This window comes from Oceanobacillus indicireducens (assembly GCF_014647195.1).
Classification (GTDB): domain Bacteria; phylum Bacillota; class Bacilli; order Bacillales; family Amphibacillaceae; genus Oceanobacillus; species Oceanobacillus indicireducens.
On the sequence record NZ_BMOS01000001.1, the window covers coordinates 14,350 to 118,457 of the forward strand.

The window sequence follows — 104,108 nt, forward strand, 5'->3', positions numbered from 1 at the left end:
CGTGCGGAAGATTATTCTTAATGGAAATTATTCCATCTTAGCGAATATTGCTCTATTGAAACGAAATTAGTGTTCCAAATTCGGTCTTCCCTGGGAGCAGTCCAGACACCTCGAGACTCCTGCGGGAGGATAGGCCTAGGTGAGACCCCGCAGCGGGCTTGCCCGCGAGGAGGCTCACCAGCCGCCCGCGGAAAGCGAGAGGTGTCTGGACTGCGGACCCCGGAAAGAGAGTTGAGGACTTACGCTGAATGAAAGTATTTGGTTGTTAAGGTGTGAAAGTTGAGTGTATTACATTAACTATAGCATTTTCCCTCCAAAATCCCAATTTATATGGTATGATTAAAGGGGAAGAAAGATAATGGAGGGGCATAGTATGTATTTTGTCGACCGGAAAAAGATAGAAGAAAACTTAACATATATGGATCATTTACTTAATTTATTAGAAAATGAATCATTTGATTCACCAATCGAAAAACTTGGCAAAGAGCGAATTGTTCATATCTTAATCGAATCCACACTTGATGTTGGGAATATGATGATTGACGGATTTATTATGCGAGATCCGGGAAGTTACGAAGATATTATCGATATCCTTGTAGATGAAAAAGTAATTCCAGCCGAACACGAAGTAGCTTATAAAAATTTTATCTCGTTGAGAAAGAATCTCGTCACGGACTATGTGAATGTGGATGAAGTGCAGCTGGATGAAACGATCGCTGAGTGTCTTCCGATGCTTAACGGTTTTAGCTCACATATTCAGGCATATTTGAAGAATGAACTTGGTGTCGCAAATGCTTTCTTAAAAGAATAAGCAAAGGTGATGAAGATGAAAGAAACGACGAAGGAAAGACTCATTGTGATCTTAAAAAAGAATAAGGCAATCACGATGGATGAATTAATGAAGTTTTTCACAATCTCGGAACCCGCAGTGCGTAAACATCTTCATGAACTTGAAAACCAAGAGCTTGTTAAAAAGAAAAAGCAAAAACAAGAGATTGGTCGTCCTTATTATACATATGAGCTCACTAAAAAAGGACATGGTCAGTTTCCAAACCAATATGAACAATTACCGGTTGAATTATTACAGGATTTGGAGGAACTGCAAGGTCCCGAATCGGTGAAGGCATTGTTATATAAACGGATGGAAAGAGAGCAGGGGCAATTGCTTGAGAAGCTAGATGGAAAGAACTTTGATGAGAAGGTGCATGCCCTTGTTGAGATGCAGAACGATGCTGGCTATATGATAGATATTGAGGAAACATCAGATGGGGATTATATATTAACGAATTATAATTGTCCTATTGTTAACATTGCTAAAGAGTACCGTCACGTCTGTTCCAATGAAAAAATAATGTATAATCATGTATTCGATGAAAGTGAAGTAAGGCCAGAAGGATATATTACAACTGGTGCCCATGTATGTAAGTGGGTTATAAAAGCACCAAAAAAAGATGATTGATCGCGCAATCATCTTTTTTATTGCAAAGAAACATCCGCTCCGCGCGCATACTTAGCCTGTAACGGCGCTTGCGTTTTTCTAGTCAATTAAACTTTCGGGGTCGACGGTGGAGTGGGCGAGTCTGCTGGATGCCGCTGCTGCGATTGCACCGACGATGTCATCAAGGAATGTGTTGACGCTGCCAGTTGAATGGTCATTCAGCTTTTTTAAAATCCCTGGTTTCTGTTTGTCGATATAGCCGTAGTTGGTAAGCCCGATTGATCCATAAACGTTTACAATCGAAAGGGCAATAATTTCATCAATGCCGTATAAGCTTTCGTCTGTAACGATCGTTTCAAGTAAAGGCTCGTCCAAAAGTTTTTTCTCCGCCAGAACGTCTAATTGAATACCGGTAATGACAGCATTTTGCACTTCTCGTTTGGAGAGGACACGGTTGACATTGAAGCGGCATTCATCCATCGTTAACTCGTTATGATAGCTTGACTGCAAATAATAAACGAGTTCCGCAATATCCTCGATTTTTACCCCCCGTTTCTCAAGAAGCTCTCTGGCTTTCTTTTCTAAATCGCTTATCTTTACATGTTTACTCATTTTATCACCTTTTTCAAATAGTGGTTAAGTTAAGTTCTTCTTATTCATATAGTTTAAGTATACCCATATCATTATGAGGAGGATCTTAACTTGTCTTTGCGTGAGTTGTTAACTAATTATTATCAAATACATCCGGAAGAAAAATTGGTGATTGATGGAAGAACTGGATATCTTGCGGACGGTTTCGTTTATTTTAACATGGAATCCCGGAATCTTGAAATGATTCAGATGGAACAAGCGGTACTTGCTTACTACTTAATGGAAAATGGTTTCCGACATATCGCGCTACCTGTTAAAAATATGAATGAAGAATGGTTTACAGAATATCAAACATCTACGTACTTAATTTATCAAGTGAGTGATCGGAATACGGTAAAAGAAAGCTTAGGCAGAAATTTAGCGTTATTTCATGAAACGGGTTCCGCGTATTATTATGAGCCCCAGTCCATTTCAAGTTATGGGGAATGGAAGCGCCTTTGGACGGATAAGCTGAATTTATTTGAAGAACGGATAGCTCAGCTCACAACAGAGGAAACGGTATCTCCAACAATTTTTGATGTTCTACCCTATATTATAGGTATGAGTGAAAATGCTATTCAATACCTGCGGGAAACAGAAGAAAATGAAGCACGTTATACGGAAGTCGATCAAGGGACAATAGCCTTTCTCCGGTTCAATAATCAAGTGGAACGTGAAGTAATCTGGCCTGATGAGCTGTGCTTCGATCATCCTGCCAGGGATATAGCTGAGTATATCCGCAATTGTCTTTTGAGTGGACAGTCGGACAATGTATTGCATGAATTCTTTAGAGATTATCAGGCCATAAGGCCGCTTTCCGTATTTAGCTGGCGACTAATTTATGCGCGCTTACTTTTTCCCATTCATTTTTTTGATGCGGTGGAACCATTGATCAATGGGGAAAACAGTCAAACAGGAGAGGCTGGACTTTATAAAATGATTAAATTGCAGGAAGTATATGAAGAGCGCTTACGTAATTTTTACGAGAAAATGGAAATCGATAAGGAAGCATTTGAGCTTGTTGAGGCGGATTGGCTTTCATGAGGGTAATTATGATTTGGCATAAAAAGAAAAAAGGCAGCTTTAGTTCGCTGCCTCATTAGAATACTTGTTCAATTTCCTTAACGCCTGGAACTTCTGCCATTAAAGCACGCTCAATTCCGGCTTTTAATGTAATCGTGGAACTTGGGCAGTTACCACAAGCACCCATCAAACGGAGTAGGACAATACCGTCCTCATCCACATCTATTAATTCAACATCTCCACCATCACGGAGCAAAAATGGACGTAATTTGTTTAAAACTTCTTGTACTTGCTCATGCATGAATCACATCCCCCTTTCGTCATACTAGTAAAAAAATGGATTTGCTAATGAATCTATTGGTAACACTTAAAACTTCTATCGATTAATTATATTGTACCTTTGCTTCTCTATTTTGTAAAATGAAAGAAACTCCCTTTTTATAAATCAAGGAGAGGTAGGAGGCGTGCCAATGAGTGCAAAAGTTAAAGTTACCATCTACGGGGCGGAACAGCTCTGTGCCAGTTGTGTAGGAGCACCAGGTTCAAAAGATACGTATGAATGGCTGCAAGCTGCAATCGGGCGGAAATATGGAACAGATGCCATTACTTATGAGTATGTCGATATAGATGAGCCACAAACAGAAGAGAAGCACCAGGACTTTGTCCGTCGAATCGTTGAGGAAGATTTATTTTGGCCAATTGTATTTGTCGATGAGGACTTGGTCGCGGAGGGGATTCCCCGCTTGAAAACAGTTTATCAATCATTGGAAGCAAAGGGACTCGTGCCGGTTGAGGAGATATAAACAGAACGATTGCTTAAATTATTTATCATTTGTATAATTAAAGGAAAATGAGACCGAAGGAGGTAATGCATATGTCAATTATAATAACGGATAAGGCGAGCGTTCAAATCAAAGAGATGATGCAGGATGAAGAGGAAGGGGTACGCCTTCGTTTTGGTGTGCAAGGTGGAGGCTGCAGCGGCCTTTCATACTCCTTAGGATTTGATGAAGAAATCAACGAAGAGTTAGATGTCGTGGAAGAAATAAATGGTATTCCAGTCGTCCTGTTCAGCCAGGACCTTCCTATTATCGAAGGGACGAAGATTGACTTTAAAGAAAACTTGATGGGTGGGGGATTCAGTATCGATAATCCAAATGCTGTACTGTCCTGTGGTTGCGGCTCATCTTTCCGTCCGAAAGAATATGATGGACCAGTTGAAAAGTGTTAAAGGACACGAGTAGACTTTGTGTAGCGAAAGTTCCATTCTTCAACCATTTAACGCATGAAGAAATGGTTAAAATTGCTGAAAGAAGTACCCATAAGAACTATCGAAAAGGGGAAATTATTATCCATGATGGCGACCCATTGGATTACTTATACATCGTCCACCAGGGAAGAGTGAAGATTTACCAAGTTTTTGAATCTGGTAAAGAACAATTATTACGTATCTTGGAACCTGGTGAGTTCATGGGGGAAATGGCGATTTTCACAAAGAAAGAAATGGACAGCTATGCAGAAGCGATCGAAAAGTCGGAGATCTGTGCAATCCATCGGGACGAGATGCAGTTATTAATGAAGGAACACCCATCGATTGCACTGAAAATCTTAGAGCAATTTAGTAAGCGTTTGGACCAAACTGAGAAGCTCGTTGGAGAATTGAGTTCGAAAGATGTGGAAATGCGGATTGCTACGTATTTAGTTGAACTCGTGGGAAAAAATAAGCAGCTGGACATTGTGCTTCCAATGAGTAAAAAAGATCTTGCATCCTATTTAGGAACAACGCAAGAAACAGTAAGCAGACGGCTGTCTACATTTCAGACAAACAACTGGATTGTGCAAGATGGTCATCGGAAAATAAAAATAATGGACCTAGAAGCACTGAAACAAGTTGCAGTACTAGAATAGAAAAAGGAGCCTCCTTCATATAGGATTAGGCTCCGATTTTTATTGTATAGAAAACTATAGATAAAAAAGCTATGATAACTTAGGTATCTAGGGCTAGCCACGTCCGGCTCCAGCGCCCAGCAACTATCAAACTTCACACTCCTCCAATCGATAAGTCAACATCAACTCACTATCGTTCGTTGTGTTTCCTTTATCTCATTCCGAAGTGCTCCAGTTTGTACGTTGCTAAACGGGCGCTTACGCCTTTGTTATTTAGAAAATAGCCATGTCGGTGGAGTGTCTTGGTTGGACGCGTGCTTTTGGATCCATATAGCGCATGGCGTTGTTGACTGCCGTTGGTCCCTCACCAAAGCCGGTCACAATCAATTTAACTTTACCATCGTAGGTTGTCACATCTCCAGCAGCATAAATGCCTGGAATATTTGTTTCCATTTTTGTGTTGACGACAATACTATTCTTCTCGATTTCCAGTCCCCAGTCTTTAATTGGACCGAGGGAAGAAATGAACCCGTAATTACAAATGAGCTCATCCACATCCAGGGTGATTTTACTTTCTCCACGCACTTCCTGGAGTGTTAGTGAATTGATCCGGTCAGTCGCTGTTATTTCTTGTGCTGCATATGGAGTAATGACTTCAACCGCTGAATTTTTTAGCTGTTCTACACTCGCTTCGTGGGCGCGGAATTGGTCTCTGCGGTGGACGAGCGTTACGCTTTTTGCGGATTTCTCGAGCATCAGGCTCCAATCGAGAGCGGAGTCTCCACCACCAAGGATGACGACATTTTTATCCTTGAAATGGTTCATATCGGTAACATGATAATGCAAGTTAATTCCTTCGAAGTCCTCGCTATTATCAATATTTAAACGTCTCGGAGTAAATGCGCCGTTTCCAGCTGTAATAATAATTGTTTTCGTATAGTGAACGTCTCCACCCTTACTGACAAGCTTGAAGCTATCATCTGCCAATCGTTCGACTGTTTCAATTTGCTGGTCAAGAATGATTGTTGGATCAAAGAACTTCGCTTGCTCTTCTAAATTATCGATGAGATCAACTGCCTTAATCTTTGGGAAACCAGCGACATCATATATATATTTCTCCGGATAAAGGGCTGCAAGCTGTCCACCGATTTGTGGTAAACTCTCAATAATCTTTACTTTCGCTTGACGCATTCCACCATAAAAAGCAGTAAACAAACCTGCTGGTCCGGCACCTATTATTGTTATATCATAAAGTTCTTCAGACAACAGAATTCCCTCTCTCTGTACTATAATTATCAACAATCTAATCCTACCATAAAACGAAACCGAATCGTTACTATCTAGCTCATGAACAAAAGGAAAAATGGTTTATTTCGCAGGTGAATAATTCTATTGTAACAAACGTGTAACATTTACATTTTATTTTCATTACAATTGTGTTATAATCTTATGATGTAATTCGTATATACGAAAAATAGCCAATCTGTTATCGAGTTCTATACAGAAATTTTAAGTAATTTTAAGTAAATCTAAGGCTGATGGAGTGTTTTAAAAAGATGTATAAACCACATATCGTAATTTTAGGAGCGGGATATAGTGGTCTTATGACCGCTACTAAATTACAGAAGTTATTGCGCCGGAATGAAGCAGATATTACGCTCGTGAATAAACATGATTACCATTATCAAACGACTTGGCTTCATGAAACGGCGGTAGGATCATTAAAGCCGGAGCGAACAATGATTCCAATTCGTGATATCATCAATCAAGATAAGATAAACTTTGTAATCGATGAAGTAACAATGATTGATGAGAAAAATAAGAAGGTAAAGCTTCTAAACCAGGAGCTTTCTTATGATATCCTTGTCGTTGGGCTAGGATTTGAAGCTGAAGCTATCACAAATCCGAATTTAAATGAAAATATTTTTCCGATTGGAAATTTAAATAATGCAAGAGTCTTGAGAGAACATTTGGAATATAACTTTGCCAAGTATGCGAACGAAGAAGAGAAGAATGCTGCACGGATTAATATTGTTATTGCAGGTGGAGGATTTACCGGAATTGAATATGCCGGTGAACTCGCTGACCGGATTCCAGAGCTCGGCAGTGAGTATGATGTGGAACGAACGCAGGTCCGTATCATTATAGTAGAATGTGAATCTACTATTCTACCAGGATGCAAGCAAGAATTTGTAAATTATGCAATGAACTCTCTTGAATCTCGTGGTGTCGAATTTATAATGGACGCTAAAATTGTTGAATCGAAACAAGATCGTGTTGTCTATGAGAAGGAAGGAAAGCGTGTCGAAATCCCAGCAAAGACAATCGTCTGGACTGCTGGTGTCCGTGGTAATTCATTGCTTGAAAAATCAAGTATCCCGACTGTTAATGGAAAAGTAGAGGTTAAAAGCGATTTACGCGTTCCGGGTTATGACGATGTCTATGTCTTAGGAGACTGTGCACTGATTACGAATCCGGAAACAGGAAGGCCATACCCAGCGAATGCGGAAACGGCAATTGCTTCTGCTGGAATTGCAGCTCGGAATATAAAAGCGCAAATTAATAAAAAAGCATTATTACACTTTCGATCAAGAAAGAAGGCGATCATTGCTTCACTCGGCTCATCCGACGGTGTTGCCATATCATTAAACGGTCGGCAGCATTTCGGGTGGAGAGCGACAATTATGAAGAAACTTTATTTAAATAGATACTTACTCCAATTAGGAGGAATCCATCTATTAATGAAGAAAGGCAGATTTAATTTCTTCCATATGTAAAGCAAAGGCTATATGTCTTTGCTTTTCTTTCTATTTATTATAAAATAAGCGTGGGTGTTATCTAACGAAGCGAAGGGAGTCACATCATTGATACAGCTAGTAGTTTCCATTATGTTATATTTTGTCATTTTCTTTGGTATCGCTTTTATTTTAAATATGCTTTTAAGAAGAACTTGGCTTATGTCTATTCTATATCCAATTGTTGCCATAATGATTATCGATGGCATTTCCACATTTGATTATTTTACGAACACAGCGGAATCTTTTAAACTATTAGGAGATACACTTGCTGCTTTAAAAATTGCTGACTATGTTATTATGGGAGCCGGTTTCCTCGGTACAATAGTTTCGGGATTTACAATTCGTATTTTAAGAAGAAGTGGATACCAAATGTTTTAATGATTATAACTGGATAAAAACCACAGTCCATGTGCACTGTGGTTTTTAGGATATTGTATAGATGGTAAACAAAGAGTTACAGCATTTCTCTGAAGAAGAAATTTACCATTTTAATTTTTCTTTTATTAGCCTTAGTTTGTAAAAATTTTGTTATAATAAGATTTAGCTTTTAAAAAATATACCCTTTAATGAAAGTGCTTTCACTCATTAAAAGGTAAATACTTCATATGGAATGACAGACAAAGGAGAATGAACAATGGTTAACTTAACTCGAGACTTTTTCATTGCTTTATCGAACAATCAATTTCTGAATGACAATGCCAAAAGGTGGGGATTCCGACTAGGTGCAGAGAAATTTGTAGCTGGTACAGATTTGCCCCAGGCCGCTGAAAAGGTCAAGGAATTGAATGAGCGCGGTATTTCCGTGACGCTCGACAATCTAGGGGAGTTTGTTAATGATAGGGCTGAAGCCGAAGCGGCAAAAAATCAAATCCTTCAAGTAATTGAATATATTCATAAGGAGAGACTGAACGGTCATGTATCCGTAAAATTAACGCAGGTCGGTCTTGATATTGATAAAGAATTTTGTATGGAGAACATGCGGGAAATTCTTACTAAAGCAAGTGAATATGATATTTTTGTAAATATTGATATGGAGAAATATATTCATTACCAGCCGACATTAGATATTGTAAAGGAACTTCATAAAGACTATGAAAATGTCGGAACGGTCATGCAGACTTATTTATACCGCACATTGGATGATTTAAAGGATCTTGAAGATGTGCGGCTAAGGATTGTAAAGGGAGCTTATAAAGAGTCTGAAGAAGTAGCCTTCCAAGAAAAAGAAGATATTGATTCGAATTTCATGGAAGCGGTAAAAATAAGATTGCAAGGGAATGCGTTTACATCGATTGCGACGCATGATCACAATTTGATAGAAAAGGTAAAAAAATATGTGGAAGAGCATCAGATTGATAAGAGAAAATTTGAATTCCAAATGCTTTACGGCTTCCGTGTAGAGATGCAATATGCATTGGCCGAAGAAGGTTATAATTTCTGTACGTATATTCCGTTTGGTGATGATTGGTATGGGTATTTTATGCGCCGGCTAGCGGAGCGCCCGCAAAATATCAATCTCGTACTTAAAGATACCTTTTATACAGAAGATAACAGACTAAAAACAGGGGCGGTTGTTGCTGGGGCAGCTGGGATCGCAACACTTGGATTTATTGCCGGTAGGAGAAGTCGCAAAAACAAATAGAAATAACAATTTTCGTCTTTTTTTAGATAACTGGCTATAAAATGGGAGGAATACATTATAGTTTCATAAAAGGGGAGAGATGAAATGTCTGATTATACGTATCAGCTATTAGCCATCATCATATATTTTATCGGGATGATTTTGATTGGACTAATGGGTTTCCGAAAGACAAAAAACTTAGATGATTACATGCTTGGCGGCCGGCAGCTCGGCCCGTTAGCGTCAGCGCTTAGTGCTGGTGCTTCTGATATGTCCCAATGGCTCTTGATGGGACTTCCTGGAGCACTTTATGTTGCCGGACTTGTGGAAATTTGGATGCCAATTGGTTTAGCTACAGGTACCTGGTTAAACTGGAAGATTGTCGCACCAAGACTACGGACTTACACACAAGTGGCGAATAATTCTATAACCATTCCGAGTTTTCTAGACAACCGTTTCAAACGAAATGCGAAAGTTTTACGGGTTGTTTCTGGAATCGTGATTCTGCTCTATTTTACTTTTTATGTTTCTTCCGGGATGGTTGCAGGGGGAGTGTTTTTCCAGAGTGCATTCGGCTATGACTATACGACCGGATTATTGATTGTTGGAGGGGTCACCATTCTCTACACATTCATCGGCGGATTTTTAGCGGTAAGTTACACAGATGTTGTACAAGGAACGATGATGTTCTTAGCACTGCTCCTTGTTCCAATCTTTGGTATCTTTGCAACGGGTGGCTTAAAAGAAACAGCATCGAGTGCGATGGCGTTCAACCCGGATGTCTTTAATTTGTTTTCTACAGCTACCTTTGCCGGTGTCGTGTCCCTGTTAGCTTGGGGTCTCGGTTATTTCGGACAGCCACATATTATTATCAGGTTCATGGCAATTAAATCTGCGCAAGAAACAAGAACAGCGCGTCGAATAGGTTTTGGCTGGGTTGTTCTATCACTTGGCGGGGCAATAGCTACAGGTATCGTCGGTGCTGCATACTTCCAGCAGAATGTAGATGTTACATTATCAAATTCGGAAGCCGTTTTTCTTATTTTAGGTCAAATCCTCTTCCATCCGTTTATTGCTGGAATGATGCTTGCCGCGGTGCTTGCAGCGATTATGAGTACCGTATCCTCGCAGTTGCTAGTATCTTCATCCGCACTTGTAGAGGATATTTATAAAGTTGTATTCAAGAAGGAAGCAAGCCAGAAGTTCTATGTTAATTTAGGGAGAATTGCAGTGCTATTCATAGCGCTGATCGCAATCTACTTTGCCTGGGAACAAAACGATACGATTCTAAGCCTGGTTGCCTTCGCATGGGCAGGGTTTGGATCATCCTTTGGACCGGTCATTCTATTATCCTTGTATTGGAAGAAGTTCACGAGTGCTGGAGCGCTTTGGGCAATGGTCGTTGGGGCAATCACGGTCTTTGTCTGGGGAAATTCAAAAGTTTTATCCGGCTTTCTATATGAAATCGTTCCAGGATTCACCCTTGCTATGATAGTTGCGATAGTAGTAAGTCGAATAACATATAAGCATAATCCTGAAATTGAGGCGGAATTTGACGAAGCAGTTGCACTAGCTAAGCAATCAAATGATTAACAATCTAATTTTTAACAGTAATGTAGGTTTGTGAAATTTGATAAAACCGCGGATTACCTTTATTCAGCGTAAGTGTCTGGTTCATTCACTAATTATGGCGTTCTGATCGCCGTTCAGCTGCCCGGTGTACGGATGCTTTCCGCGGGCTCCGCGCTGAGCCTTGACGCACAGGACGTGCTAATGCAGACGTTGCCACATACGAGAGCGTTCTTAGTCTGCCTCGGGCTACCGCCCTGCGGGGTCTCCGGACTCGTGCTATTCCCGCAGGAGTCACCGTCCACCGGGCAACTGAACTGGCAGAGAGGGTTATTATTAATGGAAAATATCCCACCACGATAGGTGCCCTCTTACTAAAATGAAAAGTAGTGCTCCAAATTTGGCCTTTCCTTGGAGCAGTCTAGACACCTCGAGACTCCTGCGGGAGGCCGGCTAAGAACGGTCACGTCCTGTGACCAACGCCGGCATTAGAACCTCCTGTTCGTCGATAGGCTTGGTGAGACCCCGCAGGGCGGTAGCCCGAGGAGGCTCACCAGCCGCCCGCGGAAAGCGAGAGGTGTCTGGACTGCGGACCTTCAGAAGGAGGTTGCACACACTTAAGCTGAATGAAAGGAATTAGAGTCCTTATAAAAATATGATTAGGTTTAAATATTCATGATCTGGGATAAGATTAGACTGCTTTGACTTTTTTGATACGTTAGTTAAGTTAATAATTAGTAAAGAGTGATTGTATGAGGAAGACGAATGTTCATCGTTTGCTTGATAAGGAAAAAATTGCTTATCAGATCCATGAGTATGCTTGGAAGGAAGATAGCCTTGATGCGGAAACTGCAGCGAGTCAAACGAATATTCCGCTTGATAGGGTATTTAAAACACTCGTAACGGTCGGAGATAAAACAGGGCCAGTCGTTGTTGTTATTAGTGCGCAAGATGAACTGAACTTGAAAAAACTCGCCAAAGTAAGTGGTAATAAAAAGATTGACATGCTTCCAATGAAAGATTTGGAGAAGACGACAGGGTATATACGGGGCGGTTGTTCACCGATTGGCATGAAGAAAAGCTATCCGACATACATTGATTCCTATGCAGAAGGCTTAGAATATCTCGTCATTTCAGCGGGGAAACGCGGTTCCCAAGTCGAACTCTCTCCAGCAGATCTAAAAGAAATGACCAAAGCGGCGTATGCTGACCTACGAGCAGAATAATTTAGAAAAAACGGTCCCAAGATGAGGACCGTTTAATTATTTTTCCGTTCTTTTTGTAATGCAACTTTTACTGTAGTTAAGAATTCTTCGGCTTTTTCTTCTGGTGCTTTCGTAACGAAGCTGACACCGATGAAAATAATCGTGGATAAAATAATTCCCCAGACCCCTGAAGCGAGCCCGAGCGGCTTCCATTGAAATGCTTCTAAAAAGATGACAATAACCCCCGTAACCCCAACACTTGCTAATACTCCAGCGGCCGTACCTCGTTTCCAGAAAAACGTTCCAAATATAGCTGGAACCGCAATGATAAGACCAGCTGAAGAGGCAACGGAGAGGAGTACGATGATACTTAACTCCATTTCAGCAAATAGATAAGCAATGATAGCAATGACAGGAATGACGAATTTTCCAATCTGTAGCTGCATACGGTCAGTTGGCCGTTTCCTCAGATTTCCATACACATCTTTCGCAAATACGGATGCAAGGGTCAGTAAAATTGAATCAATCGTTGAAATTGCTGCTGCCATAATTCCTACCATCACAATGACTCCAAGAATTGGTGGAACGAGATCACTAGAAAGAATCAATGGTGTTGCCATATCAACATTGTCAAGGTTCGGGAACATAATTGTCGCTGAAAAGCCCCAAAAAATCGCAACAAGCGTATAAATGAGTCCAAAGATCATAAATCCGAGAATCATAATTTTTAAGTTCTTTAAAGATGACGGCATGAATAACCGTTGACTCACCTGTGGATTGGAAAGGCTGAAAAACATCCATGGCAAGGTCATTCCAATAAATGTAAAAATATTAAAAAATCCGTTGCCAGGAACAGCTAATGAAGCTGGGTGTTCTGTTTCCAGCGTCTGGAAGAAACTACTGAACCCTCCTAGCCCGTTGATAAGAACAAGAACGACAACGGTCGATGTGATAATCATGAATATCGCTTGCAAGGAATCTGTCCAGGCAACGGAGCGAATTCCCGCAATATAAGAAAATAAAATTGCCATGATCGTTGCAATCAATACACCGGTTGAAAAGGTTATTTCATTATTCGTAAGACCAGAAAGTAAGTAACCGACACCAGTTAGCTGTACTGCGCTATAGGGGATGAGGAAAAGACAGCTTGTTAATGCGACGATGACTGCCACCCTTTTATCTTGATAGCGGTCACCAAGCATCTCGGATGGTGTGACATAGCCATATTTTTTACCGACAACCCAGAAACGCGGTCCAAAAAAGGCAATCAGTGAAACACCCATCAGATAAATTAATTCAAATCCAAGCGCACCAACCCCGCCACTGTATGTAAGTCCGGCTAAACCAACAAGCATGAATGCACTATAAGTAGTTGCACTATAGCTGAGTGCAGATACGATTCCGCCGAGTTTCCTATCGCCAAGGAAATAACTGACCATATCATTTTGTTTGCCAGAACGCGATAGAAACGCAATGAACAAAGAAATGATAATATAGATGGCAACAGCCCACCAAACGTACGACGTATTCATTGTTTTTTACCCCAATCCCTAATTAATAAATAATTGACGCCAATTACAATTACAGTAAGTACCGTCCAAAATAAAAAGCTGCCATACCACTTTTCGACATTAGGAAGCAATGTGTACGGTACAACAAAAGCAATCAGAATCAAGCATGTAATAATAATGGCATAAACCCCTTCGTTCTCTTTCATTGTCGATATTCCTCCTTTTTAATAGTATAAGAAACTATAAAGTGAAACTTCATTCAGTGGGGAATTCCTTACCTCCCCACTGAATGTTAGTTAAACCGAATCAGGTATTTACGGACTGTATATCCCCCACCTTCACATATTGGTCTTCCCTCATGTTTAGGGATGGGGGTATTACAGACCGTTTCTAGGACTAGTCACGTCCGCTCTGTGCCTTTGTTCAGGTTAATACGAAGTGAATTAGCGCTAAATTATGTGAAGAAAATCACATAGTTTTCCGAATTTCTCATATTTTCGATGTAAAGTTACAAAACCTATCATACCAGATTGTGATAAAGAAGGCTACACGAAAAAATCTTTTAATTAAGAAACTTTTGTATGTGACGGACGTCCAATGTAGTAAGAAGGAAAGAAAGGGGCTAAGTTCAAGTGAAGAAATATATAAGTATATTGGTGTTCAGTCTATTGCTTGCAGCTTGTACTGGTGAAGAGGCGGATGGCACTGCCGAGGGGACGGCCGATATTGCTTATGATACGGAAAGCTACGGAGTGGAAGAGAGTGAACTGCAAGTTTCTGATGGGGAAGAGGGTCAAGATGCGGAAACGGAAAACTCAGTGGAAGATGTTGAAGTGGATAGTGCTGAATCAAATCGTAAAGTTATTTATACGGCAGATATAAATGTTGAAACGGATGATTTCACAGCATTTTCTAATCAAGTTCAAAAAGAAGCTGCAAGGATTGGTGGCTACGTGCTTGAGTCGACATTATATAATGAGCAAGCAGAAGATTTGAAAAGTGGTCAGATGACCATTCGTATTCCACAAGAAGATTTCCATCCATTCCTAGATTTTATCGAGGAGGGAAGTACAAAGGTGCTGGATCATTATGTTTCTGGCGAGGATGTTACAGAGGAATTTGTTGACCTGGAGTCCCGCCTGAAATCGAAAGAACAAGTGGAAGAAAGATTACTGGATTTTTTAGCGGGCGCGGAAGAAACAGAGGACTTATTAAAAATCTCAAATGATTTAGCACAGGTGCAAGAAGAGATTGAAATGATTGTCGGCCGGATGAATTATCTTCAGGATAAAACGGATTTTTCAACGATAACGATATCAATTCGTGAGCGTAATGTAACACTTACAAATGTCAATGATGACTTGAACACATGGCAAGAAACGAAACAACAGTTTATGAAAAGCATTAATTCCATCATTACCACCCTATCTAAACTAAGCATACTCATCATCGGTAACTTGCCAGTATTAGCAATTATTGGAGTGCTTGCCCTGAGCGGTTTTTTCATCTGGAGAAAACAAAAGAAAAACAAATAAGTAGTGGGACGGGGGTGTCTGACCCTCTGTCCCAGTTTGCTTATCCGAGTATGGGTGATAAACTAGTAGTAAATGAGAGCAAGAGGGGGAAAAGGATGGAAAAATTACAGGTTGGCAGGGCAGAATTGACTTGGTTACGTGGTGGTGTGAATCATTTGGATGGCGGTGCCATGTTCGGTGTAGTGCCGAAAGCTTTATGGGCAAGAAAGTACCCGACTGACGAGAAGAACTTGATAGAATTAAGGACCGATCCGATTTTGCTCCAATTGGATGGGAGGAATTATCTCATAGATTCTGGCCTCGGAATAGATAAACTGTCAGAGAAGCAGATTCGTAACTTTGGAGCAAGTGAACTTTCTTTTGTAGAAGAATCATTAAGTGAACTTGGAGTGGAGCCAACTGCCATTGACGGTATATTAATGACTCATTTACATTTCGATCATGCAAGTGGCTTGTCAAAAAAAGGAAAAGAAGGGTATGAAACAATTTTTCCCAATGCGATTATTTATACGACGGCAATTGAATGGGAGGAAATGCGTCACCCCAATATTCGTTCTGTTAATACATACTGGGAGAGGAATTGGCGACCGATTGAACATCAAGTAGAGACTTTCGCAGATGAACTGGAAGTTGCAAAAGGACTGCGGATGATCCATACAGGAGGACACAGTGAAGGACATGCCATTATTGTTTTTGAAGATGGAGAAGACTGTTTCATTCATATGGGAGATTTAATGCCAACGAATGCACATGAAAATAAGCTTTGGGCGCTGGCCTACGACGATTACCCGGTGACATCGGTCCACGAAAAACAGGAGTGGATGGAATACGGGTACAATAGACAGGCATGGTATACATTTTATCATGACGCTTATTACCGAGCGATCCGCTTTAATGAAAGAGCTGAACGGATTGACGCGGTTGAGAGGGCACGAGTATTGAAAGGAGAGCGCTTCAATTAAGAAGCGCTCATCTTTAAGCGGTTTCAGTCGTCGCAATGATACCGCCTGTTTCTACATCAACATAGAATTCGTACTGTTTACTTTCCCCATCGATATTTCGCGTAATTCCGCCGCGATAGGCTTGATACACCAGGCCATTTTTCTCCACTTCTTCAGGTTTCATATAAATCCATGATCCGCTGATTGGTCCGTTTTGTTTAAAAGCTTCCTTCGCATTACTTAAAGCTTTCTCTGGCGTCACTTTCTGCTTCGTATCCAATTGGCTCTTCAATAGATAACCTACCGCGAACCCGATACTTGCAGCAAGTAAAAGATTTCTTTTTTTCAACTTGTTCCACCTCTCATTAATGAAATAGACATTCATCTTCTTTTAATTATACCTTAGTTACTTGGAAATTTAAAATTCCATCTTAGTTTACTAAGGAGTAAAAAAACTAGTTAGGTCAGCCTGCTAAAGTTTAAATAAATACATAAAATGTACGATGCTTGTGAATAAAGACATGAGATAGAACCCCCCTTGCCATCTTTTTGAGTCATCCATGACAAGATTTCGAGCCGCTTTTGCTCCAGGCGTTGTGAAACGAATCGCGCAACATACTGTAAGGGCGCTTGTGCCTTTTCCCTTGCATTTCATTTAACAAACTCACATAAATTAATAATAGTGCAAAGGCGAACATGAAGGGGGAGGAGCTATGGCGATAAAACCACCGATTTTACAACAAGGGGATACCATCGGAATCGTTACCTTGGGCAGTCCGTTAGATGCAAGTATTATTAACGCCGGAATAGAAACGTTACAAAATATGGGATTTAATGTGATCCTAGGAAAATATGTCTATTCTCAAAATGGGGTTCTTGCAGGAACAGATCAACAACGTGCCTCGGACTTGATGAGCATGTTTGAAAATGACCAGGTAAAAATGATCCTTCCTACTAGAGGTGGCGTGGGAGTAGCGGGCATTCTTCCTTACCTTGACTATTCTGTGATCACAAGCAATCCGAAAATTGTATCGGGTTATAGCGACATAACGATATTATTAAATGTCCTATACCAATACGCCGATTTGATCACATTCCAAAGTTTAATGCTCATTGATTTCGTATCGGGAGGTCCAGCCTACAACGTCAATCAATTTTTTACTGCTACGTCTACATTAACTTCACCAAGACAAATACAAAATCCACCGGGCATTCCAACTGTGAGTACGGTCCAGGGTAATGTAACCGGTCCAATTGTCGGGGGCAACCTGGCCTCTTTTGTTGATAACCTCGGAACCCCTTACGAAATCGATACAAAAGAAAGTATACTCCTTATTGAAGAAACCCATGAATCAATTAATACGGTTTATAGATATCTGAATCATTTAAAGTTAGCCGGAAAATTTGACGATTGCATTGGCATCATCATGGGAGAATGTACAAATTGTCCCGCCGCATATAACACGACTTACAATGATTTGATTAATACCTTTATGACTTCCTTTGGCAAGCCACTTATGACCAACCTTACCACCGCACACGGAACGTATAAAGCCGCAATTCCAATTGGAGCTATAGCAAATTTAAATACAACGAATAATACATTAACGGTACTTGAACCGACCGTAAGTTGATTGGGACGTAGGAACGGTACTTGTACCGACTCCTGTCGTCCCGTTCTATCGTTCGGGTTTCGCGTTTAATAAGTAAAACGTACAAAGTGCTGATAGCTGTTCCAATATATGTTGCGGCGACATATATCCATTTTTTTCAATTCTTAGCCCGCTAATTAAATGTATAAGTGGAAAGTCGTTTCCTTTATCCGGTATACTGAAAAGACATAGGGAAAATAGAATATATATAAAAGGAGTTTAAACATGAATCAGGAAACCTTAGAACTTTTTAAAAATTTAACAGAATTACAGGGAGCTCCGGGGAATGAACATGCTGTCCGGGCTTTCATGAAGAAGGAATTAGAGAAATATGCAGATGAGGTTGTGCAAGATAATCTCGGAAGCATCTTCGGTGTAAAAAAAGGAGAAGGCCCCCGCATCATGATTGCCGGACATATGGATGAAGTTGGCTTTATGGTTACCCAAATAACGGATAACGGAATGATTCGCTTTCAGCCATTGGGCGGCTGGTGGAATCAAGTCATGTTAGCCCAGCGTGTTCAAGTAATGACAGAAAACGGTCCTGTGATTGGTGTTATTTCATCGATTCCGCCCCATCTGCTTACGGAAGCCCAGCGAAAGAAACCGATGGAAATTAAAAATATGCTTATTGATATTGGGGCAGATAACCGGGATGATGCGAAAAGAATTGGTGTGAAGCCAGGAGATTCAATCGTTCCTGTTACCCCATTCCAACCGATGGCAAATGAAAAGAAAATTCTTGCTAAAGCTTGGGACAACCGCTATGGCTGCGGATTATCCATCGAATTATTAAAAGAATTAAAGGATGAATCGTTACCGAACACTTTATATTCCGGAGCAACCGTTCAAGAGGAGGTTGGACTTCGCGGGGCTCAGACTGCATCTAATATGATTCAGCCGGATATCGCTTATGTTCTTGATGCCTCACCTGCGAATGATGCTTCAGGGGATAAAAAAGCGTTTGGTCAGCTTGGGAAAGGGGCCTTGGTGCGAATATTCGACCGGACGATGATCACACATCGGGGCATGCGTGAATTTGTACTTGATACAGCAGAAACGAATGATATCCCGTATCAATATTTTATATCTCAAGGTGGAACAGATGCAGGACGAATCCATCTATCGAATAACGGCGTACCAAGTGCGGTGATTGGTATCTGCTCACGATACATCCATACGTCAGCTTCCATTATTCATGTTGATGATTATGCAGCGGCGAAAGAATTGCTCGTGAAATTGGTAAAAGCTACTGATCAAACGACAGTTGATACAATTAAAAATAATAGCTGAGGAGTAAGGAATGAAATTAATAATCGGTTCTAAAAACCCAACGAAAATCCGTGCATGTGAAGCGGTTTTCACAGATTACACTGTCCGGGGAATGGAAGTCTCGTCTGGTGTTTCCCCGCAACCACGTACTGATGAAGAAACGAGACAAGGTGCAATCAATCGTGCACTTCAATCACTTAACATGAAAGAAGCGGATGTTGGTGTCGGTCTTGAGGGTGGAGTCATGCTCGTTGATGATTGTCTCTATGTAACGAATTGGGGCGCACTTGCTGTTTCAACAGATCTAATTTATACCGCAGCTGGAGCGCGAATCGCTTTGCCGAATGAATTTTTACCAGAGTTAGAAGAAGGAAAAGAGCTAGGAGACATCATGGAAGTGTATGCTGAAAGGGAAAATGTCCGCTCGAACGAAGGAGCAATTGGCATCTTCACCAACAATCTAATCGACCGCGGTATGATGTTCACCCACATTACCCAAGCACTAAGAGGGCAATTGGAATATTGGTCAAAAAGTTAGAGAATAACAAAGGCGCAAGAAGATGACTCATAAAAGCTTAGTCAGCTACCCACTCGAAATTTATTAAGAGCATTGTTATTTTATAGTTTCCTAGAGGAATGAAAAGAGGAGTGCCACTCTGGGCGCTCCTCTTTTCATTCATAGATATAGGCTAATACATCTAATGCTTGATCAATCGTTTCAACTGTAATATTCGCTTTGTTGGATAGCTCTTTCAATGGGTGAATAAACTCTTCCGGTCGAACAAGAATCGTCGGTTTATTCAATGTAATTGCCGCGGAGGCATCCATCGCCGTATTCCACTGTCTGTATTTCTCACCAAACAGCGCAATAACGACATCAGCTTTCTGCATAAGCACCTGTGTTCTTAAATTATTCACAGCAGAAGCTGCATCATCCCGGTAATAATTGCCAGGCTGCTTCCCTAGAATCTTTTCTCCAATATCATCTGAAAGGTCATGATTCGTCTGTGGTCCGACAAAGGTTAACGGTAAATTCTTTTCCTTTGCTTTTGCTTTTAATTGATCTCGCCAGTCTGAGTGAATTTCACCAGCTAGATAAACAGTTAGTTCCATTTCAGCACCTCCAAATAATATGACTCCACTTTCATACTAACGAATTGTATAATAATTGCAAATTATTTACATGAGCATTTCAAAATTCGTTAAATCAGGGCGTGTGAATTGAAACAGACGGGAAGGAAAGCTATGATAGAAAGAAGGAGATGATTGAAAATGAGGCCATTGCAATCTGTAAAAGAATTTAACGAACTCAAAAATAATGAAAAAGCAATTTTTCTTTTCACAGCTGGCTGGTGTCCAGACTGTCGCTTCATTGAACCAATCTTACCAGAAATAGAAGATAAATATCCTGAGTACACTTTAGTTGAAGTGAATCGAGACGAATTTATGGAACTGGCACAAGAAAATGAAATTTACGGTATCCCTAGCTTTGTTGCTTATGAAAAAGGGTTAGAAGTAGGCCGATTTGTCAGTAAAGACCGGAAGACAAAGGAAGAAATCATTTCGTTTATCGATGGCTTTGCGAAAGTGTAGATTAAGTTTGTAAGGAGGTACCATCGATGAAAATGACAAGTACCCGCATGCGGGACATATTGAAAGAGCGTCTGTCAAATGATAAATATCATTTTAGATTTAATCGTAAAGAGGACACACTCCGTATCGAGTGGAAGGAAACGAAGCAAGGCTTAACCTTGACGCTTCCAAATATCATTGTAAAATATAATACGCGCGGTGAAACAGTAATTGATGAAGTTGTTGAACATATTGAGGAAGCGCTAAGAATGATGAATGAACATGTTGAATTGACAGGAATGGAGAAGTATATCTATCCTGTGATTCGCTCGACATCATTCCCGACTAAAACAAAAGCTGAAAAAAAACTGATCCACAAAGATCATACCGCGGAAACGAGAATATTCTATGCACTTGATGAAGGGAAATCATACCGATTAATTGATGAAGATTTGCTTCAGGAAGCAGAGTGGACTGGGAAGCATCTAGAAGAAATCGCAATGTTTAATGCCCGCTCTCTTTCAACCGATTATAAAACGGATAAAGTAGCTGGGAATGATTTTTACTTTATTGCAACTCAAGATGGATATGATGCAACCAGAATATTGAATGAAGCATTTCTGGAAGAGATGAAAGCAAATATGAAAGGTGATATGACCGTTGCAACCCCGCATCAGGATGTATTGATTATTGCAGATATTCAGAATGAGACTGGTTATGATATTTTAGCTCAGCTTACAATGAAATATTTCTCGGAGGGGCGCATCCCTATTACTTCGTTACCGTTTATTTACGAAGATAAAAGATTAGAGCCAATCTTTATCCTCGCGAAAAACCGCCCAGAGAAATAGAGAAAGGACGAAATAGATGAACGTATTTTATAATCCAAATGGAATTGGGGATGTACTCCTCATCCCGCTAAAAGATGGCAATCGTTACGAATGGACATATGGAACAAACGGAGATATTGTCCGAGTACTTGGAAAAGATCAGGAAGTGCTCGGCTACAACATTTACCGCGCTTCGGAAAAATTTGCACTAACTGAAACAGGTGCAATTAAATTAACGGAAGCATTACTTGGAGAAATTAAAGACCTGTTTAAAGCCAATAATCTCGATGATGAGCTTGACTTTGATCTAAGCCCGAAATTTGTCGTCGGCTATGTCGAGGAAAAATTACCTCATGAGAATGCAGACAAGTTAAGTGTTTGTAAGGTTGATGTTGGTGGGGAGGTATTGCAAATCGTTTGTGGTGCACCAAATGTCGATGTTGGCCAAAAAGTTGTTGTTGCGAAAGTAGGAGCAACGATGCCAAGCGGTCTACGCATTAAACCATCTGAACTTCGTGGAGTTCCATCAAACGGAATGATATGTTCCCAGAAAGAATTGGCTATCCCCAATGCACCGGAAGAAAAAGGAATATACGTACTAGACGACAGCTATCAAATTGGTGAAGAATTTACCGTTTAAAAAAGAGGCACACGCTATTTTCTAATAGGGTGTGTTTTTAATTACCTCAAAATATAAACTGCTAATTACTTTCATTCAGCGTAACTGTGTGCAACTTACTTCTGGAGGTCCGCAGTCCAGACACCTCTCGCTTTCCGCGGGCGGCCGGCAAGCCTCCTCGCGCTATCGCGCTGCGGGGTCTCGCCAGGCCTTTCCTCCCGCAGGAGTCTCGAGGTGTCTGGACTGCTCCGAGGGAAAGCTAAATTTGGAACCCTACTTATTATTTTAGAAATAGAACTCTCATCATGATGGGATAGTTTCCAATAATAATAACGCTCTTTACCAGTTCATTTGCCCAGCGGACGGTGACTCCTACGGGAAAAGCACGAGTCCGAAGACCCCGCAGGAAGCGAACTTCTTCCGAGGAGGCTGAGGCCGTGCCCGTGGAAAGCATCCGTCCGCTGGGCAAATGAGCGGTGATGAGAACGCCAAAATTAGTGAATGTGCAAAACACTTACGCTGAATGAAAGCAATCCGCGCTTCTCATGACAGAGGTACACTTAGCTGCTTCAGACGCTGAAAAGTGGAGTTATTTATAATATAATTTCAATAAAACTACATCCAACTCTAAAAAACTGGTAAAATGGAAAAGTAACATGGATTGAAAAAGAAATGAGTGAATGAAATGTTAAAGCATTGGTTAGATAAAATGAAAAACTTTTTCCTGACTGAAGTAGAGGAAGAAATTGAAATAGAGGATTCGGAACTACCTCAACAGAATCATCAGGAAATAAAAGCGAGAATGACTTATAAGTATCCAGAGAATCGACCTTTCCGGTTTCCAGTAATTCCAGATCCAATGGAAAAACGGGAGAAAGATGAATATAAACCTGCATATGTAAGAAGAAATCAAGAATCTGTGCAACCGGCCCAGCCGAAAAAAGAAAAGAAAATATCCAGTCCAACTCCAGTTAGAAAAGTATATAAAGATGAAAATGCACCGCCATTTCAAGCATCAGATGTCCCTTCTCCAATATATGGTTTTCAAAAAAGGGATAATGAAGTCGAAAATGTGCCCGCTTATGCTCGGAAGAAAGCTAAAAAAGAAGAGCGATCGGAAGTCCAAATAGAAGAACAAATAGAAGAACAAATAGAACAAATAGAACAAATAGAACAAAAACAAGAAGAACTACTGATTAGTGAAACGATTAAGCCGGAACAGGAAACGGCAGCAATAATCGAGTTAGCGACAGGAGAGACGGAGCAACCAATAAAAACAGAAGAAAAACTAGAAACAGAAGAAAAATTAGCAACAGAAGAAAAACCGGAAATAGAAGAAATTAAAACAATCCAACAATTGGCGCAGGAAGAAACAACAGAAAACCAGGTACATAAAAAAGCGTCTCAACCTGAAAAGAACAGAAAGAGAAGCGAAAGAAAACAGGGGAATGAACGAGAAGTACCGTTTAACGTTGTCATGACACCACTCGATAAAGCGAAAATGGAGCGGAACGAGAGGGTGAGGATGCGGGGATTAGAGCGGCACAAAGAGCGCCCAGAAAGAAAACCGGAGAACGAGTCTGTAAAACCAGTGGCAATACAGTCGGAAGTGGATCAATCAGAAGTGGAACAACCAGCAAAAGATATTCATATTCCGCTACATCTTTTAAATGACCCACAAGAAGAAGATTATGCAAATGATCCGTGGATTGAAGAACAGCAGAACTTGCTTGAACAGACACTGAAACATTTTAACGTTGGTGCACGGGTTGTTCACGCAACACAAGGCCCATCTGTTACAAGATTTGAAGTGCAACCAGAATTAGGTGTAAAGGTAAGTAAAATTAGAAACTTAAGCGATGATTTAAAATTAAATATGTCTGCTAAAGATATCCGGATTGAAGCACCGATTCCGGGGAAAAATACAGTTGGAATCGAAGTACCGAACCCAACAGCGCAAATGGTTGGACTGCAAGAAATTGTGGAGACGGAAGAGTTTAAACAGAGCAAATCTCCACTTACAACTGCATTGGGTCTAACGATTGAAGGTAAACCTAAAATTACAAATATCCAAAAAATGCCGCATGGCCTAATAGCTGGTGCAACCGGATCAGGGAAGAGCGTGTGCATTAACACAATCCTTATCAGTGTTTTATATAAAGCGAGTCATGAAGATGTGAAATTGCTCTTGATCGACCCGAAAATGGTGGAGCTAGCGCCATATAACGGTGTGCCGCACCTTGTCTCACCAGTTATTACCGATGTAAAAGCAGCGACACAGAGCTTGAAGTGGGCAGTTAATGAAATGGAAGAACGTTATGAACGTTTCGTGGAAGAAGGCGTTAGAGACATTGAGCGGTTCAACCGGAAAGTAATGAGCGAACATAGAAAGAATGAAAAAATGCCATATATCCTCATCGTCATTGATGAATTGGCTGACTTAATGATGATGTCACCACAGGATGTGGAGAATGCCATCAGTAGAATTGCACAAAAAGCACGGGCTTGCGGAATTCATCTTTTACTTGCTACCCAGAGACCATCTGTTGATGTTATAACGGGACTCATTAAAGCAAATATTCCAACTCGGATTGCCTTTAGTGTATCTTCGCAAGTGGACTCCCGTACAATCCTTGACGCGAGTGGGGCAGAGAAGCTCCTAGGTAAAGGTGATATGTTGTTCATGGAGAACGGCACAGGAAAAAGTGTCCGATTACAGGGTCCATTTGTATCTGACGAAGAAATTGAAAGAGTTACAGCCTTTGCAAGAGATCTTGCCGAACCGGACTATTTGTTTGAGCAAGAGGAGCTACTGGAACAAATTCATATGGAAGAAGATGAGGACGAGCTGCTTGAAGATGCAATTCAGTTTGTCGTCCATCAACAATCAGCAAGCACCTCCATGTTTCAGCGCCATTTCAAAATCGGCTATAACCGGGCGGCAAGGTTAATTGATACGTTGGAAGCGCGTGGTATTATATCTGGGCAAAATGGAAGTAAGCCGAGAGAGGTCCTCGTGTCGGAAGCCGCTGCCCGAATAAGCGATTAAATTTGTTTCAATTGCAATATTTTTATATCATATTGTTAATAGGATAAATAATAAGGAGAAAAATGATGAAAGAAATCGATCGAAAGCTTGCAGGTGAGATTGACCGTTTAACAAATAAAACATTTAAATTTGATGAACGTATTGGGGAAGGCTGGTTTTCTGCAGTATATTTTTTAAAAACGAAAAAGATTGCCGAAGAGAAAATCCCTAATAATCATGTAACGATGCAATTTTTTCAAAAAGATGATGCAGTTCTTTGCGGTACGGATGAAGTGATTGCTTTACTTCATTCGTTCGCGGATAATCCAGAAACACTAGAAATCAAATCATTGAAAGACGGAGACCGGATCAGTCCGTATGAGACGGTTCTTACGATATCAGGCGCTTATCAGCAATTCGGCTATTTAGAAGGGATTATTGATGGAATTCTTGCGAGAAGAACATCTGTCGCAACGAATGTATACAATGTGGTAAAAGCAGCGAGCATAACTGAAAAGCCTAAGCCTGTCATTTTCATGGGGGACAGGGATGACCATTATACGACTCAAGCAGGAGACGGATATGCAGCATTTATTGGCGGTTCCACTGCACAGGCAACCCATGCAATGAACGAATGGTGGGGGAAAGAAGGTATGGGGACAATGCCGCACGCACTCATCCAGATGTTCCGCGGCGATGTCGTGGCAGCGGCTGAAGCATATCACGAAGTATTCCCTGGCGATGAATTATCCGCACTTGTCGATTATAATAATGATGTCATTACCGATTCATTAAAAGTAGCAAAGCGTTTCGGCGATAAATTGAGCTCTGTCCGTCTTGATACTTCCCGTACGTTAGTGGATAAATATTTCCTAAGAAATCATCATTTACTTGGAACATTCGACCCACGTGGGGTTAATCCAGAGCTATTATTTGCTTTACGGAAAGCGCTTGATGATGAAGGATTCCAGCATGTGAAAATTATGGTATCCGGCGGCTTTACGGAAGAACGTATTAAAGATTTTGAAGAAGCTGGCGTCCCGGTTGATATGTATGGCGTAGGAAGAAGCTTATTACGGCATAATATCGGGTTCACAGGGGATCTCGTCCTATTGAATGGTTCACCGGAAGCGAAGGAAGGACGTAGATTTCGTCCGAATCCACGGCTCGAGGTAGTGGAATATAAAAACGTATAGAAACAAGGTGGGCTGAAAGGATTATTTTCATGTCCTTGATTGTTTGCTATAATAAGCTATTGTGTGATAATCTATCACAAACAGTAAGACAAATCCTTTTTTGTACATGTGGAGGTTCTTTTTATGACAACTTACCATCTTATTGGTATAAAGGGAACTGGAATGAGTGCACTCGCACAAATTCTCTACGACTCCGGTGAGACCGTTCAAGGCTCGGATGTGGGAAAACATTTTTTCACGGAAGAAGCTTTACTTGAAAAAAACATTCCAATTCTCCCGTTTTCTAAAGATAATATTAAAGCGGAATATACAATTATTGCAGGGAACGCATTCCCCGATGACCATGAAGAAATTGAAGAAGCAAAACGTTTAGGCTGTAAATTTTATCGATATCACGATTTTCTCGGCGATTGGCTGAAGAAATTCCGGAGTATTGCAATTACAGGTTCCCATGGTAAAACTTCAACGACTGGTTTACTTGCCCACGTATTAAATGAGGCTTTTCCAATCTCTCATTTGATTGGAGATGGAACAGGAAAAGGCCATGTGGATAGTGAATATTTTGTCTTTGAAGCCTGTGAATATCGCCGGCATTTCCTGAGCTATGAACCAGATTATGCAATTATGACAAATATTGATTTCGATCACCCGGATTATTTTACAAGTGTCGATGATGTCTTTTCTGCCTTCCAAGAGATGGCAGACAGAGTGAAAAAAGGTATTATCGCTTGCGGTGATGATAAGTATTTGCAGCGAATTACCGCCAATGTTCCCGTTCTTTATTATGGACTTGAACCGGGCAATGATTTTCAAGCTAGAAATATTAAAACATCAGAGGAAGGTACTGTTTTTGATGTTTTTATCAGAAGTAACTATTATGATACATTCACGATCCCTATGTACGGAGATCATCATATTTTAAACGCGCTCTCGGTTATTACATTATGCCATTATGAAGGCATCCCAGCTAAAGAGGTAAAGAGCTTGAGTTCGTTCGGTGGAGTGAAACGGCGCTTTACAGAGAAGCGTGTGAATGATCAAATAATTATTGATGATTATGCTCATCACCCAAGAGAGATCAGAGCAACAATTGAATCAGCGCAGAAGAAATATCCGGATAAAGAGATTGTAGCTATCTTCCAACCGCATACATTTACACGGACAAAGACATTTCTGCAGGAATTTGCTGATAGTCTTGAAGGTGCTGACTTTATCTATTTATGCGAAATCTTTGGGTCCGCTCGGGAAGAAGCCGGTCAATTAACAATCGGCGATCTTCAGGCATTAATCGAAGACTGTGAACTTCTAGATATTAATCATACAGAGGTTCTAACAAAGCATAAGGACAGTGTGCTGATCTTTATGGGAGCAGGCGACATACAGAAGTTTATTGAAGCCTATAAGCCTGAAATTCACACACAAGTATTGAATAAATGAACAAAGCTCCGGCGCCCGCTTAGGGTGCTGGAAGTAGATAAAGTCTGCCTGGGGTAACCTTAGAAAGGAAGCCGTTTGGGCAGGCTTTTTTACATATTTCTTCATGAGGGTTCAAATTATTGAACTTTTGCAGGAAGGACTCTCTTTACCCCTGTGTCTCGCCGTATCATTCGAAATTTCATTCATTAAGTTATATACTATTTCTATAAGTTCATGTTTAGTTAGGGATAGTTGGGGTATAAAGTAATCAAGTACCGCTATTCTATCAAACAAAAGCAATTATTTGTTAAAGGAGCTGAAAAAATGGAAGTTATGCTTTATATTGCTATAATCATCGCAGTTATAGCTCTTGTGGTACTGACGTTTTACATTATCCATACCGTAAAGGTAACGAAAGAGTTTTTGAACGATACGAAGACAACACTGCAGGGACTCGAAACACAGTTAAAGGGGATAACGAATGAAACAACCGAACTTCTAAATAAAACGAACCGGCTTGCGGATGATGTTGAACTGAAATCCAGCAAAATAGACGGTTTAGTTGATGGGGCCCAGGGAATCGGTGAGACGATGAAGGAGTTTGATCATTCGTTAAAACAACTAACGAATAGTATCTCCCGTGCATCGCAGGAAGAACAAGCGAAGACAAATGAAGCGGTGAAATGGGGAGCATCTATTTTAGAATATGTCCTAAAGAGAAAAGAAAGTAAGTATTAATTAATTTTATTCAAATATATGGAGGGAATAACAATGGCAGAAAACAATAATACGAAAGACTTTGCAATTGGTGTCGTACTAGGAGCAGTAATCGGTGCATCTACAGCATTATTATTCGCACCTAAATCGGGGAAAGAAACCCGTTATGATCTAAATAGGGGTGTTCAGCAAGTAAAAAACCGTGCTGGAGAATTTAAAGATATCGCAGTCGAAAAAGGATCAGACTGGAAAGATAAAGCGTATACAACCGGTGCAGAATTCAAACAAAAAGCAATGGATACAAGTGCGGAATTAACAAAGAAGTCTAAAGAACTAACAAAAACAGCTGCAAATAAAGCGCAGGATATCACTAAAGAAGTCGCTGAGAAGACACAAGATGTCACAAAGCAAGCCGCAGATAAAACGGAAAAAGCAGTTTCTGAAGCGGATAATAAGTTAAATGAAGCGAAAGACAAAGTGGGACAAGCCGCAAAGAAAGCGGATAAGAAAGTTGAACAAGCTGCCAATAAAGCGGATAAAAAGGTAGAAAAAACTGCAAAAGAAGTAAGTAAGAAAATAGAAGAAGATGCTGATAAAGCAGCTGAATCAGTGAAAACGGGCGATAAAGAACTGAAAAGCAATAAAAACAGCAGTGGAACAACGAGATAAAGTGAAACTCATTCAGTGGGGTATCCTTACCTCCACTGAATGTTAGTTGAACAGAATCAGGTATTTACGGACTGTTTTTTATCCCGACCCTTCACATCTTGGGCTTCAGCCATTTTTAGAGAAGGGGATATTACAGTCCGTTAATACGTGATAAAGAAAGAAGAAAGGCTACAGTGCTTATTAGCGGCTGTAGCCTTTTTGCCGTTCAATCATCCCATACAATTGCTAAGGCATCCCGGTCGTGGATAGGGGTATCAAAGCCAGCTCTTTCATCATTGCAATATAATTTGAAATTCCCGGTCGCATGTGTTAAATCTAGTGCAACATGTCGAAAAACATCTTGAAAAACGAAGGAAGGAGTTTCTCTTTCTTTCATCGTTAGACGGATATACGGATGTAATTCACTATCATTATGTAAAATCTTTTCCATATTCGTAACCATATATGCAGGTTTATAAAGAGAGACAGGTTCTTTGTTAAAGGTCACTTGAATCGAATAGGAATCGGACTTTCCGAGATACTCGAAGATATCCTTTACAGTAGGTGTCTTAGCAGAAGTAAATTTTAATTCATCTCCATCATGTAAAACTGTTTCCGTAGTTGCTTCCTTATCGTTTACAAGTATTGTCGTCTTTCCAACAGGAAGATCAATTTTCTTTTGATTGACAATGATTGGAAACTCTAAGTTAACATCTTTACGAAGCTCGTAATAATCAAGAAAATCTTGTACGCTTTCTAGCCGCGACCAGTGAATGTCGTCTTTATCTTGTACATAATAGCTTGGAGATTTGGGCTTACCATTTACAGTATATTTTGTGCCGAGTGAATAAAATGTATCATTAAACTTAACCCTTATCGGCTCTGTTTCCCCTATCAATTCTTCTAATGTAATCGCAGCAGCATCCCCATCACGCCCTTTTTCCAGTTTAATAACGTCCATTTGCTTTATACGGGTTTCGGTTGTAGCCGGTTTATCGTTTAAATAAATGGTTGGTGATTCGCCGAACCCTCCTGGAATCGTAACTTCTTTCCCGTTAACCTTTATCATTGCAGCGATGCCAGGTTTTCCATAATAATTGTGAATTTTAAGGCCTGCCTGTATCAGTGCATCACCAATCGTCTGCTCATTTACCTCAAATAGGCGGATGGTTTCTTCGTTAATTATAATTTCTGTGTATTGGACTGGACGTTCCTTTGCAGTAATGGCAATTCCGATCGGCGTTACAAAGATAGGACCGCTAGGAAATGCAGCATTCGGCTGCAGTTGCTGGATAGCTTCCACACCACGGATTGCAACCCGGTTAGGTGGTAAATTCAGATTTACAGCAATTTCATTTGCGATGGTTGGGGTAAGACTACCGCCACCTACTAACATAACAGCGCGAGGGGCTTTTCCGTTTAATTTTTTAATTTCTTCTGCTATCACCGTTGCGAGTCGGTTAATTTCATCTTTTATATGATCAACGAACGCATCGTAGGTAATGGTAGAAGTGAAGCCGAGAATATCTTCAATCTCTGTTTCATTTTCCAAAACAACTTTTCTTTTTACCTTTTCCGCTTCTGGAAAGTCAAGTAAATATTGGTCGCTGAGTGCTTCGGTAATCTCATCTCCTGCAAGAGGCACCATACCATAGCTGACCACCGTTCCATGCTCGGTTATCGCTATATCGCTTGTACCGGCGCCAATGTCTACTAGAACGACATTTAAGCGGCGCATGGACTCGGGGATGAGAACGTGAAGGGCAGCAATTGGTTCCAACGTCATCGCTTCTACTTCAAGATTTGCCATTTTGACTGCTGTGAGTAAGGACTCAACAACTACTTTCGGCAGGAAAGTCGCAATTACTTCTGCACTTGCTTCGTTTCCCGTTTGCTTGATTAGTGAGCCAATCCGTTCCTTGTCTAATTTATAATATAGTAAGGAGTAGCCGACGCAATGATAATTCTGATAGCTATCTGCATATTTCTTTGCCCCGAGCTTTTCTTGGGCAGCTTGGAGAGCGGCAAGTTCCAAATGTTTTACGTCTTCTTCATTTTTTATCGGAAATTTAGTTAAATCAATTGTCGCACTTGCTTCAATCGTTTTTAATGACCGGCCAGCAGCTGCGACACATACTTTATGTAAAGGGGAACCATAGCTTATCTCAAGTGATTTTTTTACTTTTTTAATCGTGGCTGTAACTGCGGGGACATCATGAATCTGTCCGTCCCGCATGGAGCGTGCCTCATGTTCGATCATGCAATAATCAATCAACTGGATGGAATCCTCATCCTTTTTGACAATTACACCTGTAACTGATCTTGTCCCTATATCTAAAGCGAAAATTATATTTTCCATAATGCTCACCTCTAATCATTCTCTCCCTACTAATCTATCACACATTAACGGACTGTAGTACCTTGACCTCTAACAAGAGGAAGGTGTAACGTGATGGAAACCCGATAGTAGCCGGCGTTTTAATATTTTACTAAATTAATAGTGACAAATAACAGATTTTTAGCTATAATTGTGTCTAATTATTAAAAACTGTGCAGGGGGCTTACGAATGAGTAATCAAATGGAACAGCTGAGAGAGCAACTAGATGAAGTGAACTTAGAGATTTTGGATTTAATTAACCGTCGGGCTGAATTAGTTCAGGAAATCGGTAAGGTGAAATCGAAACAGAGTATGTATAAATTTGATCCGGTCCGTGAAAGAGAAATGCTTGATAATATTAAAAAGCATAATACCGGCCCGTTTGAAGATGCAACAATCGACCATATTTTTAAAGAGATCTTCAAAGCTGGTCTAGAGCTGCAAAAAGATGATCATCAAAAAGCTCTACTCGTTTCAAGGAAGAAACAACCGGAAAATACGGTCATTGAAATTAATGGAACGAAGATAGGAAACGGCTCCGCAAATTATGTATTTGGACCATGTGCAGTTGAAAGTTATGAACAAGTAGCTCAGGTTGCTGAAGCGGTTAAAGCAAAGGGCTTGAAATTACTCCGTGGGGGCGCATTTAAACCACGTACATCCCCATATGACTTCCAAGGACTTGGAGTTGAGGGATTACAAATATTAAAACGTGTCGCTGATGAATATGATTTAGCGGTGATTAGTGAAATTGTTAATCCGGCTCATATTGAGGAAGCGGTAGAATATATCGATGTTATTCAAATTGGTGCAAGAAACATGCAGAACTTTGAATTATTAAAAGCTGCAGGGGAAGTGGACAAGCCGGTTCTCTTAAAGCGTGGTCTATCTGCAACAATTCAAGAATTCATTAATGCTGCGGAATACATTATCTCCCGTGGAAATGCGAATATTATTCTTTGTGAACGTGGAATTAGAACGTATGAAACAGCTACACGGAACACGCTTGATATTTCAGCAGTACCGGTACTGAAAAAAGAAACACACCTGCCAATCCTAGTGGACGTTACACATTCAACAGGCAGAAGAGATCTATTATTACCGACAGCGAAAGCAGCACTGGCAATCGGAGCAGATGGAGTCATGGCTGAGGTTCACCCAGACCCAGCAGTAGCATTATCCGACTCTGCACAACAAATGGACATCCCAACTTTTGATAAGTTCTTTGAGGAAATCACAGATCTGGAAAACCGTTTGAAATAAAGGAACATAGTGGACGTGGTTAGAGTTAGAAACGATTCTATCCAGAATATCTTTATCATTTGATTTCTTATGTAATGAATAGATTAGGACATAACTATTTTTCCTTCTGGTAAAATAGTTATGTCCATATTTTTTTGGGTAGAATAGGTTATATACAAGTTTTCATGAAAATTTTCATGTTATTTTTGAAAAAATTTTCATGGTAGAGTATGATAGAAAAAAGAGAACGAATATACTGGAGGTATATGTGATGACTGTAACTATTTATGATGTCGCAAGAGAAGCGAACGTATCCATGGCGACTGTCTCCCGTGTTGTTAACGGGAACCCGAATGTTAAACCTACTACAAGGAAAAAAGTGCTTGCTACTATAGAACGCTTAGGCTATAGACCAAATGCTGTAGCCCGTGGGCTGGCAAGTAAGAAGACGACAACCGTAGGGGCAATAATTCCGGATATATCGAATATTTTCTTTTCAGAACTTGCAAGAGGAATTGAAGATATTGCTACGATGTACAAATATAATATTATTTTAAGTAACTCAGATTCCAAAAAAGAAAATGAGTTGCAGTTGATTAATACGATGCTTGAAAAACAAGTGGACGGAATTTTATTTATGGGCGGTAACATTACCGACGAACATATCCAGCAATTTAAAACGTCTTCCGTACCGGTTGTGCTTGCTGCGACTTATGACTCGTCCAACGAAATCCCATCTGTCAACATTGATTATGAGTTGGCAGCTTATGAAGCGACGAAGGAATTGGTCAATAACAATGAAAATAAACAGCCTGCTTTTGTAGGCAGCTTACGCGAGACCGTTGTTAATAGCCTAAAGTACGAAGGTTACGTCCGTGCAGTGAGAGAGTCGAATATCGAATTCAATGAGGATCTCGTATTTACAATCGATTCTTCTTATGATGAAGGACTCGCAGTAGCAGAGAAATTGATTGAACTGGACAGTAAGCCATCTTCTGTATTTGTAACATCCGATGAAGTGGCAATCGGTGTTATTCATGGATTCCAGGATCGTGGACACAATGTGCCGGAAGACATTCAAGTATTCGGTTTCGATAATACGAAGCTTGCTAAAATGGTCCGCCCGACGTTATCAACGGTCGTTCAGCCTATGTATGATATCGGTGCTGTTGCAATGCGATTATTGACGAAGTATATGAACAAAGAAGAAGTGACGGATAAAAATGTCGTTCTTCCACACCGTCTTGAAAAAAGAGATTCAACTTTATCTGATTAATGCCGATATAAATATAGAGGAACTACTCACGTATTTAATTGATGTTTGGAGAGATTTGGATGACAAAAAAAGACATACTTACTCCGATCGGCATTACAGTTGGGTTTATGATGATTATCTTCGCCATCAGCACGAGTGGAGGAGTAGGGGAAGTAGTAATTTTCCTTGACGTTCCTTCTATCTTTATCGTGCTTGGTGGTGTCATTGGTTCTTTATTAATTAACTTTAAGTTGGAACAGATTAAATTGACTGGCAGGGTACTTAAGGAGTCTTTCGTCAAGACAGAAGACCGTTTGCCGGAGATGATTGAACTGTTCATTCGTTTATCTGAACGTGCCAGAAGAGAAGGAATCCTGGCACTGGAGAATGAATTGGACGAAGTAGAGGATCCTTTTATTAAAAAGGGTATTATGCTTGCAGTCGATGGAATTGAACCAGAAGTGATCACCGACATAATGGATGCGGAAATCACGGCAATGGAGGAACGGCATTATAAAGGCCGTACAATCATTGAAAAGGCGGGTGAGTATGCTCCGGCTTGGGGGATGATTGGAACGCTAGTAGGGCTCGTATTGATGCTAAATCAGCTATCCGACCCGGCTACATTAGGTCCGGCAATGGCAATAGCTCTTATTACGACTTTATACGGTACCGTTCTTGCCAATTTGGTATTCATCCCGATGGCAAGTAAATTGGAAGCAAAGACGGAAGAAGAAGTTTTCTTGAAACAAATTATCATCGAAGGTATTATCGGTGTCCAGTCTGGACAAAATCCTCGAATATTGGAAGAGAAGCTAAGTGCATTCATTTCCCATACAGATAAACGGAAATATGAAGAAATGAAAGAAAAAGAAGAAGAAGCAGCGCGTTCCGGATTTGTGGAGGATCGGGTAAATGAAGCGTAAACGTAAACAAAGAAAACCGGAAAAAGGTGCAGCAAAATGGCTTGTCACTTATTCGGATATGGTAACGTTGATCCTTGTTTTTTTCATTTTGTTATTTTCGATGTCTCGAATCGATCAGATTAAATTTGAAGCTGTCGCAGAATCATTTCAGAATCGTGAAGTACTTGATTTTCTTCCTTCTATTGTACCGAACAGTTACCCGCAGGACGGGAATAATGTAGAAGAGAGCGGAAAAGATGAAGCAGATGATCCGATTGATGTTAATGTCAGTCGGGATGCCTACATAAGCAAGCAACAAGAAGAAGAATCTTTAAATCAGCTTGTGGAAAGTGTTGAAGCATATTTGGATGAGCATGAGTTAAATGATGAAATTACGGCTACAATTACGGAACGTGGTGTCCTGCTTGTGCTTCAAGATAGCATCTTTTTCGATATGGGGGAAGCGATTATTTTAGATGAAGGAAAGCCATTCCTTAAGGAAATCGGCAGTTTATTCTCACAAATGCCGAACGATATCAAGGTGGAGGGCCATACAGACTCAAGGCCAATCAACACCTATCGTTATCCGTCCAACTGGGAATTATCTGGCGCAAGAGCAAGTAGTGTAGTCAGATACTTGATTGACGAATTTGGCTTGGAGGAGTCGCGTTTCTCAATTGCGGGCTATGGTGACACAAGACAAGTTGTCCCGAATGATTCAGAAGAGAATATGAGTTTGAACCGACGTGTGGAAATTACAATATTAAATACGGATTATGAAGCTGACTAATACTTCTTTATAAGCAAAAAGCAGAAAGAAAAAATCTCTCTGCTTTTTTATGCATTATCAAAATGTTTTAGTCTGCATTGCTTCTTGGACAATTTCTTTTTCCGAGAAGTGAATTTCTCTGTCTCCAATAATTTGTGTTGTTTCATGACCTTTACCGGCAAGCAAGATGCAATCATCCGAATGACTCATTTCTATTGCACAGCGAATTGCTTCAGCTCGGTCTTCTATCGCGATGTAACTGCCTTTATTTCTTTCAAGAGCATCAGTTGTCTCTTTCATAATCGTTTTGATGTCATGCTTTTTTGGATTATCTAATGTGACAATGGAGAAATCGGCATATTCTGCAGCGACACGTCCCATGCCATAACGTTTATCTCTCCCGTTTTCACTCATGTCAGCATAAACTCCGAAGACAAGGATAAGTCTTCCACTTACAAATGGCCGAAGTACCGTGAGAGCTTTTTGCAACGCATCTTCTGTATGGGCAAAATCTACAACAACACGGAAATCCCCTTGCTTATAAACCGTCTCGAGTCTGCCTGAAATATTTTTTACCGTGTTAAGGCCGTTTTGAATTGCTTCCATATTTATTCCATTGCAATAAGCGGCTGCAATAGCGGCTAAGCTATTCGAAACATATATTTCACCTGGCAGATGAATCGTAATTTGCGCTGATTCATTTGGCGTATGGACTGTAAATGTTGTTTGATCGAAGGAATAATTGATATCTGTCGCATAAAAGTCAGCTTTTTCATGGATGCCATAGGAGAGTGTCTTCACTTCCGGATTGTTTAATTGTTGGACTAGTTTTTGTCCATAAAAATCATCGACATTGACGATATTAAATTTATTCGTCATTGTAAATAATTCGGCTTTCGCTTCAAAATAGTCATCCATTGTTTTATGTAATTCCAGATGATCCGGGCTTAAGTTTGTAAAAATCCCCGTACTAAATGACGTGTATGCAGAACGTTTCAACTGCAGGGAGTGGGAAGAAACTTCCATTAGGCAATAATCATGTTCCGAATCTTTCATATCGCTTAAGAAGCGCTGGAGATCGATAGCCTCCGGTGTCGTGTTATTCGTGGGAATAATTTTTTCATTCATCAGCGTGCCTAACGTTCCAATTATTCCGGTTTTCTTATCAGCTTGATCTAGGATCACTTTTAGAAAATGGGTGATAGAAGTTTTCCCGTTTGTTCCGGTAATTCCGATCACATTTAAAGAATCAGCTGGTTTATTATAAAAGTTAACTGCTGCTTTAGCCATGCCATTTCTTGTATCTGCAACCTTTATTACGGTGATATCGTCAGAAATAGGGATCTCTCTTTCTACTAGAATTGCTCGAGCTCCATTACCTACCGCTTCTTGTGCTTTGTCATGACCATCCAAAGTAAATCCTTTTATACATACAAAAAGGCTATCAACCTTTTTTTCTCGGGAATCATATGTAAGAGCTGAAATTTCTTGGTTTATATCTCCCTGGATTACTTCATAATCCATGTTTTTCAAAATGTCTTTTAGTAACAATCAGTTCATCTCCTTAATTAGAAAGACATGGTAAATCACTTGTTATATAGTGAAACTCATTCAACTTCCAGTTTTAAAGCTTTACTTTTTTATTATATCCCTTCTAAAAAAGAAAGTCTATTGTAGGATGGATGAATTCATGGATTGAAAAAAGCTCCTAACTATCCAGTAATTGCAAAGGATGAGTAGGAGCAGATCTTAAGTTTAGCTTTGTGAGTTTTGCTTATGAAGGGTGGCGTATTTCAGCATAGCTTCAAGCAGTTTTAAATTTTTCTCTTCGATTTCCCGCTTCCTCGGAATTTCCGGGAAAGCCTCTTTTCTGTCATGCCACGTAATTGGCAGTGGAACGGGGGACTCTTTTTGCCATTTATTTAACCAGCTAGAAGGCAGATCACCTTCCATTACCTTGTTTTGTTTCATCACACTCCAAATCTGGGCCCATGCTCGCGGAACAACCCGCCAAATATCATAGCCTCCTCCACCAGTAGCAATCCATTTACCATCACAATATTCATGGGCAAGCTCATGGGCGAGTAGTGGAATTCTTTCATAAATTGCCATTGATGCACATAAATGGGTGAGTGGGTCAAATGTGTGGGCATCTGCACCGTTTTGTGTAAGGATAACATCAGGCTTAAAGTAATCGACAATTTCTTTGAAAGCCGTTTCATAAAGCTCCAGAAAAGATTCATCTTGAGTGTATGCGTCAATTGGCAAATTAAATGAATATCCATGTCCTTCTTTAATACCGCGTTCGCGAACGTCGCCGGTTCCTGGAAATAAATAGCGTCCTGTCTCATGAATCGATAAGGTACAAACATTAGGATCATCATAAAAAGCCCACTGGACGCCGTCACCATGATGCGCGTCTGTATCTACATACAACACTTTCAAATTGTATTTCTCTCGTATATATTTAATCGCAATCGCGCCATCATTGTATATGCAGAATCCAGATGCTTGCCGTTCAAATCCATGGTGCAGACCACCACCAAGATTTAAGGCGTGGTTAGCTGCACCAGACAATACAGCATCCACTGCTGTGAGTGTTCCACCGACAAGGTAACTGGATGCTTCATGCATATTAGGAAACATTGGGGTATCCTCTGTACCAAGTCCAAAAACCGCTCCTTGTTCTGGTGTCAGTCTATCTTTACCAGCTCTTTTTACCGCATCGATGTATTCATGATTATGAAAAAGTGCCAGTTCTTCCTCTGTTGCTTTCCTCGGAGGGATAATATCATCGTCTTGTAATAAATCGACCGCTTCCAATAATTCCTTTGTAAGCAAAACCCGTTTTTGATTAAATGGATGCTCTGGATTAAAATGATAGGTTAAAAAGTCATCGGAGAATACAAATTTAACTTGTTCACTCATATTTTTGGCTCCATAATATTATTCGGCCAAAGCAGTTTAAAACCAGCTTCCCTAATTCCTCGAATAATTGGCATCGGATTCATGGTCTGGACACGGAAAACGAGCACTTTATACTCGGGATCATCTCCATATGGATAAATAAGAATGGATACGATATTCACATTATGATCTCCGATGATTTGAGCTACTTCGGGAAGGACGCCTGGCCGGTGCGGCACTTTGACTTCAATCTGAGAACTTTGTACATGGGTTCCAGTTAGCTGAATAAAGGTATGCAGCATATGCTTTTCGGTTACCATACCAACGAGTTGTTCATTCTTGACGACGGGGACACAGGCGAATTCTTTTTCATAAAAAATTCGGGCTATTTCTTCAACAAAATCTAATGGATGAACGGTGATGACCGGCTGTGTCATAATTGTTTGGATTTCATTTTGTAATTCTTTCCGATCAGCATCCTTAAGAAAACTTGATGGCATGGCGTCACGGACATCCCGGTCAGAGACGATTCCGATTACTCGGGTATCTTCTTCAACAATTGGTATGTGCCTAATTTTATTTTCTTTTAATAAACGGAGTGCTTCCTCAATTGTTGCAGTAGGCGGGAGCGTAATAACATCGGTGTTCATGATGCTTTCTACTAACATGATTCATCCCTCACTTTTTTTTCGTTGGTTGTATCTTGAAAGAAAACGTAAATTATCAAATTCTTCTACAGCAGCATCCGAGACATTTTTCCCGATGCGGACCATTAATGTGTTGACCGGATGGGAAATGATTTCCGGGTCATCGGTGGGAGCCGGGCTAAGCCCGCCTGCAGCCATCATTTTTTCCATGACTTTCCGGTAGTCCCAGATGCTTAATTGGGTACCTTCCAGATCCCAGTGCCAATAATATTCTGTCGAGATTATGATATAATTTTCCATATAATCATCCATCATCGATACTTTTAATAAGTTAGATGCTACTCGTTCTCCGCGATATTCTGGGATAATTTCAATGGCACCTAAAACGATTAATTCTTTCATATTAAAAGTGGACCAGCGTTCAAGAGGGTCGGGGTAGAGATAGGTTACATAACCGATAATCATTTCTTCGGTTCGGGCGACGATAATTCTTGCCTCTTCAAAGGTTGCGATTTCAAGAAGGGCTTCAAATTGTTTCTTTGCGGGCCGGAATGCAGTCAGTTTGTCGTGAAAGTTGTACTTTTGTAATTCGTCTACTGAGAGGGGACCCTCGATTGTAAGTGGTCCGCTTGATGTTTCGTAAGTTATTGAATGAAAGGTTTTTATATGCTCCACTGCTTCACCACCTATTAATAAATGCGCTTACATTTAGTATACAACACTTTCTGTATATTTTTTAGTACTTTATATGTAGGCTTATAGAAAAGAAAAAATCAGGAGCAGCTTAGCTCCTGATTTAAAATTGGACGTTGGTGTATTCCGTTGTGCGCTATTCGTCTTTATTTTCTTTGTCGTCTTTTTTCTTCTCTTTCTCTTTTTCTTTTTCTTTATCATCTTGCTGTTTGTCTTCATTATCCTCATCTATGTCTTTCTTTTTATCATCTTTTTCGTCGGCTTCTTTAGATTCTTTTTCAGAGGTTTCTTCTTTGCCTTTATCCTCTTTCTTATTATCTTTATCTTGATCCTTCTCTTTCACTTTCTTTTTCTCGGCTTTACCAATGGTTACCGCTGTAGAAGGTTTGGATTCGAGACCGAAGTAGTCGACGGCCCGGATATGATAGATTCCATCTCCGCTTCCTGATTTAAAGCTTGTAGATGTCGTGCTGCCGACTCTTGAAAAGCTGTCGCTTCCTTTTGTTGCCCGGTAGATACGATAGCCGACAATATCATTGCTCGATGAAGCGTTCCATGTAATCTGGTTACCGGAAGCGTTGACCGATGTCGGCGGCTCTGGTGCTTTTCCGTCATCACTAATACTATACGTTGTTGTATTTGTATTAGGAAATCCTATTTTTTCCCATTTACTTCGGTCCTCATTCAGTGGAATGAGTTGTGTAATATCCGGAAGTTTATCGTAGCCTTTTTCTTTTAAAAATTCCGGATTAAACATGAGCCCGCCGCCTTTTGTAAATTCTCCAGGAGTGTCAGGGCCTGGTGAAACAGCTTTCCCATTCACAATAATTTGATCACCGGTTATTAAACTATTATCCACTTCGGTCGGAACAAACTTCGCATTGAATAAGTCGGTCTTGACGAGTCCCGCTTTTTCACATAGTTCACTTGGAAGCTTTCCTGAAATTGCACAGTAGCTTCTTTGGACAATGCCATCCGGTTGTTGGAAAGCACGGTCAGGAGCAACAAGTTCTGGGTTGATGTCACTTGCAGCATTGATAAATTTAGTCCAGAAAGCAAGGTTTCTCTTACTGTGGTTTAAATGTTCCAGGCCATCTGGTATTTTGTAGCCCATCCAGGTTGCAAAGGTGATATTCGGATTACTTGCAACAAAATGGACGTTCTCCGTATTTTGGGAGGTTCCCGTTTTCCCAGCCCAATCTACATTACTGTATTTCAGCATGGAACGTAGGCCAGCTGCTGTTCCGTCTGAAATAACATCCCGCATCATATCAATTAATAAGTAACTCGTTTGCGGGGAGAATACTTCTTTCGTTTTCACTTCATGCTCATAGACTGTATCGCCGTCTTTTGTCGTTATTTTTTCAATCATATACGCGTCGGCAAATTGTCCGCCATTGGCAATGGTGGAGAAAGCGTTCGTGTTCTCTTCAATCGTGATCCCGTGCTCCAATCCGCCAAGTGGGAGAGAGGCGTTGGCATATTCCTCATCCTCTATGGTACTGATTCCCATTGGCCGCAAATATTTATCGACTGGATTGATGTCAATCATTGGTAGATAAGTTCTTACGGCTGGTATGTTATATGACTTAGCCAAGTTCGTCCGAGCCGGTAACAAGCCGTGATGCCTTAAGTCAATATTCTTGATTTCTTTTGTTCCACCGCCATCCGGAACTGCCAAGTACGCATCGGCAATAGGTGTTCCCGGCTGGATAAGTCCTTCTTCCATCGCTGGTCCGTATACAAGAATTGGTTTCATCGCACTTCCATTTGAGCGCACTGCTTGTGTTGCATAATTATAATGATTCTCAATACTTGGGTTCCGGTTCCCAAATAAACTAATAATCCGCCCAGTAGAGTTTTCAATCATGATAGCTGCACCTTGTACAGCCTGTTCAATCATCTCACCGGATCCTTTTGGATATTCGGTGAACTTGTTATTGCCGTATTGATCAAAGTTTTTTCCGATTTCCTGGAACACATCGTACAATTCTTTATCGATCGTCGAGTGGATTTCATACCCATTCGTTTGCAAAGCACGAGCCGCACGTGATTTATATTCATCTTTAAGTTTCGGGTTTTCTTGTAAATCTTCTTTTGTAATCCCGTCTTCTTCTAAAAATACGTTGTACAAAATATCTTTTGCATCGGTTTGAATTTGTGCTGCCAAGACCGGGTACTCTTCAAATGGTGACTTTTGATCTTCTTTAAAATCTGCAACAAGATCGTAGTTGATTGCTTCATCGTATTCTTCTTGTGTAATGTACTCCATATCAAGCATTCTGTTTAAGACGGTCTTCATTCGGTTCAGCCCATACTGAATATCTTCCTCATCCTTTAAGCCACCGCCGCTGACGAACGGAGTGTAAGCTGATGGACTTTGCGGTAAACCAGCGAGATAGGCTGCTTGGGCTAGATTCACATCTTTCGCATCAAGGCCAAAGATTCCCTGAGCCGCTGTCTGGACACCAGCAATATTTCTTCCCGATGAGTCACGGCCATATGGAACGATATTTAAGTAGGCTTCGAGAATTTCATCTTTTTCAAAGAATCGTTCCAATCTTAGTGCTAACAGAATTTCTTTCGCCTTTCTTTCAAAGGACACTTCATTCGTTAAAATTTGGTTCTTAATTAATTGCTGTGTTAGCGTACTACCACCTGTTTGGGTGGAAGCATTTGTCAATTCCTGTAAAACAGCCCGTACAATAGCTTTTGGAACAACACCTTGATGTTCATTAAAATATTCATCTTCCGTGGCGATTACTGCACTAATAAGCTCGGGAGCGATATTATCCAGTGTCGTTTCATCCCTATAAAGATCTGCATTGATATCACCTAAATAGACGTTATTAGCAAAATACATGCTCGATGTTTCGGCATAATCGTAAATTTCCTGAGCCATTGTTTCATAATCAAGGATTTTTTCATCTTTTACGAGGGAAGCAAAGTAACCTGCACCAATTCCTCCAATGAAAAACATGCCGATAAAACTAATAATTAAAAAGAATAAAATGACATTCCACATCACACCATATGTAATTCGGCTTGTCTTTTGGATTTTTCCTGCTTTCCAGGATTCTTGTATTTTATTAAAAAATTGTTGGATGCTTTTTTTAAAATCCATTTGAAACCCTCCTAAAACTCGTTTATAATTATACCATATAACGATTTTTTCATGAACGCTTTTTCAGAAAAGGTTGCTAAGGAACTATTTTTGTGTTAATAATATAATTTAAATAAACTTATTATGCTAAGAAGGAACCAGTAGTCTAGTAAATCCCTATTAAAGAGAGTTGGCGGTCGGTGCAAGCCAATATATATTTACAGGCGAATTACAATCTGGAGCATTTCTTTTGGTGAGCAGCCTTAAGAACGGTGGAGACATCGTTAACAATCCCAAGTGGCACAGTTGTGCAACAAGGGTGGTACCGCGTGAATAAGCTCGTCCCTTTTTTATAAGGAGCGAGCTTTTTTGATTTTTATTATAAAGGAGACAGTAGGATGAATATATTAGAAGAGTTGGAATGGCGGGGACTAATCAATCAAGTCACGGACCGGGAAGGTTTGGAAGATTTATTAAATACACAATCTGTTACATTGTATTGCGGGTTCGACCCGACAGCAGACAGTCTTCATATCGGCCACCTTGTACCAATTGTCATGCTGAAAAGATTCCAGAAAGCTGGACATAAGCCAATAGCACTAGTTGGTGGTGGTACGGGGATGATTGGTGACCCGAGCGGACGTTCAGCGGAGCGCTCTTTGAACACTGCAGATGTTGTGATGGGTTATGCGAACAGTATCCAGGAGCAAATTGGTCGTCTTGTAAAATTCGGGGAAGGGGAGAACCCTGTGGTCTCCCGGAATAACCATGACTGGTTAAGCAATATGACATTTATTGATGTATTACGCGATGCAGGAAAGCATTTCAGTATTAACTACATGCTTGCGAAAGAATCTGTTTCTTCTCGGATTGAATCAGGTATTACGTACACTGAATTCAGTTACATGCTGCTTCAGTCGATTGATTACATGAAATTGTATGAAGAAGAGAATGTTCAACTGCAAATTGGTGGTAGTGATCAGTGGGGGAACATTACAGCAGGAATGGAAATGATCCGCCGGACGAGAGAGAATCCGGAGGAAGAGGAAGTTAACGTATTCGGTTTAACCGTTCCTTTAATTACGAAAGCAGACGGTACGAAATTCGGGAAAACTGCTGGTAACGCAATCTGGCTTGACCCGGAAAAAACGACTCCATATGAATTTTACCAGTTCTGGATCAACACAGACGATCGCGACGTTGTGAAATTCTTACGGTACTTTACATTCCTCTCGAAAGAAGAAATTGAAGAGCTAGAGAAAGAAGTAGAAACACAGCCAGAGAAGCGAGTTGCCCAAAGAAGACTTGCTGAAGAAATGACAAAAATGGTCCACAGTGAGGAAGCACTCGAGCAGGCAATCCGCATTTCAGAAGCATTATTCAGCGGGAATATTAAGGAATTATCGATCTCGGAAATCGAGCAAGGATTTAAAGATGTGCCGACACATGCTTTAGATAAAGAAGATATCGGTTTAGTCGACTTGCTCGTTCAAACGAAGATTTCCCCATCGAAACGCCAGGCAAGAGAAGATATTTCAAATGGTGCGATCTACATTAATGGCGAAAGACAGCAGGACGTCGCATACACAATAACTGCAAACGACCGTATCGAGGATGTATTTACCATCATCCGCCGCGGGAAAAAGAAATATACCCTAATTGATTTTAGTTAAACTTTGATAAAGAGCTTAACAGGAACAAACCTGTTGAGCTCTTTTCTGATTTGGGACAGAGGGTCAGAGCATTTGTCCCAGTGAAAACCTCTGTCTGTGATCTAGATAGTGATTATCCACAGAAGAGGGAAATGATAAACATTCTATATTCACTCATGGCAATAGTTCATGTGAAAGTGCACGGACAAGCATACTCTCTTGCTCATAGCCGCCAACAATCTATTAAAAAAGAAATGAGAGGGTCTCTCGCCGCATTCCATGACCTGAGTCTTTCATAGATTGTTCATTTTTTCGGTAGCTGCGTTCGCTAAAATTACATGATATAATATCTTTAAGTAAAAATGAGCAGAAGGCACAATGATGGATCAAGCGCTGATTTTTTGAACCCTCATTGGCGGTGGAGAAAATCTATCAAATTTGTTTGATTACGTTATCGTGCGTAAACAAACGAGGGAAGCATGGGTTATATCTGCACATCAAACTGGTCTATTTGAAATTACGGGTTCTTAGAAGGAAAGAGTTAACTAGAGATTTGGAAGGACTATCCTTTAAATGTGTTGGTTTAGAAATAGAACTAAATCAGAAAGGTGTGCTTAATCCATGTTAACCACAGCTTGTATTGGTGTGAGTGCGAAAAATCATCAAGTATTAACTGTTTTAGAAGTGGTAGAAGCCGAAACCAAATCGGCAAAAGAATGGGAAATAGAAAAGTTAATGCAAGGAGGGATAAAATGAGAATAGGAACCATTGGAACAGGCCCGATTGTAGATACCTTCTTATCAGCATTAGATAATGTGGAGGGTGCGGATTGCATAGCGATGTATACACGCCCGAATTCGACTTCGAAGGCAGAATCGTTAGCCGCTAAATATAACGTAAAAAAAATATATACAGATTTAGAAGAAATGTATAGCAATCCAGATATCGATTTTGTTTATATAGCCTCCCCTAATAGCTTACATTTTGAACAAGCTTTCAAGGCATTACAACAAGGTAAAAATGTAATTTGTGAAAAACCGTTTACTTCAACGGTACGTGAGGCGGAAAAGCTTATAGAATTAGCTAAAGAGAATAATTTAATGTTATTTGAAGCTATTTCCAACATTCATTTACCGAACTTTAGGATAGTTGAGGAAAATCTCAAGCTGCTGGGAGACATCAAGGTCATTCAATGTAATTATAGTCAGTTATCCAGTCGATATTTAAAACTATTAGAAGGGGAAATTCCGAATATCTTTAACCCGGAATTCTCTGGAGGAGCTTTATCCGATCTTAATATTTATAATTTACATTTTGTTATCAAGTTATTTGGTCAACCTGAAAAAGTCCAATATATGGCTAATAAACATTCAAATGGAATTGATACATCTGGTATCGTCACAATGGAATATTCGGGTTTTGTAGCCCAATGTGTTGGTAGTAAGGATACCAATAGTATGAATTTTATCCTGATTCAAGGAGAGAATGGATTTATACATGTTGTTGGTGATCCGAATTCTTGTACAGAAGTTTTACTTCATTTAGGTGATAAGGAAGTAAAATTGAACAACCAGGCTCTATCAAACAGGTTGTACTATGAGCTCGAAACCTTTAATCAAATATACAAAGAAGCAAACTATGTTAAGTGCTATGGTTTATTGGATCATTCACTTTCAGTCATGGAAACATATGAGAGGGCTAGAGAAGATGGAGGAATTGTGTTTGCAGTAGATAAACAAGCATAATTTGTATAATAAATATCAAATGATCAGTTAGTTAATCGCAAACTTAAATCCCGCGTCATAAAGCCCAAAAAATTGAGGCTGGGACATAACTTCTTAGTATGGTTATAAATCCGAACAAATGATAAGAAAGAGCATCAACAACCGCTCCGGGAATATACTACGCTTTCCGCAGGCGGCTGGTGAGCCCCCTCGGGCTGCTGCCCTGCGGGGTCTCACCGATGCCGGCCGACGAACAGGAGGTTCTAGTGCCGGCGTTGGTCACAGGACGTGACCGTACTTAGCCGGCCTCCTGCTGGAGTCTCCGTATATTCCCGGAGCTAGTTAGCAGTTTTGTTCGGATTTAATTCATATTAGAATAGTTATGTCCCAGCCTCTTTAATTTACTCTTTGTACTTCTGAGGATTAATAATTTTTTGTTAATAATGATGCAGCAGCTTCATCCATGATGAATGTCACATTAGGATGCTTTTGTAAAATAGAAGCTGGGACATCCTCGGTAATAGGTCCTTCGAGTGTATCCTTAACGGCCTGTGCCTTTCTCTCACCTGATGAAGCAACTAAAATATGTTTTGCTTCCATAATATCGGCAAGCCCCATTGTCAACATTTGCGTAGGAGCTTCTTCACGAGTTAAACCTTGATATTTCATTGTACTTTGAATTGTTGATTCATCACTGTCAGCTAAGAAAAGTCGTGAATTAAAATCTGTACCAGGTTCGTTGGCTGCTAAATGAGCATTTGTACCTAAACCGACAATTTGTAGATCTCTTGGATACTTCGTCAAGATCTCGTTATAACGATCGATTTCATTTTGTATATCGCTGACACTTCCATCCATAAGGCCGATAAATTTAGGCTTAGATTTTATTAGATCATAAAACTTTTTGTGCATATACGTATATACCGTAAACTTTTTATCTCTTTCTGAAATATACTCATCCAAATTGGTGAAGATGGAATGATTGATCTTGAGGTCATCGTTATTAATTGCTTCCACAAGCAATTCAAATGTTCCATCATAACTTGCACCTGTTGTCGTATTAATGCTCGGCTCATCATTGTTTTCCAACGTCTCTTTGATGACCTCAAATGACTTTTGTGATAACTCATCGTAATTTTTAACTTTAATAATATTCATAAAGCATTCTCCTCTTATCTTTAATATACCGTAATATGCATACATGCAAATTTGTAAATCGAATTTTAGATTTATATATCATTCACTTACAGTTCTAACAGCTAACTACCGCCGGCTAAGTCTTAGGTTGATTAACTGCTACAATTTTAGTCATTTCTTTTATATCCTGATAAGTCTTTTCGTCTATATTGTTATTTGTAACAATATAATCAAAATCATGTACTTCTCCAATTTTATAAGCATAGTCCTTTCCAAATTTACTACTATCAGCTACAAGAATTTTACATTTCGATCGTTTCATAACAGCTCTTTTCGTAAAGGCATCGTTATCATTTAGCAGAGTAACTCCCGAGGTAACACTAATCCCTTCGGCGCCTATTAAACAATAATCAAAATTAAAATTTTGAATGAAATCACTAACTTGAATACCTAAAAATCCTTGAGAAAGATCACGGTATTTACCTGGAACGGAATACAAATTTATTTCTTCATAATTTGAGAGTGAATTCATAACTAATAACGAGTTTGTATAGAATGTACAATTCTTTTTTTGGAATATTTCTTTTGCTGCTGCGAGCGTAGTTGTTCCGGTTTCTATGAAAACCAAACTACCAGATGGAATAATTTTATTGCAATAGTTGCCGATAGCTTTTTTTTCATTAATATTTGCTAATTCTTTGATAGACATTGGCTTTTCTAAAATACTATTTTCCTTATATGTTGCCCCTCCATAAATTAGATTAATTTCACCTTCCTTTTCTAATTCATTTAAATCGCGACTTATCGTCATCGTTGAAACACCAAATTGTTTGGCTAGCTCTTTAGATCTCACTTCGCCATTTACTTTTATCATTTCTAATATTAATTTTCGTCTTTTAACCTGATTCAATCTCAACCCCCCTAAAATTAAAGGTAGCAATATCTAATGGTCTGGATAAAACAAACGTAACATTTATTCACAAAAAGTACAACAAGATTTAACATAAGGGACTGAAAACTGTTTACTTATGTTGTTTTGTTAGGTATAATATTGTTGTGAGAACCCTTACAATTAATAGAGGGGAGGAAAACGAATAGAGGGAAAAATACTATCATTATTAGATTCAATAAAGAAATGGAGTAGGTCGAATGGTCCGATCAATCAATTCAAAAGTCGATTTAGTAGTCGATGCAACCTCGCATCTGGGTCTTTCGGAGTATGGTAAAATCATGATTGGAGATAAAGGCTTTGAATTTTACAATAGTAGGGACCCTAGTAAGTTTATTCAAATTCCCTGGGAGGAAGTTGATTACGTAATTGCTTCAGTCATGTTTAAAGGGAAATGGATTCCACGTTTTGCTGTTCAAACGAAGAAAAATGGAACGTTTTCATTTTCTTCTAAAAAACCACGAGATGTTTTCATAGCAGTTCGTAAATACGTTGACCCGAATCGCATGGTTCAATCATTAAGTTTCTTCGACGTTATTAAACGCGGATTGAAGGGTGTTTTCAAAAGGTAATCCTGTTACGTTCATGACAGCTTTCTGTTAGGGATTCCTTACAGAAATTCATCAATCAGCGAGTAAAAGGATTTTATACGTAAAATGTAATGTGACTTTCTTGCAGAAGTGGTAATCAATGCAGTTTTAATATCCTTTATCCATAAATTTTACTAAAGAAATTATTTTAATACGGTAAACCGAATACGGTACCAAGTATTAAAACCTACTTTTTGTGAAGATGAAAAGAAGAATGATCATTCTGTTCGTAATCTATTGTTACGGAATAAACTTACTAGAAGTTCCGCATTAATAATAGTGATTACAGATTCTTTTAAAGTTATTTATATTATTAATCTGTAACAAATTATAAAAGGAGGTAAAAAGATGGTAGGAATTATTCTTGCAAGTCATGGTGATTTTGCCAATGGTATCTTGCAATCTGGAGAAATGATCTTTGGGGAGCAAGAAAATGTGAAAGCTGTTGTACTTACACCAAGTGAAGGTCCTAATGATATTAGGGAAAAGATGAAAGAAGCAATCGCCTCTTTTGACAATCAAGATGAAGTATTATTCCTAGTTGATCTATGGGGAGGAACCCCTTTCAATCAAGCAAATGCCCTGTTAGAAGAACGCGAACGTAAGGACGCTTGGGCAATTGTTGCTGGTTTGAACTTGCCGATGTTAATTGAAGCATTCGCGTCACGAATGTCAATGAACACATCGCATGAAATTGCTACACATATTTTGAATACAGCGAAGGAAGGCATCAATGTATTACCTGAAAATTTACAACCAAAAGTACCAGCAACAAAACCAGCTGCTGCTAAAGCTTCAAATGTAGGAACGCCTGGTAAATTTGAATATGTTTTGGCACGTATCGATACACGTTTACTTCACGGGCAAGTCGCAACTTCTTGGACAAGAGCGACAAATCCAACTCGCATTATCGTTGTATCTGATGTTGTTGCGAAGGATGAACTTCGTAAAAAAATGATCCAAGAAGCTGCTCCACCGGGAGTAAAAGCGCATGTTGTTCCCATCCATAAAATGATTGAGCTTGCACAAGATGATCAACACTTCGGAGGACAGCGTGCGCTACTTCTTTTTGAAACTCCACAAGACTTGCTTAAAGCAGTTGAAGGTGGCGTTCCATTGGATACAATCAACGTAGGTTCAATGGCACATTCAACAGGTAAAGTTCAACCGAATAGGACGTTGGCATTTGACCAAGATGATATTGATACTTTCGCTAAATTGAAAAAACTTGGTTTGAAGTTTGATGTCCGTAAAGTCCCTAGTGATACAAAACAGAACATGGACGAAATTCTCAAACGGGCGCAAGAGGAGTTAAACAAAAGACCCTAATTGTAAAGGGTAAAGGAGGATTAATCATGGTTTTGGATTTGAATGTAATTCAAATAATATTAATTTTGATCATAGCATTTATAGCTGGAATGGAAGGGATTTTAGACCAATTCCATTTTCATCAACCAATTATTGCTTGTACGCTCATCGGCTTAGTTACAGGACAATTAGTACCAGCCCTTATTCTCGGCGGTACCCTGCAATTGATTGCTTTAGGTTGGGCAAATATCGGCGCTGCTGTCGCACCGGATGCTGCGCTTGCATCCGTAGCTTCTGCAATTATATTAGTTTTAAGTGGACAAGGTGAAGCCGGTGTATCTTCTGCAATCGCTATCGCCGTTCCACTTGCAGTTGCAGGTTTATTATTGACAATTATTGTTCGGACAATTACGACAGGGATCGTACACATTATGGATAGTGCTGCTGAAGAAGGTAATATCCGGAAAATTGAAATGTGGCAAATGATTGCTGTCTCACTACAAGGATTACGTATTGCTATTCCGGCTGGATTAATATTAGCTATTGGGGCGGGTCCGGTTAGAGGATTACTTGAAGCTATGCCATCTTGGCTAACAGATGGTTTAGCAATTGGTGGTGGAATGGTCGTAGCGGTTGGTTATGCAATGGTTATTAACATGATGGCTACCAGAGAAGTATGGCCATTTTTCGCGATTGGTTTTGTTTTAGCAACAGTTTCGGAAATCACACTTATCGGTCTTGGTGTTATCGGCTTGTCTCTTGCACTTATCTATATTGCACTTTCTAAAAAGGGTGATTCTGGCGGCGGAAACGGCGGCAACTTTGGTGATCCACTAGGCGATATTATTGATAATTATTAAAAAGGAGGCAGACATAAAATGGAACAAGAAATAAGATTAACTAAAAGAGATCGTATTGCTATTTGGTGGCGTTCAACTTTTCTTCAAGGATCTTGGAACTATGAACGTATGCAAAATGGTGGCTGGGTATATTCGATGATTCCCGCAATCAAGAGATTATATACAACTAAGGAGGATCGTTCAGCTGCTTTACAACGACACTTAGAGTTTTTTAATACTCACCCATATGTAGCTTCACCTATTCTTGGTGTAACATTAGCACTTGAAGAAGAACGTGCAAATGGTGCTCCTGTTGATGATGTTGCAATTCAAGGGGTTAAAGTAGGTATGATGGGGCCATTAGCGGGTGTAGGGGATCCACTTTTCTGGTTCACTGTTAAGCCAATCCTTGGTGCATTGGCGGCTTCACTAGCTATGACCGGTAACCCCCTTGGTCCAATTATTTACTTTGTTTTCTGGAACCTCATTCGTATGGGAACCATGTGGTATACACAAGAACTCGGTTACAAAGCCGGTTCTAAAATCACGGAAGACTTATCTGGTGGCCTGCTTCAGGATATTACGAAGGGGGCATCCATCCTTGGTATGTTCATCCTTGGTGCATTAGTAAACCGATGGGTATCGATAACATTTACACCGATTGTTTCTTCAGTTAAACTGAGCGAGGGTGCTTATATTGATTGGGCAAATTTACCTGCAGGTGCAGAAGGGATTAAAACTGCGCTGGAACAGATGGCTGCTGGTCTTTCGTTGAGTGAGACCGAAATAACCACTTTACAAGATAACTTGGATATGTTAATTCCTGGTTTAGCTCCATTGCTGTTAACGCTTTTCTGTATGTGGTTGCTTAACAAGAAAGTTAACCCAATTGTAATCATTCTAGGATTGTTCGTTGCAGGTGTAGTCTTCCACGTATTAGGTATCATGTAAAAAATCCTCATCATCCGTACGCTTAAGGTAGGATTAATGTGGCGTCCTATCTACAAGGGTGGGTGGCTTTTTAACATGACGGTTCAGGTTTTTGATCGTGTGGGTTGTGAAGATTATACTAGTATTAACTAAGGATATTAATTAGATAAGGAGTTTATTATGTTAACAATAGGGTTTATTGGAAATGGGAAAAGTACAAATAGATATCATCTGCCGTTTGTACAACAAAGAGAGAATATAAAAGTAAAAACAATCTATCAAAGAAATCCTAACCGTGAAAGCTGGGATCGGATTCCTGGAGTAAATTATATTTCTGATTTAGGTGAACTATTAAATGATAAGGAAATTCAACTCATTGTGATTTGTACAGGAATGGACAGTCATTATGAATACGCAAAATTAGTATTAGAACATAATAAACACTGTTTGGTTGAAAAACCTTTTATGGAAACCTCTGAACAGGCTAAAGAAATATTTGCAATGGCCAGAGAAAAAGAATTAATTGTTCAGCCGTATCAAAATAGACGTTTTGATAGCGACTTTTTAACCGTTCAAAAGGTTATTGAAGAAGGAAAACTAGGTGACTTACTAGAAGTGGAAATGCATTTTGACTATTATCGTCCTGAAATACCGGAGTCTGCCCATTCATTTGATCGTGTTGAGTCATTTTTATATGCGCATGGTACGCATACAATAGATCAGGTTATTAGTTATTTCGGTAAACCGGATGATATACACTATGATGTAAGGCAATTATTAGGACAAGGAAGAATGAATGATTACTTTGATTTGGATTTATATTATGGTAATTTAAAGGTATCTGTTAAATCGAGTTATTTTAGAATCAAAGAGAGACCCAGCTTTGTCGTTTATGGCAAAAAAGGGAGCTTTGTGAAAAAAACTAAAGATCGCCAGGAAGAACACTTAAAGTTATTTTATATGCCTAATAATAAAGATTTTGGTGTGGATACAATAGAACATTACGGTGTACTAACATATATGGATGAAGAAGGTATCCATGAAGAAAAAGTGACATCTGTAAATGGCGATTATGGAAGAGTTTATGATGATTTATATGAAGCCATCATAAATGGAAAAGAAAAAACGATTACAGACGAACAGACATTGTTGCAAATGGAAATACTAGAAACTGGAATTAAAAATTTGGGGTAAAACAATGCCTGATTCTATTATAAATTCTAGATAAGGAATTTGGGATTAGCCTAGATTACGATAGAGGTCATAACAGCATCATTTAAGGAAAAGTATTGAAAATGAACCATAATGGAGTAAAAAGTGAAACAATCATATGCTCATTAATATGATTGTTTCACTTATTAAAGATTTATAAGCCTTTCTTGTTCTTATTTATCCATATTATGCTGGATTTCAAGAGCTTCTTCTTTTATCAGATCCGTTATTTCCATAATATGTTAAACGTACGCTTCATTTGCTAAAAGGCGCTGCGTTATTACTTCTTTAGCTATTCTTTCTCCCTTTTTTCTTCGGTTGTGCCCAGAGTTCAGCTTCGTGCTTAGCTGATTCTTCGTCCATAATATGTTTTAGGCGGGATTCACAGCCAAAAATTGTTCAGGGACCATGCTAAGTTCTTCCAAGTTATGAAAGATTTTTTAGTGTTTTCTCGTTCATTGCTATCACCTCCAGTTCACGCGATAAATGTCCTCATAATATTTGTCAAAATGAATTTATCCATATTTTCATGCAAGAGATAGAATGTATGGAACCGTTCTGTTTGTTTAATCATATAAAGCTCATATAAAATATCCTTAAGCGGCTTGCGTCCTGTCTTGCTTGTTTTTCTCATTACCAAAAAGCTACTTGAAGACACAAAAAAGAGTGCCAAAAATACTCGAGTGAAAAGGGTACTAAGAAAAGCTTGACACAAACTGTTCATGAATTGCCATTGAAAGGGGTTCGTTTCTTTGATAAGGTTATATTAGGTGTCGTTAGAACTTGTTTAATTCTGTTTTCCCTTACCAGAACAAAAGGATGAGAAGAACAAGCTATTTGCCGTGACTTCCTACTACAGACGACAATCATTACCAGCCAAGCCTGGTATTAATGTACTTTCAAGCATAAGAAACAAGAAAAATTGATATGGAGGATTTATATGAAAAAAATCATTACGCCATTTATTATCGTATTAATTCTTTTACTTTCAGCGTGTGGAAATGGGGAAAAGGAGGAAGTAACAGAAGGAACGGATGAGTTAGTTGCGCTTGAAGTAGAGTTCAATGTTCCGGAAACTGCTGAACCAGGAGAAACCGTCGAACTTGAAGCTATTGTCAGCTATGGAGACGAGCTTGTTGAGGATGCGGATGAAGTGAACTTTGAGTATTGGTTAAAAGGTGATGAAGATGACAGTTCCGAAATAGACGGTATACATACAGAAGACGGAAGATATACGGCAGAAGTGACTTTCCCGGAAGATGGTACGTACGAAATATATGCCCACACGACTGCTCGTGGTTTGCATACGATGCCACTTAAATCCATTATCGTCGGTGATGGCGGTGAAGCAGCAGGGGAATCTGGACATCACGCACATCATGAACACAACGCTCATACAGACGGCTTCCATTTGCACTTCATGGAGCCAGATACCGTTCAAACGAATGAAGTAATTGATCTGACTGTCCATCTACAGTTGGAAGATAAAGCAATGGAAGATGCAATCGTTCGTTATGAAATTGCCCCAGAAGGAGACGATGAGAATACAGCTTGGGTTGATGCTGAAGAAACAGTAGCTGGAGAGTACATTGCAGCTCACGAATTTACCGAACCAGGAACGTATAAGCTTGTCATTCATGTTGAAGATGACGCAGATCTTCATGAGCATGATGAATATATGATTGAAGTTGAATAGTACTTATAATATTAGTGCGGGCTATTAAAAAAGCTCCGCACTATTTTATGTTATGTAATTGGAGAGAATTGGATTATTCTTAGAGGTTTTAGGGTGTATTATTGCAACAAATCATCTACTGAATTAGGGACAGGAGAATATTGTTATGATAGCGGCACATGCAAATAGTATGATCCGGCTCATGAAGCAATAAAGCAGATGGTGAAAGCGGGAGTGACTGTCGGTTTTTTTATTGGGTGGATCGTAGGACTTCCACAATGGTCTTCAGCCATTGTGATGCAGAGTCTTTATGTCATACTAATCGTTACTATGTTAACCATTGTTCTAAGTACTCCTGTTGCTTTCTTTGCAAGTTATAGTCGTGGATATTTAGCTCCGGTAGGCTTTGTCATTATTACACTTATTTCTTCTCAAATTGTTGCAGCTGTAGGACACGGTGAATATTTTCCATGGGCGGTACCGGCACTCTACAGTGGTTTAACGGGAGAAAACATCATCAGTTGGAGCAGTTTAATCATCATCTGCATTACAAGTTTGTTAGGCTTTCTTAGTACATTATATTGGTGGCTTTTTGCAGACCAGCATTAAGAAAGGTATGATATTGCTAAGATACGAATACTACGGGAGGAGATTTACTTGGATTTACAAATTGGAGATATCATCCGTTTTGAACGGACATTCACAAAAAAAGATGTCGCAATGTTTACAACAGTATCTAAAGATGAAGGAGACCATCATACGGAGCCCGATGAACTTGGAAGGTTAGTAGTTCAAGGGTTGCTGACTGCTACATTGCCGACGAAGGTTGGGGGAGACTATAACGTATTAGCTCGTACAATGAAATTTGAATTCTTTAGACCTGTTTTCACCGGAGATACAATTAGCTGTGAAGTAACAATCGAGGAATTGGAAAAGAAAAAGAATAATCGATTTTCCATTATGGCAACGTTTACATGTGTGAATCAACATGAAAAGGAAGTACTAAGCGGATATTTTGCTGGAGTAATCTTGACGGATTGAAACTTATTTGACGCTTAACTGGGTTGTTGGTACGCTAAGAATAGAAGATCGATAGATTATGATTACTTATAGGATGGGGGAGAAGCGTTTTGAATAAGGATGTCATGTTCCCAATTGGTGAATTAGAAGTTCCGGAAAAGGTAACATTAGAAAATGTTCAAGAATGGTTAAAGCAAATTGAGTCATATACGGGTCGATTAAGAGAAACCGTCGATTCATTGAATGGTGAGGAACTAAGCAAAACGTATCGGGATGGTAGTTGGAACGTGAGGCAGCTCGTTCATCATATTGCAGACTCTCAGTTGAACATGTTCCAACGGTTAAAACTTGCTTTGACAGATGATAATCCAACCGTACCAAACTTCATTCAAGATGAGTGGGCAGTTCAACCGGATACAGAACTCCCTGTAGAACCTTCTATTAAAATGTTAGAAGGGATCAATGAGCGGATTGTAGCTTTGGGAAATAGCTTAACGGAAGATCAATTAAAACGAACCTTTACACATGAAATAAACGGAAAAATAACCGTTGCAACCAAGGTAGCCAAATTAGCCTGGCATGAAGAGCATCACTTGGCTCACATTAAACTTGCATTAGCTAAATAATCAACTAGTTGATTCTGATTTTAGAAATGCATTATTAAAAATTAGCGAACTTTTAGATTCGGGAGATGAATTAAACAAGGCTATTCTTAAATGGTTAGGATTGGTTGAGAAGGAAACTATTCAATCAGCAGAAATGATGCTTATGATCTTGTTAGGCATGGCCATCTCCAGGCTTTAAAGCTTGGGAGGCTTAAAGTATCTACCTTTGAACTTGAGGACTTCATGAAGCGGAATGTAAATAAAGATTTTTCAAACTTGAACAATGTAACGGATTTAACTTTTCCAGAGGAGAAATAAACTGTTCATAGTAGCAATCAGGTGTAAATTTGGTTATTCAATGCAAATTTAACCTTATAAGGTTTACATTAAGTATGAAGATGATATACTTATAATACAAGATGTTTTCAAAGATGTTTTTCAAACATAGGTATTTTATTGACAATTGACAGCGATACTATTCATACATATAAGTAAGGATGTGATATGTATGAATAGTGACGATAAAAGAGGTAAAGGGGATGAGGATATGACTGTAGCAGAACTTAGAAAGAGCATAAAGTCAAAAAATCATACAAGAAGAATTCCACATTTAAATTCAGTAAATGGGAAAGTTAAGATTGATTCTAAGGACCCTAAGCAAGTTAAGTGGTTTGAAGAATTTAAAAAGTAAAGTATGAAGCTAAATATTGGTGATGTGTATTGGTTAACAGTTACTTACCCTAAAACGTCTGAAGTTGAAACAAGACCAGTTGTCATATATGACTTTGAAAATGGTTCACCTGTTATCGCATCTTTTGCAACTATTACAGGTGCGGAGATAAAGGATTTTGAAGGTAAATATGATAAATGGAAATCTCCTATATTCCAATGGAAAAATGCAGGTTTAGATAAAAAATCATATGTTAAAGCAAATAACATTGCAACTGTTGATGCAAATGTATTTAATAAAAAAGATTATATTGGACAATTAGTTGATTTTGATTTAAAAAATGCGTTATTAAAAATTAATGAGTTTTTAGATTCGGGAGAAGAACCATGGTAGTATTCATTACTATTATGGTTTTTATTTTTGTGAAAATCAAGGATGATACAAATCTAAACAGCCCCAAATACATACATTTCTATGCTTTATCCTGCATTCTTGATAAAATAGAAAAAGCCTAGAAATGCTGATGTATCAGCACTTCAAAGGCTTTTATGCTATAGTTTGCAAAGTTAAAATCTTAACGTGAGTAGAACTCAACGATAAGAGATTCGTTAATCTCTGCTGGAAGCTCAGAGCGCTCTGGGTAACGAGTGTATGAACCTTCCATGTTGTCTGCGTTGAATGTTGTGTACTCTGGTACGAAGCTGTTCACTTCGATTGCTTCTTTCACGATGTCAAGATCTTTTGAACGTTCGCGTAAGCCGATTGTTTGACCAGGAGTAACAGTGTAAGATGGAATATCTACACGACGGCCATCAACTAGAACGTGACCATGGTTTACAAGCTGACGAGCTTGTTTGCGTGTACGAGCAAGACCTAAGCGGTAAACAAGGTTATCAAGACGAGATTCAAGTAAAATCATGAAGTTCTCACCATGAATCCCTTTCATTTTACCTGCTTTATTGAATAGGTTACGGAATTGACGCTCGTTTAATCCGTACATATAACGTAATTTTTGCTTCTCTTGAAGCTGTAATCCATATTCAGAAAGCTTTTTTCTTTGGTTTGGACCATGTTGTCCAGGAGCGTAAGGGCGCTTATCTAATTCCTTACCTGTTCCAGTTAATGAAATGCCAAAACGACGAGACTTTTTCCATACAGGACCTGTATAGCGTGCCATAGACATTTCCTCCTTCGATTTTATTTTTGTATAAAAATAAATCACCACGTCAATTACACTGGCTAGTTTGTTTTTCTTGTACCATCGCTCCAGCAGCAGAGAGTTACACGATACACCCTTATTTCTGCATAAGGAACAAACTAGTGGCAATGCACTGAGCGCAAAGGCTACCTTAAATTTACACAAGTTATATTATATAAGTTATTAGCGGGGAAGTCAATTAGAAATATAAATAATCTATTGTTGATTAGTAGTTTCCGTACATTTTCATTTTAGACGTCTAAAAAGAATGGTGTTTAGAATGAATAAAGCAACTTTACATAGAAAAACAGGAACTAGCTCATGTGTGATATATATTAAAGACAGCAATACATTCTAGCGATTTAAAATAGGTTGACGGATATACATCATAAAAAATGAGCAGTGCCTAGAAAAAGATACTCGTTTTTTGCTTAGAGATAAGCGATCAATGCCTCAACATACTTCTCAAGATAATGTTTATCGGTTTCGTCAAAGCGGTCTTTAATTGGGCTATCGATGTCCAGGACACCATATATTTCTCCGTTTCGTAAAATCGGAACAACGATCTCAGAATTACTCGCTGTGTCGCAAGCAATATGTCCAGGGAATGCATGGACGTCTGCAACGAGTTGGGTTTCTTTCTCCTTGATCGCCGTGCCACAAACTCCTTTACCATATGGAATTCGTACACAAGCCGGCAATCCTTGGAATGGTCCTAGTACGAGTTCATCGTTCTTCCAAAGGTAGAATCCGACCCAGTTCACTTGATCTAGAAACTGATTCAATAAGCTCGAGGCATTAGCAAGCAGCGCAGTCTCGTCTTTCTCATCCTCAGATAGTGCTTGAAGCTGTTTGATTAATAATTCATATGCTTTTATTCGATCTGAATAAGTAAGTTGTTCAAACATCATAATCCCCCTCAATTTCTCGTTATTCTATTTGCCGATTGAATGGACTTGAGCTTTGCACTTCATTTCCAGTAAGATAGATGTATGTAACTATCAGTAGGTTTCGACATGGATGAAATTCCTGTCGAACAAAAGTTGCAGGATTTCCAGCAAGTTTGTCGTATTGGATAGGTAAGGAGCTGAGTATATTGAAGAAAAATCTATCCAAACAAAAAGTAATCCATGCTGCTTCCTCCCTGTTTTTTCAAAAAGGCTTCCATGGCACGTCAGTGAGAGACATTGCCCAAAAAGCAAAAGTGAATGTATCTTCCGTCAGTTACTATTTTAACGGGAAACAAGGTTTGCTTGAATATGCCGTTACAAAATATTATGAAGAGTATCTGAAAACAATAGAGGCTACACTGGAAGCAGCGGAGAATTGGTCTGCTATCGATCGGCTAAACGAATTGATTTTCACAATTATACAATATAAACAGTCGAAACTTCAATTGACTTGTTTTATTCAGCGTGAACTAACTCTTGATTCAGTGTTCGTGCGGGAAATGGTAATCACCTATCTAGCGAAAGAAAACTTTCATATTCGTACGGCGTTTTATAATGTTCTAGCGGGAAAGAAATTGCCGGGGGATGAGAAGGATTATTTGCTCATGCAGCTGAAAGGGATGTTGATTACGCCATATATTTTACACAATGAATGGAAAGACCGGGTAATCGGTGACTATTCGCATGAAGTTTTTGTCAATAAATACGTAAAAACCATTCAAAACTGGCTAAAATTTATTGTCGAAAACTAGGATTTGACAGACAAATTTCACGGGGAATAATAAAAATTAGACAAAATTTTCTTTTTCTTAGCCAAAGTGACTGATTACATGCTATATTAATACTATACCATAACAGATTTAATGAAATATATTTAAATACATGTTAGAGGTTGTTCAAAAGTCGGTAAAAATGACACATCAAACTTCTGCGTTGGTTCGCTTTTCCGCTCCTATGTACCCATCGATGTACATTCCGGTGCGGAGAGCTTCGCCGCATTTGAAGTCTTGCGCACAGGAAGTGCTCATGTCGGCGTTGTGATACGAATCGCGAATTTAGCCGACCTCGGTCCTTTTTATCCTCCTTTTTGAACACATACTGTTACTTGTATAAATCCTCTTGTTGAAATGGGGCTAGGAGGTACGCTATGGAATTATTCATTGGAATTATTTTGGCAATTATTGTGTTAATCGTCATCGGTTTAATATTACGGAAACGCGTGTACGATCAGGTGGATCGCTTGGAAGCGTGGAAGTTAGATATTATGGCGAGAAATGTAGCCGGTGAACTCAGTAAAATTAAAAATCTCACTTTATCCGGTGAGACACAAGAGAAATTTGAAGCTTGGAAGGAACGCTGGGATTATATCGTAGGTAAAGAACTTGCTGATATTGAAGAACACTTGCTGGATGCAGAAGATGCAGCGGATAAGTTCCGAATTTCTAAAGCGAAGAAAGTGTTAAAGGAAACAGAAGAAATCCTTCAATCGATTGAGGGAAGTATCGACAATATCTTATCTGAACTTGAGGAATTACTCGAATCCGAGAAGTCGAGCAGAATGGAAGTAGAAGAAGTCGAGCCGGCAATTCGTGAATTGCGCAGGCAAATATCACAAAACCGCTACCAATATGCAAAAGCGGATCGGTATTTCGATGCAGAGCTGGACAAACTGGAAGCAGCTTTAGAGAATTTTCATGAAGAAAGTGCTGCCGGTAACTATATGGAAGCGAAAAGAATCGTCGATGAGTTGAAAGTCGAGTTAAAAGAACTGGATGAGAAGATCCACGCATTTCCTGAAGTGTATAAGAAAGCGAAGCACGAACTTTCTTCTCAACTGGATCAACTGCTTTCCGGTATGAAAGAAATGAAACAAGATGGTTTTTATATCGAACATCTTGATTTTGAAAAAGAAATACGTACATATCAGCAACGAATTATCGATGTGATGACAACGCTTGAAGAAGGTAATCTAGAGGAAGGTACAAAGGTTCTCGATGAAATGGAAGAAAGAATCTCTGAAATGTATGAATTGCTTGAGGAAGAGGCTTTGGCGAAGAACTATCTGGACCAAAATGTTCCCTCTTACAAAGAGGCAATCATGACACTACATACATCCTTCACAGAAACAAAGGCAGAAGTAGAGGAGCTAAAGAAAGCTTATTATGTAGAAGACGAAGAACTGGAAAAATTCCTTGCAGTTGATAAGAAAACACAAGCTTTAAATAACGAATTGACAGAAGTGTTGGCAGGTCTTGAGGCGAATGATGTTGCACATAGTGAATTGCGCGGTAGAGTTGAAGCGGCCTTGGGGCAGATTGATGACTTGAAGGAAAAGCATGATACATTTAAAGAAGCGATTCAGACATTAAGGAAAGATGAGCTGCTGGCAAAAGATAAGTTGGCGGAAATGTATGGACAGATTAAAGAATTGCACCGCCGCTTGCGTAAAAGTAATATCCCGGGAGTGCCAACCTTTATCTGGACGAGCTTAGAAGAAACACAACAGAGAAATAAAAAAGTATTAGAGGCGCTGGAACAACATCCATTAGATACAGGTGCGGTCCACCGCTCATTGTTAGAAGCGGAGAGTGCAATCGAACAAGCTAAAGAAAAAATCGATATGATGCTTGATCAGGCTTATTTAACAGAGCGTGTGATTCAATATGCGAACCGTTACCGGAGTAAAAATCCAATGCTTGCTGCTGAATTAGTAGAGGCGGAGCGATTATTCCGCGCATATGAATATGAGCTTGCTTTAGAAAAGGCGGCAAAAGCGATTGAACAAGTTGAACCAGGTGCCTTAAAACGCATTGAAGAAACCCAACTAGTTGTGAATGATTAATATAAGCAAAAAGGCTGTATAAAAAGGATCTCCTTTTATACAGCCTTTCATTATGTAAAAGAATCATCCGCAAGAATCCACAAACCTAATATATATCCCCATCTCGAACTTAAATGAACTACTTATTGCTTTCATTCAGCGTAAGTGTGTGCAACTTACTTCTGGGGGTCCGCAGTCCAGACACCTCTCGCTTTCCGCAGGCGGCTGGTGAGCCTCCTCGTACGCTTTGCGTACTGCGGGGTCTCACCTATGCCTATCCTCCTGCAGGAGTCTCGAGGTGTCTGGACTGCTCCGAGGGGAAAAGCCAAATTTGGAACACTATTTATTAATTTAGGAATAGAACTCTCATCATGATGGGAAAATTTCCAATAATAATAACGCTCTCTACCAGTTCAGTTGCCCGGTGGACGGTGACTCCTGCGGGAATAGCACGAGTCTGGAGACCCCGCAGGGCGGTAGCCCGAGGAGGCTCCAGCTGTGCCCGCGGAAAGCATCCGTCCACCGGGCAACTGAACGGCGATTAGAGATCTAGCCAAGAGAACATGCTAAACGTTTACGCTGAATGAAAGTGATTAATTGCTATAAGCGTTATGGACTGTGGGTTTTCTAAAATTCGTAACGGTATATTCCGATTGTGGATTGGGGAGGGTTTCTTTGAATTATCAAGCAAAGGGCTTGTTTTTTAAGACTGAATGCAGTAAGATTCTTAAGGAATTATTTGGCGTAAATCTAAATCAATATAGAATAAATAATAAGGAAGGGAGGAGTTTTTGATGATTTATTTGGATAATAGCGCGACAACAATCCCAGATCCCTCCGTTGTCGAAAGCTACCAAAAAGCATCAGAGAAATTTTTTGCAAATCCATCATCAGTCCATCAACTCGGAGGTGCAACAGAAAAACTTCTACAGACAGCAAAACAGCAAGCAGCATCATTCCTGCAAGTTGATGCAAATGAGATTATTTTCACATCAGGTGGAACGGAGGGGAATAATATTGCGATTAAAGGCATTGCCTTAGAACATCAAAATCGCGGAAAACATATTATCACTACAGCGGTCGAACACCCATCTGTTGACGAGGCTTGTCAAAGTCTTGAAACCCTAGGTTTTGAAGTAACGGTTCTCCCAGTGGATGAGAAAGGGCTGGTCGACGTAAGAGATGTGAAAGAAGCGATTCGAGAGGATACGATTCTTGTAAGTATTATGCATGTGAATAATGAACTCGGTACCATCCAACCGATTGAGAAAATAGGAAAATTATTAAGCAATTATCCTAAATTATATTTCCATGTCGATGCGGTTCAAAGTCTTGGGAAAGTTCCGCTCGATATTCAGAAAGCCCAAATTGACCTTTGCAGTTTTTCCGGGCATAAAATCCACGGTCTAAAAGGGACGGGGATCCTATTTGTAAGGAAGCAAGTCTCGCTTTTCCCGCTTTTCCATGGAGGAGGACAAGAGAACGGCCTTCGCTCCGGAACCGAGAACGTCGCTGGGGGTGTATCGATGGTTCGAGCATTACGCTTGATAAAGGAAAAGCAGCAAAATCAAACGAACCATCTACAAGCGATGCATGACTATTTATGGAATGAGCTAGAAAGTATAGAGGGTGTCCAGATCAATAGTCCTCATAACGGAGCGCCACATATTCTTAACCTGTCCGTACCGGGGATTAAACCGGAAGTGATTATTCATATGCTTGGTGAAAAGGAGATTTATATCTCTACAAAATCAGCTTGTTCCTCAAAAGAGAAAGATGAGAGTAAAGTTCTTGCTGCTTGCGGGTTACCGAGAGAGATCACAATTTCTGGATTACGGATCAGCTTGTCCTATAACAATACCCAGGAAGAAATGGAACGTTTTGTTGCTTCACTAAAAGAAGCAATCCATCAATTTAAGGAAGTTTTGAGGTAGATTACAATGCAATATGATCATATATTAATACGTTACGGAGAAATGGCATTAAAAGGAAAGAACATTCGGAGCTTTATTCAAGCACTTCAAGAAAACCTTCAAGTCAAACTGAAAGATTTCCCTAATGCAAAAGTAAAACGAACACAAGGTAGAATGTTTGTCCTCCTAAATGGCCATGAGCCAGAACCGATTATCGAGATTTGCAAAAAAGTATTTGGAATTCATAGCTTATCGCTTGCTCTTAAAGTGGAGAATGATGTGGAGCAGATTAAAGAAGCGGCGCTTGAAGCATTGAAGAAAGCGGACGCTCGTACATTTAAAGTAGCAGCAAAACGAGTGGATAAAAATTTCCCGCATGGTTCTTTAGAAATGAATCAGATAGTAGGCAGCCATCTGTTAGTGAATACAGAAGGTTATACCGTTGATGTTCACGAACCGGATGTGGAGATAAAGGTTGAAATACGTGAGGAAGCGACATACATTACATCGGAAAATATTTCCGGAGCTGGTGGATTGCCTGTAGGAACTGCAGGGAAATCGCTGCTGCTGCTCTCAGGGGGAATTGATAGTCCCGTTGCAGGATATCTCGCTATGAAGCGTGGTGTTCAACTTGAAGCCATCCATTTCCATTCACCTCCCTATACGAGTGAACGAGCAAGACAAAAAGTGCTTGACCTTACGAAGAAGTTAGTTGGTTACGGGAAGTCGATCAAGGTCCATATCGTACCATTTACAAAATTACAACAGGAAATTTTCCGTGAAATGCCGGATAGCTATGCGATGACGATCATGCGCCGGATGATGTTCCGAATAGCGGAAGCAGTTTGTGAACAAGAAAATATTTTATCCCTCACGACAGGGGAGAATCTTGGACAAGTTGCGAGTCAAACAATGGAGAGCATGCATGCAATTAATGAAGTAACCAATTATCCAGTTATCCGTCCATTGATTGCGATGGATAAAGCAGAAGTCGTGGACATATCAAAAGAGATTGATACCTATGAGATTTCAATTCTTCCGTATGAAGATTGCTGTACAATTTTTGTTCCGAAATCACCAAAGACGAGACCTCGCCGTGATAAAATTAATGCACTGGAAGCACGCCATGATTTCGGTCCGTCCATTGAAGAAGCAATTGCAGGCATTGAAACGATCCATATTACTGCAAAAAGTGAAGATACAGAGTTTGAAGATTTATTATAATGCAATTTTGTAAGCCTGAAATAGCTAGGCATACCTTTGTAGAAATTTAAGAGAAACTAAGCATTGCTATCATTTTAGGGTAGGTGCGGCTTCCGTCTGGACTGTTCTGAGGGAAGAACTAGGGCATTTACCAGGAACTGTTAATTTTAGTTGTGTATGATAATTCTCCAAGTAACACAATCTATAGTTACCAAGGAGGTGAGCTAACATGGCTAACAATAATTCAAATCAATTAGTAGTCCCTGGTGCACAACAAGCGTTAGATCAAATGAAATTTGAAATTGCTCAGGAGTTTGGTGTTTCACTTGGTGCAGACACGACTTCCCGTGCTAACGGTTCAGTTGGAGGCGAAATTACAAAACGTCTTGTAACAATAGCACAGCAGCAATTTGGCGGTCAATAATTATATAGTTACGTGAAAAACAAAGCCTGTAAAAAGGCAAAAACAGGACGCAACTTGCATGCGTCCTGTTTTTATTAACGATAAGATTACAAGAATGTCCGTCTTACCCGGTCCCAGAAGGAATTATTTTTTAACTTCACCGTTTTGATGACCGTTTCGTCCATGTCAACTTCGAGTGAAGAAATTTTCGTTATTGGATGTGCTTCATTATCTAGACTAATAATCGGATGGTCATTGCCGGTTGGCTGAACATTTAGGGTTAGCTTCCGGTCTTTACTTAGAACAAAGGAAGAGCCTAGTGTACGATATTGATTATTATTTAACGAAGCAACTTCTGAGACTTGATAACTTGCAATGAGTGGATCAATAACTGCACCATAGGCAGATTTATTATATCCCGTACTTCCGGTCGGCGTAGAGACGATTAGTCCATCCCCACGGAATGTCTCAAAATATACATCATCAATCAAAACATCAATGACAATCGTTTTAACAATTGTGGAACGGATACTTACTTCGTTCAAACAATGATACTCCGTTCCATCATTGATTCGTGCTTTAATTACTGGAAATCTGCGCACTTCCAATTCTTCATGCATCAAACTATGTAGCATTTCATCGAAATTATCGAGGTCAAAATCACAATATAGGCCAGATTCCCCGGTCCGCGTAATTCCGACATAGATAGCATCCTGGCGGAAACCGCTTTTTCTTACAGCTTGGAGAAAAGTGCCATCACCACCGACACTTACAATAATACTTGCGTTATTCGGGTGACTTGCAATCTCAAAGCCATTATCCTCGGCAATCTTTCCTAATGCATCTACTTTTGCATCTGTTTCGTCGTCTTTTAAATAGAAAAAATATAATTGATTTCGTTGCACCAATGTTTGCGCCTCCCGTTCTATCTTCATAATTTTATAATATCATCAGGCAATCGTATAATCCAATTATATTCCGAATGATGATTAAAAAAATAATAATCGAACAAGCTAAGAGTAATCACTGGAAAAGAAAAAGGAAGCATCCTTATGTTCTGGATTATACTACTCTCCTTGCTATTGTTTCTATTTACCCTTTTTTTACTCTTTATCACATGTTCAAAAATAAATATTGCATTTTCCTATCGATTCGAGTTGGCAGTTGTTCACAAACTCGATCTATTTCTGTCTGTCATGAACATCCGCATCTGGCAGCGAACGATTGACTTGCCACGTCTAGATCTAAATGACACTACAGAATCGGCTAAGGTCCATTCGTTAGAAGTAGTCGATTGGAAACGAATCTTTCCATTTATAAAAAAGATAGAGGTGAAAAGATTTGACTGGGAGACGGGAATAGGTACTGGGGAAGCTCATATTACTGGGATGGTCGCCGGATGGCTTTGGGCAGGACAGGAACTTGTGGTAAAAGTGTTGGGGCAGTATTGCAAGCTCAATTCCGAGCCAATCGTTTCCGTACAAACCAATTATCAAGGAGAAGGGTTATATTCACGACTCGACTGTATTTTCCGTTTGCGCTTACACACCTTTTTAAAAATTTATCGGGTGATCAATAATCAAAAGTAAATAATTTGGAGGGACTTGTTATGGAAGAACATCCAATTCAAGGTTTAATGACAACGGCAATGGAAAGCCTGCAATCTTTAGTAGAAACAAATACAATCATCGGGGATTCAATTGAAACACCTGACGGGAGTACAATTATCCCCGTATCGAAAGTAGGATTTGGCTTTGCGGCTGGAGGAAGTGAATTTAGTCCGCAGTCGACGGAAGGAGACGCAACACTACCGTTTGGCGGCGGAAGTGGTGGAGGAGTTTCCTTAACTCCAATCGCCTTTCTTGTTGTGAAGAATGATGAGATAAAAATGGTGCGTCTCGATCAACATACACAGCTTTATGAAAAGTTCCTCGAAATGACACCACAAGTCATCGACAAGGTAGAAAAAATCATGAAAGATAAGGGCTCTAAAAAAGATAAAAAGGAAAAAGTGAAAAAGACCAATCCGCTAAATTTTGACATATAGAACGAAAATTCATTCCGCGGAATGCTAGTTGAGTTAATCAGGGTGTTAGCGTCCGTTATCTCCCGCCTAATTATATTTGAAACTATTTGGGAGCGGGAGGTTTACGGACGGTTGCACTGTGGGAAGGAATGAAAACGGTAACGACAATTTTTATCGCTTTTTCCTAAGTGAAAGATTGGACAAGCGAACGAGGATTATTCATAATAGAGACAAGAGAACTAAATTGGGAGGAAGGATAATAGTGAAGCAAATTACATTCCATAATGATCCAGTAACTTTATTAGGAACAGAAGTGAAAGTTGGGGACGAGGCACCAAACTTTACAGTTCTAGCTAATGATTTGAAAGAAGTTTCCTTAGATGATTATAAAGGGAAAATCAAATTGATAAGTGTAGTGCCTTCCATTGATACAGGAGTATGCTCTGATCAGACGAAACGATTTAATGAAGAAGCGTCTAAGCTTGATAATGTACACGTGTTAACGATTAGCATGGACTTGCCTTTCGCTCAAACACGCTGGTGCGCTGCTGAAGGTGTTAAGAACTTGGACACATTATCTGATCATCGAGATGCTGACTTCGGTGAGAAGTACGGTGTCTTGATTAAAGAACTGCGTTTACTAGCAAGATCAATCTTTGTTGTCGATTCAAACGACAAAGTGACCTATGTAGAATATGTTGATGAAGTTTCAAACCATCCTGACTATGACGCTGCTTTAGAAGCTGTGAAACAAGCGAATTAATCGATATCTCTCTCTGGCGGGAGCCCGAGAGAGATTTTTCGTGTGAAATATATACTATACATGTATGGAGGAAGGGAATGGAAAAGTCAGCCGTAGAGAAACTCTTTGAATGGTTCGACGAGACAACCGAAATCATTCAAGCTCATGTGGATGAGCCGTATTTGAATAGTCTCACTGAAACAATGGATACTATTTTCTATGAAACGCCGCATGAAGATTTTGATGATATTTTACGTAAAAAGTTGGACAAGAAAATAGATGAATTCAAGCATATCAATCATTCCAAGCAAGATTTGAAGAAAGCAATCCAGCTTGCAATCTTGAACGGAATGAAAGGATCGGTTCAGGAGCAGCATGTGATGACCCCAGAATCCATCGGTATGATTGTCGCTTATTTGGCAAGTCAATTGATGAAGAACAAAGAGAAAATTCGTCTCTTTGATCCGGCAAGTGGTTCAGGGAATTTGCTCCTTACCGTCATGGAACAATTAGAGCAAGAGTTGAAAGTTTATGCTAGTGAAGTGGATCCGACGCTTATTCAGCTTGCAGTGGGCAGCGCAAATCTTCTCCAGCAGGAAGTTGAATTTTTCCATCAGGACAGCCTCGCACCATTACTCCTCGATCCAGTTGATTTGGTCGTTGCTGATCTCCCGGTTGGATTTTATCCAGATAATATCCGGGCAGGAGATTATGAGTTAAAAGCGGAAGAAGGGCATTCCTATGCTCATCATTTATTCATTGAGCAAAGTATGAAATATACGAAAGAAGCTGGATATCTTATTTTTGTTGTGCCTGATTTCCTATTTGAGAGTGATCAATCCGAACAATTGAACCGCTATTTGAAAGAGCATGCACATATTGTCGGTTTTCTCCGTTTACCGGAATCAAGTTTCAAATCATCACGGAATGTAAAAAGCATTTTAGTTCTTCAGAAAAAAGGGGTAAAGACTAATAGTCCGAAGCAGCCGTTATTAGTACAGCTGCCGTCGTTAACCAGTCATAATGCCATGGCAGACATACTTGGACAAATAAATCGTTGGTTTCAAACTTATAAAAATTAAACTTTATATGGTGGAGTGATGGTATGAAAAACGTATTGGCTATTAACGCTGGAAGCTCATCTCTTAAATTTCAATTGATTGAGATGCCTGAAGAAAAAGTATCTGCAATAGGAGTTGTCGAAAGAATCGGCTTGCCTGATTCTATTTTCCAAATAGAAGCCAATGGAAAAAAAGACAAAACGGTTCAAGATATTGCAAATCACGAAGTTGCAGTTAAAATGCTTTTAGAAGCGCTCATCAAAAAAGGAGTTATCCAATCATATGATGAAATCGATGCGGTCGGACACCGTGTTGTGCATGGCGGAGAATATTTCAGTGATTCTGTACTTATTACAGATGAAGTGATTGAAACGATTGAAAAGGTATCTGAACTTGCACCACTGCATAACCCGGCGAATTTAACCGGGATCCGTGCATTTAAGGAAATTTTACCAAATGTGCCGATGGTTGCTGTATTTGATACGGCCTTCCATCAAACAATGCCGAAATCATCTTATTTATATAGCTTGCCGGAGAATTATTATACAGATTACGGCATCCGTAAATATGGATTCCATGGCACATCCCATAAATATGTAACTGAACGGGCAGCAGAATTAATCGGTGCACCACTTGAAAGCTTGCGGTTAATCTCTTGCCATATCGGTAATGGAGCGAGTGTTACTGCAATCCAAGGTGGAGAGTCGATTGATACATCAATGGGATTCACGCCACTTGCAGGTGTGACAATGGGAACCCGCTCAGGAGATATTGATCCTGCATTGATCCCATATATTATGGAGAAAACCGGGAAATCAGCGGATGAAGTGATTAATGTTTTAAATAAAGAAAGTGGAATGCTAGCATTATCCGGCTTCTCCAGTGACTTACGTGATATTGAGGAGCAGTCAGAGACAAATGAACGAGCAGCACTTGCGCTTACCGTTTTTGCGGAACGTATCCACAAATATCTTGGTTCATATGCTGCGAAAATGTCTGGTGTCGACGCGATCATCTTTACAGCAGGAGTCGGGGAAAACAGTGATACAATCAGAGAGAAGATCTTAACAGGACTTGAATTCATGGGTGTTTACTGGGATCCAAAGCGGAATGATGTACGTGGAAAAGAACAGTTCATCAACTACCCGCATTCCCCGGTAAAAGTAATCGTAATACCGACGAACGAAGAAGTAATGATTGCCCGTGATACAATCAGATTAAGCAGTAACTAAAAAAATGGGACGAGAGGATATGAAAATCCTTTCGCCCTATTTTTTTACATTTAAGAAATTATAAAATGAAAATACTGTTTTTGTTTCTTTTGTTTTTTTAATATAAGAAACTATAAAATAAAAATGTTGTGATAACTTAAGTATCCAGGGCTAGCCATGTCCGGCTCCAGCGCCCAGCAACTATCAAACTTCACACTCCTCCAATCGATAAGTCCACATCAACTCAAAACTAAAGGAGGGCCGGTTAAATTCGGGCTAAAGCTCAACAACGGCATACCCCTAAAGGGGCATGTTTCCTTTATCTCATTCCGGAGTGCTCCAGTTTGTACGTTGCTACGACGCACAGGATGTGCTAGTGCAGGTGTTGCGACAGGACGTCGCGTTTTTAACCTGCAAGGGCGCTTACGCCTTTGTTAAATTACCTAATCACTAATACGTCACATTTTGCATGTCTTGTGATGCTTTCTGAAACGCTACCGATGAGGAAACGTTCGACCGCGTTCATTCCTGTAGCGCCGCAGATGATTAAATCTGCTTTGAAATTCTCTGCAATATCACGCGGGACTTTTACTTTTGGAGAGCCGTATTCGATACATCTTACTAAATCAGTAAGCCCTTCATTTCTCGCTGTTTCAATGTAATTATCCAATAATTCCTTCGCATATTCCTCAGCACGCTCAGAAAGTGTACGGTCATATGCCTCAGCTGTTGCAAAAGTGCGGGAATCGATAACGTGTGCGATAACAAGGCGTGCATCATTGTTTTTAGCGATTTTGATTGCTTTCTTGAATGCTTTCTCAGCAGCTTCAGAACCATCTACAGCGATTACAATATTTTGATATTTCATAGTTATCTCTCCTCTCTACTTTAATTATATACCCTTTCTCGTAACGACACAATCAATAATTGCCAATAAAAATTACAACATTGTTACATTCTTTTGGGCAAGCTAGCAGTAAGGAGGTGATCTTTTTGGATAAAAAAAATAAACATCCGAAGCTGTACACCGATCCAAAAGGTATCGAAGCGGTCAAGAACCAGTTGAATGAAAGTTACCAAAGTGGTGTCATCGAAGACCAGCTCGAAAACAACCGGGGAATACACCATTTCAATAATAAAAGCAGATAAGTATGGATAAATTTAAAAATTAAAGAAAAAGCACTGGATCCCCCAGTGCTTTTTCTTTAATCGATAATCTGTAAATTTTTCGGGTATGCTGTTAATATCTCGGCACCGTTTTTCGTCATGAACATCATATCTTCAATACGAACACCGCCAGTACCTGGAATATAGATCCCCGGTTCGATGGTGAAGCACATTCCTTCTCTCAAAGCGAGCGTATTATCACTGCTCATCGAAGGATATTCATGGACTTCAATTCCGAGTCCGTGACCAACCCGGTGATTGAAATATTTACCGTATCCTTTCGATTCAATATATTCACGTGCTGCTTGATCGACTTTATTTACTGGCGTCCCGAGCTTCGAAGCTTCAATAGCTTTTTCATTTGCTTGGAGCACCGTCTGATATATTTCTTCTTGCTCCGGTGTAACGGACTTATAAGCAACCGTACGTGTAATGTCTGAACAATATCCATCAAAAATAACGCCGAGGTCGAATAAGACCATGTCACCTGCAGTTATTTTCTTCTGACCAGGTGTTCCGTGAGGGGAAGCGGTTTTCGCACCGGAGAGGCATGTCGTAGTAAATGACATCTCCTGGATACCTTGCTTTTTCATTTCATATTCAATTAAAGCGATGATATCCAGTTCTGTAGCACCCTCTGTAATAGCTTCTACACCCGTTTTAATGGCGAGATCGGCAAATTGTGCCGCTTGCTTCAACAGTGTATATTCTTTTTTACTTTTAATAACCCGAATATCAGCAAGTATGTTTTCCAAATCGAAGAATTCTACATTTTGGAAGCAAGACGTCAGATTATTGTATCGTTCCAACGTGAAATGGTTATGCTCGATGGCCATCGATGCCGGTAATTTTTCCTGCCCGCGGAGGAAATCATTTAATAACTGCCAAGGGTTTTCATGGTCATGATAACCGATGATCGTATCGTTCCAGCCAGCAGCTTTCGCGTCTTCTACTTCCATGGCAGGAACAACGATTATTGGGTCGATTGTTTCACTGACATATACTGCAATGACCCGCTCATGGGGATCCGTGTAATAATTGCTTAAATAATAGAAGTTAGCTGTAGAAGTTACCAAAGCACTATCAAAGTTATTCCGTTTTAGTTCTTTTATCAATTCTTCTATGCGTGTATTCAAGTAAATCACCTCAAGTAACATATATTACTATCTAGTATAGCACTCTGAATTATTTTTAGCATTTTATATTTTTCTTGAAACCTTTTTTATTCCAAACTCGTATTAATAAGCAAACAGTTCCATATGGATGTTGACCCAATTTGGCTATTCAATTTTAACAATATTTCAAGGAGGAGATTATATGTTTCAATTTTTCAAGCGAATGAAGACGGTAGTAAGTTCAGAACTGAATGCGATGATTGACCGGGCAGAGGATCCGGTTAAAATGCTCGATCAGTTCCTGCGTGATATGGGAGAAGATATCAGAGAAGCGGAGCAAGCTGTTGCCAAGCAGATTGCAAACGAAAAGATGTTAAAGCGGAAAGTAAATGATACACAAGCATTAGTGGACCGTCGTCAGGAACAAGCGGAAAAAGCAGTAGAAGCGGGGAATGACGACTTGGCCCGTCGTGCACTTCAGGATAGACGGGAGCATGAAGGAACACTCGCAACGCTCACCGAGTCTTGGGAAAAAGCCCAAGCAGATGTAGAGTCTCTACGTGATAAGCTTGACGAAATGAAGCGGGAATATAATGAAATGCGATTGAAGAAGGATTCCCTAAAAGCCCGTGCGGAATCTGCGAAAACAAGAACAAAAATGAATCGTACAATGTCATCCATCAGCAGTGATGATTCCCGTCAAGGATTTGAGCGTATGGAAGAGAAAGTATTACGTTTCGAAGCGGAAGCAGAAACGTCCGAAGACCTTTCTCAAGCAAGCCGTACTTTGGATGATGATTTCAGGGATTTAGTTACGAATGATGTAGATGATGAACTTGCAGCGCTGAAGCAGAAAATGGGTAAGGGCGACAGCGAAAAAGGTGAATAAGGAATAGAAGCACCGTTTAATGCGGTGCTTTTCTTATGGATAACTTGTTATCGCTTAACATTCTTTAGACAGTATGTTTTAATTTTAGTATAGATAGAATTTTTTCTAAAAGGGAGAGATAGTAAATGAAAGTATCTTATCATGGTCATTCCGTCGTTAAAGTTGAAACAGGAAAACATACGCTATTAATCGATCCATTTATTACGGGAAATGAAGCTTGTGACTTAGATCCGAATACTGTAGAAGCAGATGCTATTTTACTAACTCACGCGCATAACGATCATGTAGGGGACACGCTTGAAATTGCTAAACGGACGGGAGCATTAGTCGTTGCCCCGAATGAACTCGCCGTATACTTAGGGACAAAAGGAATTGAAACCCATCCTATGCATATCGGTGGATCCCGGGAATTTGACTTCGGTAAGGTGAAATTTACCCAAGCATTCCACGGTTCGTCTTACACTGACGATGATGGTTCTATCATTTATGGCGGAATGCCAGGTGGAATTCTATTCACCGCAAACGGGAAAACAATTTATCATGTTGGAGATACAGCACTATTTACCGACTTAAAAATGTACGGTGAAATGAATGATATTGAAGTTGCATTTATTCCAATCGGTGATAACTTTACGATGGGCCCGGAGGATGCACTTATTGCAGCGGATTGGATCAATGCAAAAGTAAGTGTGCCAGTCCATTACAATACGTTCCCGGTGATTGAACAAGACGCGGACGCTTGGGCAAGCAAGGTGAAAACTGGAGAAGGACGAGCCTTGAAGGTTGGAGAATCTATAGAACTGTAAACATTTAAAAAATAGCGGGTGAAAAGACTATATAAATGCTCAAAATGCGTTTATATAGTCTTTTTTTTATGGTTTTTATGTTTTTTGCTAAAGTTTACCAAATTAAGCTAACTATTTCTATTTATTGGTGCTATAATCACAGGTATAAAGGTTTATTTTTTATGATTTAGGGGAGTGCATGCAATGGAGTTATTCTTATCAATTATATTTTTTCTGTTTGGTGCGACTTTCGGGTCGTTTTTTAATGTGGTAGGGATTCGCTCACCAAAAAGTGAAACCTTCGTTAATGATCGGTCTTACTGTCCGAAATGTAAGAAAACCTTGACGTGGTATGAACTAATCCCAATTATTTCGTATCTAGTACAACGAGGAAAGTGCCGGAATTGTAAGGAAAAGATATCCTTAATTTATCCTGTTGTAGAGACTCTTACCGGTGCTTTGTTTGTACTTAGTTACCTAATGATCGGATTGAACGTAGAGCTCATAACCGCACTATTACTCGTCTCGATGCTGATGATTATCTTCGTCTCAGATATCCATTATATGATCATTCAAAATAAAATTTTGCTGTTTTTTCTTCCACTGTTTATTATTTTGCGCTTTATTGCGCCACTTGAACCTTGGTGGTCACCGATTGCAGGAGCAGTTGTTGCTACTGTATTACTAGCGTTGATTATTTTAGTTACTAGGGGAGGAATGGGAGCAGGGGATATGAAGTTATTTGGTGTACTTGGGATTGTTTTAGGCTTACATAATGTGCTGCTCGCTTTCTTTTTGGCCTGTCTGATTGGAGCGATTGTTGGAAGCTTATTGATTGCTTTAAAGATTGTGAAGCGAAAACAACCGATTCCTTTTGGTCCGTATATTGTGTTGGGAGCTTTGATTGCTTATTTTTACGGGGAAAGGATTATTCGACTTTATATGGGTCTATATACTTAGTTCACAAAACTTCAACAATAAATTACAAGTTCCAAAGTTTTAGATTGACACAATTAACCGTCCTTGTTAATATAAGGTTAAATTAAATAAACGATATAAGAGAGTGTTGAAGTACGATTCTGCATTGGGCGCCTTGAATCGTATGGAGCTAGTGGCGCAACCGGTCTTCATTATTACGTTGAGTATTATGAAGGCTATTATTTTTTGCTAAATTAGCAAAACAGGTATAATTGGATGGGTTAATAGTCCTTTAAATTGGATACGAATTCTATCTTGACATAATTCTTCATAATAATTAATATAAGTTTAAATTAAATAAATCATATAAGAGAGTGTTGAAACATGATTCTATTTTGGGCGCCTTGAATCATGTGGAGCTAGTGGCGCAACCGGCCTTCATTATGTACGTTAAGTATTATGAAGGCTTTTATTTTGTCTAAAATACCCTAATTAGGTATAAAGGCGCAATTCAGGCCTGTAGATATCGGCTGTATATGACTAGTTAAAAAGTATCTATATTTTAAAGGCGGTGAGAATTGATATGTATTTTGCTAGGAAACAAATGAGTATATTATTGATTTCTTTTCTCTTCATAACTTTGTTTTACATACCTAAAGAAGCCGCTGCTGCTAAAATTTCGGAAGGGACTACAGTGGGTGGAATAGAGATAGAAGGTCAATCCATAAAAGAAGCTAGACAGGTGCTTGAAGAAAAGATTGAAACGTGGAAGAATGGTTCACCTTTAATTGCTAAAAATGACTATGAAACGATCGAAATATCTCGAGATCTCTTTGTTTTTGACTTAGATAAAACTTTTCAGCAATTAGAAGAAAAAATGCAACGTCATTGGTCGAGCTTTTTTATGAAACAAAAAAATATAAAGCAAGAATTGATTGTTGAACCATCCGCAGAAGCAGTTGATATGATTGATTTTCCGGAGTACACGGATGTTGAACAGACGCTTACTTATGCAACTCAGCAAGCAAAACATTTAACAGCTCAATCGATCACGCTTACATATACGGAGGATTGGGATGGGGAACAGGAGCAAATTGCAATAATTAAACTCAAAATTCCTAATACTCATTCCGCTCCAACGGTTGAATATGCGGTAGAAATTTTAGATGGCCAATTAATCGAACCAAATAACCTTTTTTCATTTTTAGATGTGGTGGTGTTGCCTTCTGAAGTTGCAGATTCAGAAGAAGAACTTAGCTTCCTCGCTTCCGGTCTATACGCATTGGCCCTGCAGACGGATCTTGAAATTCTTGAACGCCATGCCCGACAATCTCCTGCCAGCTATCTCGAAACAGGACTTGAAGCGACTGTGGACGGAGAAGAGAACTTGGATTTGAAATTTTACCATACGAATAATTACAGTTTCACAATTGAAGCTGGTTTAAGCGGAGAGGAAGTTGAGTTAGCTTTAACTGCACCGAATGCCGACTTGAATTATTCTTATTCAATTGAAAATGAAAGAGAAATCGCTTACCGGACAATTTATCGTTATAATCCTGAGCTTAAACCAGGAGCGGAGAATGTTCTACAAGAAGGTAAGGCTGGAAAACATGTAGAAGTTTACCGGATGAACAATACGATGGAGGCAAATAAGGAGTTAATATCACGAGATTTTTATCCCCCAATACATCAAATTATTGAAGTGGCGATAAAGCACGAAACAGATGAGATTGATGAAGCTTCCACGGTTGAAGACGAGCAATTTGAAACTCCCTTCGAAAATGAAGACATAGTGAAAAATCTATTAGATTCAAAAGTTCGTTCCATTCTCCAAAATTGTGCAGAAGATCCAAGTTTTTGTGAAGAGACTGACCAAAATGAAGAGATAGTAGAGTTTTTACCAGAGAAAGATTTCTGGAAGTTGCTCATTATGCTTTATGTATTGGAAACGCTTAGTGAAAATGAGAACCCCGCAATTATCGAAGAAGAACTACGAACAGATGAGGAGTTTCCTGCTGAATGGTTAGAACCGGAAGAGGAATCGGAAAAGGAAATGGAAGTAGATTCCTCTAGAGAAGAGGTGCAGTAATCATGATACGAAAACGTTTAGGGGACCTTTTAGTAGAATCAGCATTAATAACAGAGGAACAGCTAGCGACAACATTGAAGAGTAAAAACGAGGATGAAAAGCTCGGAGATGCTCTATTACGAGAAGGTTTTATTACAGAACAGCAATTAATCGAAGTGCTAGAATTCCAGCTCGGAATTCCACATATAAATATTTTGCAGTATCCAGTCGATCAAGAAGTGATTCAACTAATACCGAGAGATCTTGCAAAACGCTATCAAGTCCTGCCATTTCGTAAAGACGGTAATAAACTTTTTGTCGCGATGTCGGATCCATTGGATTATTTCGCGATTGAAGAGATGCGAATGGCAACCGGTCTTCAAATCATGCCAGGTATTGCAACGAAAGACGCATTATTCAGGATGATAACGAAACATTACGATTTACAGGAATCCATCGAACAGGTCCTTGATGATTTCTCTCCTGAAGAGGATATCGAGGATGCGGGAATTACGGATGAAGACGCACCAATCGTTCGCATGGTGAACCAAATCATTGCAAATGCGGTGGCGCAGCGGGCGAGTGATATTCATTTCGACCCGCAAGAAGCAGAAGTGACCGTTCGTTACCGGGTTGATGGCATGTTGAAGACAGAACGTTCTTTGCCAAAGTATATGCAAAATACGTTAATCGCCCGGATTAAAATCATGGGAAATCTAAATATCACAGAAAGCCGGTTACCCCAGGACGGCCGTATAAAAATGCATGTCAACTATAAACCGATTGATATCCGGATTTCGAGTTTGCCTTCCGTTTACGGAGAAAAGATTGTTATGCGTATTCTTGATATTAGCAGTTCACTAGGGCAGTTGGAAAAAATCGGATTTTCATCAGCGAATCTAGCAACCTTTACTTCTATGATTGAAAAACCAAACGGCATTGTGCTTGTTACAGGGCCAACTGGTTCCGGGAAATCATCTACACTATATGCAGCACTCAATCACCTAAATCAGGAAGAAGTGAACATCATTACAATTGAAGATCCAGTGGAGTATCAGCTGCAAGGCATTAATCAGGTACAGGTGAAGGAAGAGGTTGGAATGACATTCGCGAGCGGTCTCCGGTCCATTCTGAGACAAGATCCGGATATTATTATGATTGGGGAAATCCGTGACCAGGAGACGGCAGAAATCGCAATTCGCGCTTCATTAACAGGACATTTAGTACTAAGCACATTACACACGAATAGTGCGACAGCCGCTTTAACAAGATTAATAGATATGGGAATCGAACCGTTTCTAATTTCATCTTCCTTAACTGGTGTTGTTGCGCAACGCTTAGTACGTAAAGTATGTCGGGACTGTGCAAAGTCTCAGGCACCGTCGAGCAGGGAAATTGAAATTATGCGTAAGGCAAATATTGAAATTGAAACGATTCAACGGGGGACTGGTTGCTCCAGCTGTGGAATGACAGGTTACCGAGGGAGGTTGGCTATTCATGAAGTGCTTCCGATCGATGACTATATTAAGGAATTAATCATGAAAGCATCAAGCTTTATGGAAATCCAGCATTATGTACAGGAATCCGGTATGAGATTTTTATTGGAAGATGGATTGGCAAATGTAGCACAAGGACTCACAACAACAGAGGAAGTATTCCGCGTTGCATCACTGAATTAGGAGGAGGGTAAATGCAAGTGGATATTAAGGAATTATTAAAGATAGCATATGAAAAAAAGGCATCCGACTTACATATTACTGCAGGCTCACCTCCGATTCTGCGAATAAACGGCAAATTGCAACCAGCAGGTAATGTAACCCTTTCGAACGAAGATACCGAGCAAATTGCAAAGGTAATCGTGGATGAAACGAAATGGAGGCGATTTGTAGCATCCGGAGAGTTAGATTTTGCCTATCAGTTAGAAGGAGTTAGTCGTTTTCGGGTAAATATGTTTCGTCAAAGAGATACCGTGAGTATCGTTTTCCGGGTTATCCCGAGTGAAATAGCCTCTCTCCGGGAGTTGAATATGCCTCCGATTTTAGAAAAGTTTGCGGAGAAACCCCAAGGACTGTTCCTTGTCACCGGTCCGACCGGATCAGGGAAGACGACGACACTTGCAGCGATGATCGATTACATCAACGGAAAAGAAACAAAGCATATTATCACGCTGGAAGATCCGATAGAATATGAACACCATCACCAGCGATCAATCGTTAACCAACGTGAAATCGGAGCAGATACAAGTGACTTTTCAAGCGGGTTAAGAGCAGCGCTACGACAAGACCCGGATGTCATTCTAGTAGGCGAGATGCGAGATTTGGAAACGATCTCAACTGCAATTACTGCAGCAGAGACCGGACATCTCATACTTGCCACATTACATACGAGCAGTGCCGTCCAAACAATTAATCGGATTATTGATGTCATTCCGCCTTATCAGCAAGATCAAGTACGGACCCAATTATCGATGGTACTCGTCGGTATTTTATCCCAGCGGCTCATCCCAACCCTCGATGGTACCGGCAGAGTGGCCGCAACAGAGGTATTAGTGAATCTGCCTTCGATTGCCAATCTAATTCGTAATGAAAAGATTGAGCAAGTGCCAAATGTGATACAGACGAGTCGGGGAGCAGGAATGCACACCATTGAGGCTTCTTTGAATCAGCTAGCGGCAAGCGGGAAGATCCATCCGAATTATATTGAAGTTTATGCAAACAGTACAGGTGATCATTAATGGCTATGTATAAATATATCGGCAGAACGGAAAAAGGCGCACTCAAAAAAGGAACAATCGAGAGCGCGACAAAAAATCAAGCAATCCAATTGCTTCGTGAAAAAGGAATACGTCCAAGAGAGTTAACAGAAACAAAAGCTACACTTTTAAATAAGGATATTTCCATTGTTGGTGACAGAGTAAAGAGTGAGGATTTTGTCATTTTTGCGAGACAATTTGCAACGCTCATTCGTGCTGGAATATCTATTGTTGACGCCGTGAAAATATTAGCCCAGCAGACTGAAAGCAAGGGACTTCAAAAAGCTTTAGGGATAATTGAAGTAGAAATAAAGGAAGGTCGATCTTTTTCCGAAGCAGCTGCAAGACACCCGAAAGCATTTCCTCCATTATTTATTAATATGGTTCGGGCAGGCGAGGCTTCCGGTGAAATGGATGCGACACTCGATCGCTTGGCTAACCATTATGAAAAACAAAATGCGTTGATGAAGAAAGTGAAATCGACCCTTAGTTATCCGGCGGTTTTATTAGTAGTTATTATTGCAGTCGTTATTTTCCTGATGATTTATATCGTCCCGCAATTCGTAACTACATTTGAATCGTTTGGTGCTGAGTTACCGTTCATGACTGTGATGGTTATGTCGATCAGTGATTTTCTTGTTGACTTTTGGTATGTGCTACTTATCCTGCTTGTGTTAACTGTTACAGCTTTTATGGTGACTTTTAAGAATAGCAGACAATTCCAATACACCATTTATGTTGGCTTACTAAAATTGCCGGTATTTGGAAAGTTAATACAAAAATCCGTTATTGCCCAAATGACACGAACGCTTGCATCATTATTCGCAAGCTCTGTCCCAATATTACAAGCTTTAAAGATAGTCGAAAAAATTGTGGCGAACCCGGTTATTCAAAAGGTCATTCAAGAAGCCCATGCAAATTTAGAAGAAGGGAAGCCCCTCTCCGAACCGATACTTAAAAGTTGGGTATTCCCACCACTCGTTGGTCAAATGATTGCGATTGGCGAACAAACAGGTCAGCTCGATTTCATGCTTGGGAAAGTAGCGGACTTTTTCGAGGAAGATGTCGAGCGAACCGTCGATACGTTAAAGTCGATGATTGAACCATTGATGATTGTTCTCTTGGCTGGAGTTGTAGGGTTTATTGTAATTGCGATCATGATGCCGATGTTCTCAGTTTATGAGCAACTGTAGAGAACCAGATTTTTAAGGAGGTGATTGTTTACATAAAAGCTTATCATCGGTTGTAAAAGATGTATAGATAATTAAACGCATATTAAAACTTAGGGGGAAGAAAAATGAGAGACGCAGTAAAAAGATTTCTAGAAAAATTTAAGAAGGACGAACGAGGATTGACACTTGTTGAGTTATTAGCTGTCGTAGTAGTTTTAGCGATCGTCGGACTTATTGCATTTGTAGCCATTGGTAATGTAATTGAAAACTCGAAGAAGGATGCGCATGTGGCAAATGCACAGCAGGTGATAAGTGCGGCTGAGTTGTATGAAGCTAGCGGTGGGAAGATTGAAGGTACTACTAACGCAACAGGACTAGATACATTGGAGGATGAATTGATTGATCCTTGGGAAAGCGATAACAATACGTATAATTTTACAATCAAAAAAAATGATGAAAGTGATGAAATAAAAATATCATCAGAACACAAAAACTGTAAATTTACCGAGCAATCGAAAAAAGATTTGGCTTCAAAGGGTAGAGATGCATGTAAGTAGGCTTCAGATAATTAAGAATGGTTATTAGATTTAAATTCTCAGTGCCAATAGCGCTGGGAATTTAAATCATGCCGTCAAGTAATTCCTTCCACGATGTCATCATTTAGTTATGGTGGTATGGTGAAAAGAATTGCCATCTATTCTTGTTTTTGAAGTGGCCATCAGAGTTCTAGAAAGGTGTTGTAACATGCTTTCATTTAAAAAATCAAAAAAAATATTAAACATTACCATTGAAGATTATGTCATCCGGATAGTTGAAACGACTGGAAACGATCTTTCTTCTATCAAAATGTTCATAGAAAGAGCCTTACCATCTGGATTGATTGAACATGGAAAAATAATAAATGAAATTGAGTTTTATTCTTTTATGAAAGAGCTAGTCAAAGAGTTAAAAATAAAAAACCGACAAATTCAATTTAATATACCGGATTCACTTGTGATCATGCGCCAGGTAGATGTCCCGGCAAGTTTAAATGGGAAAAATGAAATTTTAAATTATATTGAAATGGAAATTGGCACAAGTATTCATCTTCCATTTCCAAATCCCATTATTGATCTTGCTGATTTAAACAGGGAAGTAGATGAACAAGAAAATGAAACACAACATGTGACTTTTTTTGCGGTGCCTGGTGAAGAAATCAGGAAGTTTACAGAAGTATTCATTGACGTATCTTTAAAGCCGATTGCAGCAGATGTAGGTATTTTAGGAGATTATCGCTATTTCCACCATATGAATCCCATCTATGAAAACCATAGTTATATGCTAGTTGAGTTTAACATCAACTCGATACATCTTGGTGTTTTTAGTGGAAATGAACTAGAATTTTTACGTTATCAGGCGCTAGATGTGAATTTAGCTAAACATCATTATGACGAGCATACGGGTTCAATTATCTGGACTTATATGGAAAGTGAGGAAAGGATTAAAGGATTCGTTGAGGACCAAGTGAACGAATTAGAAAGGATTATGAACTTCTATCGTTTCTCTTTACATAAAGGAAAAAAGATGGTGACAGATCTTGTGCTCTTAGGGGATTATCCTGATTTAGAAGCTGTTTACAAGAAAATAACGAACCGATATGAAGAATTAACGATTGATTACATAAAGGGGCACAAATTGGAAAAGTCAAACGAAAAAATGAGTCCTGCCTTTATCCCGGCATTGGGCCTAGCTTTACGGGGAGGTAGTTCAGATGCTTCCAGAGGTTAATTTACTTCCAAAATCCGAGCGAGCCGAATCGAGACTTTATAGCTTATTTTTTATAGGACTAATCTTAATAGTGCTTGCTAGCGGCCTGCTCATATACTTTTATTTTAAAACAAGCAGTGATTTAGAGGATGCCGAAGCGCGTGTTGCTGCTTTAAATAAAGAAAAGACAATTTTGGAAACGAGATTAAGTTCACTTGATACAGAAAACGAAACAACAACGCTCACAGATGCCCTTGCATACGCGGAGAGTTATCAACTACCAACTTCAAAGCTAGTTGATGAATTTATTACATTATTACCAGACCACGCCTATTTAAGCAGATTTGAGTTCGATTACCATTCAATAATGATTGAAACTCAATTTGAAACCATCCCGGCTGCTTCTATCTATGTTGCCGATTTGACTGAATCAGATCTTTTAGAAGAAGTGATTATTGAAGAAGTATTATCCCTTCCTCTTTATGAGGAGGAAGATGATGAGGAAGAAATAAATGCTGTTGAGGAACGATATGAATTCATTCCACGCTACGCCGCGCGTTATTCGATGCAAGTGGATCATCAGAGTTTAGTAAGAAAGGGAGAAAATGATGAAACAGCTATTTCAGGAGAATAGAAACACTTTTTTACTTCTCTTAGCGCTCCTATTCATTCTTATATTTTCTGTTTATTTCTTCCTTTATCGTCCGCTTGCAGCTGATTTACAACAAGTGGAGAGCCAGGAAAAGGGATTAAAGGATGAAGTTGTGGTCCTTGAAGAAGAGATAGACACAATATCGGAAAGCGCAGAAAAAAGCAACAAAGATTTAGAACAACTGCGGTTAATGAATGAATTACCTGCTTCACCTGAACTTGATGAGTTTCTATTAACACTTAACGAAATAGAGTTGATAAGTAACAGTGGCATAGATGAAATGTTTTTTGAATATCAAGGCGACTTACCAGACCGTGACTCAACCGGTGAAGAAGAATCAGAAGAAGCCACAGATATAGAAATGGACTCTGCCGATGAGTCGGGTGAGATTCTAGAGGTAGAAGAAACAGAACTTCTATTAGAGCTGGAAGAAATGCCAATCGGACTCGAACCTATCATCGTAACAATGGATATTCAATCTCCAGACTACGAACATTTCCAACTTTTTTTAAAAGAAATCGAGAATCAAGAGCGGATCATAGTTGTGCCAAGTTTAGAATTTGATAAACCAGCAGAAAGTGAAGCAGTGTTTAATCAATCAGCCAATCAAAACCGGACTTCAAAAGCAGTTATTGATGCCACCTATCTTGCTCAAATGCAACTGGAAAATGTATATTCCAAAAGTCTCTCATTTAAAAATTATGAGGCAGCATTTGCAGATTTAGGATATACCTACACGTATGAAGCGAATGATTGGGTGCATTTTTTACATACAGGGCACGACTCCTATCCTGAGTTTTATACGGAAATTAAAATAAAAAATAAGCAGGACGATGACTTGTACCATGTTGTCGTTATGGTCTATCAAAAGTCAGATGATTCTCTTCAGGCGATGATGCAAAATATAGTGTTGTGGGAGCAGAGTGAACCGTGAGAAAACAATTGGCAAATGAAAAAGGTTTAACACTGATCGAGTTACTGGCGGTTTTTACAATTAGTTCGATTTTAATATTCCTTATCTCAAGCGTCCTAGTGGGCGTGCAGAAGCAACATATCGTTCAAAGTGATGAATCTGAATCGATTTTTAATGTGACTTATGCGGCGAAAGTGATCACGAAAGACTTTCGAAGAGCTGAGAAGATTGAACTAGTTGAGGAAAATAATATTAAAAAGTTACGGTTTACATTAAGTAAATTATCTGGTTCCACTATAAATGAATACTATCTTACCGATACTACATTGTATAAAAATGCAAGCCCACTTGTAAGGGGCATTACAGAATTTTTGGTGACTGTTGAAAATGATATGTACATGATTGAAATTGAGGATAGATCAGGAAAAACGATTAAAACAGAATTAATAAAGAGGAAGTAACCCTTAGACAATAAAAAACGAAAAGGTGGATCCATATGAAAGGAAATATATGGAATAAGCATCTTAATCAAAAAGAATCTGGTTATATGTTAATTACAGTGATCTTGATTATCACAATGATCTCCATACTTGGGCTTAGTATTATAAGTATTTCGATGAATGCGGTAAAAACCTCCAACTCAGAACGGAATGATCAAGCGGTTTATTATATTGCTGAAGCCGGAATCACGGTAAAGATGGAGGAAATTAAAAGTATCATTAATGAAATGGATAGCGAAGAATCGCGAGAAGCATATTTTCAAAAACTGAATAGCACATTCAGCAAGATAGATAATAGATATGAAGATTTTGAACAAACGACTTCTGAATCAGCTCCCCTTTATTCAATTGTGACTATCGATGAAAATGAAAGTTTAGGAGATACAAGATCGTACATTTTAACATCAACTGGGAATTTGGGCAATCAACAACGTAAGTTAACTCAAGAATTTAATGTTACTTGGAACGATAGTGGAACATCCATTCAGATTCCGGATTTTGCTTTATTCGTAAAAGAAAATATTCGGATGGAAGGAGGAGCAAGTATAACCGGAAGCATAGGTACACTGAAAGAAGGTGCAAATACGGTTGAAGTTAGTGGAGGAGCACGTATGGAAAATGGTGTCATCTGTGTACCTCCTGGTTCTGAAAAGGACGCCGTCAACAAGCCGGATTGGATGCCAGATGACCAGTTCCCAAACGCTACCCCTTGTATTGACATGGAATATTATCCAGAGTTACCACCATACCCAATATTTTCCGTCAATGAAAAAAATACCGAAAATCTTACAACGAAAGCATGGGATAAAAATTCTCCTTATTTACTAAATCTGAGAAATGTAGAAAAAATGGAGATTAATAATCTGACAGTTGATGGTTATTTAGAAATCGATACTGGCGACCATGTTAAAGATTTGGTCGTAAAAAATTTCAAAATTGGTGAAGGCTATATAAATGTTAAGGGAGCGGGTCTGCGGATTTTAATAGAAGATACGTTTGAAATAAATGGTGGAAGTTCAATTAAAGGGATCAACCGTAATGGAAAGACGGATATAAATATGATCAATATATTCTATTCAGGGTCTCCCGCAATAAATATAGCGGGTGACCAAAAAATATTTGGATCACTCTATTTAAGAGATGCAGATATTACGCTTACTGGTGGATCTGGGTTTCAAGGTAATATCTTTACTGGTGGAAATTCCCTCAAAATGACTGGCGGGAATAATACAATTTCACAACTCATTCTAGCACCAAATGCGGATGTATTACTTATGGGCGGAGCAAAAATAAAAGGAAGCATAATTGCAAATTCTTTTACTAGCAATGGTGGGGCTAACTTGGAGAAAAATCACGATTATCCAGATCCGGGAAATTTAAATCCGGTAGAAGGCGGTTCAGGAGGTACCGGTAGTATAACGAGCATCGAATCGCTAGTTGAAGTTGATATAGAAAAATAATGAGGGAGGAATTATTTTAATTAGAAGTCTAAAGCTCCTCCCGTTTTTGAACTTCGAAAGGCGCTGAAGGTTTAGGGGTGGCAGGCAGCATAAAATCATACTATTTCGTGGTGATAAAAATGGATAAAAGTAATGAGGAAACAAACATCGAAAACGAAGCTAGAGAAGATAATAACCAAACGGAACATATTCTAAAAAAATTATTGGATGTTAAATTTGCTCTAGACAAATCTTCCGTCGTTGCGATAACTAATCAGCGCGGGGAGATTCTGCATGCTAACGATTTATTTTGTGAAATATCGAAATATGAGCGAGAAGAACTGCTTGGACAGGATCATCGAATTTTAAATTCTGGCCATCATCCGAGGGCTTATTTCGAACAAATGTGGGCAACGATAGAGACCGGTAACATATGGAATGGCGAGATAAAAAACCGCGCGAAAGATGGTTCCTATTACTGGGTAGACACAACGATTGTTCCGTTTCTGAATAAGCGAGGTAAAGCATATCAATATATAACCATCCGTTATAATATCACTTCCCGGAAAAAGATGGAGGAAGCATTAAGAAAAAGCGAGGAAAAATATCGACTCATCACAGAGAATTTATCTGATTTAATAGCTAAGATCGACAAAGATGGGAATTTAATGTATGTATCTCCATCATATAAGAAATTCCTGGAAATTGATCTGTCAGAGGAGCTAGAGTCTAGTAATTTTTTTGAGTGGGTTTATAAGGAAGACATAAAGTATGTTATCAAAACAATAGAAAATGTAATTACACAAAAAAATAATGCACTACAATTGGAGTTTCGTATACATAATAAGAAGAAAAATTTTATCGAAACAGAAACAAAGATTAACCCGATTCTTGATGAGGCTGGTAATGTTGTTAGTTTGGTCTTGGTTATTCGAGATATTACAGAAAGGAAAAGGAATGAGAAAAAGATTTATCATTTGGCTTATCATGATGCATTAACGAATTTGCCAAATCGGCGGTCTTTAATAGACACGCTGCATCAAGAAGTTGAACAAGCTAAACGGAATCAGACGCAACTTGGCGTTATGATGGTTGATATTGATAATTTCAAAGATATAAATGATACGCATGGACACGAATTCGGAGATTTGGCATTGATAGAAGTTGCAAAGCGCGCTAGAAATTACCTGAGGTCATCTGATTATATCGCGCGTCTAGGTGGAGATGAATTTATCATTTTAATGCCGAACCTATTGAATATCAAGGATGCGAAAGCCGTTGCTACAAGAATGAATGATAGCTTTAAAAACCCTGTAGAAGTTGAAGGAAGCTTACTTAATTTTTCTTGCAGTATCGGTATCTCAGTCTTTCCCTCAGATGGAATAGAGGCGAAAGATTTGTTGAGACGGGCGGACATTGCTCTTTATGCCGCTAAGGAAAAAGGAAGAAATGGGTTCTTACTTTTCAATCCGGAAATGGAAGAAAGATTATTGGAACGAAACTTACTGGAGAATGAAAGTCGCATTCCATGATAACTTAACCGTGCTGCATTTGAAAGAAATCTATCTAAGGCACTGCGTGAAAGTGATGTTCAGACAGGATTCTTAATGGTTGATCTGGAGCATTTCAAATTGGTTAATGACTCATTCGGACAATATCATAAGCCACGACCATATGTGAGTTGATGCACTGGATGGGAGTGGTTTTTTGAAGAAGTTGATTTGAGATTTGTCATGCGGTTTATCAATTTTCAATCTTACACCTTCTTCCTTAAACAGCTGATTTGCTATACTATAAACTAATTTATTTTAAGAGTCAAAAGACTAAAATAGACTTTAACCAGCCAATGGGTGTTAAAAATGAAGATATCTCCGGAGCAAAATTGATTTTTGAGTATCGTCTTGCTTCTGTTCTTTTAATTCCTTAAACCTCATAAACTAATAGCAACGAAAGGAGGAGCCACACATGAAAAACCAACCAATCCTCCGACTTCTGCTTGCAGGTTTCATGCTTTATTTTGCCTGGCCGAAAATCCCACAAGCGACATCAACCCTTGAGATGACTTTCTGGGCGATGTGGCTGTTGTTCTTTCTTGCAGTAGTTGGAGCTAATTTTGCAAATCTTTTACAAATGATACAACCACCAGTAATGGAACAGACAGTAGAGGAAAACAAAGTTCGTGACAAACATTGAGTTATTACGCCTTAAACTGTATAATTGAATTAAAACTTTGGTATAGTACAGATGAGGCGGTGTTAACAATGGCTACAAAGCACGAAATGATTTTACAACACATTTTATCGTTGGAAGTTGGCCAGAAAATCTCCGTACGTCAAATAGCGAAAGATCTGGATGTTAGTGATGGAACCGCATATCGGGCAATTAAAGAAGCGGAAAATCAAGGACTCGTAAGCACGATTGAGCGGGTAGGAACTATCCGTATTGAAAAGAAGAAAAAAGAAAATTTCGAGCGACTGACGTTTGCAGAGGTTGTTAATATAATTGATGGACAAGTTTTAGGTGGCAGGGAAGGGCTGCATAAAACACTTAGTAAGTTTATAATCGGTGCCATGCAGCTGGAGGATATGATGCGTTATACCGACGCAGGTTCCTTACTTATTATCGGGAACCGGGTGGAAGCGCATTATAGTGCGCTAAAAGCTGGAGCGGCTGTGTTAATAACTGGAGGATTTGATACAGACGAGAAGAATAAAAGGCTTGCGGATGAAACGGATTTACCAATCATCTCAACAAGCTATGATACGTTTACCGTAGCATCGATGATCAACCGAGCAATATATGACCAGCTCATTAAGAAAGAAATTATTTTTGTTGGAGATATTGCGACACCATTGGAAGAAACATTTTATCTTAAAACGAGTGACAAAGTGAAAGATTGGTATAAGCTGAATAAAGAGTCAACGCATACACGTTTCCCTGTTATTGATAGCAAAAAGCAAGTTGTCGGTATGGTTTCGTCTAAAGATATTGTTGGCCAAGACGAGAACTTGGGGATTAATAAATTGATGAGTAAGAAACCCCATGTTGTCCAGTCCAAGACATCACTTGCTTCAGCATCCCATACGATGGTCTGGGAAGGTATTGAGCTATTGCCTGTAGTGGATGAATCAAGGGAATTGACCGGTGTTGTATCACGGCAGGATGTGTTAAAGGCGATGCAGCAGATTCAGCGGCAGCCGCAAGTTGGGGAGACGATCAGTGATATTATTAATAGTAATATCGTCGCTAGTGAAGATAATCCCCATGTGTTTATTTCAAAGGTTGTCCCACAGATGACGAATCATCTCGGTACATTAGGTCATGGTGTATTTACCGCGCTAATTATTGAAGCGAGCAGCCGACTATTGATGGATACTCGGAAAGCAGATCTTTCCATTGAAAATATAACGGTTTACTTTACCAAGCCGGTACAAATCGATAGTGATTTAAGTATCCACCCAAAAATCCTTGAAATCGGCCGGTTGTATGCGAAGATTGATGTTGAAGTATATGATGATCGTATATTAATTGGTAAAGGACTATTGATGGCTCAACTAATCAATCGATAGAACACTGCCTTAAGAAGCTTACTCAAGCAGTAAGCCGGTATGCCGGGTGCAGACCGGACGTGGCTAATCCAGGCAACTTTAGGTTAACCATAGCATCTTAATTAAATAAATTCCTGGATGAAAAATGCACCCACTTGTTGGGTGCACTTTTCATTCAGATGGATGGAGTCTGCGATATTCATTCTTGTAATGTTTCGATTCGTTATATCCACGGACAATTTGCATACCGCCCAAGATGGCGAAGACGATTCCGATAATTATGGAAAGTACACTTTCGTAAAAGAAATATTGGTTGATACCGAAAAGAAGAATGAAAGCACCGAGACAGAGGCGGGATCTTCCATTAAAATATTTCTGCGTTAAGATATCTTTGCTTTTCACAATTGCAACCTTATAATAAACATATAAGACAATGGAAATAACAATACCGATAGGGAATATAATCATTCAATCTCTCCTATATATGTATTCTATGAAACCATACATTGCGATCACAAGTCTATTTTAACTTGTTTTCATTTATAATGCCAGTTCGTTCCGATTAAAAGAGAGAAGAATGCTTAATAAGATGGTTATTTTCTAAAATAAGATTGGAGTTGTAGTATGGAGAAGCAAGCAATTATTAAAGAAATTAAACAAAATGACACGATAATTATCCACCGGCATGTTCGACCGGATCCGGATGCTTTAGGTTCGCAGGCGGGGTTGAAAGAAATCATTCAATCTTCTTTCCCGGAGAAAGAGGTTTATATCGTTGGGGAAAATGATCCTGAATTCGACTATCTTGTGAAAATGGATACTATTCTCGATGCGACATATGAAGGGGCACTTGTTATTGTTTGTGACACAGCGAATACACCGCGAGTTGATGACGGGCGGTACGTGAAAGGGAAAAAAATAATAAAAATCGATCATCATCCGAATGTTGACCATTATGGTGATATTCAGTGGGTAGATACAACAGCAAGTTCAACGAGTGAGATGATTTATGCGTTATACGAGTCAGGGAAAGAGGATGGGCTTGTTTTAAATGATGAAGGAGCGCGACTGCTATATGCAGGGATTGTCGGAGATACGGGCAGATTCCTTTTTCCGAGTACGACGAAGAAAACATTCCAATATGCTGCGGAACTCGTGACGTATCATTTCAACCGCTCGGAATTATATGAGAATCTCTATAGTGTAGAGACGCATATTCTCCGCTTGAGAGGATATATTTTAAAAGAATTTGAAATGTATGATTCAGGCCTTTGTGCTGTGAAATTAACGAAGGAGTTGCTTGAAGCGTTCCAAGTTTCACCAGATGAGACTGGGCAGCTTGTTCAAGTCTTCGGAGATGTAAAAGGGATTAAAGCATGGGTCATTTTTGTTGAAGAAGATGAATTGATTCGGGTTCGTCTCCGTTCGAAAGGACCGATTATTAATGATATCGCAGCTAAGTATGAAGGTGGAGGGCATCCGATGGCGTCTGGTGCAACCATTTATAATTGGGAAGATGCTGATCGGGTCATCCATGATCTAGATGAAGCTTGTAAAAATTATTCGAAATAACCCAGACTTCTTTACCGTCTGGGTTATTCCCAATTCTTTGGATCCTCACGCTGGGGGATAATCCAACAGCCAGCAGGAGTCTTATCAAACACTACATTCAAATTTTCCTTTGCAACATCCCGTTCGAGTAACCGAATAAGTTCTGGGGATTCAGCAAATGCATTTTCCCCGTTTTTCAACTGTTCAATTTTTTGATTTAATAATGACTTTGTAGGTATGACCATTGCGCTTATCCTCCTTTACCACGTATTAACGGTCTGTAATCCCTCCGACTGAATGAGTTTCACTTTATCACGTATTAACGGTCTGTAATATCCCTACATCTAAACATGAGGGAACTCAAAATGTCAAGGTGGGGATAAACAGTCCGTAAATCCCTGATTCTGTTTAACTAACATTCAGTGGGGGGCACACCCCCACTAAATGAGTTTCACTTTATCATTCCATCCTATGGGCTTTTGACAAATAGGTTCCTTTTCTTCTCGAAAAATGTTCAATTCGCTATTCTAGCGTCAGCAACGATTCCTAGCTTCGGGGCAAAGATTAAGCGGGTAATGGAGAAATGGTACGTGACATTATCTATTGTAAACGCCTTGTTCTCAATTGCCGAGATGAGCAATTCTTCATTAGAAGATACGATAAGAATATCAGTGCCAATTAGGTGGCTGATTTCTTCCTTGATTAACGTTTTCAGCTGGGAGACGAGCAAGCTGTCATTTTTCAACACATCCGGATTGGAAATCGTAATTTCAATTTCTTCTATCGCTAGTTCGGTGTCTTGATCTTCCTGGCTTTCAAGCAATACTTTATTCTGTTGCCTTAAGTCGATGATTTCCTCGCCTAGCCGATAATTCTCTGCTAGTAAGTCTTCATACATGACACCGTACATATAAATTAAAACGAAATAACTAATAAAGCCGCCGACAAGAACACCGATGAAGAATCGTTGCCATTCTGGGCGTTTATAATAAGGGGGGAAGTGCATTTACGACATCCCTTTCTCGGTAAGCCATTCAATAATTGTAATGCCAACCTTTACTCCTCCCATTGCCGAGATGATGAGGAGAACCTGTTTCACTAGGTCAAAAGTTGAACCGTCGAGTAAACCTCTCTCTACATTCGCAATCGCATCGAACGTTCCACCGATTGCTGCTACAATCGCCCAAATACGCAGCCGGTCCGCGATTCTTGTCATGGATGATAACGGGGCTTCCCCGGTTGCAAAGTCGCCGATACTCCCGATAACCGAACCGCCAAGGATTACGCCAAGTGCGATGAAAAAACAATGGATAAATGCTGCGAAAAACCGTTCCTCCATGATGCGCTTCACTCCTTTTAGCATGTCCTTTAATATTTTATGTGCCGATTGTTGCGTTTATGAGCCTCCTGAGAATAACGGGAGAAAAATACGTAAGCGTATGCTTGTTCTTATATTATTGTTATAATAGAAGTCAGTGAAAAGAAGGTGGGATTGTATGTCTTACATACATTTACAAGTTAGAAGCGGCTATAGCCTGATGAACAGTACAATTACCATTGAAAAGTTACTAAATAAAGCGAAAGAGCTACAATTTCCGGCACTTGCCCTAACGGATGAAGGAGTACTTTACGGCACGATTCCTTTTTACCGGGCATGTCAGAAGGCAGGAATTAAGCCGATCATTGGCTTGATTGTACCGGTTGCAACGGATGAACAAGGATCGGTTTCGAAGCTTACCTTACTTGCAAAGGATAATAATGGGTATCATCAGCTAATGCGTTTGAGTACATTTCTGCAAACGGAAGATAGAGCGGCACTCTCCATGGAAGATCTAGCAAATCATTCGGCAGAACTTATAGGTATCCTACCACTTAAGGATACGGAACTTTCTTCTAAATTGAGTGAGAATAGTTTCCAGGATGTAAAAGAGTATTTGCATGCATTTGAAGGGTTATTTGGAGCGGAAGACTTTTACATTGGTATCGAAGAAGGTGGGAGATCCACTACGCTACTCAAGGCTTATGCAGATACATATCCAACCAACATTACAGCTATCACCGATGTCCATTATCTCGAGGAAAAGGATGTATACAGTTATGATTGTCTCCTTGCTATGAGAAGCAGCAGGCAGTGGGATATGCAATTGTCAACTCCGGCTTTACAGAATAAGCATTTACGCACTGTGCAGGAAGTAGAGCTAGAACTTGGAGAAATTTTCCCTGAAGCAATTCGTGAATCGGTAAAAATTGCAGAGAAATGTTCGGTTGAAATTGATTTTACGAAACGATTCCTTCCAACTTATCCGCTCAAAGAAGGGGTAGATGTACATACCTATTTAAAAGAACAATGCTATTTGAAACTAGAGGAAAAGTACGAGAAAACGACGCCAGAAATTAAAGAGCGTTTAAATTATGAACTAGCTATCATTAAGGCGATGGATTTTAGTGATTATTTCTTAATTACAGCTGATATTATTGCTTATGCCAAAGAAAAAGGAATCGTTGTCGGTCCAGGGCGGGGTTCTTCAGCAGGCTCCCTTGTTGCTTATACGCTCGGGATTACGGCTGTCGATCCTATAAAATATGATTTACTGTTTGAACGTTTCTTAAATCCGGAAAGGCAGACGATGCCAGACATTGATATCGACTTTTCCGACGAGAGACGTGATGAGGTCATTGCGTATGTCAGGGAAAAGTATGGTAAGGAGCATGTTGCCCAAATTATTACGTTTGGTACATTTGCAGCAAGATCATTAATTAGGGAATTGATAAAGACGCTTGACGTGGAACAACAAGATGCAAGATTTATTTTAAAGGAAATTGCCACCCAGCCGTCGAATTCTATAGTAGAGATGATGAAAGGTCTCCCGGAATTAACGGATTATATTAAGCAATCCACTAAGTTGAAGCTATTATTTTCTATAGCTGTCCGTTTGGAAGGTTTGCCACGTCACATCTCAACCCATGCGGCAGGTGTTGTTATAAGTGAACGGCCATTACGTGACCACGTCCCACTTACAACTGGATCAGGTGAAACTTATTTAACTCAGTTTGCCATGAATGATCTCGAAGCAGTTGGTCTTTTGAAGATGGACTTTCTCGGTCTAAGGAATCTGTCTTTACTTGAAAAAGTCATTCAATCGGTCAACTATACGCGGAAAGAACCACTCCGTTTAGAGGAAATCCCTGTCGAAGATGCAGAAACATTTAAACTCCTGCAGGAAGGTCGGACGAATGGAGTTTTCCAATTGGAGTCAGCTGGGATGAAGCGAGTATTAAAAGAGTTACAGCCGACCGATTTTGAAGATATTGTTGCGGTCAATGCCCTTTACCGGCCAGGTCCAATGGATTTCATCCCGACTTATATCGCAAGGAAAAATGGACAGCAGTCTGTCGAGTATCCCCACCAAGACTTAGAGCCAATCTTGGAATCGACCTATGGTGTGCTCGTTTATCAGGAGCAGATTATGCAAATCGCAAGCAGAATCGCTGGTTTCAATCTAGGTGAGGCAGATATTCTACGGCGGGCCGTCAGTAAGAAAATTCATGCAGTCATGGAAGAAGAGCGCCAAGCATTTATTGAAGGTTGTTTGAACAATGGATACACAAAGCAAGTGGCTGAGGAAATATTCAGTTGGATTGTCCGTTTTTCCAATTATGGCTTCCCGCGTAGTCATGCAGTTGCTTACAGTAAGATTTCATATCAATTAAGCTACTTAAAAGCAAATTATCCTGCAAGCTTTTTTGCCGAAATTCTAAGTGCAGCTCGGAATCAGCAGGATAAAATTCAACTTTACTTAAAAGAGATGCATGAGATAGGTCTGGAACTTCTGCCACCATCGATTAATCAGAGTTTCGGTAAGTATTCAGTGGAAAAAGGGCGGATCCGGATGGGACTGCGCTCGATTAAAGGAATAGGCGGGGATGCAATTAGGGCTATTATCGAGACGAGGAGAAAGGCACGTTTTAAAGATTTGTTTGACTTTTGCCTAAGGGTGCCAAGCGATACAGTGAAGCGTTCCACGATTGAAAACTTGATTCTTGCCGGTGCCTTTGATGACCTGTATGGTAACCGTGCAAGTTTACTTGCCTCCATTGATCAGGCTATGGAGCAAGGAGAATTATTCCGCGAATTTTATGACCAACCCAATCTTTTTGAAAACCAGCTTAGTCTGGAAGGAAATTATGTAGACATAGAAGATTTCACTGTCGCGAAGAAGCTTCAAGATGAGAAGGAACTAGTTGGGATGTATATTTCCAGTCACCCGCTGAAAAATTACCGTACCAAGCTTCGTGCGAGTGGTTACATGCAACTCGCTGCACTAAAGCACCTTTTAAGAAAGAATGATACGAAGATTGTTGTAATCGTACAGGAGATAAAGCAAATTCGAACGAAGCGTGGTGAACAGATGGCATTTCTTGTGATTGCGGATGAACAAGATACACTGGATGCTGTCATCTTCCCGGATACGTATAGGGAAGTAAAGCGCTGGCTTGAGGAGGAGCAGCTTGTAGCCATTACGGGTAGAGCGGAAGAAAGAAATGGGCGCTTACAATTTGTTGTGCAGAATATGGAACTTTTCAATGAAGAGAATCTTGAACAAAAGTCAGAAAAAATTATTTTCATCAAATCGACGAAAGAAACGAATCCGGATGCACTTAAAGTCATTGATCGAATTGCTAAAGAGCATCCAGGGGGTACAGCGATTATTTTATATAATGAAGCACAGAATCAATCATATAAATTAAAGGAAAATTATTTCCTCCATCCATCTAGCGCTACCTTGAACAAGTTACGGACTTATTTCGGAAAAGACAATGTCGTCATGAGAAAAGTCTAGTCTTGTACGAAGCTTTACAGAAGTTTCTCATTTGATATAATATAGAAGTTGCAGGTGGTCTGACCACTAAAGCGAACCGTTAACCGTCTAAATATGGGAATATTTAAAGGGGAGATTATAATCATGGCAAGCCTAAGAGATGAAGCATTACATATGCACAAAGTGAATCAGGGTAAGTTATCGGTTGAGTCGAAAGTTCAGGTGAACGATGCAAAAGATTTAAGTCTCGCCTATTCACCAGGTGTAGCAGAGCCTTGTAAAGAAATTTACGATCGTACGTCTCGTGTATACGACTACACGATGAAAGGAAATATGGTTGCTGTCGTTAGTGATGGCTCAGCAGTGTTGGGACTTGGTAATATCGGACCGGAAGCAGCACTTCCTGTTATGGAAGGGAAAGCTGTCTTGTTTAAGAGTTTCGCAGGGGTTGATTCGTTTCCGCTTTGTTTAGCAACTCAAGATGTGGATCAGATTGTGAATACAGTTAAACTGCTGGAGCCCACATTCGGTGGTGTGAACTTGGAAGATATTGCTGCACCAAACTGCTTCATCATTGAGGAACGCTTGAAGGATGAAACGAATATTCCGATTTTCCATGATGATCAACACGGAACAGCAATTGTTACGGTTGCGGGCTTAATTAATGCGCTTAAACTTGTCGATAAGAAATTTAAAGACATTAAAGTCGTATTAAGCGGAGCAGGAGCTGCAGGGATTGCGATTGCCCGATTATTGGAGAGCTTTGGTGTACGCAATATGGTAATGACAGATTCCCGTGGGGCAATTTATGACGGCAGAAGCTATGGAATGAATGAGATTAAAGAAATGGTTGCCCAGTTTACAAACCTTGACAAGAAGGAAGGCACGCTTGAAGACATGCTGGAAGATGCCGACGTATTTATTGGCGTTTCTGTTGCTGGAGCTCTTACGGAAGGAATGATTGCGAAGATGAATAAGGATCCAATCATCTTTGCTATGGCAAATCCAGAACCGGAAATAATGCCAGAGGAGGCAAAGAAGGCAGGCGCGAAAGTGATTGGAACTGGTCGCTCTGACTTCCCGAACCAGGTGAACAACGTATTGGCATTTCCGGGAATTTTTCGCGGGGCACTGGATGTACGTGCAACAAGAATAAATGAAGAGATGAAAGTAGCTGCAGCAGAAGCAATTGCTTCACTGATTTCGGACGAAGATTTGAATGAGGACTATGTGATTCCTGCACCATTTGATGCACGTGTTGCTCCAATTGTAGCAAAAAGTGTTGCGAAAGCCGCAATGGAATCTGGTGTTGCCCGTATTCAGGTCGATCCAGAAGAGGTAGCAGAGAAGACGAGAGAACTAACAGGGAATCATGAATAAGAGATATGAAGAAGCTTGAGAAGGGATAGATGTTTAAGGTGTCAAATCCTTCCAAACCAAAAGTATATCAAGGTGTGCTAGAGGAATTACGGGTCTATATTAAAGACAATCATCTATCACCCGGCGATAAGCTGCCTTCGGAACGAGAATTAGCCGATAAATTACAGGCAGGCAGATCTTCCGTCAGAGAAGCATTACGTGCACTTGAATTATTAGGGCTGATTGAAACCCGTCGCGGTGAAGGTACATTTTTAAGATCCTATCAATCGTTACAGTCTGTGGAATTATTATCTTCATTTATTTTATTAGCAGATAGGACAAGAGATGAACTCCTTCAAGTAAAAACTATGATTGAAAAAGAAGCGGTGAAGTTAGCATGCCCGAATATGGATGAAGTTGCAAGGTCCAAGTTGAATGCTTCGATCAACCAGACAACTGTACTTGAGGAAAAACATACAATTTTTTTCACTTATTTACTTGAAAAAGCGAATAACCAATTATTGCTAAAAATCTGGATGCTGTTGGAAGAATTCTCAAGTTCCATCGCAAAAGCTTATTATGATGAGCATTTTTATAACCAGTTAATGGAACTATTGGCAAAAAAAGATTATGATGCCATAGAAGAGTTATATAAACAGCAAGATCATCAATTATATGACTAAATCCGAATAGCTTACAAATTATGACAGTATTTTCTTCATGGATAAGCTATGATGTGGAATAGATATGTAAAGCACGCTGTTAGAAAGAAGGAGGTATGATCTTGCTAAAAGATATATTTGGCAAGCGCAGACGATATGCATCGATACCCAGTGAACAAGGGAAGATGGATGTTCCGGAAGGTCTCATGCAGAAATGTAAAGGATGTAATAAAATCTTTTACAGAAAAGAAGTGAAGAAATCCCTTCATGTCTGTACGAACTGCGGCTACCATCATCCACTTACCGCTTGGGAGCGGATTGATAGCCTCTTTGATGTAGACACATTTGTTGAATGGGATGCAGAGATCTCTTCTGCCAATCCGCTAAACTTCCCGGATTATATAGAAAAACTAGAAAAAGACCAAAAGAAAACGGGCTTAAATGAAGGGGTAGTAACTGGAAAAGGTTTGATTGACAGCCATCCAACTGCCTTTGCGGTAATGGACTCGAACTTCCGAATGGGAAGTATGGGTTCAGCAATTGGTGAGAAAATTGCCCGCGCGGTTGAAAATGCAAGAAAAGAAGAAATTCCGTTCATTATTTTCTCAGCATCAGGAGGCGCAAGAATGCAGGAAGGTGTTCTAAGCCTTATGCAAATGGCTAAGACGTCGATTGCTATCAAGCGATTCAGTGATGCAGGAGGATTAATGATTTCTGTTATGACCCATCCGACTACAGGAGGGGTGTCAGCAAGTTTCGCATCTATCGGTGATTATAATTTCGCTGAACCAGGTGCATTAATTGGCTTTGCAGGCAGAAGAATTATTGAACAAACAATCAGGGAAAAGCTTCCCCAGGATTTCCAGACCGCCGAATTCCAGCTGAAGCATGGACAATTGGATAAAGTAATCCACCGGAAAGAAATGCGTAATACGCTTGCCCAATTGCTGAAGCTGCATGAGAAGGGTGGAGAATAAGAAATGAAGCACGTATTGGATTTTGAAAAACCGGTAGTCAATTTAAGAGAAAAAATTGCCGAGTTGAAAAAAATCACACAAGATAGCGAAATGGATTTAACGGATGAAATCTCAACCCTTGAAGAAAGATTAAAGGTGTTGGAAGATGATATATATGGGAATTTGAAACCGTGGGAACGGGTGCAGATGGCAAGACATGGCGAGCGTCCGACGACCCTTGATTATATCGAACGTTTATTCACTGATTTCATCGAATTCCATGGAGACCGTTTATTTGGCGATGATGCCGCTATTGTCTCTGGTATTGCTTTTTATAAAGACAAGCCGGTTACCATCATCGGGCACCAACGTGGTAAGGATACGAAGGAAAATATTCGTCGTAACTTTGGGATGCCACATCCAGAAGGGTACCGGAAGGCATTACGCCATATGAAACAAGCCGAGAAATTTAATCGACCAATTATTTGTTTTATCGATACGAAGGGGGCTTACCCTGGAAAAGCGGCAGAAGAACGCGGGCAAAGTGAGGCAATCGCAAGAAATCTAATGGAAATGGCAGGTCTAACCGTCCCGATTGTATGTATTGTCATCGGAGAAGGCGGTAGTGGTGGAGCCCTTGCCCTTGGTGTTGGAGATCACATTCACATGCTTGAGAACTCAACCTATTCCGTTATCTCCCCTGAAGGAGCAGCAGCGCTCCTTTGGAAGGATGCAAGTTTAGCTAAACACGCGGCGGAAACGATGGGAATTACTTCCTACGATTTGAAGAAACTTCATGTCATAGATGAGATCATTCCGGAACCGCGGGGTGGTGCTCATCGTGATGTCGACGAACAGGCAAAATTTATCGATACAGTCCTATCAAAATCCCTCAAGACACTAGCTACATACGATGAAGAGGAATTATTAGAAAAAAGATGGGAAAAATATAAACAAATTGGTGACTACACGAATCGATAAGAAATAGGCGGTGCTTTGTCTTTTTAGTGACAAGCGCCGCGTTTTTTGTTATTTTGGCGGTGAAATAATTGCTATTTTGCCGTTTTTTATTTATCTTTAATGTAGTGAGGTAAAATGATACAGGGTATACAAAATTAATAGTACAGTTTTTCCTTGCTTGAGAATAGATGTAAAAGTTGAACTCATGCTTGTACTCATAAAACCTATATTCGAGGTGAAGAAGATGAAACGAATTGGAATATTAACAAGTGGAGGCGACGCTCCGGGAATGAATGCAGCAATCCGGGCTGTCGTACGTAAAGGTATTTATCATGGACTGGAATTGTACGGCATCAAGTACGGTTACCAGGGCTTGATGGAGGGACGAATTGAAAAAATGGAAATCGGCTCGGTTGGAGATATTATCCAGCGGGGTGGGACGATGCTTTATTCAGCCAGAAGTGATGAATTTAAAACTGATGCAGGCCAGGAAAAGGCAATTGAGCAACTGAAGAAATTCGAAATTGATGGCCTCGTTATTATTGGCGGGGATGGAAGCTTCCTTGGTGCGGAGGCACTTACTAAAAAAGGCTTCCCTTGTATTGGAGTCCCTGCGACGATTGATAATGATATAAAGGGTACAGATTTTACAATCGGTTTTGATACAGCACTGAATACCGTTATTGAAGCAATTGATAAAATCCGTGATACAGCTACTTCGCATGAACGTACCTACATAATTGAGGTAATGGGTAGAGACGCGGGTGACCTTGCATTATGGGCAGGACTAGCTGGTGGAGCTGAAAGTATCCTTATTCCGGAAAATAGAGAGGACTTCGATAGTATCGTTGATCGTTTGAAACGCGGCCACCAACGCGGGAAGCGTCATAGTATCATTCTCCTCGCTGAAGGGGTAGGTAGCGCTTTTGATTACGGTAAAAGAATTGAAGAGGCGACACAACTGGAAACACGTGTAACGGTTCTTGGTTATATTCAACGGGGAGGCTCGCCAACCGGAGCAGATCGTGTGCTTGCAAGTAGACTGGGAGCTCGCGCAATGGAGCTTTTAATGAATGGAAAAGCGGGTAGAATGGTTGGTATAGAGAATAATCAGCTCGTTGACTATGCCATTCATGATATCTTTGACAAGCCAAGTACAGTTCATGAAGAAATGTACACTTTATCGAAAGAGTTGTCGATTTAGCATATACAAGGAGGAATTACATTGAGAAATACAAAGATAGTATGTACGATTGGTCCTGCTTCTGAATCAGTGGAAACATTAGAGCAATTGATGGATGCAGGGATGAACGTTGCAAGATTAAACTTCTCCCACGGTGACTATGAGGAACATGGTGCCCGTATTAAAAATATCCGTGAAGCAGCAGCGAATCGAAATAAAAATGTTGCAATTCTATTAGATACGAAGGGTCCGGAAATCCGTACGAACCGATTCAAAGGTGGCAAGGCGGAAATACAATCTGGCAGCACCGTTTATATTGCAATGGATGAGGTCGAAGGAAATGCGGAACGGTTTTCTGTTTCCTATCCAGGTTTGATCAATGACGTTTCAATTGGTTCGAAGATTTTGCTTGATGACGGTCTGATTGAGTTAGAAGTTGTTTCAATTGATAAAGAAAATAATGAAATTGCAGCAAAAGCTCTAAACTCAGGAGAAATTAAAAATACTAAAGGTGTGAACGTACCAAACGTATCGTTGAACCTTCCGGGTATGACGGAAAAAGATAGAGAAGATATTATTTTCGGTATTAAAAACAATGTGGATTTCATTGCGCCATCCTTTATCCGCCGAGCATCTGATGTACTGGAAATTCGTCAAGTGCTGGAAGAACATCTTGGCAACAGGATCAACATCATTCCTAAGATTGAAAACCAAGAAGGTGTAGACCACATCGAAGAAATTTTAGAAGTAAGCGATGGCCTAATGGTTGCTCGTGGGGACCTTGGTGTAGAGATTCCTGCTGAGGATGTGCCACTTGTACAGAAGGAATTAATTAAAAAATGTAATCTTGTTGGTAAGCCGGTTATCACTGCTACACAAATGCTCGATTCAATGCAGCGTAACCCGCGCCCTACCCGTGCAGAAGCTTCAGACGTAGCAAATGCTATCTTTGACGGAACGGATGCAATCATGTTATCTGGTGAGACTGCAGCAGGTATGTATCCTGTTGAATCAGTCCAAACGATGAACAATATCGCACTGAAAACAGAATCTGCCCTCCAGCATAAAAATATTTTAAGCGAGCGCTCGAAACTTGTTGAAATGACAATTACAGAGGCTATTAGCCAGTCGGTAACTCATACAGCAATGAACTTAGATGTCCAGACAATTATTACTCCAACAGAAAGCGGTCATACCGCACGAATGATTTCCAAGTATCGTCCGAAACAGGCGATTTTAGCTGTTACGTTCAATGAACGTGTAAATCGCCAACTCGCACTTGTCTGGGGTGTACACCCAGTTCAAGGAGAGAAAACAGATTCCACTGACGAAATGCTAGATGTTGCAATTGAACGTGCATTATCAGCCGGTATTTGCAGTCATGGTAACCGTGTAATTATTACAGCTGGTGTTCCAGTAGGTGAAAGTGGTACGACGAACTTACTGAAAGTCCATATCATTGGAGATGTCCTAGCAAAAGGTCAAGGAATCGGCCGTCAAAGTGCTTACGGTAAAGCGGTAATTGCGCTTAACAAAGAAGAAGCTATTCAAAAGGTTTCTTCCGGCGATATTCTCGTTACTTATGGTACAGATCGTGATATGATGCCAGCAATTGAAAAAGCAGGCGGAATTATTACAGTAGAAGGTGGATTAACTTCACATGCTGCAGTAGTCGGCTTAAGTCTTGGCATTCCAGTCATCGTTGGTGTGGAAAATGCTTTAGAATTGCTGAAAGACGGTCAAGACATAACAATCGATGGTACAAAAGGCGATATTTATGATGGCCATGCAAGCGTACTGTAATTAAAGTGATAAGCAATGTTTTTCTAATGAAGAGAAGCATTGCTTATTCTTCTATAATCAACTTCTACAAAAAAATCAAAACAGAACACTTTCACACAGCGTAAGTGCAACTCTCTTTCCGGGGTCCGCAGTCCAGACGCCTCTCGCTTTCCGCAGGCGGCTGGTGAGCCTCCTCGGGCTTAGCACTAAGGGGTCTCACTATGCCTTTCCTCCTGCAGGAGTCTCGAGGTGTCTGGACTGCTCCGAGGAAAGGCATGATTTGGATTACTGTTTAATATTCCAGAAGTACAATCCTTATCATAAC

General features: G+C 39.8%; 102 protein-coding genes, 1 pseudogene, 2 riboswitches and 1 other annotated feature. Of the genes and pseudogenes, 78 read left to right on the forward strand and 25 right to left on the reverse strand.

What is annotated here, in order from left to right; genetic code table 11:
- Positions 1-358 precede the first annotated feature (358 nt).
- Together IEX94_RS00075 and IEX94_RS00080 are read left to right on the forward strand one after the other, a co-directional pair.
- Positions 359-811 (forward strand): DUF86 domain-containing protein, encoded by a 453-nt coding sequence (locus tag IEX94_RS00075; protein WP_308425544.1) that lies wholly within the window; start codon positions 359-361, stop codon positions 809-811.
- A gap of 15 nt (positions 812-826) precedes the next feature.
- Entirely contained in the window at positions 827-1,459 is a 633-nt protein-coding gene (locus IEX94_RS00080) for a helix-turn-helix transcriptional regulator (protein ID WP_188855518.1), read from the forward strand.
- Between the two features lie 78 nt (positions 1,460-1,537).
- On the opposite strand, the gene IEX94_RS00085 is transcribed toward IEX94_RS00080, so the two are convergent.
- Positions 1,538-2,050, reverse strand: a complete 513-nt coding sequence (locus IEX94_RS00085) for a phosphatidylglycerophosphatase A family protein (RefSeq protein WP_188855519.1) — start codon at positions 2,048-2,050, stop codon at positions 1,538-1,540.
- A 90-nt stretch (positions 2,051-2,140) separates the two neighbouring features.
- Here IEX94_RS00085 and IEX94_RS00090 point away from each other — a divergent pair, with 90 nt between their 5' ends.
- Positions 2,141-3,112: a YutH/CotS family kinase-like spore coat protein gene (locus IEX94_RS00090; protein ID WP_188855520.1), complete on the forward strand. Its 972-nt coding sequence runs from the start codon at positions 2,141-2,143 to the stop codon at positions 3,110-3,112.
- A gap of 55 nt (positions 3,113-3,167) precedes the next feature.
- Here IEX94_RS00090 and IEX94_RS00095 read toward each other — a convergent pair whose 3' ends face one another.
- Complete coding sequence (locus tag IEX94_RS00095) at positions 3,168-3,392, reverse strand: NifU family protein (RefSeq protein ID WP_156856711.1); 225 nt, start codon at positions 3,390-3,392, stop codon at positions 3,168-3,170.
- Positions 3,393-3,561: 169 nt separating this feature from the next.
- On the opposite strand from IEX94_RS00095, the gene IEX94_RS00100 reads away from it, so the two are divergent.
- The 3 genes from IEX94_RS00100 (at position 3,562) to IEX94_RS00110 (ending at position 4,999) form a co-directional block, all read left to right on the forward strand.
- A complete protein-coding gene (locus IEX94_RS00100; protein WP_188855521.1) occupies positions 3,562-3,894 on the forward strand; it encodes a YuzD family protein in 333 nt (110 codons plus the stop codon).
- Positions 3,895-3,965: 71 nt separating this feature from the next.
- Positions 3,966-4,322: a HesB/IscA family protein gene (locus IEX94_RS00105; protein WP_188855522.1), complete on the forward strand. Its 357-nt coding sequence runs from the start codon at positions 3,966-3,968 to the stop codon at positions 4,320-4,322.
- The gene (locus IEX94_RS00110; RefSeq protein ID WP_229782508.1) at positions 4,316-4,999 is read left to right on the forward strand and encodes a Crp/Fnr family transcriptional regulator; all 684 of its coding nucleotides are present in this window, start codon (positions 4,316-4,318) and stop codon (positions 4,997-4,999) included. Before IEX94_RS00105 ends, IEX94_RS00110 begins: the two co-directional genes overlap by 7 nt.
- A gap of 252 nt (positions 5,000-5,251) precedes the next feature.
- Here IEX94_RS00110 and IEX94_RS00115 read toward each other — a convergent pair whose 3' ends face one another.
- On the reverse strand, positions 5,252-6,244 hold the full coding sequence (locus IEX94_RS00115) for an NAD(P)/FAD-dependent oxidoreductase (RefSeq protein ID WP_188855524.1): 993 nt from the start codon (positions 6,242-6,244) through the stop codon (positions 5,252-5,254).
- 290 nt (positions 6,245-6,534) lie between these two features.
- Here IEX94_RS00115 and IEX94_RS00120 point away from each other — a divergent pair, with 290 nt between their 5' ends.
- From IEX94_RS00120 to ybaK, 5 genes are all read left to right on the forward strand, one after another.
- Positions 6,535-7,755: an NAD(P)/FAD-dependent oxidoreductase gene (locus IEX94_RS00120; protein ID WP_188855525.1), complete on the forward strand. Its 1,221-nt coding sequence runs from the start codon at positions 6,535-6,537 to the stop codon at positions 7,753-7,755.
- Between the two features lie 87 nt (positions 7,756-7,842).
- A complete protein-coding gene (locus tag IEX94_RS00125; protein ID WP_156856716.1) occupies positions 7,843-8,154 on the forward strand; it encodes a YuiB family protein in 312 nt (103 codons plus the stop codon).
- A gap of 256 nt (positions 8,155-8,410) precedes the next feature.
- Complete coding sequence (locus tag IEX94_RS00130; RefSeq protein ID WP_188855526.1) at positions 8,411-9,418, forward strand: proline dehydrogenase family protein; 1,008 nt, start codon at positions 8,411-8,413, stop codon at positions 9,416-9,418.
- A gap of 84 nt (positions 9,419-9,502) precedes the next feature.
- The gene (putP, locus tag IEX94_RS00135) at positions 9,503-10,990 is read left to right on the forward strand and encodes a sodium/proline symporter PutP (RefSeq protein ID WP_188855527.1); all 1,488 of its coding nucleotides are present in this window, start codon (positions 9,503-9,505) and stop codon (positions 10,988-10,990) included.
- A gap of 728 nt (positions 10,991-11,718) precedes the next feature.
- A complete protein-coding gene (gene ybaK, locus IEX94_RS00140) occupies positions 11,719-12,192 on the forward strand; it encodes a Cys-tRNA(Pro) deacylase (protein ID WP_188855528.1) in 474 nt (157 codons plus the stop codon).
- Positions 12,193-12,224: 32 nt separating this feature from the next.
- On the opposite strand, the gene IEX94_RS00145 is transcribed toward ybaK, so the two are convergent.
- On the reverse strand, positions 12,225-13,703 hold the full coding sequence (locus tag IEX94_RS00145; RefSeq protein ID WP_188855529.1) for a sodium:solute symporter family protein: 1,479 nt from the start codon (positions 13,701-13,703) through the stop codon (positions 12,225-12,227).
- Complete coding sequence (locus IEX94_RS00150) at positions 13,700-13,888, reverse strand: hypothetical protein (protein ID WP_188855530.1); 189 nt, start codon at positions 13,886-13,888, stop codon at positions 13,700-13,702. Before IEX94_RS00150 ends, IEX94_RS00145 begins: the two co-directional genes overlap by 4 nt.
- 426 nt (positions 13,889-14,314) lie before the next feature.
- Between IEX94_RS00150 and IEX94_RS00155 the strand changes: the two genes are divergently transcribed.
- Positions 14,315-15,217, forward strand: a complete 903-nt coding sequence (locus IEX94_RS00155) for a DUF4349 domain-containing protein (protein ID WP_188855531.1) — start codon at positions 14,315-14,317, stop codon at positions 15,215-15,217.
- A gap of 95 nt (positions 15,218-15,312) precedes the next feature.
- Positions 15,313-16,179, forward strand: a complete 867-nt coding sequence (locus tag IEX94_RS00160) for a YtnP family quorum-quenching lactonase (protein ID WP_188855532.1) — start codon at positions 15,313-15,315, stop codon at positions 16,177-16,179.
- A gap of 13 nt (positions 16,180-16,192) precedes the next feature.
- Here the strand turns inward: IEX94_RS00160 and IEX94_RS00165 are convergent, their stop codons facing one another.
- Positions 16,193-16,507, reverse strand: coding sequence for a PepSY domain-containing protein (locus tag IEX94_RS00165; RefSeq protein WP_156856723.1), 315 nt, complete (start codon positions 16,505-16,507; stop codon positions 16,193-16,195).
- A gap of 364 nt (positions 16,508-16,871) precedes the next feature.
- Between IEX94_RS00165 and IEX94_RS00170 the strand changes: the two genes are divergently transcribed.
- The 3 genes from IEX94_RS00170 to IEX94_RS00180 all read left to right on the forward strand — a co-directional run bounded on the left by IEX94_RS00170 (position 16,872) and on the right by IEX94_RS00180 (position 19,620).
- Positions 16,872-17,792 (forward strand): S66 peptidase family protein, encoded by a 921-nt coding sequence (locus tag IEX94_RS00170; protein WP_188855533.1) that lies wholly within the window; start codon positions 16,872-16,874, stop codon positions 17,790-17,792.
- 243 nt (positions 17,793-18,035) lie between these two features.
- On the forward strand, positions 18,036-19,103 hold the full coding sequence (locus tag IEX94_RS00175) for a M42 family metallopeptidase (protein WP_188855534.1): 1,068 nt from the start codon (positions 18,036-18,038) through the stop codon (positions 19,101-19,103).
- A gap of 10 nt (positions 19,104-19,113) precedes the next feature.
- On the forward strand, positions 19,114-19,620 hold the full coding sequence (locus tag IEX94_RS00180; RefSeq protein WP_188855535.1) for a DUF84 family protein: 507 nt from the start codon (positions 19,114-19,116) through the stop codon (positions 19,618-19,620).
- A 134-nt stretch (positions 19,621-19,754) separates the two neighbouring features.
- On the opposite strand, the gene IEX94_RS00185 is transcribed toward IEX94_RS00180, so the two are convergent.
- Complete coding sequence (locus IEX94_RS00185; RefSeq protein WP_188855536.1) at positions 19,755-20,195, reverse strand: YtoQ family protein; 441 nt, start codon at positions 20,193-20,195, stop codon at positions 19,755-19,757.
- A gap of 159 nt (positions 20,196-20,354) precedes the next feature.
- Between IEX94_RS00185 and IEX94_RS00190 the strand changes: the two genes are divergently transcribed.
- The 8 genes from IEX94_RS00190 to IEX94_RS00225 all read left to right on the forward strand — a co-directional run bounded on the left by IEX94_RS00190 (position 20,355) and on the right by IEX94_RS00225 (position 29,129).
- Positions 20,355-20,675, forward strand: a complete 321-nt coding sequence (locus tag IEX94_RS00190; protein WP_188855537.1) for a thioredoxin family protein — start codon at positions 20,355-20,357, stop codon at positions 20,673-20,675.
- A gap of 26 nt (positions 20,676-20,701) precedes the next feature.
- A complete protein-coding gene (locus tag IEX94_RS00195; RefSeq protein ID WP_156856730.1) occupies positions 20,702-21,505 on the forward strand; it encodes a DUF1444 domain-containing protein in 804 nt (267 codons plus the stop codon).
- A 16-nt stretch (positions 21,506-21,521) separates the two neighbouring features.
- Positions 21,522-22,124 (forward strand): YtpR family tRNA-binding protein, encoded by a 603-nt coding sequence (gene ytpR, locus IEX94_RS00200; protein ID WP_188855538.1) that lies wholly within the window; start codon positions 21,522-21,524, stop codon positions 22,122-22,124.
- A gap of 664 nt (positions 22,125-22,788) precedes the next feature.
- Positions 22,789-25,152 carry a DNA translocase FtsK gene (locus IEX94_RS00205; protein ID WP_188855539.1) on the forward strand — a complete coding sequence of 788 codons (2,364 nt, stop codon included), beginning with the start codon at positions 22,789-22,791 and terminating at the stop codon, positions 25,150-25,152.
- Between the two features lie 65 nt (positions 25,153-25,217).
- Complete coding sequence (locus tag IEX94_RS00210) at positions 25,218-26,327, forward strand: nicotinate phosphoribosyltransferase (RefSeq protein ID WP_188855540.1); 1,110 nt, start codon at positions 25,218-25,220, stop codon at positions 26,325-26,327.
- Between the two features lie 123 nt (positions 26,328-26,450).
- The gene (murC, locus tag IEX94_RS00215; protein WP_188855541.1) at positions 26,451-27,764 is read left to right on the forward strand and encodes a UDP-N-acetylmuramate--L-alanine ligase; all 1,314 of its coding nucleotides are present in this window, start codon (positions 26,451-26,453) and stop codon (positions 27,762-27,764) included.
- A gap of 303 nt (positions 27,765-28,067) precedes the next feature.
- Positions 28,068-28,481 (forward strand): DUF948 domain-containing protein, encoded by a 414-nt coding sequence (locus IEX94_RS00220; protein ID WP_188855542.1) that lies wholly within the window; start codon positions 28,068-28,070, stop codon positions 28,479-28,481.
- 33 nt (positions 28,482-28,514) lie between these two features.
- Positions 28,515-29,129 carry a YtxH domain-containing protein gene (locus IEX94_RS00225; protein ID WP_188855543.1) on the forward strand — a complete coding sequence of 205 codons (615 nt, stop codon included), beginning with the start codon at positions 28,515-28,517 and terminating at the stop codon, positions 29,127-29,129.
- A gap of 205 nt (positions 29,130-29,334) precedes the next feature.
- Here IEX94_RS00225 and IEX94_RS00230 read toward each other — a convergent pair whose 3' ends face one another.
- Positions 29,335-31,467 carry a cell division protein FtsA gene (locus IEX94_RS00230; RefSeq protein WP_188855544.1) on the reverse strand — a complete coding sequence of 711 codons (2,133 nt, stop codon included), beginning with the start codon at positions 31,465-31,467 and terminating at the stop codon, positions 29,335-29,337.
- 208 nt (positions 31,468-31,675) lie between these two features.
- Between IEX94_RS00230 and IEX94_RS00235 the strand changes: the two genes are divergently transcribed.
- The 4 genes from IEX94_RS00235 to motS all read left to right on the forward strand — a co-directional run bounded on the left by IEX94_RS00235 (position 31,676) and on the right by motS (position 35,678).
- On the forward strand, positions 31,676-32,749 hold the full coding sequence (locus tag IEX94_RS00235; protein WP_188855545.1) for a bifunctional 3-deoxy-7-phosphoheptulonate synthase/chorismate mutase: 1,074 nt from the start codon (positions 31,676-31,678) through the stop codon (positions 32,747-32,749).
- Positions 32,750-32,999: 250 nt separating this feature from the next.
- Positions 33,000-34,004: a catabolite control protein A gene (gene ccpA / locus IEX94_RS00240; protein WP_188855546.1), complete on the forward strand. Its 1,005-nt coding sequence runs from the start codon at positions 33,000-33,002 to the stop codon at positions 34,002-34,004.
- Positions 34,005-34,063: 59 nt separating this feature from the next.
- Positions 34,064-34,909 carry a flagellar motor protein MotP gene (motP, locus tag IEX94_RS00245; protein WP_188855547.1) on the forward strand — a complete coding sequence of 282 codons (846 nt, stop codon included), beginning with the start codon at positions 34,064-34,066 and terminating at the stop codon, positions 34,907-34,909.
- On the forward strand, positions 34,899-35,678 hold the full coding sequence (gene motS, locus IEX94_RS00250; protein WP_156856739.1) for a flagellar motor protein MotS: 780 nt from the start codon (positions 34,899-34,901) through the stop codon (positions 35,676-35,678). The genes motP and motS overlap by 11 nt, the downstream gene beginning before the upstream one ends.
- Positions 35,679-35,735: 57 nt before the next feature.
- Here motS and IEX94_RS00255 read toward each other — a convergent pair whose 3' ends face one another.
- The 5 genes from IEX94_RS00255 to IEX94_RS00275 form a co-directional block, all read right to left on the reverse strand.
- Positions 35,736-37,208: a UDP-N-acetylmuramoyl-L-alanyl-D-glutamate--2,6-diaminopimelate ligase gene (locus IEX94_RS00255; protein ID WP_188855548.1), complete on the reverse strand. Its 1,473-nt coding sequence runs from the start codon at positions 37,206-37,208 to the stop codon at positions 35,736-35,738.
- A 204-nt stretch (positions 37,209-37,412) separates the two neighbouring features.
- Positions 37,413-38,585 carry an acetoin utilization protein AcuC gene (locus tag IEX94_RS00260; RefSeq protein ID WP_188855549.1) on the reverse strand — a complete coding sequence of 391 codons (1,173 nt, stop codon included), beginning with the start codon at positions 38,583-38,585 and terminating at the stop codon, positions 37,413-37,415.
- Complete coding sequence (locus IEX94_RS00265; protein WP_156856742.1) at positions 38,582-39,232, reverse strand: acetoin utilization AcuB family protein; 651 nt, start codon at positions 39,230-39,232, stop codon at positions 38,582-38,584. The genes IEX94_RS00260 and IEX94_RS00265 overlap by 4 nt, the downstream gene beginning before the upstream one ends.
- A 3-nt stretch (positions 39,233-39,235) precedes the next feature.
- Positions 39,236-39,886, reverse strand: a complete 651-nt coding sequence (locus tag IEX94_RS00270) for a GNAT family N-acetyltransferase (RefSeq protein ID WP_156856743.1) — start codon at positions 39,884-39,886, stop codon at positions 39,236-39,238.
- Between the two features lie 154 nt (positions 39,887-40,040).
- Positions 40,041-43,028, reverse strand: a complete 2,988-nt coding sequence (locus IEX94_RS00275; RefSeq protein WP_188855550.1) for a transglycosylase domain-containing protein — start codon at positions 43,026-43,028, stop codon at positions 40,041-40,043.
- Between the two features lie 119 nt (positions 43,029-43,147).
- Positions 43,148-43,357, forward strand: a binding site (T-box leader).
- Between the two features lie 48 nt (positions 43,358-43,405).
- Here IEX94_RS00275 and tyrS point away from each other — a divergent pair.
- The 3 genes from tyrS to IEX94_RS00285 all read left to right on the forward strand — a co-directional run bounded on the left by tyrS (position 43,406) and on the right by IEX94_RS00285 (position 46,404).
- Positions 43,406-44,680 (forward strand): tyrosine--tRNA ligase, encoded by a 1,275-nt coding sequence (gene tyrS, locus IEX94_RS00280; RefSeq protein ID WP_188855551.1) that lies wholly within the window; start codon positions 43,406-43,408, stop codon positions 44,678-44,680.
- Between the two features lie 600 nt (positions 44,681-45,280).
- Complete coding sequence (locus tag IEX94_RS19960; protein ID WP_268239569.1) at positions 45,281-45,415, forward strand: hypothetical protein; 135 nt, start codon at positions 45,281-45,283, stop codon at positions 45,413-45,415.
- Positions 45,412-46,404 (forward strand): Gfo/Idh/MocA family protein, encoded by a 993-nt coding sequence (locus IEX94_RS00285; protein ID WP_188855552.1) that lies wholly within the window; start codon positions 45,412-45,414, stop codon positions 46,402-46,404. Before IEX94_RS19960 ends, IEX94_RS00285 begins: the two co-directional genes overlap by 4 nt.
- Before the next feature lie 402 nt (positions 46,405-46,806).
- Here the strand turns inward: IEX94_RS00285 and IEX94_RS00290 are convergent, their stop codons facing one another.
- Positions 46,807-47,541, reverse strand: a complete 735-nt coding sequence (locus IEX94_RS00290; RefSeq protein WP_188855553.1) for a glucosamine-6-phosphate deaminase — start codon at positions 47,539-47,541, stop codon at positions 46,807-46,809.
- Positions 47,542-47,656: 115 nt separating this feature from the next.
- Positions 47,657-48,430 (reverse strand): DeoR/GlpR family DNA-binding transcription regulator, encoded by a 774-nt coding sequence (locus tag IEX94_RS00295; protein WP_188855554.1) that lies wholly within the window; start codon positions 48,428-48,430, stop codon positions 47,657-47,659.
- A 239-nt stretch (positions 48,431-48,669) separates the two neighbouring features.
- On the opposite strand from IEX94_RS00295, the gene IEX94_RS00300 reads away from it, so the two are divergent.
- The 5 genes from IEX94_RS00300 (at position 48,670) to IEX94_RS00320 (ending at position 53,330) form a co-directional block, all read left to right on the forward strand.
- The gene (locus IEX94_RS00300) at positions 48,670-49,041 is read left to right on the forward strand and encodes a DUF956 family protein (protein WP_188855555.1); all 372 of its coding nucleotides are present in this window, start codon (positions 48,670-48,672) and stop codon (positions 49,039-49,041) included.
- A gap of 366 nt (positions 49,042-49,407) precedes the next feature.
- Positions 49,408-50,388 carry a mannose/fructose/sorbose PTS transporter subunit IIA gene (locus tag IEX94_RS00305; protein WP_188855556.1) on the forward strand — a complete coding sequence of 327 codons (981 nt, stop codon included), beginning with the start codon at positions 49,408-49,410 and terminating at the stop codon, positions 50,386-50,388.
- A 26-nt stretch (positions 50,389-50,414) separates the two neighbouring features.
- Positions 50,415-51,227, forward strand: coding sequence for a PTS mannose/fructose/sorbose transporter subunit IIC (locus IEX94_RS00310; protein ID WP_373290778.1), 813 nt, complete (start codon positions 50,415-50,417; stop codon positions 51,225-51,227).
- Positions 51,228-51,245: 18 nt separating this feature from the next.
- Complete coding sequence (locus tag IEX94_RS00315; protein WP_156856752.1) at positions 51,246-52,157, forward strand: PTS system mannose/fructose/sorbose family transporter subunit IID; 912 nt, start codon at positions 51,246-51,248, stop codon at positions 52,155-52,157.
- 159 nt (positions 52,158-52,316) lie between these two features.
- Positions 52,317-53,330, forward strand: coding sequence for a Gfo/Idh/MocA family oxidoreductase (locus tag IEX94_RS00320; protein WP_188855557.1), 1,014 nt, complete (start codon positions 52,317-52,319; stop codon positions 53,328-53,330).
- Between the two features lie 493 nt (positions 53,331-53,823).
- On the opposite strand, the gene IEX94_RS00325 is transcribed toward IEX94_RS00320, so the two are convergent.
- On the reverse strand, positions 53,824-53,982 hold the full coding sequence (locus tag IEX94_RS00325; RefSeq protein ID WP_188855558.1) for a hypothetical protein: 159 nt from the start codon (positions 53,980-53,982) through the stop codon (positions 53,824-53,826).
- A 306-nt stretch (positions 53,983-54,288) separates the two neighbouring features.
- Here IEX94_RS00325 and IEX94_RS00330 point away from each other — a divergent pair, with 306 nt between their 5' ends.
- The 6 genes from IEX94_RS00330 (at position 54,289) to IEX94_RS00355 (ending at position 57,711) form a co-directional block, all read left to right on the forward strand.
- Complete coding sequence (locus IEX94_RS00330) at positions 54,289-55,044, forward strand: FixH family protein (RefSeq protein ID WP_156857732.1); 756 nt, start codon at positions 54,289-54,291, stop codon at positions 55,042-55,044.
- A gap of 213 nt (positions 55,045-55,257) precedes the next feature.
- Positions 55,258-55,632 (forward strand): hypothetical protein, encoded by a 375-nt coding sequence (locus IEX94_RS00335; protein ID WP_229782509.1) that lies wholly within the window; start codon positions 55,258-55,260, stop codon positions 55,630-55,632.
- Between the two features lie 48 nt (positions 55,633-55,680).
- The gene (locus IEX94_RS00340) at positions 55,681-56,064 is read left to right on the forward strand and encodes an FAS1-like dehydratase domain-containing protein (protein WP_188855560.1); all 384 of its coding nucleotides are present in this window, start codon (positions 55,681-55,683) and stop codon (positions 56,062-56,064) included.
- Positions 56,065-56,168: 104 nt separating this feature from the next.
- Positions 56,169-56,669: a YfiT family bacillithiol transferase gene (locus tag IEX94_RS00345; RefSeq protein WP_156857736.1), complete on the forward strand. Its 501-nt coding sequence runs from the start codon at positions 56,169-56,171 to the stop codon at positions 56,667-56,669.
- Positions 56,670-57,156: 487 nt separating this feature from the next.
- The gene (locus tag IEX94_RS00350; protein ID WP_188855561.1) at positions 57,157-57,339 is read left to right on the forward strand and encodes a hypothetical protein; all 183 of its coding nucleotides are present in this window, start codon (positions 57,157-57,159) and stop codon (positions 57,337-57,339) included.
- 3 nt (positions 57,340-57,342) lie between these two features.
- Positions 57,343-57,711: a type II toxin-antitoxin system PemK/MazF family toxin gene (locus tag IEX94_RS00355; protein WP_188855562.1), complete on the forward strand. Its 369-nt coding sequence runs from the start codon at positions 57,343-57,345 to the stop codon at positions 57,709-57,711.
- Between the two features lie 181 nt (positions 57,712-57,892).
- On the opposite strand, the gene rpsD is transcribed toward IEX94_RS00355, so the two are convergent.
- Both rpsD and msrC read right to left on the reverse strand, forming a co-directional pair.
- Positions 57,893-58,495, reverse strand: coding sequence for a 30S ribosomal protein S4 (rpsD, locus tag IEX94_RS00360; protein WP_156857727.1), 603 nt, complete (start codon positions 58,493-58,495; stop codon positions 57,893-57,895).
- A gap of 452 nt (positions 58,496-58,947) precedes the next feature.
- Positions 58,948-59,424: a free L-methionine (R)-S-oxide reductase MsrC gene (gene msrC / locus IEX94_RS00365; protein ID WP_188855563.1), complete on the reverse strand. Its 477-nt coding sequence runs from the start codon at positions 59,422-59,424 to the stop codon at positions 58,948-58,950.
- 188 nt (positions 59,425-59,612) lie between these two features.
- On the opposite strand from msrC, the gene refZ reads away from it, so the two are divergent.
- From refZ to IEX94_RS00390, 5 genes are all read left to right on the forward strand, one after another.
- Positions 59,613-60,218, forward strand: coding sequence for a forespore capture DNA-binding protein RefZ (gene refZ, locus IEX94_RS00370; RefSeq protein WP_156857725.1), 606 nt, complete (start codon positions 59,613-59,615; stop codon positions 60,216-60,218).
- Between the two features lie 395 nt (positions 60,219-60,613).
- Entirely contained in the window at positions 60,614-62,308 is a 1,695-nt protein-coding gene (gene ezrA / locus IEX94_RS00375) for a septation ring formation regulator EzrA (RefSeq protein ID WP_188855564.1), read from the forward strand.
- Positions 62,309-63,081: 773 nt separating this feature from the next.
- Positions 63,082-64,221, forward strand: coding sequence for a cysteine desulfurase family protein (locus IEX94_RS00380; RefSeq protein ID WP_188855565.1), 1,140 nt, complete (start codon positions 63,082-63,084; stop codon positions 64,219-64,221).
- Between the two features lie 6 nt (positions 64,222-64,227).
- A complete protein-coding gene (gene thiI / locus IEX94_RS00385; protein ID WP_188855566.1) occupies positions 64,228-65,424 on the forward strand; it encodes a tRNA uracil 4-sulfurtransferase ThiI in 1,197 nt (398 codons plus the stop codon).
- Positions 65,425-65,632: 208 nt separating this feature from the next.
- The gene (locus IEX94_RS00390) at positions 65,633-65,827 is read left to right on the forward strand and encodes an alpha/beta-type small acid-soluble spore protein (protein WP_156857721.1); all 195 of its coding nucleotides are present in this window, start codon (positions 65,633-65,635) and stop codon (positions 65,825-65,827) included.
- A gap of 86 nt (positions 65,828-65,913) precedes the next feature.
- Here the strand turns inward: IEX94_RS00390 and IEX94_RS00395 are convergent, their stop codons facing one another.
- On the reverse strand, positions 65,914-66,714 hold the full coding sequence (locus tag IEX94_RS00395) for an NAD kinase (protein ID WP_229782510.1): 801 nt from the start codon (positions 66,712-66,714) through the stop codon (positions 65,914-65,916).
- A gap of 144 nt (positions 66,715-66,858) precedes the next feature.
- Here IEX94_RS00395 and IEX94_RS00400 point away from each other — a divergent pair, with 144 nt between their 5' ends.
- The 5 genes from IEX94_RS00400 (at position 66,859) to IEX94_RS00420 (ending at position 70,867) form a co-directional block, all read left to right on the forward strand.
- The gene (locus IEX94_RS00400) at positions 66,859-67,395 is read left to right on the forward strand and encodes a DUF2953 domain-containing protein (RefSeq protein WP_188855568.1); all 537 of its coding nucleotides are present in this window, start codon (positions 66,859-66,861) and stop codon (positions 67,393-67,395) included.
- Positions 67,396-67,415: 20 nt separating this feature from the next.
- A complete protein-coding gene (gene ytfJ / locus IEX94_RS00405) occupies positions 67,416-67,853 on the forward strand; it encodes a GerW family sporulation protein (RefSeq protein ID WP_156857718.1) in 438 nt (145 codons plus the stop codon).
- Positions 67,854-68,094: 241 nt separating this feature from the next.
- A complete protein-coding gene (tpx, locus tag IEX94_RS00410; protein WP_188855569.1) occupies positions 68,095-68,595 on the forward strand; it encodes a thiol peroxidase in 501 nt (166 codons plus the stop codon).
- 77 nt (positions 68,596-68,672) lie between these two features.
- Positions 68,673-69,656 carry a class I SAM-dependent methyltransferase gene (locus IEX94_RS00415; RefSeq protein ID WP_188855570.1) on the forward strand — a complete coding sequence of 328 codons (984 nt, stop codon included), beginning with the start codon at positions 68,673-68,675 and terminating at the stop codon, positions 69,654-69,656.
- A 23-nt stretch (positions 69,657-69,679) separates the two neighbouring features.
- Positions 69,680-70,867, forward strand: coding sequence for an acetate kinase (locus IEX94_RS00420; RefSeq protein ID WP_188855571.1), 1,188 nt, complete (start codon positions 69,680-69,682; stop codon positions 70,865-70,867).
- 418 nt (positions 70,868-71,285) lie between these two features.
- On the opposite strand, the gene IEX94_RS00425 is transcribed toward IEX94_RS00420, so the two are convergent.
- The gene (locus IEX94_RS00425) at positions 71,286-71,714 is read right to left on the reverse strand and encodes a universal stress protein (protein ID WP_188855572.1); all 429 of its coding nucleotides are present in this window, start codon (positions 71,712-71,714) and stop codon (positions 71,286-71,288) included.
- Positions 71,715-71,839: 125 nt separating this feature from the next.
- Between IEX94_RS00425 and IEX94_RS00430 the strand changes: the two genes are divergently transcribed.
- On the forward strand, positions 71,840-71,995 hold the full coding sequence (locus IEX94_RS00430) for a hypothetical protein (protein WP_188855573.1): 156 nt from the start codon (positions 71,840-71,842) through the stop codon (positions 71,993-71,995).
- A 56-nt stretch (positions 71,996-72,051) separates the two neighbouring features.
- Here IEX94_RS00430 and IEX94_RS00435 read toward each other — a convergent pair whose 3' ends face one another.
- Positions 72,052-73,149: a M24 family metallopeptidase gene (locus IEX94_RS00435; RefSeq protein WP_229782511.1), complete on the reverse strand. Its 1,098-nt coding sequence runs from the start codon at positions 73,147-73,149 to the stop codon at positions 72,052-72,054.
- Positions 73,150-73,330: 181 nt separating this feature from the next.
- Between IEX94_RS00435 and IEX94_RS00440 the strand changes: the two genes are divergently transcribed.
- From IEX94_RS00440 to IEX94_RS00520, 17 genes and pseudogenes are all read left to right on the forward strand, one after another.
- Positions 73,331-74,017, forward strand: a complete 687-nt coding sequence (locus IEX94_RS00440) for a PspA/IM30 family protein (protein WP_188855575.1) — start codon at positions 73,331-73,333, stop codon at positions 74,015-74,017.
- 125 nt (positions 74,018-74,142) lie between these two features.
- Complete coding sequence (locus tag IEX94_RS00445; protein ID WP_188855576.1) at positions 74,143-74,823, forward strand: metal-dependent hydrolase; 681 nt, start codon at positions 74,143-74,145, stop codon at positions 74,821-74,823.
- A gap of 183 nt (positions 74,824-75,006) precedes the next feature.
- Complete coding sequence (locus tag IEX94_RS00450) at positions 75,007-75,762, forward strand: prepilin peptidase (RefSeq protein WP_188855577.1); 756 nt, start codon at positions 75,007-75,009, stop codon at positions 75,760-75,762.
- A 90-nt stretch (positions 75,763-75,852) separates the two neighbouring features.
- A riboswitch (cyclic di-GMP riboswitch) is annotated at positions 75,853-75,937 on the forward strand.
- A 144-nt stretch (positions 75,938-76,081) separates the two neighbouring features.
- A riboswitch (cyclic di-GMP riboswitch) is annotated at positions 76,082-76,165 on the forward strand.
- Between the two features lie 249 nt (positions 76,166-76,414).
- Complete coding sequence (locus IEX94_RS00455) at positions 76,415-77,809, forward strand: VanW family protein (protein ID WP_229782512.1); 1,395 nt, start codon at positions 76,415-76,417, stop codon at positions 77,807-77,809.
- Positions 77,810-77,811: 2 nt separating this feature from the next.
- Positions 77,812-79,467: a GspE/PulE family protein gene (locus IEX94_RS00460; RefSeq protein WP_188855579.1), complete on the forward strand. Its 1,656-nt coding sequence runs from the start codon at positions 77,812-77,814 to the stop codon at positions 79,465-79,467.
- Positions 79,468-79,478: 11 nt separating this feature from the next.
- Positions 79,479-80,522, forward strand: a complete 1,044-nt coding sequence (locus IEX94_RS00465; protein ID WP_188855580.1) for a type IV pilus twitching motility protein PilT — start codon at positions 79,479-79,481, stop codon at positions 80,520-80,522.
- Positions 80,522-81,733, forward strand: a complete 1,212-nt coding sequence (locus tag IEX94_RS00470; RefSeq protein ID WP_188855581.1) for a type II secretion system F family protein — start codon at positions 80,522-80,524, stop codon at positions 81,731-81,733. Before IEX94_RS00465 ends, IEX94_RS00470 begins: the two co-directional genes overlap by 1 nt.
- A 104-nt stretch (positions 81,734-81,837) precedes the next feature.
- Complete coding sequence (locus IEX94_RS00475) at positions 81,838-82,269, forward strand: prepilin-type N-terminal cleavage/methylation domain-containing protein (RefSeq protein ID WP_188855582.1); 432 nt, start codon at positions 81,838-81,840, stop codon at positions 82,267-82,269.
- A gap of 187 nt (positions 82,270-82,456) precedes the next feature.
- Entirely contained in the window at positions 82,457-83,479 is a 1,023-nt protein-coding gene (gene pilM, locus IEX94_RS00480) for a type IV pilus biogenesis protein PilM (RefSeq protein WP_188855583.1), read from the forward strand.
- Positions 83,463-84,092, forward strand: coding sequence for a PilN domain-containing protein (locus tag IEX94_RS00485; protein ID WP_188855584.1), 630 nt, complete (start codon positions 83,463-83,465; stop codon positions 84,090-84,092). Before pilM ends, IEX94_RS00485 begins: the two co-directional genes overlap by 17 nt.
- Positions 84,064-85,044, forward strand: a complete 981-nt coding sequence (locus tag IEX94_RS00490) for a hypothetical protein (RefSeq protein ID WP_229782513.1) — start codon at positions 84,064-84,066, stop codon at positions 85,042-85,044. Before IEX94_RS00485 ends, IEX94_RS00490 begins: the two co-directional genes overlap by 29 nt.
- Entirely contained in the window at positions 85,041-85,484 is a 444-nt protein-coding gene (locus IEX94_RS00495; protein WP_188855586.1) for a PilW family protein, read from the forward strand. Before IEX94_RS00490 ends, IEX94_RS00495 begins: the two co-directional genes overlap by 4 nt.
- A 35-nt stretch (positions 85,485-85,519) precedes the next feature.
- Positions 85,520-86,983: a collagen-binding domain-containing protein gene (locus IEX94_RS00500; protein ID WP_188855587.1), complete on the forward strand. Its 1,464-nt coding sequence runs from the start codon at positions 85,520-85,522 to the stop codon at positions 86,981-86,983.
- A gap of 119 nt (positions 86,984-87,102) precedes the next feature.
- The gene (locus IEX94_RS00505) at positions 87,103-88,494 is read left to right on the forward strand and encodes a sensor domain-containing protein (RefSeq protein ID WP_188855588.1); all 1,392 of its coding nucleotides are present in this window, start codon (positions 87,103-87,105) and stop codon (positions 88,492-88,494) included.
- A gap of 18 nt (positions 88,495-88,512) precedes the next feature.
- A pseudogene (locus tag IEX94_RS20200) lies at positions 88,513-88,647 on the forward strand (diguanylate cyclase domain-containing protein); the annotation flags it as partial.
- A gap of 280 nt (positions 88,648-88,927) precedes the next feature.
- Positions 88,928-89,155, forward strand: a complete 228-nt coding sequence (locus IEX94_RS00515; protein WP_188855589.1) for a hypothetical protein — start codon at positions 88,928-88,930, stop codon at positions 89,153-89,155.
- A gap of 68 nt (positions 89,156-89,223) precedes the next feature.
- Complete coding sequence (locus tag IEX94_RS00520; protein ID WP_188855590.1) at positions 89,224-90,531, forward strand: DRTGG domain-containing protein; 1,308 nt, start codon at positions 89,224-89,226, stop codon at positions 90,529-90,531.
- 150 nt (positions 90,532-90,681) lie between these two features.
- Here the strand turns inward: IEX94_RS00520 and IEX94_RS00525 are convergent, their stop codons facing one another.
- Positions 90,682-90,978, reverse strand: a complete 297-nt coding sequence (locus tag IEX94_RS00525; protein WP_156857706.1) for a YtpI family protein — start codon at positions 90,976-90,978, stop codon at positions 90,682-90,684.
- A 156-nt stretch (positions 90,979-91,134) separates the two neighbouring features.
- On the opposite strand from IEX94_RS00525, the gene IEX94_RS00530 reads away from it, so the two are divergent.
- Positions 91,135-92,082, forward strand: coding sequence for a DHH family phosphoesterase (locus IEX94_RS00530; protein WP_188855591.1), 948 nt, complete (start codon positions 91,135-91,137; stop codon positions 92,080-92,082).
- Between the two features lie 23 nt (positions 92,083-92,105).
- Here the strand turns inward: IEX94_RS00530 and IEX94_RS00535 are convergent, their stop codons facing one another.
- The 3 genes from IEX94_RS00535 to ytrH form a co-directional block, all read right to left on the reverse strand.
- Positions 92,106-92,306, reverse strand: a complete 201-nt coding sequence (locus IEX94_RS00535) for a YtzJ family protein (protein WP_188855592.1) — start codon at positions 92,304-92,306, stop codon at positions 92,106-92,108.
- A gap of 269 nt (positions 92,307-92,575) precedes the next feature.
- Positions 92,576-93,067 carry a sporulation membrane protein YtrI gene (gene ytrI, locus IEX94_RS00540; protein WP_188855593.1) on the reverse strand — a complete coding sequence of 164 codons (492 nt, stop codon included), beginning with the start codon at positions 93,065-93,067 and terminating at the stop codon, positions 92,576-92,578.
- Positions 93,068-93,400, reverse strand: a complete 333-nt coding sequence (ytrH, locus tag IEX94_RS00545; RefSeq protein ID WP_188855594.1) for a sporulation membrane protein YtrH — start codon at positions 93,398-93,400, stop codon at positions 93,068-93,070.
- A 157-nt stretch (positions 93,401-93,557) separates the two neighbouring features.
- Between ytrH and dnaE the strand changes: the two genes are divergently transcribed.
- The 7 genes from dnaE to pyk all read left to right on the forward strand — a co-directional run bounded on the left by dnaE (position 93,558) and on the right by pyk (position 103,804).
- Positions 93,558-96,902 (forward strand): DNA polymerase III subunit alpha, encoded by a 3,345-nt coding sequence (gene dnaE / locus IEX94_RS00550; protein ID WP_188855595.1) that lies wholly within the window; start codon positions 93,558-93,560, stop codon positions 96,900-96,902.
- A 123-nt stretch (positions 96,903-97,025) separates the two neighbouring features.
- Positions 97,026-98,261 carry an NADP-dependent malic enzyme gene (gene ystJ, locus IEX94_RS00555; RefSeq protein ID WP_188855596.1) on the forward strand — a complete coding sequence of 412 codons (1,236 nt, stop codon included), beginning with the start codon at positions 97,026-97,028 and terminating at the stop codon, positions 98,259-98,261.
- A 29-nt stretch (positions 98,262-98,290) separates the two neighbouring features.
- Positions 98,291-98,923 carry a FadR/GntR family transcriptional regulator gene (locus IEX94_RS00560; protein ID WP_229782514.1) on the forward strand — a complete coding sequence of 211 codons (633 nt, stop codon included), beginning with the start codon at positions 98,291-98,293 and terminating at the stop codon, positions 98,921-98,923.
- Between the two features lie 101 nt (positions 98,924-99,024).
- Positions 99,025-99,879: an acetyl-CoA carboxylase, carboxyltransferase subunit beta gene (gene accD, locus IEX94_RS00565; RefSeq protein ID WP_188855598.1), complete on the forward strand. Its 855-nt coding sequence runs from the start codon at positions 99,025-99,027 to the stop codon at positions 99,877-99,879.
- Between the two features lie 3 nt (positions 99,880-99,882).
- Positions 99,883-100,839 (forward strand): acetyl-CoA carboxylase carboxyl transferase subunit alpha, encoded by a 957-nt coding sequence (accA, locus tag IEX94_RS00570; protein ID WP_188855599.1) that lies wholly within the window; start codon positions 99,883-99,885, stop codon positions 100,837-100,839.
- Between the two features lie 223 nt (positions 100,840-101,062).
- Entirely contained in the window at positions 101,063-102,022 is a 960-nt protein-coding gene (pfkA, locus tag IEX94_RS00575; RefSeq protein ID WP_188855600.1) for a 6-phosphofructokinase, read from the forward strand.
- A 21-nt stretch (positions 102,023-102,043) separates the two neighbouring features.
- Positions 102,044-103,804, forward strand: a complete 1,761-nt coding sequence (gene pyk / locus IEX94_RS00580; RefSeq protein ID WP_188855601.1) for a pyruvate kinase — start codon at positions 102,044-102,046, stop codon at positions 103,802-103,804.
- Positions 103,805-104,108: the final 304 nt, after the last annotated feature.

What these genes read in the sequence shown, in the direction of transcription:
- IEX94_RS00425 (WP_188855572.1), bottom strand. Translation starts at nt 71,714, where the DNA reads ATGAAATATCAAAATATTGTAATCGCTGTAGATGGTTCTGAAGCTGCT.
- IEX94_RS00305 (WP_188855556.1), top strand. Translation starts at nt 49,408, where the DNA reads ATGGTAGGAATTATTCTTGCAAGTCATGGTGATTTTGCCAATGGTATC.
- IEX94_RS00465 (WP_188855580.1), top strand. Translation starts at nt 79,479, where the DNA reads ATGCAAGTGGATATTAAGGAATTATTAAAGATAGCATATGAAAAAAAG.
- IEX94_RS00190 (WP_188855537.1), top strand. Translation starts at nt 20,355, where the DNA reads ATGAGGCCATTGCAATCTGTAAAAGAATTTAACGAACTCAAAAATAAT.
- putP (WP_188855527.1), top strand. Translation starts at nt 9,503, where the DNA reads ATGTCTGATTATACGTATCAGCTATTAGCCATCATCATATATTTTATC.
- msrC (WP_188855563.1), bottom strand. Translation starts at nt 59,424, where the DNA reads ATGTTTGAACAACTTACTTATTCAGATCGAATAAAAGCATATGAATTA.
- IEX94_RS00180 (WP_188855535.1), top strand. Translation starts at nt 19,114, where the DNA reads ATGAAATTAATAATCGGTTCTAAAAACCCAACGAAAATCCGTGCATGT.
- IEX94_RS00400 (WP_188855568.1), top strand. Translation starts at nt 66,859, where the DNA reads ATGTTCTGGATTATACTACTCTCCTTGCTATTGTTTCTATTTACCCTT.
- IEX94_RS00260 (WP_188855549.1), bottom strand. Translation starts at nt 38,585, where the DNA reads ATGAGTGAACAAGTTAAATTTGTATTCTCCGATGACTTTTTAACCTAT.
- IEX94_RS00175 (WP_188855534.1), top strand. Translation starts at nt 18,036, where the DNA reads ATGAATCAGGAAACCTTAGAACTTTTTAAAAATTTAACAGAATTACAG.
- ybaK (WP_188855528.1), top strand. Translation starts at nt 11,719, where the DNA reads ATGAGGAAGACGAATGTTCATCGTTTGCTTGATAAGGAAAAAATTGCT.
- IEX94_RS00500 (WP_188855587.1), top strand. Translation starts at nt 85,520, where the DNA reads ATGAAAGGAAATATATGGAATAAGCATCTTAATCAAAAAGAATCTGGT.
- IEX94_RS00300 (WP_188855555.1), top strand. Translation starts at nt 48,670, where the DNA reads ATGGTCCGATCAATCAATTCAAAAGTCGATTTAGTAGTCGATGCAACC.
- murC (WP_188855541.1), top strand. Translation starts at nt 26,451, where the DNA reads ATGACAACTTACCATCTTATTGGTATAAAGGGAACTGGAATGAGTGCA.
- IEX94_RS00185 (WP_188855536.1), bottom strand. Translation starts at nt 20,195, where the DNA reads ATGGAACTAACTGTTTATCTAGCTGGTGAAATTCACTCAGACTGGCGA.
- motS (WP_156856739.1), top strand. Translation starts at nt 34,899, where the DNA reads ATGAAGCGTAAACGTAAACAAAGAAAACCGGAAAAAGGTGCAGCAAAA.
- IEX94_RS19960 (WP_268239569.1), top strand. Translation starts at nt 45,281, where the DNA reads ATGTTAACCACAGCTTGTATTGGTGTGAGTGCGAAAAATCATCAAGTA.
- IEX94_RS00320 (WP_188855557.1), top strand. Translation starts at nt 52,317, where the DNA reads ATGTTAACAATAGGGTTTATTGGAAATGGGAAAAGTACAAATAGATAT.
- IEX94_RS00285 (WP_188855552.1), top strand. Translation starts at nt 45,412, where the DNA reads ATGAGAATAGGAACCATTGGAACAGGCCCGATTGTAGATACCTTCTTA.
- IEX94_RS00440 (WP_188855575.1), top strand. Translation starts at nt 73,331, where the DNA reads ATGTTTCAATTTTTCAAGCGAATGAAGACGGTAGTAAGTTCAGAACTG.
- IEX94_RS00210 (WP_188855540.1), top strand. Translation starts at nt 25,218, where the DNA reads ATGAAAGAAATCGATCGAAAGCTTGCAGGTGAGATTGACCGTTTAACA.
- IEX94_RS00515 (WP_188855589.1), top strand. Translation starts at nt 88,928, where the DNA reads ATGAAAAACCAACCAATCCTCCGACTTCTGCTTGCAGGTTTCATGCTT.
- dnaE (WP_188855595.1), top strand. Translation starts at nt 93,558, where the DNA reads ATGTCTTACATACATTTACAAGTTAGAAGCGGCTATAGCCTGATGAAC.
- IEX94_RS00130 (WP_188855526.1), top strand. Translation starts at nt 8,411, where the DNA reads ATGGTTAACTTAACTCGAGACTTTTTCATTGCTTTATCGAACAATCAA.
- IEX94_RS00265 (WP_156856742.1), bottom strand. Translation starts at nt 39,232, where the DNA reads ATGTTAGTAGAAAGCATCATGAACACCGATGTTATTACGCTCCCGCCT.
- IEX94_RS00490 (WP_229782513.1), top strand. Translation starts at nt 84,064, where the DNA reads ATGATGAAACAGCTATTTCAGGAGAATAGAAACACTTTTTTACTTCTC.
- IEX94_RS00450 (WP_188855577.1), top strand. Translation starts at nt 75,007, where the DNA reads ATGGAGTTATTCTTATCAATTATATTTTTTCTGTTTGGTGCGACTTTC.
- IEX94_RS00310 (WP_373290778.1), top strand. Translation starts at nt 50,415, where the DNA reads ATGGTTTTGGATTTGAATGTAATTCAAATAATATTAATTTTGATCATA.
- IEX94_RS00075 (WP_308425544.1), top strand. Translation starts at nt 359, where the DNA reads ATGGAGGGGCATAGTATGTATTTTGTCGACCGGAAAAAGATAGAAGAA.
- IEX94_RS00505 (WP_188855588.1), top strand. Translation starts at nt 87,103, where the DNA reads ATGGATAAAAGTAATGAGGAAACAAACATCGAAAACGAAGCTAGAGAA.
- ystJ (WP_188855596.1), top strand. Translation starts at nt 97,026, where the DNA reads ATGGCAAGCCTAAGAGATGAAGCATTACATATGCACAAAGTGAATCAG.
- IEX94_RS00235 (WP_188855545.1), top strand. Translation starts at nt 31,676, where the DNA reads ATGAGTAATCAAATGGAACAGCTGAGAGAGCAACTAGATGAAGTGAAC.
- IEX94_RS00315 (WP_156856752.1), top strand. Translation starts at nt 51,246, where the DNA reads ATGGAACAAGAAATAAGATTAACTAAAAGAGATCGTATTGCTATTTGG.
- IEX94_RS00145 (WP_188855529.1), bottom strand. Translation starts at nt 13,703, where the DNA reads ATGAATACGTCGTACGTTTGGTGGGCTGTTGCCATCTATATTATCATT.
- IEX94_RS00560 (WP_229782514.1), top strand. Translation starts at nt 98,291, where the DNA reads ATGTTTAAGGTGTCAAATCCTTCCAAACCAAAAGTATATCAAGGTGTG.
- IEX94_RS00150 (WP_188855530.1), bottom strand. Translation starts at nt 13,888, where the DNA reads ATGAAAGAGAACGAAGGGGTTTATGCCATTATTATTACATGCTTGATT.
- IEX94_RS00470 (WP_188855581.1), top strand. Translation starts at nt 80,522, where the DNA reads ATGGCTATGTATAAATATATCGGCAGAACGGAAAAAGGCGCACTCAAA.
- tyrS (WP_188855551.1), top strand. Translation starts at nt 43,406, where the DNA reads ATGAATATATTAGAAGAGTTGGAATGGCGGGGACTAATCAATCAAGTC.
- IEX94_RS00100 (WP_188855521.1), top strand. Translation starts at nt 3,562, where the DNA reads ATGAGTGCAAAAGTTAAAGTTACCATCTACGGGGCGGAACAGCTCTGT.
- ezrA (WP_188855564.1), top strand. Translation starts at nt 60,614, where the DNA reads ATGGAATTATTCATTGGAATTATTTTGGCAATTATTGTGTTAATCGTC.
- pilM (WP_188855583.1), top strand. Translation starts at nt 82,457, where the DNA reads ATGCTTTCATTTAAAAAATCAAAAAAAATATTAAACATTACCATTGAA.
- thiI (WP_188855566.1), top strand. Translation starts at nt 64,228, where the DNA reads ATGCAATATGATCATATATTAATACGTTACGGAGAAATGGCATTAAAA.
- IEX94_RS00220 (WP_188855542.1), top strand. Translation starts at nt 28,068, where the DNA reads ATGGAAGTTATGCTTTATATTGCTATAATCATCGCAGTTATAGCTCTT.
- IEX94_RS00415 (WP_188855570.1), top strand. Translation starts at nt 68,673, where the DNA reads ATGGAAAAGTCAGCCGTAGAGAAACTCTTTGAATGGTTCGACGAGACA.
- IEX94_RS00160 (WP_188855532.1), top strand. Translation starts at nt 15,313, where the DNA reads ATGGAAAAATTACAGGTTGGCAGGGCAGAATTGACTTGGTTACGTGGT.
- IEX94_RS00520 (WP_188855590.1), top strand. Translation starts at nt 89,224, where the DNA reads ATGGCTACAAAGCACGAAATGATTTTACAACACATTTTATCGTTGGAA.
- IEX94_RS00355 (WP_188855562.1), top strand. Translation starts at nt 57,343, where the DNA reads ATGAAGCTAAATATTGGTGATGTGTATTGGTTAACAGTTACTTACCCT.
- IEX94_RS00205 (WP_188855539.1), top strand. Translation starts at nt 22,789, where the DNA reads ATGTTAAAGCATTGGTTAGATAAAATGAAAAACTTTTTCCTGACTGAA.
- IEX94_RS00290 (WP_188855553.1), bottom strand. Translation starts at nt 47,541, where the DNA reads ATGAATATTATTAAAGTTAAAAATTACGATGAGTTATCACAAAAGTCA.
- IEX94_RS00460 (WP_188855579.1), top strand. Translation starts at nt 77,812, where the DNA reads ATGATACGAAAACGTTTAGGGGACCTTTTAGTAGAATCAGCATTAATA.
- IEX94_RS00530 (WP_188855591.1), top strand. Translation starts at nt 91,135, where the DNA reads ATGGAGAAGCAAGCAATTATTAAAGAAATTAAACAAAATGACACGATA.
- IEX94_RS00170 (WP_188855533.1), top strand. Translation starts at nt 16,872, where the DNA reads ATGGCGATAAAACCACCGATTTTACAACAAGGGGATACCATCGGAATC.
- IEX94_RS00080 (WP_188855518.1), top strand. Translation starts at nt 827, where the DNA reads ATGAAAGAAACGACGAAGGAAAGACTCATTGTGATCTTAAAAAAGAAT.
- ytrH (WP_188855594.1), bottom strand. Translation starts at nt 93,400, where the DNA reads ATGGAGGAACGGTTTTTCGCAGCATTTATCCATTGTTTTTTCATCGCA.
- IEX94_RS00390 (WP_156857721.1), top strand. Translation starts at nt 65,633, where the DNA reads ATGGCTAACAATAATTCAAATCAATTAGTAGTCCCTGGTGCACAACAA.
- ccpA (WP_188855546.1), top strand. Translation starts at nt 33,000, where the DNA reads ATGACTGTAACTATTTATGATGTCGCAAGAGAAGCGAACGTATCCATG.
- IEX94_RS00330 (WP_156857732.1), top strand. Translation starts at nt 54,289, where the DNA reads ATGAAAAAAATCATTACGCCATTTATTATCGTATTAATTCTTTTACTT.
- IEX94_RS00325 (WP_188855558.1), bottom strand. Translation starts at nt 53,982, where the DNA reads ATGAGAAAAACAAGCAAGACAGGACGCAAGCCGCTTAAGGATATTTTA.
- IEX94_RS00275 (WP_188855550.1), bottom strand. Translation starts at nt 43,028, where the DNA reads ATGGATTTTAAAAAAAGCATCCAACAATTTTTTAATAAAATACAAGAA.
- IEX94_RS00535 (WP_188855592.1), bottom strand. Translation starts at nt 92,306, where the DNA reads ATGGTCATACCTACAAAGTCATTATTAAATCAAAAAATTGAACAGTTG.
- IEX94_RS00105 (WP_188855522.1), top strand. Translation starts at nt 3,966, where the DNA reads ATGTCAATTATAATAACGGATAAGGCGAGCGTTCAAATCAAAGAGATG.
- IEX94_RS00350 (WP_188855561.1), top strand. Translation starts at nt 57,157, where the DNA reads ATGAATAGTGACGATAAAAGAGGTAAAGGGGATGAGGATATGACTGTA.
- accA (WP_188855599.1), top strand. Translation starts at nt 99,883, where the DNA reads ATGAAGCACGTATTGGATTTTGAAAAACCGGTAGTCAATTTAAGAGAA.
- IEX94_RS00420 (WP_188855571.1), top strand. Translation starts at nt 69,680, where the DNA reads ATGAAAAACGTATTGGCTATTAACGCTGGAAGCTCATCTCTTAAATTT.
- pfkA (WP_188855600.1), top strand. Translation starts at nt 101,063, where the DNA reads ATGAAACGAATTGGAATATTAACAAGTGGAGGCGACGCTCCGGGAATG.
- IEX94_RS00230 (WP_188855544.1), bottom strand. Translation starts at nt 31,467, where the DNA reads ATGGAAAATATAATTTTCGCTTTAGATATAGGGACAAGATCAGTTACA.
- IEX94_RS00195 (WP_156856730.1), top strand. Translation starts at nt 20,702, where the DNA reads ATGAAAATGACAAGTACCCGCATGCGGGACATATTGAAAGAGCGTCTG.
- IEX94_RS00475 (WP_188855582.1), top strand. Translation starts at nt 81,838, where the DNA reads ATGAGAGACGCAGTAAAAAGATTTCTAGAAAAATTTAAGAAGGACGAA.
- IEX94_RS00380 (WP_188855565.1), top strand. Translation starts at nt 63,082, where the DNA reads ATGATTTATTTGGATAATAGCGCGACAACAATCCCAGATCCCTCCGTT.
- rpsD (WP_156857727.1), bottom strand. Translation starts at nt 58,495, where the DNA reads ATGGCACGCTATACAGGTCCTGTATGGAAAAAGTCTCGTCGTTTTGGC.
- ytfJ (WP_156857718.1), top strand. Translation starts at nt 67,416, where the DNA reads ATGGAAGAACATCCAATTCAAGGTTTAATGACAACGGCAATGGAAAGC.
- IEX94_RS00085 (WP_188855519.1), bottom strand. Translation starts at nt 2,050, where the DNA reads ATGAGTAAACATGTAAAGATAAGCGATTTAGAAAAGAAAGCCAGAGAG.
- IEX94_RS00120 (WP_188855525.1), top strand. Translation starts at nt 6,535, where the DNA reads ATGTATAAACCACATATCGTAATTTTAGGAGCGGGATATAGTGGTCTT.
- IEX94_RS00525 (WP_156857706.1), bottom strand. Translation starts at nt 90,978, where the DNA reads ATGATTATATTCCCTATCGGTATTGTTATTTCCATTGTCTTATATGTT.
- IEX94_RS00225 (WP_188855543.1), top strand. Translation starts at nt 28,515, where the DNA reads ATGGCAGAAAACAATAATACGAAAGACTTTGCAATTGGTGTCGTACTA.
- IEX94_RS00445 (WP_188855576.1), top strand. Translation starts at nt 74,143, where the DNA reads ATGAAAGTATCTTATCATGGTCATTCCGTCGTTAAAGTTGAAACAGGA.
- motP (WP_188855547.1), top strand. Translation starts at nt 34,064, where the DNA reads ATGACAAAAAAAGACATACTTACTCCGATCGGCATTACAGTTGGGTTT.
- ytpR (WP_188855538.1), top strand. Translation starts at nt 21,522, where the DNA reads ATGAACGTATTTTATAATCCAAATGGAATTGGGGATGTACTCCTCATC.
- IEX94_RS00345 (WP_156857736.1), top strand. Translation starts at nt 56,169, where the DNA reads ATGTTCCCAATTGGTGAATTAGAAGTTCCGGAAAAGGTAACATTAGAA.
- IEX94_RS00485 (WP_188855584.1), top strand. Translation starts at nt 83,463, where the DNA reads ATGCTTCCAGAGGTTAATTTACTTCCAAAATCCGAGCGAGCCGAATCG.
- IEX94_RS00095 (WP_156856711.1), bottom strand. Translation starts at nt 3,392, where the DNA reads ATGCATGAGCAAGTACAAGAAGTTTTAAACAAATTACGTCCATTTTTG.
- ytrI (WP_188855593.1), bottom strand. Translation starts at nt 93,067, where the DNA reads ATGCACTTCCCCCCTTATTATAAACGCCCAGAATGGCAACGATTCTTC.